Source organism: Psychrobacillus sp. (assembly GCF_032154225.1).
Lineage (GTDB): Bacteria > Bacillota > Bacilli > Bacillales_A > Planococcaceae > Psychrobacillus.
This window is the reverse complement of sequence record NZ_JALDYF010000006.1, coordinates 115,343-209,947: the sequence shown is the minus strand read 5'-3', so window position 1 is coordinate 209,947 and position 94,605 is coordinate 115,343. Positions and strand designations below refer to the sequence as shown.

General features: G+C 37.5%; 99 protein-coding genes, 2 riboswitches and 2 other annotated features. Of the genes, 21 read left to right on the top strand and 78 right to left on the bottom strand.

All coding sequences use genetic code 11. The features are described from left to right. From RUH95_RS10870 to rsgA, 38 genes are all read right to left on the bottom strand, one after another. Positions 1-109, bottom strand: a 109-nt coding sequence (locus RUH95_RS10870; RefSeq protein WP_313892895.1) for a 30S ribosomal protein S10, incomplete at its 3' end; no start/stop codon positions are given. Positions 110-443: 334 nt separating this feature from the next. After that, a complete protein-coding gene (locus RUH95_RS10865) occupies positions 444-1,760 on the bottom strand; it encodes a Na+/H+ antiporter family protein (protein WP_313892886.1) in 1,317 nt (438 codons plus the stop codon). Between the two features lie 113 nt (positions 1,761-1,873). Further along, on the bottom strand, positions 1,874-3,865 hold the full coding sequence (locus tag RUH95_RS10860) for an FtsX-like permease family protein (protein WP_483880132.1): 1,992 nt from the start codon (positions 3,863-3,865) through the stop codon (positions 1,874-1,876). Further along, on the bottom strand, positions 3,855-4,616 hold the full coding sequence (locus RUH95_RS10855) for an ABC transporter ATP-binding protein (protein ID WP_313892885.1): 762 nt from the start codon (positions 4,614-4,616) through the stop codon (positions 3,855-3,857). Before RUH95_RS10855 ends, RUH95_RS10860 begins: the two co-directional genes overlap by 11 nt. A gap of 106 nt (positions 4,617-4,722) precedes the next feature. Further along, a complete protein-coding gene (locus tag RUH95_RS10850; RefSeq protein ID WP_313892884.1) occupies positions 4,723-5,748 on the bottom strand; it encodes a sensor histidine kinase in 1,026 nt (341 codons plus the stop codon). Positions 5,749-5,751: 3 nt separating this feature from the next. After that, complete coding sequence (locus tag RUH95_RS10845) at positions 5,752-6,441, bottom strand: response regulator transcription factor (protein WP_313892883.1); 690 nt, start codon at positions 6,439-6,441, stop codon at positions 5,752-5,754. 93 nt (positions 6,442-6,534) lie between these two features. Beyond that, positions 6,535-7,722, bottom strand: coding sequence for an elongation factor Tu (gene tuf, locus RUH95_RS10840; protein ID WP_313892882.1), 1,188 nt, complete (start codon positions 7,720-7,722; stop codon positions 6,535-6,537). A gap of 118 nt (positions 7,723-7,840) precedes the next feature. Beyond that, positions 7,841-9,919, bottom strand: coding sequence for an elongation factor G (gene fusA / locus RUH95_RS10835; protein WP_313892881.1), 2,079 nt, complete (start codon positions 9,917-9,919; stop codon positions 7,841-7,843). A 62-nt stretch (positions 9,920-9,981) separates the two neighbouring features. Continuing rightward, positions 9,982-10,452 carry a 30S ribosomal protein S7 gene (gene rpsG / locus RUH95_RS10830; protein WP_090567783.1) on the bottom strand — a complete coding sequence of 157 codons (471 nt, stop codon included), beginning with the start codon at positions 10,450-10,452 and terminating at the stop codon, positions 9,982-9,984. Positions 10,453-10,493: 41 nt separating this feature from the next. Further along, a complete protein-coding gene (rpsL, locus tag RUH95_RS10825; protein ID WP_090567780.1) occupies positions 10,494-10,913 on the bottom strand; it encodes a 30S ribosomal protein S12 in 420 nt (139 codons plus the stop codon). Between the two features lie 98 nt (positions 10,914-11,011). Continuing rightward, on the bottom strand, positions 11,012-11,260 hold the full coding sequence (locus RUH95_RS10820; protein WP_313892880.1) for a ribosomal L7Ae/L30e/S12e/Gadd45 family protein: 249 nt from the start codon (positions 11,258-11,260) through the stop codon (positions 11,012-11,014). 134 nt (positions 11,261-11,394) lie between these two features. After that, positions 11,395-14,997, bottom strand: a complete 3,603-nt coding sequence (gene rpoC / locus RUH95_RS10815) for a DNA-directed RNA polymerase subunit beta' (RefSeq protein WP_313892879.1) — start codon at positions 14,995-14,997, stop codon at positions 11,395-11,397. A gap of 160 nt (positions 14,998-15,157) precedes the next feature. Continuing rightward, positions 15,158-18,712 carry a DNA-directed RNA polymerase subunit beta gene (rpoB, locus tag RUH95_RS10810; protein WP_313892878.1) on the bottom strand — a complete coding sequence of 1,185 codons (3,555 nt, stop codon included), beginning with the start codon at positions 18,710-18,712 and terminating at the stop codon, positions 15,158-15,160. A gap of 211 nt (positions 18,713-18,923) precedes the next feature. Then, the gene (locus RUH95_RS10805; protein ID WP_090567764.1) at positions 18,924-19,544 is read right to left on the bottom strand and encodes a class I SAM-dependent methyltransferase; all 621 of its coding nucleotides are present in this window, start codon (positions 19,542-19,544) and stop codon (positions 18,924-18,926) included. A gap of 76 nt (positions 19,545-19,620) precedes the next feature. After that, entirely contained in the window at positions 19,621-19,983 is a 363-nt protein-coding gene (gene rplL, locus RUH95_RS10800) for a 50S ribosomal protein L7/L12 (protein WP_090567761.1), read from the bottom strand. Between the two features lie 69 nt (positions 19,984-20,052). Continuing rightward, positions 20,053-20,553 carry a 50S ribosomal protein L10 gene (gene rplJ, locus RUH95_RS10795; RefSeq protein WP_313892877.1) on the bottom strand — a complete coding sequence of 167 codons (501 nt, stop codon included), beginning with the start codon at positions 20,551-20,553 and terminating at the stop codon, positions 20,053-20,055. Between the two features lie 30 nt (positions 20,554-20,583). Beyond that, positions 20,584-20,727 (bottom strand) — a sequence feature (ribosomal protein L10 leader region). A gap of 54 nt (positions 20,728-20,781) precedes the next feature. After that, complete coding sequence (rplA, locus tag RUH95_RS10790) at positions 20,782-21,477, bottom strand: 50S ribosomal protein L1 (RefSeq protein WP_313892876.1); 696 nt, start codon at positions 21,475-21,477, stop codon at positions 20,782-20,784. Positions 21,478-21,604: 127 nt separating this feature from the next. Further along, positions 21,605-22,030 carry a 50S ribosomal protein L11 gene (rplK, locus tag RUH95_RS10785; protein WP_313892875.1) on the bottom strand — a complete coding sequence of 142 codons (426 nt, stop codon included), beginning with the start codon at positions 22,028-22,030 and terminating at the stop codon, positions 21,605-21,607. A gap of 172 nt (positions 22,031-22,202) precedes the next feature. Next, positions 22,203-22,736, bottom strand: coding sequence for a transcription termination/antitermination protein NusG (gene nusG / locus RUH95_RS10780; protein ID WP_313892874.1), 534 nt, complete (start codon positions 22,734-22,736; stop codon positions 22,203-22,205). A 103-nt stretch (positions 22,737-22,839) separates the two neighbouring features. Next, the gene (gene secE, locus RUH95_RS10775) at positions 22,840-23,025 is read right to left on the bottom strand and encodes a preprotein translocase subunit SecE (RefSeq protein WP_313892873.1); all 186 of its coding nucleotides are present in this window, start codon (positions 23,023-23,025) and stop codon (positions 22,840-22,842) included. Between the two features lie 43 nt (positions 23,026-23,068). Beyond that, positions 23,069-23,218 (bottom strand): 50S ribosomal protein L33, encoded by a 150-nt coding sequence (gene rpmG, locus RUH95_RS10770; protein WP_313892872.1) that lies wholly within the window; start codon positions 23,216-23,218, stop codon positions 23,069-23,071. Positions 23,219-23,294: 76 nt separating this feature from the next. Continuing rightward, positions 23,295-23,939, bottom strand: coding sequence for an RNA polymerase sporulation sigma factor SigH (gene sigH / locus RUH95_RS10765; RefSeq protein ID WP_313892871.1), 645 nt, complete (start codon positions 23,937-23,939; stop codon positions 23,295-23,297). 70 nt (positions 23,940-24,009) lie between these two features. Continuing rightward, a complete protein-coding gene (locus RUH95_RS10760; protein WP_313892870.1) occupies positions 24,010-24,519 on the bottom strand; it encodes an NYN domain-containing protein in 510 nt (169 codons plus the stop codon). Positions 24,520-24,523: 4 nt separating this feature from the next. Further along, the gene (rlmB, locus tag RUH95_RS10755; RefSeq protein ID WP_313892869.1) at positions 24,524-25,285 is read right to left on the bottom strand and encodes a 23S rRNA (guanosine(2251)-2'-O)-methyltransferase RlmB; all 762 of its coding nucleotides are present in this window, start codon (positions 25,283-25,285) and stop codon (positions 24,524-24,526) included. Further along, positions 25,282-25,704, bottom strand: coding sequence for a Mini-ribonuclease 3 (locus tag RUH95_RS10750; protein ID WP_313892868.1), 423 nt, complete (start codon positions 25,702-25,704; stop codon positions 25,282-25,284). The genes rlmB and RUH95_RS10750 overlap by 4 nt, the downstream gene beginning before the upstream one ends. A gap of 4 nt (positions 25,705-25,708) precedes the next feature. Further along, on the bottom strand, positions 25,709-27,109 hold the full coding sequence (cysS, locus tag RUH95_RS10745; RefSeq protein WP_313892867.1) for a cysteine--tRNA ligase: 1,401 nt from the start codon (positions 27,107-27,109) through the stop codon (positions 25,709-25,711). Then, positions 27,090-27,761: a serine O-acetyltransferase gene (gene cysE / locus RUH95_RS10740; RefSeq protein WP_313892866.1), complete on the bottom strand. Its 672-nt coding sequence runs from the start codon at positions 27,759-27,761 to the stop codon at positions 27,090-27,092. Before cysE ends, cysS begins: the two co-directional genes overlap by 20 nt. A 57-nt stretch (positions 27,762-27,818) precedes the next feature. Continuing rightward, positions 27,819-28,042, bottom strand: a binding site (T-box leader). Between the two features lie 58 nt (positions 28,043-28,100). Further along, positions 28,101-29,564: a glutamate--tRNA ligase gene (gene gltX, locus RUH95_RS10735; RefSeq protein WP_313892865.1), complete on the bottom strand. Its 1,464-nt coding sequence runs from the start codon at positions 29,562-29,564 to the stop codon at positions 28,101-28,103. A 252-nt stretch (positions 29,565-29,816) separates the two neighbouring features. After that, positions 29,817-30,296, bottom strand: a complete 480-nt coding sequence (gene ispF / locus RUH95_RS10730; RefSeq protein ID WP_313892864.1) for a 2-C-methyl-D-erythritol 2,4-cyclodiphosphate synthase — start codon at positions 30,294-30,296, stop codon at positions 29,817-29,819. A gap of 4 nt (positions 30,297-30,300) precedes the next feature. Further along, entirely contained in the window at positions 30,301-30,990 is a 690-nt protein-coding gene (gene ispD, locus RUH95_RS10725) for a 2-C-methyl-D-erythritol 4-phosphate cytidylyltransferase (RefSeq protein WP_313892863.1), read from the bottom strand. Between the two features lie 72 nt (positions 30,991-31,062). Next, positions 31,063-32,157: a PIN/TRAM domain-containing protein gene (locus RUH95_RS10720; protein WP_313892862.1), complete on the bottom strand. Its 1,095-nt coding sequence runs from the start codon at positions 32,155-32,157 to the stop codon at positions 31,063-31,065. 98 nt (positions 32,158-32,255) lie between these two features. Next, positions 32,256-33,626, bottom strand: a complete 1,371-nt coding sequence (radA, locus tag RUH95_RS10715) for a DNA repair protein RadA (protein WP_313892861.1) — start codon at positions 33,624-33,626, stop codon at positions 32,256-32,258. Between the two features lie 59 nt (positions 33,627-33,685). Further along, positions 33,686-36,133 (bottom strand): ATP-dependent Clp protease ATP-binding subunit, encoded by a 2,448-nt coding sequence (locus tag RUH95_RS10710; protein ID WP_313892860.1) that lies wholly within the window; start codon positions 36,131-36,133, stop codon positions 33,686-33,688. Then, positions 36,130-37,224, bottom strand: coding sequence for a protein-arginine kinase McsB (gene mcsB / locus RUH95_RS10705; RefSeq protein ID WP_313892859.1), 1,095 nt, complete (start codon positions 37,222-37,224; stop codon positions 36,130-36,132). Before mcsB ends, RUH95_RS10710 begins: the two co-directional genes overlap by 4 nt. Next, complete coding sequence (locus RUH95_RS10700; protein WP_313892858.1) at positions 37,214-37,756, bottom strand: UvrB/UvrC motif-containing protein; 543 nt, start codon at positions 37,754-37,756, stop codon at positions 37,214-37,216. The genes mcsB and RUH95_RS10700 overlap by 11 nt, the downstream gene beginning before the upstream one ends. Positions 37,757-37,775: 19 nt before the next feature. Further along, a complete protein-coding gene (locus RUH95_RS10695; RefSeq protein WP_313892857.1) occupies positions 37,776-38,243 on the bottom strand; it encodes a CtsR family transcriptional regulator in 468 nt (155 codons plus the stop codon). 300 nt (positions 38,244-38,543) lie between these two features. After that, positions 38,544-38,993 carry a GNAT family N-acetyltransferase gene (locus tag RUH95_RS10690; protein WP_313892856.1) on the bottom strand — a complete coding sequence of 150 codons (450 nt, stop codon included), beginning with the start codon at positions 38,991-38,993 and terminating at the stop codon, positions 38,544-38,546. 12 nt (positions 38,994-39,005) lie between these two features. Next, positions 39,006-40,061, bottom strand: a complete 1,056-nt coding sequence (gene rsgA, locus RUH95_RS10685) for a ribosome small subunit-dependent GTPase A (protein WP_313892855.1) — start codon at positions 40,059-40,061, stop codon at positions 39,006-39,008. 342 nt (positions 40,062-40,403) lie between these two features. Between rsgA and RUH95_RS10680 the strand changes: the two genes are divergently transcribed. After that, positions 40,404-41,084: a class I SAM-dependent methyltransferase gene (locus RUH95_RS10680; RefSeq protein WP_313892854.1), complete on the top strand. Its 681-nt coding sequence runs from the start codon at positions 40,404-40,406 to the stop codon at positions 41,082-41,084. A 70-nt stretch (positions 41,085-41,154) separates the two neighbouring features. Here the strand turns inward: RUH95_RS10680 and RUH95_RS10675 are convergent, their stop codons facing one another. Together RUH95_RS10675 and RUH95_RS10670 are read right to left on the bottom strand one after the other, a co-directional pair. Further along, entirely contained in the window at positions 41,155-42,078 is a 924-nt protein-coding gene (locus RUH95_RS10675; RefSeq protein ID WP_313892853.1) for a S66 peptidase family protein, read from the bottom strand. A 154-nt stretch (positions 42,079-42,232) separates the two neighbouring features. Next, positions 42,233-42,580, bottom strand: a complete 348-nt coding sequence (locus RUH95_RS10670; RefSeq protein ID WP_313892852.1) for a hypothetical protein — start codon at positions 42,578-42,580, stop codon at positions 42,233-42,235. Between the two features lie 350 nt (positions 42,581-42,930). Continuing rightward, positions 42,931-43,032: riboswitch (SAM riboswitch) on the bottom strand. A 230-nt stretch (positions 43,033-43,262) separates the two neighbouring features. Here RUH95_RS10670 and RUH95_RS10665 point away from each other — a divergent pair. Continuing rightward, positions 43,263-44,756, top strand: a complete 1,494-nt coding sequence (locus RUH95_RS10665) for a BCCT family transporter (RefSeq protein WP_313892851.1) — start codon at positions 43,263-43,265, stop codon at positions 44,754-44,756. A gap of 55 nt (positions 44,757-44,811) precedes the next feature. On the opposite strand, the gene RUH95_RS10660 is transcribed toward RUH95_RS10665, so the two are convergent. Then, positions 44,812-45,234: a protein-tyrosine phosphatase family protein gene (locus tag RUH95_RS10660; protein ID WP_313892850.1), complete on the bottom strand. Its 423-nt coding sequence runs from the start codon at positions 45,232-45,234 to the stop codon at positions 44,812-44,814. Between the two features lie 93 nt (positions 45,235-45,327). Between RUH95_RS10660 and corA the strand changes: the two genes are divergently transcribed. Both corA and RUH95_RS10650 read left to right on the top strand, forming a co-directional pair. Next, positions 45,328-46,284 carry a magnesium/cobalt transporter CorA gene (corA, locus tag RUH95_RS10655; protein ID WP_313892849.1) on the top strand — a complete coding sequence of 319 codons (957 nt, stop codon included), beginning with the start codon at positions 45,328-45,330 and terminating at the stop codon, positions 46,282-46,284. 33 nt (positions 46,285-46,317) lie between these two features. Beyond that, the gene (locus tag RUH95_RS10650) at positions 46,318-47,412 is read left to right on the top strand and encodes an RtcB family protein (protein ID WP_313892848.1); all 1,095 of its coding nucleotides are present in this window, start codon (positions 46,318-46,320) and stop codon (positions 47,410-47,412) included. 25 nt (positions 47,413-47,437) lie between these two features. On the opposite strand, the gene RUH95_RS10645 is transcribed toward RUH95_RS10650, so the two are convergent. From RUH95_RS10645 to RUH95_RS10555, 19 genes are all read right to left on the bottom strand, one after another. Next, a complete protein-coding gene (locus RUH95_RS10645) occupies positions 47,438-48,244 on the bottom strand; it encodes a hypothetical protein (RefSeq protein WP_313892847.1) in 807 nt (268 codons plus the stop codon). A gap of 82 nt (positions 48,245-48,326) precedes the next feature. Continuing rightward, positions 48,327-49,268 (bottom strand): malate dehydrogenase, encoded by a 942-nt coding sequence (gene mdh, locus RUH95_RS10640; RefSeq protein ID WP_313892846.1) that lies wholly within the window; start codon positions 49,266-49,268, stop codon positions 48,327-48,329. Between the two features lie 24 nt (positions 49,269-49,292). After that, on the bottom strand, positions 49,293-49,649 hold the full coding sequence (locus RUH95_RS10635) for a BMC domain-containing protein (protein ID WP_313892845.1): 357 nt from the start codon (positions 49,647-49,649) through the stop codon (positions 49,293-49,295). Then, entirely contained in the window at positions 49,624-49,926 is a 303-nt protein-coding gene (locus tag RUH95_RS10630) for a EutN/CcmL family microcompartment protein (RefSeq protein ID WP_313892844.1), read from the bottom strand. Before RUH95_RS10630 ends, RUH95_RS10635 begins: the two co-directional genes overlap by 26 nt. 17 nt (positions 49,927-49,943) lie before the next feature. After that, positions 49,944-50,795: a phosphate propanoyltransferase gene (pduL, locus tag RUH95_RS10625; RefSeq protein WP_313892843.1), complete on the bottom strand. Its 852-nt coding sequence runs from the start codon at positions 50,793-50,795 to the stop codon at positions 49,944-49,946. Positions 50,796-50,825: 30 nt separating this feature from the next. Beyond that, positions 50,826-51,113 carry a BMC domain-containing protein gene (locus tag RUH95_RS10620; protein ID WP_313892842.1) on the bottom strand — a complete coding sequence of 96 codons (288 nt, stop codon included), beginning with the start codon at positions 51,111-51,113 and terminating at the stop codon, positions 50,826-50,828. Between the two features lie 22 nt (positions 51,114-51,135). Then, positions 51,136-52,650 carry an aldehyde dehydrogenase family protein gene (locus RUH95_RS10615; protein ID WP_313892841.1) on the bottom strand — a complete coding sequence of 505 codons (1,515 nt, stop codon included), beginning with the start codon at positions 52,648-52,650 and terminating at the stop codon, positions 51,136-51,138. Between the two features lie 16 nt (positions 52,651-52,666). Next, entirely contained in the window at positions 52,667-53,314 is a 648-nt protein-coding gene (gene eutL / locus RUH95_RS10610; RefSeq protein WP_313892840.1) for an ethanolamine utilization microcompartment protein EutL, read from the bottom strand. Between the two features lie 17 nt (positions 53,315-53,331). After that, positions 53,332-54,303: an ethanolamine ammonia-lyase subunit EutC gene (gene eutC, locus RUH95_RS10605; protein WP_313892839.1), complete on the bottom strand. Its 972-nt coding sequence runs from the start codon at positions 54,301-54,303 to the stop codon at positions 53,332-53,334. A gap of 19 nt (positions 54,304-54,322) precedes the next feature. Next, positions 54,323-55,687 (bottom strand): ethanolamine ammonia-lyase subunit EutB, encoded by a 1,365-nt coding sequence (locus RUH95_RS10600; protein WP_313892838.1) that lies wholly within the window; start codon positions 55,685-55,687, stop codon positions 54,323-54,325. Positions 55,688-55,703: 16 nt separating this feature from the next. Continuing rightward, complete coding sequence (locus RUH95_RS10595; protein WP_313892893.1) at positions 55,704-57,122, bottom strand: ethanolamine ammonia-lyase reactivating factor EutA; 1,419 nt, start codon at positions 57,120-57,122, stop codon at positions 55,704-55,706. A 172-nt stretch (positions 57,123-57,294) separates the two neighbouring features. Beyond that, complete coding sequence (locus RUH95_RS10590) at positions 57,295-57,816, bottom strand: EutP/PduV family microcompartment system protein (RefSeq protein WP_313892837.1); 522 nt, start codon at positions 57,814-57,816, stop codon at positions 57,295-57,297. Between the two features lie 15 nt (positions 57,817-57,831). Continuing rightward, positions 57,832-58,173: an ethanolamine utilization microcompartment protein EutS gene (gene eutS / locus RUH95_RS10585; protein WP_313892836.1), complete on the bottom strand. Its 342-nt coding sequence runs from the start codon at positions 58,171-58,173 to the stop codon at positions 57,832-57,834. Between the two features lie 27 nt (positions 58,174-58,200). Then, the gene (gene eutH / locus RUH95_RS10580; RefSeq protein WP_313892835.1) at positions 58,201-59,457 is read right to left on the bottom strand and encodes an ethanolamine utilization protein EutH; all 1,257 of its coding nucleotides are present in this window, start codon (positions 59,455-59,457) and stop codon (positions 58,201-58,203) included. A gap of 146 nt (positions 59,458-59,603) precedes the next feature. Next, positions 59,604-60,173, bottom strand: a complete 570-nt coding sequence (locus RUH95_RS10575) for an ANTAR domain-containing response regulator (protein ID WP_313892834.1) — start codon at positions 60,171-60,173, stop codon at positions 59,604-59,606. Continuing rightward, the gene (locus RUH95_RS10570; RefSeq protein WP_313892833.1) at positions 60,148-61,605 is read right to left on the bottom strand and encodes a histidine kinase N-terminal domain-containing protein; all 1,458 of its coding nucleotides are present in this window, start codon (positions 61,603-61,605) and stop codon (positions 60,148-60,150) included. Before RUH95_RS10570 ends, RUH95_RS10575 begins: the two co-directional genes overlap by 26 nt. 133 nt (positions 61,606-61,738) lie before the next feature. Continuing rightward, a complete protein-coding gene (locus RUH95_RS10565; protein WP_313892832.1) occupies positions 61,739-62,113 on the bottom strand; it encodes a hypothetical protein in 375 nt (124 codons plus the stop codon). A gap of 18 nt (positions 62,114-62,131) precedes the next feature. Next, positions 62,132-62,608: an acyl-CoA thioesterase gene (locus RUH95_RS10560; RefSeq protein WP_313892831.1), complete on the bottom strand. Its 477-nt coding sequence runs from the start codon at positions 62,606-62,608 to the stop codon at positions 62,132-62,134. A 34-nt stretch (positions 62,609-62,642) separates the two neighbouring features. Next, on the bottom strand, positions 62,643-63,602 hold the full coding sequence (locus tag RUH95_RS10555; protein WP_313892830.1) for a DUF4003 family protein: 960 nt from the start codon (positions 63,600-63,602) through the stop codon (positions 62,643-62,645). A gap of 102 nt (positions 63,603-63,704) precedes the next feature. Between RUH95_RS10555 and rluF the strand changes: the two genes are divergently transcribed. The 4 genes from rluF to RUH95_RS10535 all read left to right on the top strand — a co-directional run bounded on the left by rluF (position 63,705) and on the right by RUH95_RS10535 (position 66,054). Next, positions 63,705-64,409: a 23S rRNA pseudouridine(2604) synthase RluF gene (gene rluF / locus RUH95_RS10550; RefSeq protein WP_313892829.1), complete on the top strand. Its 705-nt coding sequence runs from the start codon at positions 63,705-63,707 to the stop codon at positions 64,407-64,409. Between the two features lie 36 nt (positions 64,410-64,445). Continuing rightward, the gene (locus RUH95_RS10545) at positions 64,446-65,165 is read left to right on the top strand and encodes a DUF6904 family protein (protein ID WP_313892828.1); all 720 of its coding nucleotides are present in this window, start codon (positions 64,446-64,448) and stop codon (positions 65,163-65,165) included. A gap of 94 nt (positions 65,166-65,259) precedes the next feature. Then, positions 65,260-65,682 carry an SRPBCC family protein gene (locus tag RUH95_RS10540; protein ID WP_313892827.1) on the top strand — a complete coding sequence of 141 codons (423 nt, stop codon included), beginning with the start codon at positions 65,260-65,262 and terminating at the stop codon, positions 65,680-65,682. After that, complete coding sequence (locus RUH95_RS10535) at positions 65,683-66,054, top strand: ArsR/SmtB family transcription factor (protein WP_313892826.1); 372 nt, start codon at positions 65,683-65,685, stop codon at positions 66,052-66,054. It abuts the gene before it with no gap. A gap of 58 nt (positions 66,055-66,112) precedes the next feature. Here the strand turns inward: RUH95_RS10535 and RUH95_RS10530 are convergent, their stop codons facing one another. Both RUH95_RS10530 and RUH95_RS10525 read right to left on the bottom strand, forming a co-directional pair. Further along, the gene (locus tag RUH95_RS10530) at positions 66,113-67,654 is read right to left on the bottom strand and encodes a Mur ligase family protein (RefSeq protein ID WP_313892825.1); all 1,542 of its coding nucleotides are present in this window, start codon (positions 67,652-67,654) and stop codon (positions 66,113-66,115) included. A 182-nt stretch (positions 67,655-67,836) separates the two neighbouring features. Continuing rightward, positions 67,837-68,124: a DUF6509 family protein gene (locus RUH95_RS10525; protein WP_313892824.1), complete on the bottom strand. Its 288-nt coding sequence runs from the start codon at positions 68,122-68,124 to the stop codon at positions 67,837-67,839. A 107-nt stretch (positions 68,125-68,231) separates the two neighbouring features. On the opposite strand from RUH95_RS10525, the gene RUH95_RS10520 reads away from it, so the two are divergent. Next, positions 68,232-68,414: a hypothetical protein gene (locus RUH95_RS10520; RefSeq protein ID WP_313892823.1), complete on the top strand. Its 183-nt coding sequence runs from the start codon at positions 68,232-68,234 to the stop codon at positions 68,412-68,414. A 41-nt stretch (positions 68,415-68,455) separates the two neighbouring features. Here RUH95_RS10520 and RUH95_RS10515 read toward each other — a convergent pair whose 3' ends face one another. Genes RUH95_RS10515 through RUH95_RS10500 form a run of 4 tightly spaced genes read right to left on the bottom strand, consistent with a single transcriptional unit; the run spans position 68,456 to position 71,152 of the window. Then, on the bottom strand, positions 68,456-69,472 hold the full coding sequence (locus RUH95_RS10515) for a serine hydrolase domain-containing protein (RefSeq protein ID WP_313892822.1): 1,017 nt from the start codon (positions 69,470-69,472) through the stop codon (positions 68,456-68,458). A 26-nt stretch (positions 69,473-69,498) separates the two neighbouring features. After that, positions 69,499-70,026 (bottom strand): DUF4825 domain-containing protein, encoded by a 528-nt coding sequence (locus RUH95_RS10510; protein WP_313892821.1) that lies wholly within the window; start codon positions 70,024-70,026, stop codon positions 69,499-69,501. 16 nt (positions 70,027-70,042) lie between these two features. Then, positions 70,043-70,696: a glyoxalase gene (locus RUH95_RS10505; protein ID WP_313892820.1), complete on the bottom strand. Its 654-nt coding sequence runs from the start codon at positions 70,694-70,696 to the stop codon at positions 70,043-70,045. Between the two features lie 12 nt (positions 70,697-70,708). Next, positions 70,709-71,152: an ASCH domain-containing protein gene (locus RUH95_RS10500; RefSeq protein WP_313892892.1), complete on the bottom strand. Its 444-nt coding sequence runs from the start codon at positions 71,150-71,152 to the stop codon at positions 70,709-70,711. Positions 71,153-71,282: 130 nt separating this feature from the next. Between RUH95_RS10500 and RUH95_RS10495 the strand changes: the two genes are divergently transcribed. Continuing rightward, on the top strand, positions 71,283-72,476 hold the full coding sequence (locus RUH95_RS10495; protein WP_313892819.1) for an alanyl-tRNA editing protein: 1,194 nt from the start codon (positions 71,283-71,285) through the stop codon (positions 72,474-72,476). Positions 72,477-72,545: 69 nt separating this feature from the next. Next, the gene (locus RUH95_RS10490) at positions 72,546-72,965 is read left to right on the top strand and encodes a transporter (protein WP_313892818.1); all 420 of its coding nucleotides are present in this window, start codon (positions 72,546-72,548) and stop codon (positions 72,963-72,965) included. 34 nt (positions 72,966-72,999) lie between these two features. Here RUH95_RS10490 and RUH95_RS10485 read toward each other — a convergent pair whose 3' ends face one another. Further along, a complete protein-coding gene (locus RUH95_RS10485) occupies positions 73,000-73,278 on the bottom strand; it encodes a hypothetical protein (protein WP_313892817.1) in 279 nt (92 codons plus the stop codon). A gap of 207 nt (positions 73,279-73,485) precedes the next feature. On the opposite strand from RUH95_RS10485, the gene RUH95_RS10480 reads away from it, so the two are divergent. Both RUH95_RS10480 and RUH95_RS10475 read left to right on the top strand, forming a co-directional pair. After that, positions 73,486-73,878: a MarR family winged helix-turn-helix transcriptional regulator gene (locus RUH95_RS10480; RefSeq protein WP_313892816.1), complete on the top strand. Its 393-nt coding sequence runs from the start codon at positions 73,486-73,488 to the stop codon at positions 73,876-73,878. 21 nt (positions 73,879-73,899) lie between these two features. Continuing rightward, positions 73,900-75,063, top strand: coding sequence for an MFS transporter (locus tag RUH95_RS10475; protein ID WP_313892815.1), 1,164 nt, complete (start codon positions 73,900-73,902; stop codon positions 75,061-75,063). A gap of 22 nt (positions 75,064-75,085) precedes the next feature. On the opposite strand, the gene RUH95_RS10470 is transcribed toward RUH95_RS10475, so the two are convergent. Next, positions 75,086-76,813, bottom strand: coding sequence for a methyl-accepting chemotaxis protein (locus RUH95_RS10470; protein WP_313892814.1), 1,728 nt, complete (start codon positions 76,811-76,813; stop codon positions 75,086-75,088). Positions 76,814-76,976: 163 nt separating this feature from the next. Here RUH95_RS10470 and RUH95_RS10465 point away from each other — a divergent pair, with 163 nt between their 5' ends. Together RUH95_RS10465 and RUH95_RS10460 are read left to right on the top strand one after the other, a co-directional pair. Continuing rightward, positions 76,977-77,513 carry a superoxide dismutase family protein gene (locus tag RUH95_RS10465; RefSeq protein WP_313892813.1) on the top strand — a complete coding sequence of 179 codons (537 nt, stop codon included), beginning with the start codon at positions 76,977-76,979 and terminating at the stop codon, positions 77,511-77,513. Positions 77,514-77,530: 17 nt separating this feature from the next. Then, positions 77,531-78,613, top strand: a complete 1,083-nt coding sequence (locus tag RUH95_RS10460; RefSeq protein ID WP_313892812.1) for a CAP domain-containing protein — start codon at positions 77,531-77,533, stop codon at positions 78,611-78,613. Positions 78,614-78,671: 58 nt separating this feature from the next. On the opposite strand, the gene RUH95_RS10455 is transcribed toward RUH95_RS10460, so the two are convergent. The 5 genes from RUH95_RS10455 to RUH95_RS10435 all read right to left on the bottom strand — a co-directional run bounded on the left by RUH95_RS10455 (position 78,672) and on the right by RUH95_RS10435 (position 82,945). Continuing rightward, on the bottom strand, positions 78,672-79,346 hold the full coding sequence (locus tag RUH95_RS10455) for a DNA alkylation repair protein (RefSeq protein WP_313892811.1): 675 nt from the start codon (positions 79,344-79,346) through the stop codon (positions 78,672-78,674). A 15-nt stretch (positions 79,347-79,361) separates the two neighbouring features. After that, complete coding sequence (nfsA, locus tag RUH95_RS10450) at positions 79,362-80,093, bottom strand: oxygen-insensitive NADPH nitroreductase (RefSeq protein WP_313892810.1); 732 nt, start codon at positions 80,091-80,093, stop codon at positions 79,362-79,364. A 118-nt stretch (positions 80,094-80,211) separates the two neighbouring features. Then, positions 80,212-80,568 carry a DUF779 domain-containing protein gene (locus tag RUH95_RS10445; RefSeq protein WP_313892809.1) on the bottom strand — a complete coding sequence of 119 codons (357 nt, stop codon included), beginning with the start codon at positions 80,566-80,568 and terminating at the stop codon, positions 80,212-80,214. A 20-nt stretch (positions 80,569-80,588) separates the two neighbouring features. Continuing rightward, complete coding sequence (gene adh, locus RUH95_RS10440; protein WP_313892808.1) at positions 80,589-82,109, bottom strand: aldehyde dehydrogenase; 1,521 nt, start codon at positions 82,107-82,109, stop codon at positions 80,589-80,591. A gap of 194 nt (positions 82,110-82,303) precedes the next feature. Next, entirely contained in the window at positions 82,304-82,945 is a 642-nt protein-coding gene (locus RUH95_RS10435) for a VTT domain-containing protein (RefSeq protein ID WP_313892807.1), read from the bottom strand. A gap of 253 nt (positions 82,946-83,198) precedes the next feature. On the opposite strand from RUH95_RS10435, the gene RUH95_RS10430 reads away from it, so the two are divergent. Then, positions 83,199-84,011: a YitT family protein gene (locus RUH95_RS10430; RefSeq protein WP_313892891.1), complete on the top strand. Its 813-nt coding sequence runs from the start codon at positions 83,199-83,201 to the stop codon at positions 84,009-84,011. A gap of 127 nt (positions 84,012-84,138) precedes the next feature. Here the strand turns inward: RUH95_RS10430 and scpC are convergent, their stop codons facing one another. The 3 genes from scpC to RUH95_RS10415 all read right to left on the bottom strand — a co-directional run bounded on the left by scpC (position 84,139) and on the right by RUH95_RS10415 (position 87,503). Continuing rightward, complete coding sequence (gene scpC, locus RUH95_RS10425; RefSeq protein WP_313892806.1) at positions 84,139-85,653, bottom strand: succinyl-CoA:acetate CoA-transferase ScpC; 1,515 nt, start codon at positions 85,651-85,653, stop codon at positions 84,139-84,141. A gap of 224 nt (positions 85,654-85,877) precedes the next feature. Next, positions 85,878-86,522: a LytTR family DNA-binding domain-containing protein gene (locus tag RUH95_RS10420; protein ID WP_313892805.1), complete on the bottom strand. Its 645-nt coding sequence runs from the start codon at positions 86,520-86,522 to the stop codon at positions 85,878-85,880. 27 nt (positions 86,523-86,549) lie between these two features. Further along, the gene (locus RUH95_RS10415; protein WP_313892804.1) at positions 86,550-87,503 is read right to left on the bottom strand and encodes a TRM11 family SAM-dependent methyltransferase; all 954 of its coding nucleotides are present in this window, start codon (positions 87,501-87,503) and stop codon (positions 86,550-86,552) included. 139 nt (positions 87,504-87,642) lie between these two features. On the opposite strand from RUH95_RS10415, the gene RUH95_RS10410 reads away from it, so the two are divergent. The 4 genes from RUH95_RS10410 to RUH95_RS10395 all read left to right on the top strand — a co-directional run bounded on the left by RUH95_RS10410 (position 87,643) and on the right by RUH95_RS10395 (position 92,064). Then, entirely contained in the window at positions 87,643-89,292 is a 1,650-nt protein-coding gene (locus tag RUH95_RS10410) for an FAD-binding dehydrogenase (RefSeq protein ID WP_313892803.1), read from the top strand. An 89-nt stretch (positions 89,293-89,381) separates the two neighbouring features. Beyond that, the gene (locus RUH95_RS10405) at positions 89,382-90,116 is read left to right on the top strand and encodes a glucose 1-dehydrogenase (protein ID WP_313892802.1); all 735 of its coding nucleotides are present in this window, start codon (positions 89,382-89,384) and stop codon (positions 90,114-90,116) included. Positions 90,117-90,256: 140 nt separating this feature from the next. Next, on the top strand, positions 90,257-91,168 hold the full coding sequence (locus RUH95_RS10400) for an AraC family transcriptional regulator (RefSeq protein ID WP_313892801.1): 912 nt from the start codon (positions 90,257-90,259) through the stop codon (positions 91,166-91,168). 113 nt (positions 91,169-91,281) lie between these two features. Beyond that, positions 91,282-92,064: a GNAT family N-acetyltransferase gene (locus RUH95_RS10395; protein ID WP_313892800.1), complete on the top strand. Its 783-nt coding sequence runs from the start codon at positions 91,282-91,284 to the stop codon at positions 92,062-92,064. A gap of 103 nt (positions 92,065-92,167) precedes the next feature. Here RUH95_RS10395 and RUH95_RS10390 read toward each other — a convergent pair whose 3' ends face one another. Then, a complete protein-coding gene (locus RUH95_RS10390) occupies positions 92,168-93,400 on the bottom strand; it encodes an MFS transporter (protein WP_313892799.1) in 1,233 nt (410 codons plus the stop codon). Between the two features lie 107 nt (positions 93,401-93,507). Beyond that, positions 93,508-93,700: riboswitch (cobalamin riboswitch) on the top strand. A 253-nt stretch (positions 93,701-93,953) separates the two neighbouring features. Here RUH95_RS10390 and RUH95_RS10385 point away from each other — a divergent pair. Next, entirely contained in the window at positions 93,954-94,181 is a 228-nt protein-coding gene (locus RUH95_RS10385) for a hypothetical protein (protein WP_313892798.1), read from the top strand. Between the two features lie 47 nt (positions 94,182-94,228). Here the strand turns inward: RUH95_RS10385 and RUH95_RS10380 are convergent, their stop codons facing one another. After that, positions 94,229-94,405, bottom strand: a complete 177-nt coding sequence (locus RUH95_RS10380) for a hypothetical protein (RefSeq protein WP_313892797.1) — start codon at positions 94,403-94,405, stop codon at positions 94,229-94,231. Between the last annotated feature and the right edge of the window lie 200 nt (positions 94,406-94,605).

Sequence of the window (94,605 nt, the reverse complement as noted above, 5' to 3'; positions counted from 1 at the left end):
ATACACTTGCACCTGAACGTTTTGCAGTTTCCACAATTTTCTCAGCAGATTGATCAAGAATTCTATGATCATACGCTTTTAAACGGATACGAATTTTTTGTTTTGCCATTACTTTCCCTCCTTTTCGCCTATTTTCTAGACATTCTCCACGAAAATTTTCCGTACACTCGCCATGGCAAAGCGGCCGGGTGTGTCGGTAACCTCTCGCTTCATCGCAGTCAAAGACCAACTACAATATTGTACACAATAAAAAAAGATTTCGCAAGTGTTTTTACGAAATTCTTTTTAAATTACTAGTACACTTTATTTAATCAATGCTTCGACCTTTTTTAATACGTTTCCTAGTATATGAAATTCATCGCATAATTTCAAATAAAACGTTGTTGGAAATTGGTTCCACAAGAAAAAATGCTTTCATTTGTAGAGTGCTACTTTTCTTTCTACTATAGAAGAAACACAATTCCAAACCAACCAAAAACGATTAAAGGGATATTGTAACAAAGAAACGTCGGTACACAAGTATCCCAAATATGATTATGTTGTCCATCTACATTTAGACCTGCTGTAGGACCAAGTGTCGAGTCTGAAGCTGGTGAACCAGCATCACCTAAAGCACCTGCCGTTCCAATTAAAGCGATTGTCGCTAACGGACTTAATCCGAGTTCTAAAGCAAGTGGTACAAAAATGGCTGCAATAATTGGGATAGTAGCAAATGACGAACCTATTCCTATTGTCACAAATAAACCAATGATCAACATAATTAAAACTGCCAAACTTATATTATCCGAAAATAGGTCAGCTGACTTTGCTACTAGACTTTCAACATGTCCTGTAGCCGTAATTACTGCCGCAAATCCATTTGCCGATATCATGACGAAGCCAACAAACGCCATCATACGCATACCTTCTATTAATAAGTGATCAGCCTCTTGCCACTTTAAGGCGCCAGTTACGTAAAGGACAGTAATACCAGACAATGCTCCTGCTATCATTGAATCTGTTCCAACTTGAACGAATAAAGCCGCCAATAATGCAAATACGGTAAAAATAATATTGCTTATCCTCACATCGGCCTTTAGCTCTTCTACTTCGATGTCACCTTGCTGGTAGCTCCTAGGCTTACGATATAAAACAAAAGCGACCACTAACCCAAACACCATTCCCAGTGCTGGGATGACCATTGCACGCGGTATATCACTTAATGAAATTTTAAGTCCAGACAGCTCCATTTGAGTTGCGACAATTTGCTGATAAATTGCACCAAAGCCATATGGCAAAAACATATACGGTGTTATTAAACCAAATGCCAAGATACAAGCTATTAAACGACGATCCACTTGCAACATGTTTAAGATTTTTAAAATCGGTGGAACTAATAATGGAATAAAAGCGATATGAATCGGAATTAAGTTTTGTGAAAAAATAGCCATCATAAGTAACAATAAAAAGATTAGCCCCTTCGCTAACCCCTTCCTTTGAGAGTCCCCTTCCCTCTTCACAAGCTTCAAAATCGCTACTATTAGCAAATCCGGTATACCTGTCTTAGAGATAGCAACAGCAAAGCCTCCTAATAGTCCGTAGCTTAACGCTATAGCTGCACCAGCACCTAATCCACCTGTAAATGCCTCGATTGTATTTGAAACACTTAAACCAGCTGTGAGACCACCTACAAAAGCCCCCATCACCAGTGATATGACAACATTAATACGAAGTAAACTCAAAACTAACATAACACCAACCGCAATTAATACAGCATTCATACAATACGCTCACTTTCACACACTAGATTACTAACAGGATAGAGTTTAATATCATTTAGCATAAATGTCAATGAGAAAACCCTTTGCAATTAAAACAAAGGGTTTTTAACAATTTATAACGATTCATTTACAACTTTTCTATAATATCCAACAGACAGAAAAGCAAAGGCGGAATATAGAACGACATAAATACTCATTGTAATAATTAACGGTGCAACAAGTTCCGTACCAAAGAACATCCAACCGGACTTCACAGCAAAGTAACTATGTGCAAGGCCAATTACTAACGGGACACCAAAGTTAAAGAACTGTTTTGCATATATTCCTTTCATCAAATCCTTTTTAGAGAAGCCTATTTTTCGAAGGACAGTGTAAGATTCACGCTCTTCTTCCGCTTCTGTCATCTGTTTAAAGTATAAAATACTTCCCGTAGTCATTAAAAATGCTAACCCAAGAAAACCAGTGATAAAAATAACAAGGCCAAATACTTCTAGGTTTGATTGTCTAAAGGACTCTTGCGAATCAAGTGACACAACTTCTTTTGCACCTTCTGCATTTACGAATTCAAAAGATCCACCATTAGTCGTTTCTTCATAAAGTGATTGTACCTCTTTAATTTTTGTTCTATCTACTAGGTCAATCCCTGTTTGTTTAGTCCAAACAGTTTGCTTTTGTATAGCTGGATCATTTGCTAGTGAGTTAAATAGTTCATCTGTTACTACAAGGGCTGGACTACTAAATGTAACTTTATAACTTAGTAAAGACTTCTCCTCTAACTTTTTAATTTGAACAGTAATATCACCCGCACTTGTCATTATATGTACAGGCTTATTGACCTCAAAAGGCATAATTTCAACTAGCATTCCAGAATAACCTACTAAGTAACCTTCTCCATCTTTCAACTTGAAGTCCGTCATTATCTTTTGAACTTCACTATGTTTCATTATGATCGTTTCGGTCGATTTAGGATCGATCATCACACCTTCAGGTAATTCATTCTTAAGAAGCTCTGACATATCATGCTGTGCGGCAAGTATCGAGAAGTCAATTTGCTGATATTGTATCTTTTCATCACTTAAACGTTCCGTAAAGGATTGGCCTTGATCATTAAATAAGATGAAATCGTATGGAACACTCCTCTGCGCTGATGCCGCTGCTGAATAGTAAGAAATGTACGATAGAGACAAAATCGCTAACGCAATGGCCGATAAAACCGTTATGAGCGTGAGCGACTTCGCATTTCCTTTCATACGATGCATAATTGGTGTTAAGGATAAGACATCTACAATAGACAGACGCCCTCTTTTTTGTTTTCTAATGATGTTCATCAAAAACGAAACAGAAAAACGAAATAAAAAAAACGTCCCCCCGATAGTTGTCCCTAAAATAAGCATCATTCTAATAAATAAAATATTTACACTCGCGCTATTACCTTCAAACAGCTTCGTAGATAAATTATAGCCATATACAATAGATACTAAACCGATAAAACCAAGAAACATTTGAAATGCACTAAAGCGTTTCACTCGCGTATCTGTAGCCTTACTCGCATTAAATAAGCTAAGTAAAGATGTCCTACGAATCATAAAAGACGTTTGAATCAGTACAACAATTAATAGAATCGCAAACACGAGCAAAGTCATTTGAAGTGCTTGTATGGAGAATGAAATCGAAACTAATGCTTCTTTTTCTAAAATACGCAAAAGAATCATAGTGAATAAGCGAGATGTTAAAAATCCTACTCCTACCCCAATAATAATAGCACCCAACCATAATATTACGTTCTCTAATGCTAACAACCGAGTAACAAGCCTTTTAGACATTCCAATCAATTGATATAGACCAATTTCTTTACTACGCCTTCTCATAAAGAGATGGTTTGCATACAAAACAAAGAAAACAACGATAAATAACAATAAATACTGCGCCACTTTTAAGGAGGCAGCAATTTTAATACTTCCGGAAATGTTCTCCACACTCGGATTATACTGCAGCGTAATAAAAGAGAAATACAATGTCACACTAAAGATTAAAGCAAAGAAGTATAAATAATAATGTTTGATATTCTTTTTCATGCTTCGTAAAACCAACTGACTAAGCGTCATAACCATCACCACCAAGCACACCTTGTGTATTCATTATTTCATGGAAGAATACTTTCCGAGTCTTTTCACCTTTGTATAACTCCGTATATAATTGACCGTCTTTTAAAAATAGAACGCGGCTACAAAAACTTGCAGCTACAGGATCATGCGTCACCATCATAATTGTTACCTTCTTTTCCTGGTTAATCTTTTCTAGGTTACTTAGAAGAGCTGTTGCTGACTTAGAATCAAGTGCTCCAGTCGGCTCATCAGCAAAAACAATCGTTGGGTTAGTTATTAACGCTCTAGCTGCGGAAGTTCTTTGTTTTTGACCCCCGGAAATTTCATTTGGATATTTGTTTTGCAAATCTTTTATACCTAGTAATGAAGTAATTTCGTTAAACTGTGCTTCCGCATGCTTTTTTGATGTTTTCCCTATAGATAAAGGTAACAGTATATTTTCCTTCACAGTTAACGTATCAAGTAGATTATAATCTTGAAAGATGAAACCAAGCTTCTCTCTTCGGAAATTAGAAAGCTCCGTTTCTTTCATCTTCCTTAAATTACTTCCGTTTATCTCAATAACACCTTCTGTAGCATAATCAATCGAGCAAAGTACATTCAGTAAAGTAGTTTTACCCGATCCAGAAGGACCCATAATTCCAACAAACTCTCCCTCTTCTACTTCTAAATCAATACCTTTTAATACTTCTTGTGTATTTGCCTTTTTCCCATATACTTTCCTAATTTTACGTCCACTTAACAACGTCATCTTTAATCCCCCCATAACAAATAACTTAATACCTTTATTGTAAATTGTTTAGTTATCATTATCGTTTGTTTTACATGACAATCAGAAAAAGTAGATGACATTTTTGTCACCTACTTGTTATTTGAACAAACTCATTTTTAAGTGGGAACTTAAGTGAAAATACTGTCCCTACATTGACTTCGGATTGAACGTCAATAGAAATACCTAATTTTTCAGCCGCATTTTTAGCCAAGTATAAACCCATTCCTGTAGATGCTGTCCCGAGGCGACCGGTCGAACCTGTAAATGACTTATCAAATATGCGTGGCAAATCCGCTTTTGTAATGCCCACTCCTTCATCCTTCACATGTAATAGGATGTGACCAATTTCATCTTGAGCAACATGAATTCGAATTTCATTATCTTCTTCACTGTACTTTACTGCATTAGACAACAATTGACGAACTATAAAAGATAACCACTTTTGGTCTGTCAGCACTACTTCTTCTAAATTCTCTAGATCAAAACCTATTTTTTTCTCCATACACCATACCTGAAGCTCGCGAATTTCTTTATGTATAACATTTTGTAATATAACAGGTTCAATTCGATTATCCTTTTCCATAGTCGGCAACCTAGTCTGATGCAGTTGTTGATCTAAAAGTAAATGAACACGAAGCCAATTCAACTCTACTTTCTTCCGTAGAATAGGATTCTCTATAGTGTCTATCATTAATTTCATTGCTGTTAATGGTGTCTTTATTTCATGTATCCACGCCAATGTATCGTCATACTCCTCGGAAAATTGAACTTTTGTAAGATTTAACTCTTCTCTGCTTTTTATAACCACCACTTCTAATGCACATGTTATTTTTTGCTCAAAAGGAGAAGTTCCCTCTGGTATGCTTTCCCCAAAAATGAAAATATCCTTTTCTTGCTCATGTAAAACCTTTAATTTTCTCATATAACTAGTTTCTTTAAAAAATCTCCATATCAAAAAAACTAGAAATAGTATACCATTAACAGCGTTAATATATAGTACGGAAACATGGCTCAATGCAATATCTAAAGTTAGATTAATATTTATCCAAATCTGGAGCAGTATAAAGAAAAAGATCCACGCTTTACGTTCCTTCAAAAATAGTAGTAACAACGTTTACTCCTCCTTTTTAACCGCCATGTAACCTAATCCTTTTTTCGTTACAATTACCTCTTCTAACCCAATTTCTTCAAGTTTTAATCGAAGTCTATTTACGTTTACAGAAAGTGTATTGTCATTCACAAACCTCTCATCGTCCCATAACTTTCGCATAATATCATCTCTTGATACGATTTTGTCTACAGATTGGAGTAATACCCTTAAGATAAAAAGTTCATTTTTAGTAAGTTCAACAGTGCGTTCTTCCATTGTAATAACACTTCTTGAAAAATCGATAACCGAATTGTTCCAATGTGTAATATCTATTTGCTCGTCTCCATAGTCGTAAGTTCTACGGAGTATTGCTTGAACTTTTGCAACTAATACATCCATATGAAAAGGTTTTTGCACAAAATCATCTGCCCCCATTTGCATTGCCATTATCATATCCATCGGGTGATCACGGGAAGATAGAAAAATAATAGGCACTTTGGAAACACGTCTAATTTCTCTACACCAATGAAATCCATCAAAGGCAGGTAGCTGTATATCAATAATTACTAACTGTGGTTTATTTTCCGTAAATGTATGTAGTACATTTTGGAAGTTGTCTGGTCCAATTACGTCAAATGACCACTGGACGAATCGCTCTTTTATCATTTCAAAAATAGATTGGTCATCTTCTATTAACAATATCTTTGCGTTCATCGGTTTCACCTCTTACAACTAGTTTACACTATTTCCCCATACAAAAAACCCATCTCGTCGTCACAAGATGGGCTTCAAATCTATTGTATAAAATTATTTAGTAATAGTTGCTACTACTCCAGCACCTACAGTACGTCCACCCTCACGGATAGAGAACTTAGTACCTTCTTCAAGAGCGATTGGTGAGATTAGAGAAACGATCATTTCGATGTTATCTCCAGGCATAACCATTTCTACGCCTTCAGGTAAGTTACAAACTCCAGTTACGTCAGTTGTACGGAAGTAGAACTGTGGACGGTAGTTTGTGAAGAATGGAGTATGACGTCCACCCTCTTCTTTAGAAAGAACATAAACTTCAGCTTTGAAGTCTGTGTGTGGTGTAATTGTACCTGGTTTAGCTAAAACTTGACCACGTTGGATTTCTTCACGAGCAACCCCACGAAGAAGTGCACCAATGTTATCTCCAGCTTCTGCATAGTCAAGAAGTTTACGGAACATTTCAACACCTGTTACAGTTGTTGATTTTGCTTCTTCAACGATACCGATGATGTCTACAACGTCTCCAACTTTAACTACTCCACGCTCAACACGACCTGTAGCTACAGTACCACGACCAGTGATTGAGAATACATCCTCGATTGGCATCATGAATGGTTTGTCAGTTTGACGTTCTGGAGTTGGGATATAGCTATCAACAGCGTCCATTAATTCAAGAACTTTTTCTTCCCACTCTGGTTGTCCTTCAAGAGCTTTAAGAGCAGAACCTTTGATTACTGGAATGTCGTCGCCTGGGAATTCGTATTCAGAAAGAAGGTCACGAATTTCCATTTCAACTAATTCAAGAAGTTCTTCGTCATCTACCATGTCACATTTGTTCATGAATACAACAAGGTATGGAACACCTACTTGACGAGAAAGAAGAATGTGCTCACGAGTTTGTGGCATTGGACCATCAGCAGCAGATACTACTAGGATTCCGCCGTCCATTTGAGCTGCACCTGTGATCATGTTTTTAACATAGTCAGCATGTCCTGGGCAGTCTACGTGTGCGTAGTGACGAGTTTCAGTTTCATACTCAACGTGTGAAGTATTGATTGTGATACCGCGCTCTTTTTCTTCAGGAGCGTTATCGATTTGAGCGTAAGATTTTGCTTCTCCACCCATTTTTTTTGCAAGAACTGTTGCGATTGCAGCAGTTAGAGTTGTTTTACCATGGTCAACGTGTCCGATTGTACCAATATTAGCATGTGTTTTTGAACGGTCAAATTTAGCTTTAGCCATTAGAGATTGCCTCCTCAGTAATTGTATGTTTTTTTATGATAAGAGAATAAGGGGCGTACGTCCCCTTATCTCTTATGCACTATAAGTTAGTTATACTTGAAATAAGGTGAAATTTCAATTACTCACCTTTATTTTTTTTGATAATTTCTTCAGAAATTGATTTTGGAACATCTTCGTAGTGGTCAAACGTCATTGAGAATACTCCACGTCCTTGTGTGTTAGAACGTAAAGACGTTGCATATCCGAACATTTCAGCAAGTGGAACCATTGCACGAACTACTTGTGCATTACCACGTGCATCCATACCTTCAACGCGTCCACGACGAGATGTGATATCTCCCATGATGTCTCCTAAATATTCTTCAGGAATAACAACTTCCACTTTCATAAGTGGTTCAAGGATTACCGGATTTACTTTAGATACAGCATTTTTCAATGCCATAGATGCAGCGATTTTAAATGCCATCTCATTCGAGTCAACATCATGATATGATCCGTCGAATAATTTAGCTTTAATATCGATTAATGGATAACCAGCAAGTACACCATTGTTTAGAGAGTCACGAAGACCCGCTTCAACAGCTGGAATGTATTCGCGTGGAACTACCCCACCGACTACTGCGTTTTCAAATTCAAAGCCTTTTCCTTCTTCGTTTGGAGAGAATTCAATCCAAACGTGTCCGAATTGACCACGTCCACCAGATTGACGTACGAATTTACCTTCAACTTTTGCTGAAGAGCGGAAAGTTTCACGATAAGATACTTGAGGAGCACCTACGTTAGCTTCTACTTTAAATTCACGACGCATACGGTCAACTAAGATATCAAGGTGAAGTTCACCCATACCTGCGATAATAACTTGACCAGTTTCTTGGTCTGTATGAACGCGGAATGTTGGATCTTCTTCTGCTAATTTTACAAGAGCAGCACCCATTTTATCTTGGTCAGCTTTAGATTTTGGTTCAACTGATAAAGAAATAACTGGTTCTGGGAATTCCATAGACTCTAGAATTACTAGAGCTTTTTCATCACACAAAGTATCTCCAGTTGTTGTATCTTTCAAGCCTACAGCTGCAGCAATATCTCCAGCGTAAACTTGTGAGATTTCTTCACGAGAGTTAGCATGCATTTGTAGGATACGTCCTACGCGCTCACGCTTACCTTTAGTTGAGTTTTGAACGTACGAACCAGCTTGTAATGTACCAGAATATACACGGAAGAATGTTAATTTACCAACGTAAGGGTCAGTCATAACTTTAAATGCTAATGCAGAGAATGGTTCTGAATCGTCAGAATGACGTTCAATTTCATCATCAGAATTAGGATCGATTCCTTTCATTGCAGGAATATCAAGTGGTGATGGTAGGTATGCAACAACTGCGTCAAGAACTTTTTGAACACCTTTGTTTTTAAATGCAGTACCACATACTACTGGATAGAATTCTACGTTTAAAGTACCTTTACGGATACCGTTAACTAATTCTTCGTTCGTAATTTCTTCTCCACCAAGATATTTTTCCATTAAATCTTCATCAAGTTCAGCTACAGCTTCAACTAGCTTTTCACGATATTCTTCAGCTTGTGCCATGTATTCTTCAGGAATTTCCACTTCTTGAATGTCTGTTCCTAAGTCATTACCGTACACAGTTGCTTTCATCGTTACTAAGTCGATAATTCCAGAGAATTCATCTTCTGCACCGATTGGTAATTGAATTGGATGAGCGTTAGCTTGTAAGCGATCGTGTAGAGTTCCTACAGAATATAAGAAATCTGCACCCGTTTTATCCATTTTGTTAATGAAAACAATACGTGGTACGCCATAAGTTGTAGCTTGACGCCATACTGTTTCAGTTTGTGGTTCAACACCAGATTGAGCATCTAGTACTGTAACCGCACCATCAAGTACACGTAGTGAACGTTCAACTTCAACAGTGAAGTCTACGTGTCCAGGTGTATCGATGATATTTACACGGTGATTATCCCATGCAGCTGTTGTTGCAGCTGAAGTAATAGTGATCCCACGTTCTTGTTCTTGCTCCATCCAGTCCATCTGTGATGCACCTTCATGAGTTTCCCCGATTTTGTGGATTTTACCAGTGTAATAAAGAATACGCTCCGTAGTAGTCGTTTTACCAGCATCGATGTGAGCCATGATACCGATATTACGTGTTTTGTCTAAGGAGAACTCTCTAGCCATATTGTATTTCTCCTTCCATATTCGGATTAGAGTATGATTTTAGATTGATTTTAAAGAATAGCTTACCAACGATAGTGAGCGAATGCTTTATTAGCTTCTGCCATTTTATGCATATCTTCACGTTTTTTAACTGAAGCACCAGTGTTGTTAGATGCATCAAGAATTTCGTTAGCTAAACGTTCTTCCATCGTTTTTTCTCCACGAAGACGTGAATAGTTTACTAAGTAACGAAGACCTAGTGTTGAACGACGGTCAGGACGTACTTCAACCGGTACTTGATAGTTTGCACCACCAACACGACGAGCACGTACTTCTAGAACTGGCATTACATTATTTAGAGCAGCTTCAAATACTTCTAATGCATCTTTACCTGAACGTTCTTTAACAAGTTCGAACGCTCCGTATAGAATTTTTTGAGAAGTACCTCTTTTACCGTCAACCATCATTTTATTGATTAAACGAGTTACTAGTTTTGAATTATAAATTGGATCTGGTAACACGTCACGTTTGGAAACAGGACCTTTACGAGGCATGTGTTTTCCTCCTTTCGACGAATGTCAAATTATTAATTAAATTATTTCTTTTCTTTAGGGCGTTTTGCACCGTAAAGAGAACGACTTTGCATACGACCAGTAACACCAGCTGTATCAAGAGCACCACGTACGATATGATAACGTACCCCTGGTAAATCTTTTACTTTTCCTCCGCGGATAAGTACAACACTATGTTCTTGTAGGTTGTGTCCTTCTCCTGGAATATAAGCAGTAACCTCTAACGTATTTGTTAAACGTACACGCGCATATTTACGAAGTGCTGAGTTAGGTTTTTTCGGCGTCATAGTACCAACACGAGTACAAACCCCACGTTTTTGTGGAGAGTTAAGATTAGTACCAGCCTTTTTGAAGCTGTTATAACCTTTTCCTAGTGCTGGAGACTTTGATTTCGTGCTTTTGGATTGACGAGGCTTACGTACCAATTGGTTAATTGTAGGCATCGATTATTCCTCCCTTCATTTGATCTTTTTAATACCACACATCCAGGTGGTTCATTTTTTGGGTAAAAACAAAGTTTTTGTGATTCTCACAAAAACGGTTACACAGTAATAGCTACTACCGACGCGCCTAAGCGCAATCCACAAGCTTTACCAAGATCTATTTTAGACTCAACATAATGAATAAGAACATTGTTTTCTTGTGCTGTTAGTCGTGCTAGTTCAATGATTTTTTCATCTACGTCAAGTGCAATATAAACTTCTTTGACAAGCCCTATTTTCATCGCTTTTACTGCTTGCTTTGTACCTATGATTGTTTTTTGCGCTTGTTTTACTTTTTCATAAGACATTTTCATATCCTCCAAAGCTACAAGTCAGATAACTATCAACCTTAAATATGTTATCACTCATTGAAATAGCTGTCAATATAAATCATAAAAATAATAGGGAGACATTTTTTAACTTCTCCCTATTATTCAATTTTTTATTCGGCGCTTACTACTTCTTTTCCTTTATCTGCTTCATTATCAGTAATGCGGATTTGGCGATAACGTTGCATACCTGTACCAGCTGGAACTAGTTTACCGATAATTACGTTTTCTTTCAATCCTAATAATTCATCGCGTTTTCCTTTAATTGCTGCATCCGTCAAGACACGAGTTGTTTCTTGGAATGAAGCCGCAGATAAGAATGATTCTGTTTCAAGTGAAGCTTTTGTAATACCAAGAATTACTGGGCGACAAGTTGCCGGTATCTTACCTTGTAGAACCGCATCTCTATTCGCTTCAGCAAATTGATGAATATCAAGCAGTGATCCTGGAAGTAAATCCGTTTCACCAGCTTCAATAACACGAATTTTACGAAGCATTTGGCGAACCATTACTTCGATGTGTTTATCACCAATTTCTACCCCTTGCATACGATAAACTTTTTGTACTTCTTTCAATAAGTACACTTGAACAGTTGATACATCTTTTACTCTTAACAATTCTTTTGGATCTACAGAACCTTCCGTTAATACCTGTCCACGTTGAATCACATCGTTTAGTTGAACTTTTAAACGTGCATTATATGGTGGCAAATACTTACGTGTTTCTACTGCACCTTGAATTGTAATTTCTTTTTGGCCTTCTCTAATTTCTTCAATTTCAGTTACAGTACCTGCAATTTCTGAAATAGCAGCTTGCCCTTTTGGATTACGTGCTTCGAAAATTTCTTGGATACGCGGAAGACCTTGTGTAATATCGTCTCCAGCAACCCCACCTGTATGGAATGTACGCATCGTTAACTGCGTACCCGGTTCACCGATAGATTGAGCTGCAATAATACCTACTGCTTCTCCAACCTCAACAGTATCGCCAGTAGCTAAGTTTAAGCCGTAACATTTCTTACATACACCGTGTCTTGTATTACAAGTAAATGCTGAACGAATCGTTAACTCTTCAATACCAGCATCTTCAATAACACGAGCTACATCTTGTGTAATTAGTCCGTCTTTTTCTAAAATGACATCATTTGTAGTTGGATGGAAAATTGTTTTCTTCGTATGGCGACCAACAATACGCTCACCAAACTCTTCAATTACTTCCGTACCTTCCATAAGAGAACCAATTAGTAATCCACGGTCTGTTCCACAATCCTCTTCACGAACAATAACGTCTTGTGCTACATCTACTAGACGACGAGTTAAGTATCCTGAATCGGCTGTTTTAAGTGCAGTATCGGCAAGACCTTTACGAGCACCATGTGTTGAAATGAAGTACTCAAGAACAGTTAACCCTTCACGGAACGATGACTTAATCGGAAGTTCAATAATTCGACCAGCCGGATTGGCCATAAGTCCACGCATACCTGCAAGTTGAGTAAAGTTGGATGCATTACCACGGGCACCAGAGTCACTCATCATGAAGATCGGGTTCATGTTATCAAGAGTTTTCATCAGTTTCTCTTGAATTACTTCTTTTGCTTTACTCCAATGTCCGATTACGCTTGCATAGCGCTCTTCTTCCGTAATTAAACCACGGCGGAATTGTTTTAAAACTTTATCTACTTTACCTTGTGCTTCTTCTAGAATCTCGCCTTTGTCAGGAAGTACTACGATATCTGAAATACCTATTGTAATACCTGCTTTAGTAGAATATTTAAATCCTAGGGCTTTCATACGGTCAAGCATTTTAGACGTTTCAGTAATATGGAAATTCTTAAATACTTCTGCAATGATCTCTCCAAGGATTTTTTTCTTGAACGGTTGTACAAGATCCATAGAGTCAATATGTTTCTTCACATCTGTAGTTGTAGCTACAAAATAACTTTCTGGAGTTTCAACTTGTAAATTGAAGTCTGTTGGTTCATTAATATACGGGAACGTTTCTGGAAGTATTTCATTGAAAATGACTTTACCAACAGTAGTTAACAATAACATCTTGTTTTGTTCTTCCGTAAATGTTTGGTTATTAAGTGATGCTGCAGAAATTGCAATACGTGAATGTAAATGTACATGACCATTATTGTATGCAATTAGCACTTCGTTTGGACCGTAGAATGTTGTACCTTCTCCTGTTGCACCTTTACGCTCAAGTGTTAAGTAATAGTTTCCTAAAACCATATCTTGAGATGGTGTAACTACTGGTTTTCCATCTTTCGGGTTCAAAATGTTTTGTGCTGCAAGCATTAGTAAACGAGCTTCCGCTTGTGCTTCTGCTGATAAAGGAACGTGAACAGCCATTTGGTCACCATCAAAGTCAGCATTATATGCTGTACATACTAGAGGGTGAAGGCGAATTGCGCGACCTTCTACTAATGTTGGTTCGAATGCTTGGATACCAAGACGGTGAAGAGTAGGGGCACGGTTAAGTAAAACCGGATGCTCTCTAATTACATCTTCTAATACATCCCATACTTCAGCATGCATACGCTCAATTTTACGTTTTGCACTCTTAATGTTGTGGGCTAAACCACGTTCAACAAGTTCCTTCATAACAAATGGTTTAAATAGTTCAATTGCCATTTCTTTTGGAAGTCCACATTGATACATTTTCAAGTTTGGTCCTACTACGATAACGGAACGACCAGAGTAGTCGACACGTTTACCAAGTAGATTTTGACGGAAACGACCTTGCTTCCCTTTTAACATATGTGAAAGTGATTTCAACGGACGGTTACCCGGACCGGTTACCGGACGACCACGACGACCGTTATCAATCAAAGCATCAACAGCTTCTTGAAGCATACGTTTTTCATTTTGAACGATGATACTAGGAGCACCAAGATCCAATAGACGTTTTAAACGATTGTTACGATTAATAACACGACGATATAAATCATTTAGATCAGATGTAGCAAAACGTCCACCGTCCAACTGAACCATCGGACGTAATTCTGGAGGAATTACCGGTAGAACATCTAAAATCATCCAATCAGGTCTGTTCCCTGAATTACGGAAAGATTCTACGACTTCTAAACGTTTAATAGCACGTGTACGACGTTGCCCTTGAGCTGTTTTCAACTCTTCTTTTAATTGTTCTGTTTCACTTTCTAAATCAATTTCTGAAAGTAAACGTTTGATAGCTTCGGCACCCATCGCAGCCTGGAATTTAGTTCCAAACTTATCACGATAAGCACGGTATTCTTTTTCAGAAAGCAATTGCTTCTTTTCAAGAGGTGTGTCTGCTGGCTCTATTACTACATAAGAAGCAAAGTAAATTACTTCTTCTAGTGATCTTGGAGACATATCCAAAATCAGACCCATACGACTTGGGATACCTTTAAAATACCAAATATGCGATACCGGAGCTGCAAGTTCGATGTGACCCATTCGTTCACGACGTACTTTTGCACGTGTTACTTCTACTCCACAACGATCACATACAACACCTTTATAACGAACGCGTTTATATTTACCGCAATGACATTCCCAATCCTTTGTAGGACCAAAAATACGTTCACAGAATAAACCATCTTTTTCAGGTTTTAATGTACGATAATTAATTGTTTCAGGTTTTTTAACTTCCCCATAAGACCATGAACGGATTTTATCAGGTGAAGCTAAACCAATTTTCATATACTCAAAATTATTAACGTCTATCAAGGAGCCTACCTCCCTTTAGTCTTGTGTCTTTTAAAAGACTTTTCCAAGTAGCTCTGCATTATGCAATTTTATACGGAAATACGGACAGGCATCACCTGTCCGATTCTTATTGTTTAATCTAGAATTTGCTTAGGACCCTCTCGGTACCTTTCGCTATTCTTTATTCAACTGTTCCAACTGGTTCTTCCTCCGCTGTGATTGGTAAAATACCAAGTGCGTCAGCTGCAGGAATATCATCATCTTCATCTAAATCACGAAGCTCAATTTCTTCTTCGTCGATTGTTAACATTTTAACGTCCATACCTAAACTTTGTAGTTCCTTGATCAATACTTTGAATGATTCTGGAACACCTGGTTCTGGTACGCTTTCTCCTTTAACAATTGCTTCATATGTTTTCACACGTCCAACAACGTCATCGGATTTAACTGTTAAAATTTCTTGTAATGTATAAGCTGCACCATAAGCTTCAAGTGCCCATACTTCCATCTCTCCAAAACGTTGTCCGCCAAACTGCGCTTTACCTCCAAGAGGTTGTTGCGTAACTAGTGAATACGGTCCAGTAGACCTTGCATGTAACTTATCATCTACCATGTGGGCAAGTTTAATCATATACATAACACCAACAGAAACTCGGTTATCAAATGGTTCACCTGAGCGTCCGTCGTATAGAGTAGTTTTCCCATCACGGTCTAGACCTGCTTCTTCCATTGTAGACCAAACGTCTTCTTCATTTGCACCATCAAATACTGGTGATGCCATATGAACACCTAACAATTTTGCAGCCATACCTAAGTGCAGCTCCAATACTTGCCCAATATTCATACGAGAAGGTACACCTAGTGGATTTAACATGATATCTACTGGCGTTCCATCTGGAAGGAATGGCATATCTTCTTCTGGAAGGATACGCGAGATTACCCCTTTGTTACCATGTCGTCCGGCCATTTTATCCCCAACGGAGATTTTACGTTTTTGAACGATATAAGCACGAACTAATTGGTTAACGCCTGGAGATAATTCATCGCCATCTTCACGATTAAATACTTTAACATCTAATACAATACCACCAGCACCATGAGGTACACGTAGTGATGTATCGCGAACTTCACGAGCTTTTTCACCGAAAATCGCATGAAGTAGACGTTCTTCAGCAGTTAACTCAGTAACTCCTTTTGGTGTTACTTTACCAACTAAAATATCACCGTCTCTAACTTCTGCACCTATACGGATAATTCCACGATCATCTAAGTTGCGTAATGCATCTTCTCCGACGTTTGGAATGTCACGCGTAATTTCTTCCGGTCCAAGCTTCGTATCACGTGATTCTGATTCGTATTCTTCAATATGAACTGAAGTATACACATCATCTTTCACTAGACGCTCACTCATGATTACAGCATCCTCGTAGTTATATCCGTCCCATGTCATGAAGGCTACTAATACGTTACGACCTAACGCTAATTCACCTTGTTCCATAGAAGGACCATCTGCAAGAATATCAAGAGGTTCAACATAATCGCCAACTTTAACAATTGGACGTTGGTTAATAGATGTACCATGGTTTGAACGAACAAATTTCGAAATTTTGTATGATGTTAAATCGCCTTCAATATCTTTTCCGTCGACTTTTTCAATACGACGTACACGAATTTGTTTTGCTTCAACATGTTCAACTCTACCAGAGTACTTAGCGATAACAGCAGCACCAGAATCACGTGCATTTACATGTTCCATTCCAGTTCCTACGAAAGGAGCTTCTGGATTTAGTAAAGGAACAGCTTGACGTTGCATGTTCGCTCCCATTAGGGCACGGTTAGAGTCATCGTTTTCTAAGAACGGGATACATGCTGTTGCCGCAGATACTACTTGTTTCGGTGAAACGTCCATATAGTCAATTTGATCTTTTCTAAATACAGTGTTATCTCCACGGAAACGACCAACAACTTCTTCTTTTAAGAATTCACCTTCATCTGAAAGTGGAGAGTTAGCTTGCGCTACCACATAATTATCCTCTTCATCAGCAGTTAAGTAGTCGATACGCGAAGTAACAAGACCTGTTTCAGGGTCAACACGACGGTATGGAGTTTCGATAAATCCAAATTTATTCACTTTTGCAAAGCTAGATAGTGAGTTTATAAGTCCAATATTTGGTCCCTCAGGTGTTTCAATTGGACACATACGACCGTAATGTGAGTAATGAACGTCACGTACTTCAAATCCAGCACGCTCACGTGTTAAACCACCGGGTCCAAGTGCAGACAAACGACGTTTGTGCGTAAGTTCAGCAAGTGGGTTTGTTTGATCCATGAACTGAGATAATTGAGAACTACCAAAGAATTCTTTAATAGACGCAATTACAGGACGGATATTGATCAATTGTTGTGGAACGATTGCTTGTGTGTCGTTAATAGACATACGCTCACGAACTACACGCTCCATACGAGAAAGACCTATACGGAATTGATTTTGTAATAATTCCCCTACTGAACGTAAACGACGGTTTCCTAGATGATCGATATCATCTGTGTTTCCAACGTTGTATAGTAGGTTGAAGAAGTAGCCGATAGAAGAAATAATATCAGCAGGCGTAATGTTTTTAACTTCTGTTTCTACATACGCATTACTAATAACATTAATTTCTTTTTGCTCTTCATTGTTTGGAGCGAAAATTTTAATCGATTGAATAGTAACGTTGTCATCTAAAACACCACCAACTTGAGATAATGTTTTAAACCCAATACCATTTTCCAAGTGTGGAATTAGTCGATCAAGCACTCGACGATCAATAAGTGTACCTGCTTCTACTAAAATTTCACCTGTTTCTGGATCTATTAGCGTTTCCGCTACTGTTTGGTTAAACAAACGGTTTTTAATATCCAATTTTTTGTTCATTTTGTAACGACCAACATTCGCTAAATCATAGCGTTTTGGATCGAAGAATCGAGAATAAAGTAAGCTCTTCGCACTTTCAACTGTTGGTGGTTCACCTGGGCGTAGACGCTCGTAGATTTCAAGTAACGCTTTTTCAGCAGTTTCTGTATTATCTTTTTCTAGCGTATTACGTAGGTATTCATTATCACCGATTAGTTCGATGATTTCTTGATCTGATCCAAAGCCTAATGCACGAAGTAAAACAGTAACTGGTAATTTACGAGTGCGGTCGATACGAACGTATACTACGTCTTTTGCATCGATTTCATATTCTAGCCAAGCACCGCGGTTTGGAATTACCGTAGCTCCAAAACCTTTTTTACCGTTTTTGTCTGTTTTGTCATGGAAGTAAACACTTGGTGAACGGACTAACTGAGATACGATAACGCGCTCAGCACCATTGATAACGAAAGTACCTGTTTCCGTCATTAGTGGGAAATCACCCATAAAGACGTCTTGTTCTTTCACTTCAGCCGTTTCTTTGTTGTGGAGACGTACTTTTACGCGTAGTGGTGCTGCGTAAGTTGTGTCACGTTCTTTTGATTCATCGACCGAATACTTCGGTTCATTTAAACTATAGTCGACAAATTCAAGTGATAGATTGCCTGTAAAGTCCTCGATTGGTGAAATGTCTCGGAACATTTCACGTAATCCTTCCTCCAGGAACCATTCGTAAGATACTGTTTGAATTTCGATTAAATTCGGAAGTTCAAGCACCTCACTAATACGCGCAAAGCTTCTGCGTTGGCGGTGTTGTCCGTACTGAACTAGTTGACCTGTCAACTCATTCACCCCTCAATAAAGCGATAATAGGTCTTTCCCATATCAACAAATTAGTGTATGATATCGAAAAGACAAAAAGAAAACGAGTTCTATTATAAGAGCTCATTTTTGATTAACCAAACTTTTCTTTCGGCCAGTATACCCTTATTTGTTGCCTTTATTCAAAAGGGCATAAGTCCTCAAAATAATATTTTTGCATTTTATTATAATATCATAGCGATTTTGTCAAGTCAATCTTTGTAGCTTTGATAATCCAATAACCTCTAGCTTTATCTACCACATCAACTTGACCAAAAATCTCTTCTAAATAACTAAAAGTTGATGGTGCCCCTTGTTTCTTTTGAATCACAACCCACAATTCTCCCTTTGAAACTAACTTTTCATAGGATTCATTATAGAAACGAAAAATAGTTTCTTTCCCAGCGCGAATCGGTGGATTAGTTATAATAGCCGCAAAGTTCGCAGTGTCAACCGCTGACAATCCATCACTTTCATAGATTCGTACATTTTGTATCCCGTTAGCAGCAGCATTTTTTTCTGCAAGTTGGATTGCACGTGTGTTAACATCTACCAAATGAACTGTTCTTTTCTCATTTGCTTTTGCAATAGAAAGACCTATCGGCCCATATCCACAGCCTATATCTAAAATTGAACCTTCTAGATCCGGCGCTTCAAAAGCATCGATTAATACACGGGAGCCAAAATCTACTTCGCTCTTACTAAATACACCTGCATCTGTTTCAAACCGGAAATTGTGCCCGAGCAACGTAAAATTCCAATGACGCGGTTTACTTTCCGTTTGAGGTTTCCTAGAGTAATAATGATCAGACACCAAATCACCCTCCGCAATACATACGAAGAAAAGCCCGTCGTTTACAGACGAGCTTTTTTCTTCGAATTGTACAAAATTACTTAACTTCTACGCCTGCGCCAACTTCTTCAAGTTGTGCTTTGAAAGCTTCTGCTTCGTCTTTAGAAACGCCTTCTTTAAGAGCTTTAGGAGCGTTGTCAACTAATTCTTTAGCTTCTTTCAATCCAAGACCAGTGATTTCACGAACCACTTTGATTACTTTGATTTTTTGATCTCCAGCAGATGCAAGGATTACGTCAAAATCAGTTTTTTCTTCAGCAGCAGCAGCTCCGCCACCAGCAGCCATTGCCATTGGAGCAGCAGCAGTAACACCGAATTCTTCTTCAATTGCTTTTACTAAGTCGTTTAATTCAAGAACTGTCATTGATTTGATAGCTTCTAAGATTTGTTCGTTATTCATTATATTTTCCTCCTATTATGGATAATTTAGGCTATTAGCCTTTTAGTTGTGTTTAAGCCGCGTAATAAATTATGCGCCTTGTTCTTCTTTTTGTTCTGCAACAGCTTTTGTTGCAAGCGCAAAGTTGCGCATTGGAGCTTGAAGTACTGAAAGAAGCATTGAAAGTAGTCCTTCGCGTGATGGAAGTTCTGCTAATGCTTTCACATCTTCAGCAGATGCTACAGTTCCTTCGATGATTCCAGCTTTAATTTCTAAATGTTCGTGCTTTTTAGCAAAATCATTAATGATTTTTGCAGGTGCAACTACATCTTCGTTAGAAAATGCAACTGCGTTTGGACCAATAAGATGTTCATTGATCCCGTCAACTCCAGCAATTTCAGTAGCACGGCGTGTAAGTGAGTTTTTGTAAACTTTGAACTCAACACCAGCTTCACGAAGTTGTTTACGTAATTCAGTTACTTGCGTAACGTTTAAACCACGGTAGTCAACTACTACTACAGACGCAGCAGCTTTAAACTTTTCTGCAATTTCTAGAACTTGCACTTTTTTTGTTTCAATTGCATTGCTCATCTTGGCACCTCCTATAAGATTGGCCATTTATACCGACAAAAGAAAGCCTCTGATCTACGAGTAGACACAGAGGCAGAAAGTCATCATCTAATAAGAATCTGATTTTGCTTGTCCTCGGTAGGGAATTAAGTGATAAATCACTCCTACTGTCTTCGGTACAAATGTATATTTAACAACAAAGGTCATTTTAACAAATAAACCTTCAATTGTCAACAATTTATTTTATTGTTACGCTTTTACACTTTGAGCGTCCACTTTAACAGCAGGACCCATTGTAGTTGTAACGTTTACTGACTTCATGTAAGTTCCTTTTGAAGAAGCTGGTTTAGCTTTTTGAACAACTTCAAATACAGCTAAGAAGTTCTCTACTAATTTTTCATCTTCGAAAGATACTTTCCCGATAGGCGCATGAATAATACCAGTTTTATCAGCGCGGTATTCTACCTTACCAGCTTTGATTTCTGCTACTGCTTTCGTTACATCAAATGTAACAGTACCTGTTTTCGGGTTTGGCATTAAGCCTTTAGGTCCAAGAACACGACCGATTTTACCAACTTCACCCATCATGTCTGGAGTAGCTACGATTACATCGAAGTCAAACCACCCTTGTTGGATTTTAGTGATATATTCTGAATCACCTGCATAGTCTGCACCAGCAGCTTCTGCTTCTTTAAGTTTTTCACCTTTAGCGAATACTAATACGCGTTGAGTTTTACCAGTTCCATTTGGAAGCACAACTGCCCCACGGATTTGTTGGTCATTTTTACGAGTATCGATTCCTAAACGGAATGCTACTTCTACAGTTGCATCAAAGTTTGCTGTGCTTGTTTTTTTCGCAAGCTCGATTGCTTCTTTAGCCGAATATAGTACGTTAGCATCGATTAATTTTGAAGCTTCTTGTAATTTTTTACCTGTTTTAGCCATTTGAAATATCCTCCTTGATAGTGGTTTTAGCGGAATAAACCTCCCACGCGTAAAGGTTGTAGTTATCCTAAGAACAACCACAACCTCCCAAAAAACAAATGCATCATATCAAAATGCACATTAAGTATTAGTCTTCGATCGTAATACCCATGCTACGTGCAGTACCTTCAACCATTAACATAGCTGCTTCAACAGTTGCTGCGTTTAGATCTGGCATTTTTTGTTCTGCAATTTCGCGAACTGTTTCACGTTTCACCGTTGCCACTTTTACGCGGTTCGGTTCACCTGATCCAGATTTAATACCAGCTGCTACTTTAAGTAACACTGCTGCCGGAGGAGTTTTTGTAATGAATGTAAAAGAACGATCTTCAAATACAGAAATTTCAACCGGAATGATTAGACCTGCTTGATCAGCAGTACGTGCGTTGAACTCCTTACAGAATCCCATGATGTTAACACCTGCTTGACCCAATGCTGGACCAACCGGCGGTGCTGGATTTGCTTTACCAGCAGGAATTTGTAATTTAACAACTTTAATCACTTTTTTAGCCACGAGACACACCTCCTTAAGTCCGTGATGTGGTAATTGGGTTGCCCCTCCCACTCAAATATCTGTCTCTCAGCTCTGCGCTGATAACATTATAAAAATTAATGCAGACTTTTTTTAGTCTGACCTTTGAAATGATATCACTTTTTTGTTTTTTTCGCAAGTGGTAATATAAAAATTAAATTTTATGCACTTGGTCAAAGTCTAGCTCCATATTTGTTTCTCTTCCAAACATATCAACAGAAACAGTTACTTTCGCTTTAGTAGTATCAATTGTTTCTACTTTACCTTGGAAGTGAGCAAACGGACCTTCTAGAATTTCTACCATCTCTCCAACAGAGAAGTCTACTTCTACTGTACGTTCTGTCGCGCCCATTTGTTTCAACATAGATTGAACTTCTTCTGGTGGTAGTGGCGTTGGTTTTGTACCTCCACCTGATGAACCAAGAAATCCAGTTACACCTGGAGTATTTCGAACAACATACCAAGCATCATCTGTCATGATTAGTTCTACAAACACGTACCCTGGGAAAGTTTTTCTCACAACTACACGTTTTTTACCATCTTTAAAATCTGTTTCTTCTTGTTCAGGGATAAATACACGGAAAATTTTATCCGACATACCCATTGTTTCAACACGTTTTTCTAAGTTTGCTTTTACTTTATTTTCATACCCTGAATAAGTATGAACGACATACCAATTTTTTTCCATAGTTAGAGGACAATTCGTCCTTCCCTCCTTTTCTTAGACAAATGAAAAAACCCGTTCGCTAACTTAGACGGGCTATTTTCAAAAAATATTTACCTATTACGCTTTATAAATCTAAGTACCAACGGAAAAGTTCTGAAATCCCTAAATCTACTATAGCAAAGAATATAGCTGCTGCTACAACTGTCGCCAGTACGATAACTGTATATCGTGTAAGTTCTTTCTTCTTAGGCCAGCTTACTTTTCGCATTTCTGACATTACATTTTTAAAAAATCCTCCAACATTAGCCATTCTAGCTAAACCTCCATACGGAAAATCTATCTCACCTACATACTCACAACGTTTGTTTATGGAGAGTATGTACGTTACAATGCGTACAATATTTCTTTCGTTCTATACGTATAGAAGCGCCCTCTTTTAATGCTGGAACCGTATAATTTCGGTGACCACATTGCACACAACTCAAGACAATTTTCTTTGTCATTTTCTCACCTTTTTGGCGTATAAGTCTTTTTCAAGATTATCACCTTACATAAACTGTGTCAACAAAATCCCAGTGTTCATGCATAATTACTACCAATCTCCATATATCGCTCCAATTTGCGCTTTACCCGTTGAAGTGCATTATCAATTGATTTTACATGTCGATTTAATTCCTCTGAAATTTCCTGATACGACTGTCCATCTAAGTATAAAGCTAACACTTGCTGCTCTAGCTCACTTAAAATTTCCGTCATTTTCCCTTCCATATAATCATAGTCCTCACGATTGATGATTAATTCTTCCGGATCATCGATAACAGAGCCAGCGATCATATCCATAAGCGTTCTATCCGATTCTTCATCATATATAGGCTTGTCCAATGACACATATGAATTTAAAGGTATATGCTTTTGACGTGTGGCTGTTTTAATCGCTGTAATAATTTGTCGAGTAATACACAACTCTGCAAACGCTCGAAACGAAGCTAGCTTTTCCTCTCGAAAATCCCGGATTGCTTTATACAACCCAATCATCCCTTCTTGAAGGATGTCTTCTTTGTCCGCTCCAACTAAAAAGTATGATCTACCTTTCATTCTTACAAACGAGCGATACTTTGTTATTAAAAAATCTAAAGCTTCCGTGTTCCCTTGATGAACCATCTCGACAAGTTCTTCATCTTGCAAACTATCCAATTGTTGTAGAATTAGTTCTGTCTTTTCCAATGAAGTCACCTCGGCATTCTACGAATAGTTATCCCAAGTATACAGGAAGAAATTTTACAGCGTCAATGGATCATTTCATTCCACGTCGCCATTTTTCGAAAATTTCCGCAACTTCTTCCGACAAAGGAATCTTTGCACTCGGTCTCTCTTCCTGAATATGCTTGACTTTCTTCGTAATATCCGTCGAAATAGAAAGCATTTCAATTTCAAATTCCCTTGCGGATTTTCTTAAAGCACCTTGTCCAAAAACTACTCTTTGTTCTGTCATATCTGAAGTAGCTACGTGAATTTGAGTTTTTCTACCACTTAGTTCTTGCGTAAGTTTTTCTATTCGTTCATCTGCCGTTTCATTTTCTCTCGTATAAATAATCTCTACATCATATTGCTTCTTCTTACTTTCTATTCCTGGAACTAAATGCGCATCAAAAACAACAATGACTCGCATACCTGTGAATGCTTTGTATTCTGCCATCAACTCTATCAGCCGGTCTCTAGCATCTAATAATTTACTTTTCTTTAAAACCCTTAATTCATTCCATGCGCCAATGATGTTATAACCATCGACCAATAAAATTTGCATGCACTTATCCTTTAAGCGGACGTCTTACGCGCAATACTTCATATAAAAGTATCGCCGTTGCAACAGACGCATTTAAACTAGTAACGTGGCCGACCATTGGCAAATGGTAAAGAAAATCACACTTCTCTTTCAATAAACGGCTCATTCCTTTTCCTTCGCTACCAATAATAAGTGCAAGCGGAAGTGTTGCGTCCATATTTCGATAATCTGTAGACTTAGCTGCATCCGTTCCAGCAATCCAAACGCCACGCGCTTTTAACTCATCGACAGTTTGCGCTAAATTCCCTACACGATATACCGGAACATGCTCGATAGCACCAGTAGAAGCCTTTGCAACTACCGCCGTCAATCCTACTGCACGTCGCTTTGGAATAATGATACCGTGCGCCCCAACAGCATCAGCTGTACGCATAATAGACCCAAAATTATGCGGATCTTCAATTTCATCTAAAATAATGAAAAGAGGGTCCTCTTGCTTACTCTTTGCTAAAGCAAATAAATCATCTAGCTCTGCATAACGATAAGCTGCTACTGAAGCAACAATCCCTTGGTGATTAGCATCCGTTAAACCATCCAACTTCTTTTTAGGGACAAATTGCACGATAATCCCTGCATCCTTTGCCAACTGAATAATTTCTGAAATACCAGTTTTTTGCACCCCTTCTGCAATCCACACCTTGTTCATATCTCTACCTGAACGAAGCGCTTCTACGACCGGGTTTTTGCCAGCAATAATTTCTCCTGTTTGCTCTGTTTGTTCTGTCATTTTTTATTCTCCCCTTTCTGTTCATCGATGTAGTTAATAGCAAAATCAAGTACTTCCTGCAAACGCTCCTTTTGCTCACTCAAATACAAGCTTCCAATAACTGCTTCAAATGCCGTACTGTAATGATACGTTTGTACGTCTGTATTTTTAGGAACTGTACCAGACTTCGCGTTTCGGCCTCGTCTTAGTACAGCTTGCTCTTCTTCTGTTAAAAAGTTCGTATTTATAAACCCTCGAACAATCATTGCTTGCGCTTTTGCAGATACATATTTTGTCGCTTCTTTATGCAAAATATTCGGCTTTACACGCCCCGAACGGATGAGATGCTCCCGAACGACTTGCTCGAATACAGCATCTCCCATATAAGCAAGAGCAAGAGAATTAAGTTGTTTTACATCTGATAGCTTAAACTTCTCCACTAACTTATCCTCTTTTCCATCGAATACCTTGAGCAGTATCTTCTAAAATAATATTCAACTCTTTCAATTGATCTCTTATTTCATCCGCACGAGCAAAGTTTCTATCTTCCCTCGCTTGATTACGTTCTGCAATTAGCGCATCAATTTCTTCGTCTAATACTTCTGCTTCTTTTTTCAATGAAAGCCCTAAAACTGCAGTTAGTTCATCCAACACTGCGATAAATTGCTTCAATACTTTCTCTGAAGTTTGTTTTTCCAGCAAGTACGTATTTGCAAGCTTCGATAATTCAAAAATCGCCGCAATTCCGTTTGCCGTATTAAAATCATCATCCATTGCGATGATGAACTGCTCTTTTACTTCTTCGATTTTGTGTAACCAAATATCATGGTGGTCACCTAAATTTGCAGTTGCATTTAAACGGTGCAATATATTCGTATAAGCAGTACGAATACGCTCTAGACCAGCTTCTGCTTGCTCTACTAATTCTCTTGAATAGTTAATCGGATGACGATAATGCACACCCAACATAAAGAAGCGTAAAATTTGCGGATCAATTTGTTGGCGAATATCATTGACTAAAACAAAATTTCCTAGTGATTTCGACATTTTTTCATTATCAATATTAATATAGCCGTTATGCATCCAATATCTTGCAAATGTTTTCCCTGTCATCGCTTCGGATTGAGCAATTTCATTTTCATGATGAGGGAATGTTAAATCTTGCCCGCCAGCATGGATATCTATTGTATCTCCAAGTATTTCACGTGCCATTACAGAACACTCAATATGCCAACCAGGACGTCCGTTCCCCCATGGGCTTTCCCAGAAAATTTCTCCTGGTTTTGCAGCTTTCCAAAGAGCAAAATCTAGTGCATCTTCTTTCTTTTCTCCAGCTTCAACACGTGCTCCAACTTTCAAATCATCCACTGATTGATGCGATAGTTTACCGTAGCCGTCAAATTTCCGCGTGCGGTAATACACATCTCCTTGAGATTCATATGCGTAGCCTTTTTTCTCTAACGCCTCAATAAATTCAATAATCCCATCCATATGTTCCGTCACACGAGGATGTGCGTCCGCTCTACTGCAACCTAGCGCCTCCACATCTGCAAAATACGCTTTAATAAAACGCTCTGTTAACTCAGATACATCTTCACCTAGCTCATTTGCAGCTTTAATAATTTTATCATCCACGTCAGTAAAGTTAGAAACAAAAGTCACGTCATACCCTCGGTATTGCAAATATTTTCGCACCGTGTCGTACACAATAACAGGACGTGAATTTCCTATATGGATATAGTTATACACAGTTGGTCCACATACATACATTTTTACCTTTCCTTCTTCCAAAGGTACAAAAAGTTCTTTTTCGCGTTTTAATGTATTAAATATTTGAATCGACATAGCTTTTTTTCTCCTTTTCTTTCTTTAGTCTATTTACTTCTTCGTTTAATTCGATAATATCCATCTCCATTTGCTTGCATCTATCTGCAAATGGATCAGGCAAATCTTGATGGTCTAAATTTCTCTTTACCTTTTTTCCATCCTGAATAACAACTACACCCGGAATACCAACTACTGTTGAATCTGTAGGAACATCTTTCAACACAACTGAACCTGCTCCAACCTTGCTATTTTCTCCGATTGTTATAGAACCTAACACTTTCGCTCCTGTTGCAACGAGTACATTATTTTCAAGCGTAGGATGTCTTTTTCCTTTTTGCTTTCCTGTACCACCAAGCGTTACCCCTTGATAAATTGTACAGTCATCCCCAATTTCACATGTTTCCCCGATTACAACACCCATTCCATGGTCTATGAAAAAACGTCGCCCAATAGTTGCACCCGGATGAATTTCAATTCCTGTGAAAAATCTACTCACTTGCGAAATAACTCTGGCTAAAAAGAATAGCTTTTTTTTATAAAAAGCATGTGCCACTCGATGACTCCAAATAGCATGTAAACCTGCATAAGTTAACACTACTTCAAGCTTGCTCGTTGCAGCGGGATCTTGCTCAAATACAACCGCTATGTCTTCTTTCATCCGACTAAACATTCCCCATACACTCCTTTACGAATAAATAAAAAAAAACGCCCCTGTCTATATAAAATAGACAGAGACGCTATGAAGGCGCGGTTCCACTCTGATTGAAAAGGCAATGTAATACCTTCTCCGCTTAGCATCTTTAACGCAGATGATACGTCCAGCCTACTCATTTTTCGGCATGGCACTCAGAGGTGCATTTCAGTAACTCCATTGGTTCAGACCACTTTCAGCCGGTGATGGTCCTCTCTAAAGAACTTGCGCTACTTACTTATCCTCTTCTTAGCTTATTATTACTTCCGTTCGGAATTTGTACCCTCATTTTCACACCTTATGAATAGAAAGTCAACTTTATTGTTTAGCGTATTTCGCTACTCGAGCAATTACTTTTTCTTTCCCGATTAAGCCGATTGCATCTGGAAGTTCTGGACCATGAGTTTGGCCCGTAGTTACTACACGAATTGGCATAAATAGGTTTTTTCCTTTATGGCCAGTTTCTTTTTGTACCGCTTTAATTGCAGCTTTAATTTCAGCTGCTTCATACGTTTCCAAACTTTCCAATTGCACTTTAAATGCAGCCATTACTTCTGGTACTTGTTCACCAGCTAATACTTCTGCCGCTTCTTCATTATATTCAAGTTCATCGTTAAAGAATAACGAAGACAATTCGACAATTTCTGCACCAAAACTCATTTGGTCATGATAAAGAGCGATTAAGCTTGTTGCCCAAGCCTGTTGTTCTTCCGATAATTCTGCTGGTAATAATTCTGCTTTTTGTAAATGTGGCAGTGCAAGCTCTACTACTTTTTCTAGTGGCAATTGCTTAATATATTGATTGTTTGTCCATGTTAATTTTTGTTTATCAAACATCGATGGTGATTTAGATAGACGAGTAACATCGAACATTTTGATGAAATTCTCTTTCGAAAAAATTTCATCTTCGCCTTCTGGAGACCACCCTAAAAGTGCAAAGAAGTTAAACATTGCTTCTGGTAGGTAGCCAAGTTCTTTATATTGGGAAACAAATTGAATAATAGACTCATCACGTTTCGAAAGTTTTTTACGATTTTCATTGATGATTAATGTCATATGACCGTATTTAGGTGCTTCCCATCCAAACGCTTCAAATATCATCAATTGCTTTGGTGTATTTGATAGATGTTCTTCTCCACGGAAAACGTGAGAAATTTTCATAAAGTAATCGTCTAACACTACCGCGTAATTATAAGTCGGAATTCCATTAGCTTTTACAAGCACCCAATCTCCAACGTCTTTTGATTCGAATGTAACGGATCCACGAACTAAGTCTTCAAATGTGTATGTTACATTTGCCGGTACACGCATACGGATTGTATAAGGCGTGTTAGCCGTTTCTTTTTCCTGTACTTCCGCAGCAGATAAATTACGGCATTTACCTTTATACATTGGAGCAGCTACTCCGTTAGCTTTTTGGATGTCACGCTCTGCTTCCAACTCTTCCGAAGTACAGAAACATTTATATGCATGTCCTTTTTCTAACATTTCCTCCGCATGCTTTGTATAAATATCTAAACGCTCCATTTGGCGATATGGCGCATAAGGTCCACCAATATCTATAGACTCATCATAGTCGATACCTAACCATTTTAAGTTTTCAAGCTGCGATAATTCGCCGCCTTCAATATTACGTTCAATATCTGTATCCTCAATACGAACGATAAATTTCCCGTTATGGTGACGTGCATATAAATAGTTAAATAATGCTGTACGCGCTCCTCCAATGTGCAAATGCCCTGTTGGACTCGGTGCGTAACGTACGCGAACTTCTTGTGTCATTGTAAATCCTCCTAGTTTTCGTTTATATCAAATTCTCCTTGGCGTATTTGCGTCCAAATTTATCATCGAGCTTGCTCAATGAATTCTTTAAAAAATCTGTGACATCCGCCGGAGGCATTAACTTTATCCAGCATGCATCTCCATGCACTACTTAAGTTTACGACCCATTCACATCCATCTTACTACTTAAAAAGGTGAGCTGGATGAAGTTAAACTTTTTTAATCTTACCACTGCTAAAGTATTTTTTAAAGTTAGTCTTTCTTTACAAGTAATATCGTTGCCATGGAAGCAATTCCTTCTTCACGACCTATAAATCCTAGTTTTTCCGTTGTCGTCGCTTTTACGTTCACTTGCGACACGTCAGCTTGCAGTAATTCTGCTACTCGAGCACGAATCGTTTCAATATGCGGAGCCATTTTTGGCTTTTGTGCAATAATCGTACAATCAATATTCCCTAATTTGTAACCTCTGTCATCCACTAGTTTCCAAATATACTCCAATAATTTAGCTGAATCTGCATCTTTGAACTCAGGATCTGTATCCGGAAAATGTTTCCCGATATCTCCTTCTCCAATTGCTCCTAACGCCGCATCCGTAATTGTATGTAGTAAAACGTCTGCATCCGAATGCCCAATAAGACCTCTTTCATAAGGAATTGTAATGCCTCCAATTATTAGTGGACGATCGTTTGCAAATTCATGCACATCAAATCCTTGACCTACTCGTATCATTCTACTATTCCTCCTGCTCTTTATTTTTTAATATAATCTCTCCAAAAAGAAGATCTTCTTGTGTCGTCATTTTCACGTTATCATACGTACTTTCCACAATGTGAACTTGCTCTCCTAATCGTTCGACAAGCATCGCTTCATCCGTACCCAAAAAGCTCGCTTCATCTGCCAATCTCTCTGCTTTTTCTAACAACGCATATTGAAATGCTTGTGGGGTTTGGATAATCCATAGGCTTTCCCTATCTACAGTCTCTTGAATTATACCATTTGCCACCTTTTTCATCGTATCCTTCGCTCGAACTGCCGCAACTGCAGCCCCTGACTTCATAGCAACTTCAACAAGCTGATGGATCACTTGCTGTTTAATAAAAGGCCTCGCAGCGTCGTGAACAAGAACAATTCCCTGCTCTGGAGAAGCTTTTAAACACGCATATACACTATGCTGTCGCTCTGCTCCTCCTTCCGTAATAGCAGCCACCTTTGTAATTTGATATTTTTGAAGAAGCTGTTCAATAAAAGCTTGTTCCTCTACTTTTATAGCCAACACAATATGTTTGCAGTGTGGATCTTTCTCAAACACGCGTAAAGTATGTATTAAAATAGGGGCATCTCTTAACTCTAAAAATAATTTATTTTGACCTGCACCCATGCGTTTCCCGCTTCCTGCAGCAGGCAATAACACTGTATACATCATATTATTTTTCCTCCTGTACACAATAGAAAAAGGGGATTTTCCTACTAATTTCTAGGAAACAACCCCTTTCTATTATTTCGAGTCTTGCGGTTTTGCAAAAATCATTCGACCAGCCGAAGTTTGAAGAACGCTCGTTACTTCTACATTAATCGCCTGTCCCATATACGATTTCCCGCCTTCGACTACAATCATCGTTCCATCATCTAAATATGCTACACCTTGGTTTTGTTCTTTTCCATCTTTAATAACAACTACATGCATTATTTCCCCGGGAATAACGACAGGTTTTACAGCATTCGCTAAGTCATTAATATTCAAAACCCTAACTTGGTGAAGATCACACACTTTATTCAAGTTGAAATCATTTGTCACAACAATTCCACTCATTTTTTTCGCTAGTCTTACAAGTTTTAAGTCAACTTCTTGTATATCTTCAAAGTCCTCTTCTACGATTAACACTGCCGAAGCACGCTCTGTTTGCAATGTTTTCAACACATCTAAGCCACGGCGACCTCTTGTTCTTTTCAGCGTATCAGAAGAATCAGCAATATGCTGTAATTCGGTTAGAACAAATTGCGGAACTACAAGGACACCTTCCATAAAGCCCGTTTGAGAAATATCTGCAATTCGCCCATCAATAATAACACTCGTATCAAGTAATTTGTATGTGCCTAGACTTAACCCTTGACCTTGTTCCTCTTCTTCTGCACTCTTTTTCTTACTCGTACTTTGTTTAGAAGAAATGAAAACTTGAATCAATTCATCTCGTTTCTTAAAGCCAACTTGGAAACCTAAATACCCTAGCACAATGGATAATAAAACAGGTACCACTGACTCAACACCAGGAATTGCCATGCTACTAACCGCAGTACCAAGTAAGAATGCAACGATTAACCCGACAACTAATCCTAATGTTCCAAACAGTAAATCCCCAATCGGCGCTTTTAACAAACGCTCTTCCATCCATTTTATAAAATCGATCAAATAGTCTGTTAAAAAAAGAGCAACAATATACAGTAAGATCGCTCCAATAATAACAGATACATACGTATTGTGAATCCAAGGGTTATCAGATAAATTAATTAACTTGTATAAGTGCGGTAAAAATAAAAACCCTAGTGTACCACCTATTAAAACAAACGCAATTTGAATAGTCCATTTCAACAAACTTCCCACCTCCATTTATTTTATTATACTGTCTTCTTTCATCATACGTCTATTTTGATAAGCGAGAGTACTTCCGCTTATCAAAATAAAAAGACGTTTTATTGAAATGCTTCTTTCATTGCTTCATTAACTGATTCTACACCAACGACATGAATTCCTTTCGGAAAATCCCATCCACCAATATTAGATGCAGGAACGATCGCTCTTTGGAATCCTAATTTCGCTGCTTCTTGTACACGTTGCTCAATTCTCGATACTCGTCTTACTTCGCCAGTCAACCCAACTTCTCCTATAAAACAGTCCGTAGGTGTTACTCCAGCATCTCGAAAACTAGATACGATACTTACTAGGACGGCTAAATCGATGGCAGGTTCGTCTAATTTCACTCCACCTGCAACTTTTATATAAGCATCTTGTGTTTGCAACAACAATCCCATTCGTTTTTCTAGCACCGCCATCAATAAAGACACGCGGTTTTGATCAATGCCAGTTGCCATACGCTTTGGATAATTAAAGCTAGATTGGGTCACTAACGCCTGAATTTCTACTAATATCGGCCTTGTCCCTTCCATCGAAGCGACAATGGCGGAACCGGCTGCTCCGTGTGAACGTTCTTGTAAAAATAGCTCAGAAGGATTCAACACTTCTTTTAACCCTTGCTGTACCATTTCAAAAATGGCAATCTCATTCGTCGAACCGAAACGGTTTTTTTGTGAGCGCAAAATACGATATGTATGATGACGTTCACCTTCAAAGTACAACACCGTATCTACCATATGCTCTAAAAGTCGAGGACCTGCAATTTGTCCTTCTTTCGTTACATGTCCGACTAAAAAGATAGCAATATTTTTTGTTTTCGCAATGCGCATTAGTTCAGCTGTACATTCACGAACTTGAGAAACACTACCTGGGGCACTTGTCACATCTGGATGATGAACAGTTTGTATAGAATCGACAATAACAAATCGAGGCTCTACACTATCGATTGTTTCATTGATTAATTCTAAATTCGTTTCCGAATAAATATAAAGTTCTTCTGATTTAACGCCAAGTCGCTCTGCACGCAGTTTCGTTTGTCTAATTGATTCCTCCCCAGAAATATAGAGAACACGCTCTCCTCTGTTCGCAAGCAATGCCGAAACTTGTAAAAGCAATGTCGATTTACCGATACCGGGATCTCCACCGATTAAAATCAAGGAACCCGGCACAATTCCTCCGCCAAGCACTCGGTTCAATTCCATTAAACCTGTTTCCACTCGCGGTGCATCGACCGTTTCTATGGCACTAATCGGCAACGCTTTTTGCACGACTCCAGTAGAATGCTGAAACGAACGTTTCGGTCCTTTCGAAACGATTTCCAACTCTTCCACCATCGTATTCCATTCACCACATCCTGGACATCTTCCCATCCATTTTGCAGATTCATAGCCGCAGCCATTACACATAAATTTCGTTTTCTTCTTAGCCATTAGAACCTCCTATGTAAAAAAAGGGCATTCCTTACGTAATGTTCGGAATGCCCACACTATTATTTCTCTGTTACTGCTGTTTTTAAACGAACAATAAATTCATCGTTCTCTACATCAAATACTACATGTTGACCAGCAAGTACTTCACCTTTTAACAATTCTTCCGAAAGACGATCTTCTACATGTTTTTGCAACGCTCGACGCAACGGACGTGCACCATATGCTGGATCAAATCCTTCTGTTGTAATTTTCTCTTGAGCCGCTTCCGTTAGCTCTAGATCAATATCTTGTTCTTTTAAACGTTTTGCCAACTGCTGCGTCATTAATGAAACGATTTGTTTTAAATGTTCTCTTTCTAATGAGTGGAACACAATCATTTCGTCTAGACGGTTTAAGAATTCTGGGCGGAATGCTTTTTTCAATTCTGATAACATTTTGCCCTTCATATCTTTATAATCTGTTTTCGCACCTTCTTGTAGATTAAACCCAACGTATTTATTGTATTTAAGCGCTTCTGCCCCAACGTTCGAAGTCATAATAACGACAGTATTGCGGAAATCAACTGTACGTCCTTTCGAATCTGTTAGGCGACCATCCTCTAAAACTTGAAGGAGAATATTAAACACATCTGGATGTGCTTTTTCAATTTCGTCCAATAAAATAACCGAATATGGTTTACGACGAACTTTTTCTGTTAATTGTCCACCGTCATCAAATCCAACGTATCCTGGAGGAGAACCAACAAGACGGGATGTAGAATGTTTTTCCATGTATTCGGACATATCTACTCGAATCATTGCATCTTCATCACCAAACATAACTTCCGCTAAAGCACGAGCAAGCTCTGTTTTACCAACGCCAGTTGGTCCTAAGAAGATGAATGAACCGATTGGACGCTTCGGATCTTTTAATCCAGCACGGGCACGGCGAATAGCACGAGAAATAGCATCTACAGCTTCTGATTGACCGATTATTCTTTCATGAAGTGTATCTTCCAATTTCAACAACTTATCAGATTCGGTTTGCGCAAGTTTAGAAACAGGTACTCCCGTCCACATTGAAACTACTGATGCAATATCTTCTACTGTTACCTCGGACTCTTCTTTTCCTTGCTTTTCTTTCCAATTGTTTTTCATTTTTTCTAATTCATCTTTTAACTTTTGTTCTTTATCACGGAAAGAAGCAGCTTTTTCGAATTCTTGGCTTTGCACCGATGCATTTTTCTCCGAACGAATTGCTTCTAATTTTGCTTCCAATTCTTTCAGATTAGGAGGCGTTGTGTAAGAACGAAGTCGCACTTTTGACCCTGCTTCATCGATTAAGTCAATTGCTTTATCCGGTAAAAAACGATCAGAAATATAGCGATCAGACATTTTTACTGCTGCTACTACAGCTTCATCCGTAATTTTCACACGGTGATGTGCTTCATATCGATCACGCAGTCCGTAAATAATCTGAATTGCTTCATCAACAGACGGCTCATCGACTTGAATTGGTTGGAAACGACGCTCAAGTGCAGCATCTTTTTCGATGTATTTGCGGTATTCATCCAATGTTGTTGCTCCGATACATTGAAGTTCTCCGCGAGCCAAAGCTGGTTTCAAAATATTTGATGCATCGATAGCACCTTCTGCTCCCCCAGCTCCGATTAATGTGTGTAACTCATCGATGAATAAAATAACATTTCCCGCTTGGCGGATTTCATCCATCACTTTTTTCAAACGATCTTCAAATTCTCCACGATATTTTGTACCTGCAACTACTGTACCCATATCAAGTGTCATTACTCGTTTGTCACGTAGAATTTCTGGCACTTCATTTTGAACAATTTGCTGTGCTAAACCTTCTGCAATAGCTGTTTTACCGACACCAGGTTCTCCGATTAAGACTGGATTATTTTTTGTACGACGTGCCAAAATCTCGATAACGCGTGTAATTTCTTTGCTACGGCCAATTACTGGATCCAATGTTCCTTCTCTTGCGATTTGCGTTAAATCACGTGCCAAACCGTCTAATGTTGGAGTACTTGCTGGAGCAGCATTATTACCACCGTTTGCATGAGACTGATCCGTACTCCCTAATAATTGAAGGACTTGTTGACGTGCTTTGTTCAAGCTTACACCTGAATTATTTAATACTCTCGCTGCAACTCCTTCACCTTCACGGATTAAAGCTAGCAATAAATGCTCTGTCCCGATATACGAATGACCAAGTTTGCGTGACTCATCTACAGATAGTTCAATAACCTTTTTTGCTCGAGGTGTGTAGTGAACGATCGGACCAACATCTTCCGCCCCTGTTCCTACTAATTCTTCTACTCCTGCTTCAATAACTTTAGGGTCTACTTCTATTGCTTCTAACGCTTTTGCAGCGATTCCACTACCTTCTCGGATAAGTCCAAGTAATATATGTTCTGTTCCAATAGATTCATGCTTTAAACGAATTGCTTCCTCTTGTGCTAACTGTAATACTTTTTGTGATCTTTGTGTGAATCGATTAAACATCATGCTAGTTCCTCTCCTTTTGTTTTCAATTGTTCTCCCATTTGCAATCGTTCTCTTAATAATTTCGCTCGAAACATGTCTCGTTCCGAAGCATTTAAGGTAGTTTCAGCATATTTTTGCAGAAATCCTGGTTGCATAAACACCATACATTCATTCAAAATAGACACATCCACATCTTTAATCATTTCTACGTCTATCCCTAAACGCACGTCTGACAAACATTTCCCCGCTTCTTCTGTCGTCATAATACGAGCGTAAGATAACGTACCTAAAGCACGATACACCCTATCCTCTAGCGTGCTAGCAGAGTGTTTGAGCAATGTATTTCTTGCTTCTCTTTCCTTTTGGATAATTTGTTCTGAAATACTTTGAAGATCGGCAAGTATGTCTTCCTCTGATTTTCCAAGTGTCGTTTGGTTCGATACTTGATAAACATTACCGAGCGCTTCACTTCCTTCACCATATATACCCCGTACAGCCATTCCTAATCTCGAAATGATCGTTACAATGCGATTCATTTGCTTCGTCATCGTTAATGCTGGTAGATGCATCATGACAGAGGCGCGTAACCCTGTGCCAGTATTCGTTGGGCAGCTTGTTAAGTAACCAAAATGTTCATCGAATGCATACGGCAATTCCTTCTCTAGCAATCGGTCGATTGTATCTGCTTGAGCATATGCTTCCTGAATTTGAAACCCGGCAAATAAGCACTGAATTCGAATATGATCTTCTTCATTGACCATTACACTAACCGATTCGTCGTCTGATAATAATGCCGAACCTGCTACTTTCGAATTCGCAAGATTAGGGCTAATTAAGTGCTTTTCTACTAACACTTGCCGATTTAGTTCAGATAAATCTTTTATTTGAAAAGAAGAGAAGTTCATTTGTAAATCTTCACTGCCATCGAGCAATGTAGCCGAAACAGATTGGTCAATTTTATGCGCTTCATCTTCCGTAAATGCTAATGGAAAACGGTAGCCATTTAAATTTCTCGCTAGGCGGATTCTCGTGCTCATGACAATATCGGAATGCTCCCCATTTCCAGCCATCCAGCTCGAAATAGAATTATCTAAAAATCGTTCAATCGACATGGATATCGTCCCCTCCAACAGCTAGCTTACCTTCTAGTTCTCTTGCTTCATCCCTTAACAATGCAGCTTCTTCAAATCGCTCTGTTTCGATAGCATTTTTCATCTGCAAGCGAATAGCTTCAATTCGTTTTTTAAGTTCTAGCTTTTCACCAAATGCACCTGGTGCTTTCCCAACATGTGCAGTATTTCCGTTATGCAAACGTTTAAAAACATTTGGCAGCTTTTCTCGGAAGCTATCGTAACAAGAAGCGCATCCAAATTTCCCTTCATTTAAAAAACGTTGGAAAGACCAGTCACATTTTTCACAAGTAACGGATGCACTTTGTTGTCGCTGCACTAGTTGTTGATCGGTATGATCGAACCAGTTCGATAAAAGTTGATGCAGCGATAATGGATCTTGTTTATACTCTACGTAAAACGGGTGGAGGCTATTTGCACAGACTTCACAATAATGACGTTCAAAATGCTCGCCATTATGCATTTGTGTAACCTTTACTTTCGCAGGCCTTTGTTTACAATTTTCACAAATCATTTTTCAACACCCCGTTTTATCACTTTTTTTCATATTTTAACGTTAATAACATGGCGCATAAAATACGCGCTCGTAATTCATCTCTTGTTGGCAGCGGAATAGCAAGTGTCGTTCGAGTAAGGGCTGCTAAAATGAGCTTCGCTTCTCTTTTGGAAATAATATCCTCGTCGATTAGTCGATAAACAATATCATCGGTCATTGACTCGGATGCTCCATTTTCCAAGCTCTCTATTATATGCTCAATTAAATCAGCCTTTGTATGCGCCCGTACGCGAAGAATTCGAATATACCCACCACCACCACGTTTACTCTCCACTAAATATCCGCGATCTACGGTAAACCTTGTATTTATCACATAGTTTATCTGAGATGGCACACATTGAAACATTTCAGCAACTTCACTTCTTTTTATTTCAATTTGTTCCATACTCTCTTCTTCGATAATACCCTTCAAATACCCTTCAATAATGTCAGATATATTTCTCATCTTTCTCACCTCAATTCACAATACTGACTTTGACTAACTTTGACTTTATTATAACGAGAAAATTATTGATGTGCAATTGATATGATTTTTCTTATCAATTACGCCTCGGCGTGATTGCGCCCAGATTTTGATCTGAGCTAGCTCAATTCATTCCTTTCAAAATCTGTGGCATCCGCCGGAGGCTTTAATTGTATTCAGTAAGTGTTTTTTGCTGAATACAATTAAGTGTTCCCGAATTTCCAAAGAAAAAAACTACTAATCATATGAGTTAGTAGTCTAAAAACAGTTTTTTTATTTTATTCAACAGTAAGTTAGTTCGGTAATGAAGAAGTCAGGCTCTATTTCGATATCTTTTGTCTTAGTGAATCCAAATTGTTCATAAAGTCTAATAGCAGGGGCATTTTTGGCTCCTGTCGTTACTATCACTTGTTGACTTGACTGCCTAGATGATAATAAACACTTTAATAATGAGGATGCAATTCCTTTACGGAAATAATTTGGATGTACTACAAGCCTACAAATATCGATTAGTTCATCTGTTTCTGTAAACGAGATAAATCCCCCTAATTTTGTTTGTTCAAAATAACCAAGAAAAACTTCTTTAGAGCTCATAATGTTTTGAGGCGTATCATTTAGCTGGGGAATTCCAGCAAACTTTATGAGCTCTGCTTCAATTTGATAAGCTGGTAGTTGGACCGCCAACATTTGTTCAGCAGTACATATATCTTGATGGTTAAGTAATTGAATCATTACATTCTCCTTTTACTTTTTCTTCGAATGATGACTTTTTTGCATTTTCGCAATTTGCTTCCATTTACCACGTTCTACTTTTTGAGCTACTGCATCATTTTTTCGTTCGATATGCGCAAGCTCTCTCATCAGTTTTACATAGCTCTTATATCGATCTTCCTTTAAAGCCCCTGTATAAATTGCTTCTCGAATCGCACATCCTGGTTCTTTCACATGCTTACAATCACGAAAACGGCATTCTTCCGCTAGTTCTTCAATATCTTTAAAGCTCGCACTCACGCCATCACTTGTATCCCAAAGCTGAAATTCTCGCATGCCTGGTGTATCTATCAATAGACCTCCACACGGTAACAAGGTGAGCTCCCGGTGTGTAGTTGTGTGGCGTCCTTTACTGTCGTCGTCTCTAATATCGTTAACAACCATCACTTGTTCTCCAGATAAGGAATTGATAAGAGAAGATTTCCCTACTCCAGAAGACCCTAATAATGCCCCTGTCTTACCTGCCGATAAAAGGCTTGCAAGGTTGTCAATTCCTTCTCCTGTTACACTACTTACTGCAAATACGTCTACCCCAAAGGCTACTGACTCTACTTCACTTATATAGTACGCTAAGTCCTCGCATACATCCTTTTTCGTTAGAACAACTACAGGTGTTGCACCAGAATCCCAAGCTGCTAGCAAATATCGTTCTAATCTTCGTACGTTAAAGTCATGATTAAGCGACATGACAAGAAATACATAATCGACATTCACAGCGATTAACTGGATTTCCGTTGTTAACCCCGCCATTTTTCTTGAAAATTGTGAGCTACGAGGAAGCACTTCTTGAATAATTCCTTTTTCTTCACCAGGCATTTGTTCAAGTACAACCCAATCCCCAACTGCCGGAAACGCTTCTCGACCATGATCAAACTTAAACTTTCCAGAAAGAGAACATAACCATTCTCCTTCATTTGTCATAACACGATATAAGTTTTTATGCTCGAGTAATACACGACCCGCGATTCCTTTACTCGTTAATTTTTCTTCCCATTTATTATTCCAACCATATTGTTCGATTAAATTCAATTTTCTTCCTCCTAATTTTGGGTATAAAAAAACCATGACTGCACGAATCAGCAGTCATGGTTTCCCCGGTCATTAGTAAAGAAGTGTCTCCAAAAGTATAACGAAATGCATTTGCTCGTCAGTTACAAGCAAATTAAAAACATATTCGATTTACAATTAGAAACAAACAGAGTGGGACATCATGAACTTACTGATTCGTGGATTTAAAATTAAATTTGCCATAACGCCTCACTCCTTTTCTTTAAGTTATTTTCAGAATACAATAATAATGGAGATACGTCAACAAAAAATAATTTCACGCAATTTTCTTGTTATGGAAAAGTGCATTTAAGGGGGATGAAAATGGAATTCGATGCAAAGCTTGCAAAGCAATATGATAGTGGCATTAGACGAGCGTTACCTACTTATGATCCAATGCTTCGATTAATTCAAACTTTTTTGCGTGCAAATACTCCAGAAGATGCACATTTATTAATAGTAGGTGCAGGTGGTGGGAATGAAGTAACGAACTTCGGATTGAATAATCCTGGATGGAAATTTACAGGGGTCGATCCATCCGAAACAATGCTTGCTGTCGCAAATGAAAAATGCAAAGAAGCGGAGCTCAGTAATCGTGTTACTCTACTTACTGGAACTGTGGAAGATATCTCCACAAAGAGTTCTTTCGATGCCGCTACTTGCATTTTAGTTTTACATTTCATACATGCATACGAAGAAAAGTTAAAGACACTTCAAAATATACACGCTCGTTTAAAGGATAATGCACCATTTGTTTTAATTAGTAAATACGGAGACCCTAACAGCGAAGAGTTTCAAGAGCGCTTGAAACTTTGGAAAAGCTATTGGCTCGATACAACGAAGCTAACATCTACAGAAGTGGATGCAATGGAACAAGAAATCCTTTCCCTTTCGTATTTACCAGAAGAGAAAGTTGTTCAATTATTACAAGAAGCTGGTTTCGTAAAGATTGCAAAATTTTTCTCCACAACACTTTTTGGTGGATGGATTTGTTATAAGAAATAACGGAGGATGACACTACCTATCATACATACAAAAAACGCAGGAAGTTCAAACCCACTGCGTTTTTTATATGTTATTCCACCCCAGGTAAAATTGAAAGTGTTAAATGATCCGCATCTAACTGTGCTTCTGCACCAAGCGGAACGGCAAAATGCGGCTCGCAATGTCCAATTTTAAAGCCTTTTACAGCAGGTTTTCCAAGAGCTCCTAAATAATGATTCAGCACCTCATCTAGAGTAAGTGAAATCTTACTTTTTGACGGCTCTGCATCCTTAAAATCTCCAATGACAAACCCGGTTGCTTCATCTAACTTTCCAGCCAGTCGGAGCTGATTAAGCATTCCGTCGATTCGATATGGCTCTTCACCTGTATCTTCTATTAACAATAGCTTTCCTTTTGTATCTACTTCATATTTTGTACCAATTCCACTAACAAGTAAGGATAGATTTCCTCCTGTTAGCTCTCCTCTTGCAACTCCTCCAGAAAGTCTTTCCAGAGGAGAAATTGCTTCCGTATAGTGCAGTTCCATTGGCTCAAATAGCTGTTGAAACATTTTCTTCGATAAATCAGAGAATGTATCTTTTCCAACATCGGAAGCTAACATTGGACCATGGAAAGTAACAATATCTGAATACACATTCATACCTGTATGTAAAAAAGTAATATCTGAATAGCCCCAGAAAATCTTCGGACATTCATTCATCAATTGAAAATCGATTTTATCCGCATATCTCGCAGAACCAAATCCTCCGCCCGCGCAAATAATACCAGCAATGGTTGGATCTGCGAACATCTCGTGTAAATCCTCTAATCGCTCTTCATCCGTACCGGCAAGATATCCATAAACTTTTTCTACACTTTTCCCCATTTTATACGATAATCCAAGCTCCTGTAAAAAAGACAAAGAGTTTTTTAACTGTGTTAAATTCGGCGGACTCGAAGGGGCAATAATCCCAATCGTATCTCCTTTTTGCAATCGTCTTGGACGAATTTTCATATACATTTTCTCCTTTATCAAATTCATCTTTAGTACATATTACTATACTACCTTATCTTATTGTATGACTGAAAAGAAAAAGCAAATGCACTTTGTAAAAAAGGCATTTGCATTTACTTCTGCGCACTCTTCTTACTCGTCGCAGGTGAACTATTTAATATTGTCCTGGGAAAAATTGTTGTTGTTGTTGAAATTGCTGCTGTTGGAATGGTTGTTGCTGGAATTGATTCATCATAGGTCCAGGTCGTTGGAATCCTGGATTTACGACTACGTTCTCATTCGTTTGTGTGAAGAAATGCTGAGGAACATTCACAACATGCTCACGGTTTACATTCACGATTGGATGAATGACAGGTTGCATTCTCGGTACAAATGAATCATGACATCTATATTGTGGAGGACAGACGATTGGTTGCGCAGGTGGTAACCACTGCGTTTGTTGACCTTGTTGGCATGAATTGCATGGTTGTTGCGGTCTGCATGAATGACAATGACGGTTCATAATAAAATCACCTCCCCCTTACTCTTATACTAGTAAATGCAAAAGTACACTACACGAACAAGACAAACACCTTAACCCGATTCAAATAAAGTTAAAGCATGTAAAAAAGCCTGGACTATGTCCAAGCTTTTTTATCTAACCTTTTCCTCTTTAAAACAATGTGTGGTGGTATTTTTTCTCCCCTACTTAAATCAAATGAGATATTCAAGAAAGAAAACTATATATATTTACTCGATACACTCTTCTACAAATGAGTACTTAAAGTGCAGTGAGGTGTTACCAAAGTTTGAATCAAATAAAACCCCTTCTTTGAAACAAGAAGAGGTTTAAACGTCATCGCGATTATTCTCTTCTTATCTTCAAGCGAGTGCTTCTGGAATTAGCACAGTACAATAAATTGCCTGTTGCTGAGGTATCATCGGGCCAAGCCCCTCCACCTCTCTTGATAAGAAAGTTGTTTTATTCGATTAATCCCTACTATACCCATAGACTTAGTAAATGTCAATGGATGATTTTAAAATTTTTTTTATTATAATTGAAGAACTTAAGATGGTTTTCGTTTTAATAGTACAGAATTTGGGGATAACTTCGAATAAATAGAAAAATTTGTATCGTTTGATTTCACACTACTTTGTTAGTAAGGTTAATAACTTATACTAATAATTTATATCAAGGGGGAAACATGAAGAAACTATCTAAGACCTTTTATATTTCAATGGCGTTAATTGCATTAGCTGTCGGATATGGAGCTTTTGCACCCGAGAATTTTGAAACAATTACATCAACCATTAAAAGTTTTGTTGCATCGTCTTTCGGCTGGTACTACATGCTACTTATGACATTTATGTTAGCGCTCAGTATATTTTTCATCTTAAGTCCTTACGGAAAAATCCGTCTTGGAAAAGATACAGATCGTCCACAGTTTTCTACTATTACCTGGATTTCTATGCTATTCTCTGCAGGGATGGGTATTGGCCTTGTTTTTTACGGTGCGGCTGAGCCTTTATCTCACTTTGCAATTAGTCCTGCAACGGAGGAACCTAATACAGATGCGGCTTTTAAAGAAGCTTTTCGTCAATCTTTCTTCCACTGGGGATTCCACGTTTGGGCTATGTACGGAGTTATTGCACTATCACTTGCCTTCTTCCAGTTCCGTAAAGGAGAACCTGGGTTAATCTCAGCAACTTTGAAACCAATATTTGGGAAAAGGATGGGAGGTCCATGGGGTACTCTCGTTGATGTACTTGCAGTTTTTGCTACCGCATTTGGCGTCTCTACTTCACTAGGCATCGGTGCTATTCAAATTAACGCAGGATTAAACTACCTTTTCAATGTAACTATCGGAATTGTTCCTCAAATTCTCATTATTGCTATTGTAACAATTCTTTTTGTTGCTTCTGCATGGTCTGGGCTAAGTAAGGGTATTAAATATTTATCCAACACGAATCTAGTACTTGCGCTTGCACTTCTTGGTTTTGTCCTCATTCTTGGCCCTACATTACTTATTTTTGATATTTTCACAGACTCTTTTGGTGGCTATCTGGCTAACATTGTGCAAATGAGTTTACGTACAGCACCATTGAATGCGACTAATCGCGACTGGCTTGATAATTGGACAATATTTTACTGGGCTTGGTGGATTTCATGGGCACCATTCGTAAGTATGTTTATTGCCCGCGTATCAAAAGGTCGGACAATTAAAGAGTTCGTTGCCGGTGTGCTTGTAGCACCTACATTGCTCGGAGCAATTTGGTTCTCAGCTTTTGGTACGACAGCTATTGATATGCAAAAAAGAGGAGTTGCTGATCTAGCACAGTCTTCTACCGAGCTGACTATTTTCGAAATGTTTCACTCGATGCCATTATCAACGCTTATCTCTTTTTTCGCAGTAGTACTTATTGCTTCTTTTTTCATTACATCTGCAGATTCAGCTACATTTGTTCTAGGTATGATGTCGACAAAAGGTTCATTGACTCCACCGAATAATGTAAAGCTTATCTGGGGTATCACTTTATCTGTGATTGCGATTATTTTGTTATCAGTTGGCGGATTAGACGCATTACAAAATACAATTATCATTGCTGCATTACCCTTTTCTTTTGTGATGCTATTCATGGTTGTTTCGCTAATCAAAGAACTAAAAGTGGAAGTAAAAAATATGAAAGCTAAAAAATAAAGAATAAAAACGCCAAGAGATAGCTTCCATTCCCTTGGCGTTTTCATTATATTATTTATCCATTATAAATTTTATCCAGTGCTGCTTTTTGGTCTGGCTTTACATCGATTTTTGGACGAATTGCTTTTGCTTTGCCTTCTGCTTCTTCCACCGTTTCCGCTAAACCTAGTTCCATTAAAGTTGCAACGGCTAATGTGCCGGCTCTCCCTCGTCCTGAAGTACAGTGGAAATACACATTTTTCCCTTCGTTATAAGCTTTGACTACTTCATCAACCACTTTTTTTATAGATTTATCTTGACTAGGGGATTCGTCTGCAATTGGTTGATGTACACGTAAATTTTCTGCTGGATGATCTTTTAGAGTTACTCTTAAATCGAAGATGACGTCAATTTTTTCATTTGCCAAAAGATCCTCTACACCGTCTACTCCACCAACAAAAATGCGATTAGAAACTAGTGCTTCATAGTTTTTTCCCAACCTAATCCACTCCTCTATATTGTTTTATATCATTATAACAGGGGGATTATGAGATAATAAGAAAAGATACTTTCGTAGAATTGAGGTTTTATTATGATTCGAACACTTGGAATAACAACAAACAAAGAAATAGTAAGCGATTTTCCATTAGAAGATATAAAACAAAAAACATTTGAATGGTATTGGGTAGACATTGGGCAGCCTACAAAAGAAGAGGAGGGTCTTCTAAGCTCTTTTTTTCATTTTCATCCACTTGCCATTGAGGATTGTTTACTACGTCTTCAACGGCCAAAAGCAGACCATTATGATGGGCATGTATTTTTTGTATTACATACATTCAACGAAGAAACGCTTGAAGCAGAAGAACTCAATTTATTTGTTGGAAAAGATTTTGTCGTAACTTTTCATTTCCCGCATATGCATGAATTAGAACAAGCACGTGAACGTATTATTAATAATCCAAAAGGTTGGGAACGTGGTTCGATGCACGCAACATATCATATTGTGGATAAAGTTGTGGATGCTTATTTTCCCATTGTCTATAAAATTGAAGATTATTTGAATGAAGTAGAGGATAAGCTTTCCGTGGATATGCGTCACCTATCGATGGATCAAGTATTTGATCTCCGTAGTGATTTGCTTCGTTTACGCCGAACGATATTACCAATGCGGGATCTGCTTTATAGAATCATTAACTCAGAACGGATTAATCTGCAGAAAACTGAACATGCCTATTTCGGCGATATTTATGACCATTTGCTAAAATTAGCTGATATGGTTGAGTCTAATCGAGAACTCACCGCAGATATTCGGGACAGCCATATGTCCATAAACTCTCGCCAAATGAACCGAATTATGATGATTTTAACGATTATATCATCTATTTTCATTCCTTTAACTTTTCTCGCGGGTGTATACGGGATGAATTTCGTCAATATGCCTGAACTAGAATGGCATTACGGATATTTCATCGTTTTAGGAGCAATGGTGTTAATAGCAATTTCTATGTTTGCTTGGTTTAAATTTAAAGGCTGGTTTAATTTATTTTAAGGTAGAACGACGATTACCAAACGGAGGGAAGCAATGATTGAGTTAAAAGGAACGTACAATAAGGCTATTGTTTTCACAGATACAATTGAAGATACGGCAAAGAGACAAGTAGAAGAGCTTTGTAATCTTCCATTTTTACAAAACACAAAAATACGAATGATGCCCGATTTACATGCCGGGAAAGGCTGTACAGTTGGAACGACAATGACGATTACAGATAAGATTGTGCCGAACTTCGTTGGAGTTGATCTAGGCTGCGGCATGATATGTGCAAAGCTTTCCGTTAGTAAAGAAGAAATAAACTTTGAAAAATTAGACAAAACAATTAAGAAAAATGTACCAAGCGCAACACGCATTCGCCATAAAGAGCATCGAAATACGATTGAAATTCCTTTTGCAGAAGTTGTTGCTCCCATTAACGAGGAACGAGCTAGGCTAAGCCTAGGCACACTAGGTGGGGGAAATCATTTCATCGAGCTAAACGAAGGAAATGACGGTAGCATTTACTTAGTTATCCATTCAGGTAGTCGTAACTTAGGGAAACAAATTGCAGAACATTATCAGCAAGTAGCCCATCGAATACTCGGAGATACGATTTCCAAAGATCTTGCATATGTAGAGGGTAACAATATGAAAGACTATTTATTTGACCTTTCCATTGCACAAAAATACGCTGCACTAAATCGTAAAACAATGGCAGAAGTAATCTGTAGAGGAATGGACTGGACGATTGAATCTGAGTTCGACACAACCCATAATTACATCGATTTAGAGCATATGATTTTACGAAAAGGGGCAATTTCTGCACAAGATGGCGAAATCGTTATTATCCCGATGAATATGCGAGATGGCTCGTTAATTTGCCGAGGAAAAGGTAATCCTGACTGGAACTATTCAGGTCCACACGGTGCAGGCCGAACTATGAGCCGCTCACAAGCTAGAAAAGTTGTAGCACTAGCAGACTTTGAAGCATCTATGAAGGATGTTTGGAGTACTTCAGTAGTTGCAAGTACGGTAGATGAGTCACCATTTGCTTATAAAAATATGCAAGACATCGTCGCACATATTGGAGAAACCGTAGATGTACTAGAAGTGATTAAACCTATCTATAATTTTAAAGCACACTAACTAAGGAGCTGACTATGTCAGCTCCTTAGTTATTTGCAGTCCAGTAGTAAAACAATGCAGTGAGAGTAAGTTTCTCTGTATGTAATAAGTCATGTGCAAGTGATACATGAATATTCATCGCTTGTGCTTCAAAAGCTGGATGAGTAGCGTATGGGAATATTCCAAAGCGGTACGTTGCGAGTCGTTTCCCATCAAAATTATCGACGTCGATATCACCAGACATATTCTTCGCTTCCATTTGATGTATCTTTTCTCCATTTGCATCGAAAACTACTGCTCTATTCTTCACCGAAAAAATTGGCAAGACAACAGTAGATTTCTGTGTTTTTGTATGATCATAAACTTTCAACTGCATGAACTTTATTTTATTTTTAATCGAAAATTGACTTACAAGTTCCCCATCCATTGTTTTCAATTCATATGTAATTGGAAAGAACAATCCCATCCTCAAAATAACAAATGCAGATAACCTTTGCATAAGTGGATGATCGGCTGTCGGTGTAATCTTGTAAAGTCGTTCTCCTTTATTTGAAACTAAGTAACTTCGAGGTATTAGCGAGACATCTCGCTGAAAGTTAAGCTCACTAACGGGAAAATCAATCGAATACATATGAACATTCACTTGTTGCTCTACTGGTAGTTTCTCCGCAGCGTTTTGAAAGAAAAAAGAAATACTATATAAAAAAAGTAGCGTAATACCCACACTAATATGTGTCTCGAAGTCCTTCCACATGACATCTCTAAAAATAAGTATCACAACTATGTACAAGGTAAATAGAATTAGTGACCCTAACTTCGAATATTTTGCGGTTCTTTCATAGATATGCTTCATCACCCACACCTCCTTCTATGAATACGGGTGAACACCAAAAATGTTCCATGAAAAAAGCATTCCAACGCATGTGGAATGCTTTTTACAAATTACAAATTTTAAGAACGGATTGAACAGATTCTACTGATTTATCGAGCGCTTGTTTTTCTTCATCAGTTAGCGGAAGTTCGATAATACTTTCGATTCCGTTTCCACCAATAACAGTAGGCACTCCAAGGTACAAATCATTATAACCATACTCACCTTCTAAATAAGCAATCGAAGGCAATATTCTTTTCTTATCTCGAATAATAGACTCCGCCATTTCTACAAGTGAAGCTGCTGGTGCATAGTATGCACTACCATTTCCAAGTAGCGAGACGATTTCTCCTCCGCCTTTTCTTGTACGCTCAACAATAGCATCTAAACGGTCTTTCGACATAATTTTCTCCAGTGGAATTCCTCCTGCATATGAATAACGGATAAGAGGAACCATATCATCCCCATGTCCACCCAATACAAAACCAGAAATATCTTCTACTGAAATATTTAATTCTTCTGCAACAAACGTATTAAAACGAGCCGTATCTAACACACCAGATTGGCCAATTACTCTATTTTTAGGGAATCCTGTAGTCTTGTAGCAAACGTAAGTCATTGCATCCACGGGATTACTTAAAATTAAAACATAGCTTTCTGGAGCATACTTTTTGATCTGTTCAGAAACAGCTCGCATAATTTTCGCATTCGTATTTACAAGATCATCTCTACTCATACCCGGTTTTCTAGCAATGCCCGCAGTAATGATGACCATATCTGCATCTCTTATATGCTCATAGTTAGAAGTTCCAGTAATTTTCGAGTTAAAACGTTGAACAGGACCTGTTTCTAGAATATCTAGTGCTTTCCCTTTTGCAGGGTTTTCCTGCTCCGGTACATCCACAAGTATAATATCTCCTAGTTCTTTTTGCGCTGCCATTAAGGCAACTGTGGCACCAGTGTAACCAGCACCGATAACCGCAATCTTATTTCTACGAAAAGCCAAGTGCTCTCACCCTTTCCATTATCTTCACGATTCTGCTTGTTCGTCCGCTTTCACAGCTTTTGCACGTGTTGACTTAGTAGGTTGCTTACTTTCTTCGAATTTATTGTAATCTAAAGGTTTAATCATATCGTACACAGATTGATCTGGACGTGGAATAACATGTGCTCCTAAAAGCTCTCCAACACGTTTCGCCGCCTCACGACCTGCATCTACCGCTGCTTGAACGGCACCTACATCTCCTTGAACGACAACAGTTACAATACCTCCATCGACCATTTCTTGCTTAATAAGCGTCACATGCGCCGATTTAATCATGGCATCCGCTGCTTCGATTGATCCAATTAACCCTTTTGTTTCAATCATCCCTATTGCTTGACTCATCGATTTCACCTCTTTCTACTTCAGTTGAATCAATTATTCCAATGATTACTGCATCAATTGGAATTGGATTGTCGAGCATAATATAACGTGATGAGCCTCCACTTGTAACGAGGACATCATCCCCAATACCAGCACCTATTCGATCAGCAGCAACAAACTGAGTTTTCACCGGTTTCCCGTGTACGTCGACTGGCTGAACAATGAGTAACTTTAACCCTTGTAGCCCTTCCTCTTTACGAGTAGCCCAAACGTTTCCGATCACTTTTCCTATTTGCATGCTGTCATCACCTATTTCTATTTTCTAAACGAAATGGATATTCCTAATTCGCGGGCAGTATCTTTTGCTAATGCGGTTATAATTGTTCCTTTTTCAAGAATGATTTCTTTTGTTTCTATTTCTCTTACATCATCTTTAGAAAGTAACTTTTTTTGAAAATACGAAGCAGTTTTTTCTACTTTAAGACTAGGTGCCTCTATTTGCGACTGTGTATAATTTTCTCCAGCCTTTATTAGGCGACCAATTGCTCCTTTTGAAATAAGCCCTGCATTCGCCTCGTCTGTATCGATATGCATTTCCAAACGATATTTATCGGAAACACGAATCTTTACATTTCGATAGGCAACTGGTCTAGGTCCATCTACTTCAACCGTAACATATTCACCACTTTGAACGTTCAATTGTTTAGCGTCCATAGTAGTCATATGAATATGAGCTTGCGCAACGATTAACCCTTCCTCTAAAAAGAGACTTCCTTTTGGTCCAATCATCGTAAAAGCGCCTGATCCTTCAATATCTCCTGATTCACGAAGTGGAGGCTTTACTCCTAACTTCATCGCGTCTGTCCAGCTCACTTCTGCTTGCGTCAATGAACGAGCAGGACCAAGTACTCGAACTCGTTCAATACTTCCTTTTGGTCCTGCTATTACTACTGTTTCATTGGCTGCGAATTGATTGGGCTGGGACAAGTCTGCCTTTTTTGTTAACTCATACCCTTTACCAAAAAGTGCCTCCACATGCTGTTGAGACAAATGGACATGACGGGCAGAAACAGCGATTGGTATTGAATCATTTGAGAGTACTTGTTCAACTTTTTGAAGTTGTTCTAGTACTTCCCCTACAATTTGTTCAATCAATTGCTGATTCATCTTAGAACCGCCTTTCGTATTTCACAGTTATTAGTTTTCTGACTTAGGTAAAATCATTTCAAGCTCATTATGTGGTCTTGGAATTACGTGAACAGATAATAATTCTCCAACACGTTGAGCTGCTGCTGCTCCTGCATCTGTTGCCGCTTTAACAGCACCTACATCTCCACGAACTAATACTGTTACAATTCCTCCACCAACGTGAACTTTACCAACTAAATTTACACTTGCAGCCTTTACCATTGCATCTGCTGCTTCAATTGACCCGATTAACCCTTTTGTTTCTACCATTCCTAATGCTGTACCTTCTCTAGACATATTCTTTTCCTCCTAATAGTTGTTATTTTGATAGTTGTTTTACTATTTCACTGACTAAGTCTTTCACTACATTTGGATCGACAGAGTCATTTGAACCCAATGAATGCAATACACTTGCTACTACTTGATCTGTTACATCCTCTTCTTGTGGAGTTACTTCTCCAAGCTTTGGAAGATTCACTTCTTTAATACCATAAGCCATTCTTTTAATGTTCAATAAATGCTTAGCTGACACATTGTCTGATGTAATATTGCCACCAAACGTCCCACATCCTAACGTCATAGATGGCATTAAACCAGTAGTACCACCTACAGCACCTACAGAAGACATCGTATTAACCAATATTCGAGATACCGGCATTTCTACTGCAAATTCACGTGCAATTGCATCTGTTTCTGTATGGATAGAAAGACTATGTCCCATTCCTCCAAGATTTAGAAGTGACATGCACAACTCTTTCGCATGAGCTAAATCAGCTGCTATATACATTGCAAATACAGGAGATAGCTTTTCAAGTGAAAACGGAACATCTTTTCCAACTTTCGTTTCCATCCCAACAATAATGCGAATTCCAGCTGGCAATGAAATACCTGCAAGTTGAGCAATTGCTTGTGGGCTTTTCCCTACTATTTTAGGATTTACTTTGCCGGGAATTGGAGAAATTACTTTTTCCATTATAAGTTTTTCTTCATCGGACAAAATATAAGCTCCATTTTTCTTCAATGCACGAGTAACTAATTCTGCAACATTTCGATCTACAACCATTGCTTGTTCTGTCGCACAAATTGTCCCATAATCAAACGATTTACTATTGACGATATTTTCTACCGCTTTATCAATTTTCGCTGTGCGCTCGATATATACTGGAACATTTCCTGGACCAACACCGTATGCAGGTTTCCCTGAGCTATATGCAGCTTTTACTAATGCTCCGCCACCAGTTGCAAGTATGAGATTGATATTTGGATGCTTCATTAACTGCTGTGTTGCTTCCATTGAGGCCATTGTTAAACATTGGACCAATCCTTTAGGAGCACCTGCTGCTACCGCCGCTTCTTCACATACTCTCAATGCTTCCTGCGTACATTTCACCGCATATGGGTGTGGGCTTACAACGATTGCATTTCTCGTCTTCAATGCAATAAGTGTTTTAAAAAATGCAGTGGATGTTGGATTCGTTGTTGGAATGATGCCTGCAATTACACCAAATGGTGCTGCAATTTCCACTACTTTATTAACTTTATCTTCTCCAACAATACCAACTGTTTTTAAATCTTTAATACTTTCATATACATCTCTTGAACCGACTTCATTTTTTATCTTTTTATGCTCTGCTACTCCCATACCTGTCTCTTCGGCAGCCATTTTCCCTAGCCTTGCTGACTCCGCAAAAGCTGCATCGGCCACGGCCTTCACTACTTGATCTACTTGTTCTTGTGTAAAGTTCATATACACTTGTTGAGCAGATTTTGCCGCCTGAACTGCTGTACGCATTTCCTGCAGAGCTAATAAATCCTTATCTACTACAGTAACCATTGCATTCACTCCTTTCCTAGTAATCTAATGGTCGCTTCGACATATTACAAATGGCTTCCCTAAATGCATCTGTAGCTGCTTGACAGGAGGACTGACTTCCTGTTAGTAAACCACCGCCAAAGTTTGTCTCGGAAGGAGGACCAAAGAATTCACATACTGTTACATCTGCTGCTTTTAATGCTGCGTCTAAACCAACAATTGCCTCTAGTGGTGGAGCGATTAAATACGCTAACGACTGCCCTTGTTGTATACCTGCAACTTCTGATAAATAGCTACCACAGCTAGAAATCGTCTTCGCATAAAGCGCATGATTTTCATCGTCGTTTATTGCTTCAAAATAAACATCGTTCTCAATGGTAATGCGAATGGAGTCTAATCCACTTTTCACTTCTTCTGGAGAAGGTCCTGAAATGATTCCGATAAATTCTCCCGATAGAGGTCCTGATGCATGTGCTGCACCAGCATAAAAGCTTTTTGCATAAACAACTTCGACGTCTGACTTCTTAGTTGCTTCATCAGCAGCTGTGTATCCAACATCATCAATCGTTGTAGTGAATAGCCCTAAGCTTCTTTGGTGAGGTTGTAAGTTCAACTTTTCAGCGAGACCTGCATCCACATTAGAAATTACTTGCATAGATAAAATATCTGCATATATTTTTTTCATATCCGTTCAGATACCTCCTATCCCTCTTTCTTTACTAACGACACACCACTTGCTTCGTACTTCAAGATTTTTTGAATGAGTGTACCTAAATAAGCTCCAGCTTCAACAGCAGGGATTCCACCTTTATGAATATTAGAAACAACCATCCGATCAGCTTCAATCGTACCTATTCTCGGCTTGTAACAAATATAAGCACTTAATGACTCCGCCGAAACTAGCCCTGGTCGTTCTCCGATTAAAATAATGACGATATCTGGTTGTAGAAGCTCTCCGATTTCATCCATTAACGCAACGCGACCTTTATCAACGTAAAAAGTAGTACCCATATCAATATTTAAGTTTTTTAGTGATTGCTCCAAACTTAAATATACATCTTCTAAATTTGCTTCCAATGCTTTTGCGCTAAGTCCATTTGATGCAACAATTTGCACCTTTGGAGAACGCTTGCATTTATCTAAAACTGTTTTCTTCGATTCATCCGAAAGCCTTCTTCCTAAATCCGGCCTTCTAATATACTCTTCTTTATCTAACACTTTCGTGTTTACTTGGAAGAAATTTAAACGCTCTAATATCTCTGGTGGAACTTCTCCGTAAACGGCATCCACTGCTGCTGCATGATCAAATCGAAACTGCAGCCATGTATTTGTTCTAGGTCTTGATCCTGCTCTACCTACTGCAATTCGAGAAGGTGTTTTTTTACGTAACTCCGATAGATACGCTTCTTTTTTCTCGTCAGAATCCACTTCTTTTGCAGATGATGTTTTTGCATACTCATGCTTTTTCACAAGTTTAGTTGACGGATAAAACGTCACTTCTCCCGCCACAGAAGATGAAGGATTTTCTACTACCATTTTTCCAACATCATTATTTTGATGCAACTTCACCTGTTGCTGCTCCTGATTTTGATCGTGAGAAACAGTATTCACACTACTCGTTTGGAGCTTTTCAACGACCATCTTTGTAATTTGTTTAATCAGTTGTTCATTCACAAAATGTCATCTCCTTCTCCTAGCGTGTGAATAGACTTGGGTCCCCAGCATAAGCACTAAGACGACCATTTTCATATATCCCCATTTTCTCTAACCATTTCAAATACTCTGGTGCTGGCGTTTTACCAAATGTATTAAGAAGTGTAGCAACATCATGATAACTCATCGACTGGTAGTTCAACATACAATCGTCTCCCATCGGAGTTGCGATAATAAAGTTTACACCTGCCGCTGACAATAAAACCCCTAAATCCTCAATATCATTCTGATCCGCTTTTATATGATTCGTATAACAAATATCTACACCCATTGGAATTCCATGCATTTTACCCATGAAGTGATCTTCCAAACCTGCACGAATTACTTGCTTGTTATCGTATAAATACTCTGGTCCGATAAATCCTACAACAGTATTCACAATAAATGGATCGAAATGTCTCGCAAAGCCATAATTACGCGCTTCAAGTGTCATTTGATCGATACCAAAATGTGCTTCTGCAGAAAGTTCTGATCCTTGTCCTGTCTCAAAATACATTACTTGAGGTCCAGTGCCAGTTCCTTGTTTTAATGCAAGATGGCGAGCTTCCGCTATTAACTCTGCTGATATTCCAAAAGAGCGATTAGCTACTTCTGTTCCAGCAATACTTTGGAAAATCATATCCGCTGGAGCACCTTGTTCAATTGCTTTCATTTGCGTTGTAACATGAGCTAAAACACAGTTTTGAGTTGGGATTTGCCATTCCTGAATAAAATCTTTTGTCGCATGAAGTAATCGCTTCACACTTTCAACAGAATCATCTACTGGGTTTATCCCAATAACTGCATCTCCTATTCCATAAGACAAGCCGTCCTTCAATGAGGCAATCATACCGTCTACATTATCTGTCGGATGGTTCGGCTGAAGTCGAGACGAGATAGTACCTTTTTGACCGATTGTAATATTACAAGTTGAGAGAATTTCAATTTTATTGGCTGCATGAACTAAATCGAGGTTAGACATGATTTTAGCAGTAGCCGCTATCATTTCTGAGCTTAACCCTTTACTAATACGTTTTAGTTCTCTATCTCCAACTTCATTGCTTAAAATATATTCTCTTAACTCGGCGACGCTCCAGTTTTTTATTTCTCCATAAACCTTCTCGTTTAAGTCAGCCTCAATAATTTGGGAAACCTCATCTTGCTCGATTGGTATTAATGGGTTATTACGAATATCGCTTAAAAGTATTTCACTTAGTACAGATTTTGCTGCGATTCTTTCTTGTACCGTTTCGGCTGCAACTCCTGCAAGGCGATCTCCTGACTTTTCTTCATTCGCTTTCGCCATAACATCTTTTAAATCTTGGAATTTATAATTTATTCCACCTAAAGTTGATTGTAAGTTCACTTTTGAAAGCCCTCCTTTACGACGAGTGAAATGTTAATGTTTTCACTACTACCGGTACTACACCAGAGTCTAGTACTTTACCAATATCCATATAATCTCCGTGATCTACGCTAACTTGGTCGATGCAAATAATGCTTTGTTTTACTTGCATTGCAAGCAATGTTTGCCCAATGACTTTAGCGTGATCGGTTTGTAAAACAAGTACGATTGGTAGTGCTGGATCGGGCCGCTTATCCATTACTCGAATAATTGCTTCCGCTAATTTTTGAATATCTCGGAAGCCCATATACGGCAGTTCGGAAATATACAATGCGAAATTCTGACCTTCTCGTGTTGCATCATACATATCAATCGCGCTTTTAATTGCTGCATCAAAATCTGCTAATCCTTCTAAAAAGTTGGATCGAAAGTTAAAATTGTACACAGGTACATTTTTTATAGGCAACTCTTTCGATGCAATTTGGATTGTAGCCCCACTTATTTCGGTTGTTTGCGTCCCGGCTCCTAACACTGTTGCACGCACCGTTTCAATTGGCTCAACCCATTCAAATTGCTGCAATACTTCAGCTTGTTGCAGATCAACGGCTAGACTTTGACCAATGTCATCATATTCTGCTGGTTGATATGCATTTAGCTCATGATTGTATATACATTCAGAAATTCCCCCTGAAAATGTAATTGTTTCTACATTCTCTTTCCAGTTCGGTGAATGTCCTAGCAGCAATACTCGATCTTTTTCTTGCACTTCATTTCTCAAAATTCGCCCGAGCGATTCCGACATGAATTGTGTCACAAATCTAATTCCGGCTGCATTCGTTAAATCTCCTACTTGCAATGAAATACCTTGTTCTTCTAACAAGCTTTTCACAGGAGGAGAAATAGATTTGATCTTCCCGTTTTGAAACTCTATTAATCTTCCACCTATATGCATCGTACAAGTACCAAGCAATTCTTTATCTTTGTATACTGCAATATTCGCAGTCCCTCCACCAATATCAATATTGGCAATAACTTTCCCAGTTCGTGCAGAATAATCAAAAGCACCTGAGCCTTTTGCAGCAATAATTCCCTCTAAATCAGGGCCAGCTGTAGCTACTAAAAAATCTCCCACTTCGTTCGATAAATAGTGAAGCATCTCTTTTGCGTTATGCTTCGTTGCGGTTTCACCAGTAATAATAACTGCACCAGTTTCGATTTCTTTCGCTTCAATACCAGCTTTCACATACTCCGCTCGAATAATCTTTTCTACTTCTTCCACATGAATCGTTGTAGCATCTTGCAACGGTGTCCGAAATATCGGACTTTTATATATAATTTCTTTATCAACAATTTCAATTCTTGGAACATGTGTCGTTCCAGCAACATTCATTAATGAAAATCGACTAATAATTAGTTTCGTTGTGCTTGTGCCTATATCAATTCCAGCACTAATCATTGTTTCCTTTTTACTATCAGAATTGAACACATTCACACCCCACTTTTTATTAATCAAATTCTTTTACTAAATGAAGTTAAAAAAGCGCCTTTACATACCACGTAGAAAAATCTACGTGGAGTAAAGGCGCCTTTGCCGTTTCATTCACTTTTGCTTGATAAGTGTTAATATATCAAAGATTTCGAGAACTGTAAAGCTGATCAGTGAACAATAAACATTCATCTTGTGCATCCACTACATAACTTTTCATCGATTCCATATCACTTATTTCCACTAGTTTTTTTAGATGTTCAATACCCGTTCCATTAGTAGCCGAAGTAATAACAATGGGGCCATATGAAATGACCGAACGAATCATATTAATCGATCGTTCTAAATTCGCATCTGGATGATCACTTTTCGTAATAACCCCAATCGGTAGCTTTGTAAAAGCTGTACTAAATCCCGGTGGAAAAATCATTTTTCCATTTGTTGCATCTTGCAAATAAAAGACATGTGTTACTTCTAATGCCGTAGCCATAATGTTTTTATAAAAAAACGGATTCTCCGTGTATTCACCCGGAGTGTCGACAATCCAGTCATAATAGATCAACGATTGCGTTTTAACAGCAGGTACTGCCTTACCTAGCAAAGCATTTGTAAGCGTGGACTTCCCTGCTCCTATTGAACCGATTAACATTGCTCTATTTTTCATGGTATATGCACATCCCTATGACTTCGTTATTTCCGCTGGCGTATAGCCTAATCTTTCAAACAAAAAACGATTAATCTCTTGCATCGCCATGTCCACCTCTGAAACACTGCCAACAATAACAAGACTTCCAGTAAAGCGATCTAAGAAACCGATTCTTACATTTGCTGCTTTTGTTGCCAAATCCCCAGCTATAATAACCGTTTCACTTGGCGTACATGTCATAATTCCCAATGCTCCAGCTTCTTGAATACCAAGCTTCACAAACATATCTGGATCTGGATTTGCGATTAAATGACTTAATGTAATTTGTTTCCCTGGAACGAACTCTTGTATAAACCTTTTTTTCTCTTCGCTCATCGAACCACTCCTTTTCTATGGCGAAAACTACGCTTTAACAGGTACTTCTCCATCTTCTAAATACTCATCTTTTCTAATAATTCCAGCAGCTCGATCCTGTGCTTCCAGCTTCAACGCTGTTGGAACCGATAGCCAATACGCAATTAAAATTGCACAAATACCTGCCGTTAACTTCCCTAATATAACCGGTAAAATAATATTCGGTTGGAAGTTTGCTGTGAACGATAAATGATCTCCCAATAAGAAAGCCGCACATACACCAAATGCAATATTGATTACTTTATCTTTTGGTCTCATATATCGAATTAGTGAGAACATCGCTAAAATATTTGCAACCGTAGCTAAAATACCAGCGCTACCTACAGATGTAAGACCAATTTTGCGTCCAGCTGCCTCTAACGGTGTCGAAGCATATTTACGTAATAAATAAACCATTGGGAATGCTCCTGCTAACATAATTCCGATATATCCCGCCGTTTCAAGCGCTCGGAATTGATCTGCTTCGTCTGCCATAATTGGATCGAAGCCCCATGCTCCAAAAATAGTAGTAAACAAGCCTGTGAAAACTTCCACAATCGAGAATACTAGCACTAGTTTAATAGCTGCATCCATTACTCGTCCAAAAATCATGAACCCTTTAATCATAATTCCAGGGAAAAATTTCAGTCCACCGGCGATCAAAAGAACAAAAATGAGCAACGGTGTTAAGTTTATGAATATTTGTCCATAACTAATGACAAACTCATACGTTGATTCTGATGTTGTACTAATAACATCGCGTACCCTTGTATCAAATAATAACACTAAAACAGATGCAATGAATGCACCAATTGGAATTGTTAATACACCTGACATAATTCCAAGTGCCATATATTTATGATCCCTTTTATCAAGCATTGCTAGTCCCATTGGAATCGAGAATACAATTGTTGCTCCAGCCATATATCCTACAATAAGTGCCATAATCCATCCTTCATAGGACTCTTTCAATGCATTTGCTAATTGATAGCCCCCCATGTCCGATGCTAAAATTGCCGTTGCCGCAATTGCAGGATCTGCTCCAATCGTATGAAAAATTGGTCCTACAAATTTATCGATAAACCATGTTAAATATGGAATAGAAGCCATAATACCTGCTGCTGGTACGAAAATATGACCTACTGCATGAAGACCAGACATAAACTCTTTTCCAAGACCATTGTCTGGATCTTTAATAGCTGCAAACGCACCCATCACTGCACAAATCATAATTATGTACACAACTACTGTACCTATCATTGCCATAATAATTTCCCCCTAAGTTATAAGATTGATATGTGAACTATCTCCTTGAGTTTTCATTCCCCGCTATTTGAATAGCTAACACCCCCCTAAAGAAATACAAAAAGACACTTAAAGAATATATTCCTTAAGCGCCTTTGCTTTTTTATTTACTTGTATTGTAAGATGATTTCCTGAGCAAGTGACTCCATTGTCATCTGCCTAGACATACTTGTTTCTCTCAACTTTTTGAAAGCCTCTTGTTCTGTTAATGCTTCTTCTTGCATTAAAATCCCTTTTGCGCGCTCAATCACTTTTCTTTTCTCAATCTCTTGGTGTGCATTTTGAATTTCTTGCTTTAGACGATTTGCTTTAGCAGATTGATGTAAGGCAATTTCCACTGCAGGAATTAGATTTGCTCCCGATATTGGTTTAACCAAATATCCAACAATATTATCTTGTTGAGCTTTTTCGACAAATTCTTTTTGACTATATGCAGTAATAAGAAGAATCGGCAAATCTAGCTGACTCGCAATTATTTTACTAGCTTGTAACCCATTTATCTTTGGCATCTTAATATCCATTAAGATAAGATCTGGTTTATGTAAAAATGCTAGCTCTATCGCTCTATCGCCGTCTCCTGCCTCACCTACTACTTCATAGCCATGATCTTGTAGCATCAGTTTTATATCCATACGAATAATGGATTCATCCTCAGCTATCAATATTTTCTTTTTCATAATAGATAACGACCTCCGAACTGATGGGAAACGTTATAACCGCATGCGTTCCTTGCTCTGTAGGTAAATATCTAAATTCCCCATTTAAATCATTTATCACTAGATTTTGGACGATTTCAAGCCCAAGTGATAATTTTGGCTTTTCCATCCCGACTCCGTTGTCGAAAATATGAAGCTCTAAGAAATCCTTGTCTGAAAAAAAGTCTACCTCTATTTGGCCTTGTGCATCCTCTGGAAATGCATGTTTAAGCGAATTTTGTACAAGCTCATTTATAATAAGCGCAATTGAAACCGCTTTCCGGGATGTTGTTAATATTCTATTTCCATTTGACTGAATAATCAAGCTAACTTTTTTATTTATTTCATTTAACACCATTGTTGATGATATTTTTTTCGTTAATTCGACGATATTTACGTCCTCATCATCTGCATTTGAATTGGCGAGAATTAGCTCGTACACAGAAGAAATACTGTATATTCTATTCAGTGTATCTTCAAAATAGACCTTACTTTCTTCCGGAAACCCTTTTCTCATCTGAAGTCTTAGAAGACTAGCAACTGTTTGAAGATTATTTTTAACTCGGTGATGAATTTCTTGAATAACAACAGATTTCATCATCAACTCTTTTTCTTTCGTGCGTAGTTCCGTGACATCTTGAATAATAATAAGTGTCCCTTTTAAATGATCTTTTTCTTTCATCCTAATTTTTTTTACGATTAGGTTTTTTCGTTCTACCGTCAAATCAAATATAAAAACATCTTCTTTAAAATCATAGACTGCCTGCAAAAAAGGTAATAAACCGATTATATTTTTATTGCGAATCTCATCTTGCTGACTTATCTCTGTTATAAAACTAACACCAACAGGATTCGCATAAATTAACTTATTTTCATTATCTGATAATAAAAAAATTTCCATTAACAAATCCGAAACAAGTGGCATTTCACTTGGATTGTTCCCAAGTATTTTACTAAGTTCTTCTTGACCAAACGAAACATTTTGTTGATCTGTCCTATAAGGTACTTGTTGGAATACTTCCTTTTCGGAAATAAGTACACCGATGACTTGATGTACACTATTTTTTATCGGGATGACGCTCTGTTCAACTGATTTTCCTTCTTGCGTAACAGCATAACCAGTATGTGATTTTTTTGCTGTTCGATAGCTGTAAAAAACACCTGGTTCAAATGATTCAAAAACAATTTTCCCGATGACAGAGTTTTCGTAAACCGCTTCCTCTGATCTTGGAAAAGCCTCTGCAACAACAATTGCATGCTCACTGTCCTTCATTTTACAGTCGATAAACATATAAGCATTGTTCAAATCTGCTTGTAATTGCAAAGTGAAGGCTATGTTATTTAAAATCACCATATCCTCCGCAGTTAGATTTGTATAGAGTTCACATAACTGCTTCAACGTATTTTTACTCAATTAATTCGTCTCGTTTCTTTTCATTGAATTATCTGAATAGATTATACTAGCAACTATTGTATAGGTCAATTCGGTAATTTTACCAATAAAAAAATCCTTCAGAAGCTATCTATCGCTACTGAAGGTTTTTTTATTATTTCCCTATTGCTCGTACAAATATTTTTTTCAAAAAATAGCCTATTACATATAAGCAAAATAGGATAAAGCCCATGAGTATAATCGACTCAATTTTTGCTGGTATATTGAATGGCTCGAGAAAAATTCGAAATAAAACAAGCATATAAATGGCCGCCGCAATACTTGTTAATAAAACGATTCCTATAATAGCAAGTTGGCTGAATGTGAGTTTTTTTATATTTTTACGCTGCTTCGCTAGCTCTGTAATAATTGCTATACCAATAACAGTTATCGTAATTGTGATTTCACCGAGATAAGCAAAGTTTATTAAATATAAAACAAGCAACATGATCATTATATATTTATAATTTTCTTCGATTTGTTTTAGCACAAGGTCACTTCCTACCTTTTAATGTTTCATCTCCATACGCAGTCTACGATGTTCACGTCTAGCAGGACCTGTTTCAAACAAACGAGTTTCTTCTTCTGTTTCTGGATGAATTCCAGCTACCAATACCGGCCTTCCATTTTCATCGACTGCAACCATTGTGACATAAGATTCTGTCGTTAACTTCTCTTCACCAGTGAGTAAATTCATAGATGTTACTCGAACATAAACTTCCATTGAAGAACGACCTGTTGAAGAAACAATAGCATCTAGTTCAATAACATCTCCGACTTTTGCTGGAGAAAGAAAATCAACGGAGTCAATAGAAGCTGTTACAACGGCTCCTTTTGCGTGTTTCATCGCCGTAATTGCAGCAATTTCATCAATATAGGCTAGTACTTTTCCACCAAAGATTGTTTTGTGATGGTTCGTATCTGGTGGCAATATTAAATGTGATTGAATTGTTCTTGATTGGCTCATTGGATTTGTATTCACCATTAGCACCCCCGTTATTTATAGTATAACACGAAGGCTAATTAGAATTAGATGATGTTGCTACACTTGTTGCCGCAATCGTAGAAATCATCATCGCTTGCTGAGCTTGTAATAGCATTTCAAGAGATGTTGCCATCGAAATTGCGGCAGCGGAATATGCATCTTTAGATGATCTTAGCTCTAAACCAAATGCGATTGGCAAGGCGGATTCCTTATACCATGAAAATAACTTCATGCCGGCAATCGATTCATAGGATGCAACAATTGTATTTAACTGTTCTTGATTTAGTTCAAGCGCTGCCATGAATCCAATGACTGGATACTGGGCCATGGATGTTTTTATTTTTACACTTTTTAACCCGTCTCGAATAATTATCGCTCTTTGTACCAGATCTTCCTCATAGTTTGGACTAGAATAGGTCAGCACTTGTGACATCCATTGCAATTCATTGCCACCGTAAAACTTCTGCTTCTTTAAGTCCATGTAATATTTATTCATCGTTTCTGCACGAACTGCTGTATCTCCAGCCATTTTCCCTAAAAACATAGCATATGGGTAGTCATCCGCAGACGTTAAAAAACGATGATGCTTTTTCATATCTTCCATTAATTGCTTCGTTCGGTCGATTTCATATGACCAACTATCTTTCTCGTCTGACATTAATAATGCGGCTAAATAAGTGTAACTATTCATTTTAAAGGAAGCTGCCTTTAATGCCTCTGCTTTTTCTAGCAATAAATCCACTGCAAGTTTCGAATCTAATCCTTGTGTGTCGAGTGTTGCAACAAACAATGGATTTAGATGGGAACGCAGTGGGGAAAATATCCCTACACTCTTTTTAAGATAGGAAGCTATTTCATCGAAACGTGCCTCTTCAAATTCTTTTTCTAATGTTACGTAATAACCAGCCAGAGATAAGGTTACACGCTTATCAACAGACCAACCTAAAACTTTTTTGAGCTTATTAAATGTTTCTTCTATTTTCTGATTTACCATTATGCATTCTCACTCCTTTTCTTTTTTACGAAATTTGCACTATAATGGTTTCACTATTTGTTATACTTATTTTAACTATATTCAGAAAAGTAGGTGTCAATTATGCGAATTAATAAATTTTTAAGTGAAGCCGGAATTGTTTCCAGACGTGGCGCTGACAAATGGATTACGGATGGCAGAGTAATCATTAATGGCCAAAAGGCAGAACTCGGGAGCCAGGTAGAAGCTGGAGATGACGTGAGAGTAGACGGAAAACAAATCGTTGTCGAGCAGCCTTTAGTGTATATTGCTTTAAACAAACCAGTTGGTATTACGAGCACAACGGAAAGACATATAAAAGGCAATATTGTTGATTTTGTTAATCACCCACTTCGTATTTTCCATATCGGTCGTTTAGATAAAGACTCAGACGGACTCATTTTGCTGACAAATGACGGTGATGTGGTCAATGAAATTCTCCGCGCAGAAAATAAACATGAAAAAGAATACATTGTTACCGTGAATGAAAAAATAACGGATTCGTTTTTAGAAAAAATGGCAGCTGGCGTAAACATACTCGACACAAAAACACTCCCTTGCAAAGTAAAGAAAATTGGAACAAATACGTTTAATATTATTTTAATGCAAGGATTAAACAGACAAATTAGAAGAATGTGCTCCGCACTTGGATTTACTGTGAGGAGTCTTCAACGGATCCGAATTATGAATATTACAATGGATGGTCTCAAAACAGGAGAGTGGAGAGATTTAACCGAAATAGAGAAAAATGAATTGTTTACGACACTAAATTATTCACCAAAAAGATAACTACATTGCTTTTTTATAAAAGAGGAGGCGAATTGAATGTTAGCATTGAAAAATACAGAAAACTTAACTGGTGCGTCAATTAGTGGAGATTATTGGGACTTGGATGAACTTTGTACAGCACTTTATCATATTACTGGAGATGAAAATCGCTATTTTAATTTACAGGGCTCGCGTATGCGTTTATTAGGTATTACCTATGATTTGCGCCATGCGTACCAAGGTGATCGAAATATTGAGTTTGTTTTCAATGGGCTTCATAAAGAATGGATGAAGCAACATGATTTTATTGCCCCTGATAAAAATGCCTATTATTCAGTAGAAATCTTATGGCCTGAACTAATCTATGCGTTATTTGCGATCAATGACTTTATTAAATTATATAAAAAAGATAAACATGCAACTGATTTTGATATACATATTGTAACTATACGAAAATTTCAAGGAATTATTGCAGAAGGATTAAAAGAAAATATGTCGGGTGAAGAGCATAAGGCCCTTCTTGCTACTATTTTCGAGCCTACTGCAACGGTCGATGAATATGCGATTCAATATATTGATATGTTGAACTTATCCTATATCGGAATGATGAAGGAACAACGCACGAAAGCTTTCTCTACTGTTGCCAAAAATATTGTAGAGGAAAATCAAGAATATCAATCTATTAAACAACAAGTAATTGCTGAGGCAAATAAAACAAAAAGCTCTATTCATGATTTAAGGTTGAATGTAGAATATCCAGAAGACATTGAATGGTAAAAACAATCACCTTGACATAGAACCAAATGGTTTCGTATAATTCAAAATACGAAACCATTTGGTTCTATTTTGATTTTAGAAAGAAGGAAGTTTAATGGAAAATACACTACAAGATATTACACAAGTCATTGTTCTAAATGCCCCGATTCAAAAAGTATGGGATACCGTGTCTACTTCAGATGGTATTGCTTTATGGCTCATGCCAAATGACTTCCAGCTAGAAGAAGGGTATGAATTCCATATCCAATCACCTTTTGGTCCATCTCCTTGCAAAGTAACAGAAGTAAGTCCTCCAAATAAACTTTCCTTTACATGGGATATAGATGGATGGTTTGTTTCATTTATTTTAAAAGAGGTCGGGGACAAAACGGAGTTCACGCTTATTCATGGCGGGTGGAAACAACCAGATACGCTTATTACAAAAGCAAATCAAAAAAGTAGTGTTATTCGTGAAACAATGGCTCAAGGTTGGGTAGGACTGGTACAAGAGCGCCTTCGAAAGGTTGTTGAAGGGTAAATGTCCTCTTCAGCGCAAAAGTATGATGTATTTCAAGCAATCGCAGACCCAACTAGAAGAGAAGTTCTAAGACTACTTGCGGAGAATGAATTGCCTATCTCGGAAATTACCTCCTACTTTCCAATGAGTCGTACAGCTATTGCCAAACATCTTCACATACTTTCAGAAGCAGAACTGGTCCATGGACGAAAGGTTGGTAGAGAAAAAAGATATCGACTCCAACCAGAATCTTTCGCCGAATTACGCCAATGGCTATCTTATTACGATCAATTTTGGAATAACAAACTATCTATCCTTAAGCATGTAGTTGAAAACGTGGAAAGTGATGAATTACAAGTCATTAAGACTGAAACAAGTAATAGAAAAAAATAAGTAGCTTTTTTGCTTAAACAAAAAGACCGACAGCAAAACATGTCGGTCTTTCTTACTTTTATGAATTCCCAGCTACACGCTTTTCTAGCGGCTGGAATAATTTCTTTTTATCCATGTCTGGTCTAATTGCTTCCAATTGTTCCAATGCAATTTTTGCACCGAAGTCCATTCCTTGGCACCCACCAAGTAATAGTAAATCTCCTTCAGCTACTTCCTTTAAACTATGCTCAATTGCTGCCGGTAACTCTTCGTACAAGTGAACATGAATGCCCGCTTGATCCATCACTTCTTTAAACACGGCAAGCTCTGCATCCGAGACAACATCCTTTTGTGTAACATGGGAACGGCTAAGTGTTGCTACCACCTCATGAATACCCAGTCTTGGTGCCCATCTTGCAATTGCCTCTGCGTTTTCTTTATTTACCGTAACTCCTCTATCTCCACGAATCGCATACACAAGAGAAATTCGATTGAAATCCATTTTTTCTAATGTGCCTAGCGTTATATCTATATTCCCACTATTAGCAAAGTGATCATCAATAATTTTATAGTCATCTTCGAAAATGATTTCAAAACGACGTTCTACTCCAACAAATTCATACAAGCTTTTTTGAATCGTTTCCACTGGCACTTCACATAATAAACCAATGACAATGCTCACCATCGAGTTATATACAGAATGGAAACCAGGTGTTGAAAGTTCTATATTAAACTGTTGTTTCGGGATGACAATATCTTCTGTCACTAAATCGCGTGTAATCTCCACGATGAAATTTGCGCGACCTGTGGATAAATCTAAATCTCTACAAATAACATCTGCTGTTTGATTTTCTACACCAATTGTAATAACCGTTGCTTTTGTCTTATCAATCAACGAAGCCGAAAATTCATCATCTAAATTTAAAATAGCTACTTTATCTTCTCCAGCATGACGAATCAAGCTTGATTTATGTTCAAAATAATTTTCAAAAGAATTATGCAAATCAATATGCTCACGACTAATATTATTCAACGTGACAATATCAAAATCAACGCAGCCCACTCGATTTAACTCAAGTGCTGAAGACGAAACTTCCATCGTAGCATGCGTTACTTCTGCATCCACCATTTGGGCAAAGAAACGTTGTAAATCAAGTGATTCTGGAGTTGTTAGCTCAGATGGTTCAGCATAATCTCCAATTTTCACAACAACTGTACCCATTAATCCTGTCTTCAAGCCATGATTTTCTAAAATAGCATTTGTCATAAAGGAAGTAGAAGTTTTTCCGTTTGTTGCTGTAATGCCAATCGTTTTTAGTTTACTTGTCGGATGAGCATAAAATGCATCTGCTAATGCCGCAAGTGCAAATCGTCCGCTTTCTACTTTATATTGCGGAACGTTTAGATCTTCTATAAATTCTTCCACAACAAGTGCTACTGCACCATTTTCTACTGCTTGTCCAGCAAAACGATGTCCGTCTGCCTTAAATCCTCGAACACAAACAAACACTTGTCCAGCTTCTACTTTACGTGAATTATATGCGAGTCCAGTTATTTCTAGTTGTTCATGATTTTTGACATCCATGATTTGTATATGGTCCATTAATTTTGTCAGTTCCATCAAAATGCCCACCTTATATTGTAAAATATCTTCATTTAAGTTTACCCTAATTCGATTTAGAAGGAAACTGAAAGGACAACAATCCAATTTGGAAATTCCTTTTTAATTTGAGGATAAAGTATGATACTTATTCATCTTCAAAAATAGAAAAACCGAGAAAGCTTTTGCTCCCCGGTTTTGTATTACTTTTTATAATGTTCTTTACAAAATGCAAGTATTTCTGCTTCTTCTTCCTCTTCTAAAGCAAAGTCTAAAATAGTCGCTGTGCTTCTAGCCATGAAATGGTATTGCACAATACGCTCGCCTACTTCTCCAACTGCTAAAATTACGCGCAGGTCTAAAGATTGTCCTTCTTCATATAGCTCATCGTCTTCTGGAACTTCAATTCCTAATAACAACTCATAGCGATCTCCAACAATAATTCCTGTTGGATCATTTATCTTGCTAACCTCATAGGATGTAATATTCACAAAGTCCACCTCCATTCCTTCAGTGTACCACCTTTTAGTAAAAAATAAGCCGAATTCTAGTTTATTGTTATAATGAATACAGTATAACATCTAAAGGAGAGATTCTGTTGAAGTTTAGCCCTGAAAAAATGATCTACATTGTCGTTCCCATTTATCTATTGTTTCTAGTGTTCGGACAAAAAATGAATGATATTCTCTATTCCATTCTTTCTTTTGTACTTGGTATTACAATGCTAGTTCTTGCGGTTATACTTCTTCGAAAACAATTGAAAGCCCGTAAAAAGTCTTAAAACCCTGCCAGTATAGCAGGGTTTTTGTCATTCCGTCTAGATTATGCAAATTGTTCTTCTATTCCATTCATGACCAAATATGCGCCCTTTGAAACATTTGCACACACCGCTAATTGAAGATTAGAAACTGGATAATGGGCTGAATGAAAACTTACTCCAGGGTCATATCCCATTACATGGTACTTGAAAATAATATCCTCTTTTTTCTTAATCCATACTCCATATCCGTAAAAGTCATCGCCATCTTCCTGAACATGAGGTTTGAGTAATTCATTTGTTAAGGATTTGTTTAAAAGCAAATGAGTTGAAAGAGCATCCCAAAATTTCACCATATCCTTCGCAGTTATGAAAGCTCCTCCATCAGATCCCCCTTGAACAGGTAAAGAATACACATTTGTTCTCCATGAACCGTCTTCCTTTTCTATGTAACCAGTTGCTACCTTTCCAGGAAGTGAATCAAAAGCAAAATAACCCGAATCAGTCATTCCCGCCTTTGCAAAAATTCTTTTTTCCACATACTCCGTAAATACAAGCCCACTTACTTTTTCTACAATTAAACCCAATAATATATAGCCAGCGTTATTGTAATGAAAACGTTCTCCAGGAATAAACTTCATATGTTCCTTTTGAAATAGCGGCAAAAAATCTGCCAGTTTCCTCATATGATACATAGGCTTTTCTATCCATAATTCCTCAAAGTCATCCATCACTTCTTCATCAAAATAATCTGGAACACCTGAAGTATGAGTTAATAAATGATGTATCGTAATTGCTTCATCGAAGTAAGGAAAAACATTATCTAGACACTCCATTAATTTTGTGTCAAACGAAATTTTTCCTTCTTCTACAAGCTGACAAATAGCAACCGCCGTAAAAATTTTACAACCAGATGCAATACCAAAGCGCGTCCCTGCCTCGTTTTCCAATTGATCTGCTCGATTAGCATATCCATAGCTTAATTCTGCAAGAACAGAGCCTTTATTTTTCACAAAAATTGATCCGGAAAATGAAATTTCTTTTTGAATCTGTTCTATTTTTTCATTTGAACTAGTAATCATTTTTATTGTCCTCCGTTTTATGATTGTTAATTTATATAAACAGTTAGCCATTCGTTCGTATTTGGCTTTAGTAACTGATCTTGTACCGCTTCTTTAAAAAAGCTAGGTTCTATTAACTCTGCGAAGTTACCACCAAACCAATGTTCCACATTTTCTCTCGTCACGGCATAAGAGTGATTAGAAAAACGCATATCGATTTCTTGTAAGTTTTTAATCAATACAAAAGCAGCGGTAGCATTATAAATAACTGCTTTTTCTACTTCCTCATCACTTACTGTCTTGTAGTTTACAATGAGTATAGACTCATCAGAATTAAGCTCGATACCCTCTTTTTTATCGGCAAGAGGAAGATTATTAAACAAATTATTCGTATTAGATGCATAGCCCATATAGTCATTTTCATACGCTAACACTTTTTCAAACCTATGGGTTGCAGTGCTTAACTGAGTTTCTTTATCTTCTTCTGATTTCACTTGATTGTTTCTCAACACATAAAATACTCCCAATAGAAGTACGAGCGCTGCTCCAACTGCTAACCAGATAGTTTTTTGCATATACTTCTCTCCAATTTTATCGAATCGTCATTTTTCCTTCATCGGATATAACAATCCGCTCACCTTTAGAAAGCTCTATCTCTAATGGATACGTTTCTGCTAGTCTTTTTGAAAAATACCATCTTCTTTTTGGAGGAACTAAAAGAATGAATGTATTTCCGCTCCCTAAAAAATTTAATGCTGTCGGCTCAATTTCTACATGACCTGAAATAGGGATACCAATATCCTGCAACCGTTCACCAACTTCTGTTACAAACGGAGTCGTAATACTAACCTCACTTAAATTGATAAATGACTCTACACTAAAATCGCTCCACTTATCTACATTTCTTCTTGCAATTAGTTCAATTACATTACCAGCAGGATCTTCAAAATAAATAGAATCCGCCTCGAACCGTGGATAATATACCTCATTTAAACCTTCTTCTCTATTTAACTCCACTCGCTCCATCGCCCAATGCTTCGCAAGTGTGAACTGATTACCTGGAATATTAACAGCAAAATGATAGATTGCCGCTCGAGTGGATTCACGGAAAGTGAGCGTAGTTGAACCGATAGAAACAGTAAAATGATCTACGTCTGTTTCGAGCATATGTAGCCCTAGTACATTTCCATAGAATCCTTTCAATTGCTTTAATTTATTCGTATACAAAGTTACTGCCTTGAACATATTTCCACCCCATTATTTAATATCGATCAATTCAAAACGCTCGCAAACTAGTAATATATCCTCCGAAAATTCCATTCCTACTTCACTTAATGCATCTGTGAAAAATGTGACATGTACCTTTTTCCAATAATCGTATGAACGATCTCCTTCACCTTCTGCATGTGCAAATTCTTCTGATACTTCGTTCATCGGAGTTATTGCCACTTCTGAAGTTCTAATAATACATACCGGCTCGTCTTTACTACTCAATACAATACTATAGTCATCTACTTTCGGAAGTGGTGCATTTTCTAATTCATAAAAAACATGTCCCGAACAAGTTGCTGACTTCGTTCCTTCTATCACTAATTGCACTAATGCATCTGGATCTGCGCCAAATTGCCATGCACTAACTGATTGTGGTTTTTCTTTCCCTGCCCAAAAATGATCCCAATAATTTTGCGCTTGCTCATTCATCATACATTCCTCAATTCTACTTTTTCCCTCTATTATCAGTATAGTTAAAACATTTCGTTTTCACAATAAAACAACAAGAGTTCATTACCATGCAGTTCATGTTATATTTTAATAAAAGGAGTGGCTTTATATGACCAATAAACTATATTATCAAGACGCTTATATACAAACATTTTCTGCGAAAATAACGAAACAACAAAAAGATGAAAAAAACCACCCTTATGTGGTGCTAACAGAAACAGCATTTTACCCTACTGGAGGCGGACAGCCTCATGATACTGGTACATTAAATGGTGTAGCGGTGACCAATGTGGAAACAATTGAGGAAGAAGTTAGACATTTTCTTGCGGAAAGTCTGCCTGAAGAAACCGAGTATGTAGATGGTTCTATTGATTGGAAACGACGATTTGATCATATGCAGCAGCATGCAGGGCAGCATATTTTGTCTGCAGCTTTTGCGAATTTATTTGACCTTCAAACGGTTAGTTTTCACTTAGGAAAAGACAGTGCAACGATTGATTTAGATATCGCCGAAGTAACGGAACAACAGCTAAAAGAAGCGGAATCACTTGCAAATCAACTTATTTTAGAAAATCGTCCTGTTGAAACAAAGTGGATAACAGAGGAAGAGCTTGTGCATTATGATCTTCGAAAAGAAACGGCCATTAGAGAAAATATTCGATTAGTCAAAATTCCAGATTTCGATTATAACGCTTGCGGGGGGACTCACCCAAATACAACAGGACAAGTTGGACTGATTAACATATTACATACCGAAAAACAAAAACGTATTATTCGTGTAGAATTCGTTTGCGGAGAAAGAGTTCTTACACACTTACACCGAAAACAACAAGTAATCGTAGAACTGGTAAGCAAACTAAGTTCTCCTGAAGATAAATTAGTAGATGCGGTGAATAGCTTATTAGAAAACGGAAAGACAGTAGACAAACAAATGACTGACTTAAATGAATCTCTTTTACAGTACGAAGCAAAAGAACTATTAATGATGGAGAATCGATCCGTTATTACGTCTATTTTTGAAAAACGTACTATCCAAGAACTACAAAAACTAGCCAAAATAGTAGTCGCACAATCTCCTGAAAAAATTTGTATCCTTCTTTCCGAAAATGGGGACCGCGTGCAATTAGTTGCTGCAAAAGGTGAATCAGTTGGTCCAAACATGAAAGAGCTTATTTCAAGCATCCTACCTCTTATCAATGGTAAAGGTGGAGGCAATGATACAATCGCTCAAGGTGGTGGTGAAAGTGGCCTACTCTCAAGTGAACAACTATTAGCAAAGGCACTCGAAAACATTCATTCTTAACCGCCGTTCCCAAAAAATCCTTCTTACATATAGTATGTTGATAATGTAGTGAGAGGAGGATTTAAAAGCATGAATCAATTTCCCTTTTTTCCAGGTCAAGGAGGTAATCAGTTTTTCCCAGGACAAATGATGCCACCTCCTGGACAATTTCCGGGCCAATTCCCAGGATTTCCGGGTCAGCCAGGACCATCATTTCCACCTAGTTTTCCACCACCTGGTCAGCAAAACCAAGAAGGAAATGCACCAACTAGTCCGCCTCCGTCCTTTGTTCCCCAGCAGCAATCTGTAAGCACTTTTGCTGTTGATCCAGGATCTATAAGAGGCTGCTTATATCGCAACACTTTCATCTGGCTTAGAAATGGCAGTTCTTTCTGGTTCTTCCCAACATTCGTTGGCAGACGATCTGTTTCCGGGTTTAGATGGACTGGGCGTATGTGGACTTTTTACGGCACAGACTTAAATAGAATCTCTTCTTTTCAATGTTTTTAATACATGTGAAAACGCGTACTTCGTATGCGTTTTTTTATGCTGATTTTCTATAAGCACGTAGCGAGGTTTTAATAGAAGAATAGGACCCTACCGCTGCAGCACTATAGAAAAATCCCATGAAAATACCTGCTGATAAATGATGTGGGTGACTAATGAAAATAGAAATAACTAATCCTAGTGCTGTAGCAAGTGTTGGAACATATTGCGGTGGGATGTGAAAGGTTTTCTTTCCTATCTCTGTTATTAAAATTATTAATGGCACCGCCCAAAGTGAATCCCAGACGTTTGTATGAATAATCGGAAACTCTGTCATTAATATCTGCTCCTTCTAAAAAAACCTTTTTCAATTAGCATGCGCTAAAGCATTATATCCATACAAAATAATGTGGAGAGATAAAAGAATCTGATTAACATTCACGCAGATTTTCCAAATACTTTACAAACTTTAAAATTCGATTTAAAATATATTTACCTAAGTAAGTATATTTTACACACTATACGTAAAGGAGCATTCTACATAATGAACCCTCTTTTCCATGAACTCTTTCAAAAATCCCGTTTTTTAACAAATGTACTTAATCTGTCTTTAAAAGAACACGACCTCTATGCTTCTCAGTGGTCAGTCCTATTTTGTGTAAAAAAACATGAAGAAATGTCCTTAACACAAATATGGAAATACTTAAATGTAGAAGCCCCTACGATAACTCGTACAGTAAATCGCTTAGTTGAGCTAGGGTGGATTGACATTCTTCCAGGAGTTGATCGACGTGAGAAAATCGTTAAATTATCAGAACGTGCTTTACATAAGTTTCCTGAAGTTGAAAAAACCATGATAGAGTTTGAAAGAAACATGTCTGAAAATCTTACGAAAGAAGAAGAAATACTTCTTCTGAAACTTTTAAAAAAAATGTAGTAAGCAAGGTGGAAATCTGTTTTGAAGAAAAAAGAACCTATATGGACAAAAGTATTTATTAGTTTGTTCCTAACAAATTTTTCTATTTTTATTATTTTTTACGGTTTAGTTTCTGCGCTTCCTTTGTATGCAATAGATGTTTTGTCTCGCTCAGATGAAGATGCTGGATTATTAATGACGACTTTTTTAATTTCCGCAATTATTGTTCGACCTTTCACTGGGAAGATTTTAGATCTTGCAGGAAAGCGAAAAATGCTTTGGATAAGTTTATTCTTTTATTTAATATGTACAAGTCTATATTATTTTATAGAGCCTTTTGAATCGTTATTAGTATTGCGATTTGCGCAAGGTATTTTCTTTAGTATAGCAACAACTGCGAGCGGTTCACTTGCGGCAGATAGCATCCCAGCTTCTAGACGTGGTGCAGGACTAGGTTATTTTGCCATGTCAACAAATTTAGCTGTTGTTGTAGGTCCATTTATCGCACTAACCGTAATTCAATTTTTCTCTTATAATGTATTATTTCTATTACTTACTGTGTTTCTTATCCTTGGTGCAATTACAGCTTCTTTCATACCAGCGGATAAGAAATCAGTTACATCCTCTGCAAAAGCAAAAATAACTTGGAATGACTTATTTGAGAAAAAAGCATTACCCGTTGCATTAATTGCTAGCTTTGTTGCTTTTTCATATGCAAGCATCTTGTCATACCTATCAATATATTCTCAGGAAAAAGGTTTATTACACCTAACAAGTAGCTTTTTTGCCGTATTTGCTGCAGTTATGCTAGTAACTCGACCTTTCACTGGCAAAGTTTTTGATGAAAAAGGACCTAAATTTGTTATTATTCCCGGTCTAGTTTCCTTTATTATAGGGCTTGTTTTACTCGCCTATATGGACTCTCCCATACTCTTTTTACTAGCTGGTGCATTTGTCGGTCTCGGATATGGAGCAATTGTACCGAGCTTTCAAGCGCTTGCAATTCAATCTACAGGCCCTACAAGAAGTGGTTATGCTACCGCTACTTTCTTTACGCTATTCGATACAGGTCTTGCTATAGGTTCCTATATCTTAGGACTTATCGCTACGAAACTTGGCTATCAAAATTTATATTTATTCTCCAGTATCATTCTCGTATTCACACTTATTGTTTTTATAATAAGACAAAATAAACAGAGCAACTGACTTAATCCAGTTGCTCTGTTTTTTAAACAAATTCTTTTTCTTTTTCAATCCAGCTAATTAAAGTGTTCAATAAAGAAATAACAACATTAGAGGCTTCTTCTATACGTTGCAAGTCTTGTTCAGCACCTGCTATATTTCCTTTTTGATAATTCGATGCAGCATCCTTTGCTGCCGCATGAACTTCCGCATGATATTTGTCGAGTTCTTTAAATTCCGGTAAATGACCGAAGCGAGCCTTTGTTTTACCTTCTAAATACCATTTTCCTAGACGACATTCTGTATGTGCAGCTACACTTTCTGGCTGAACTACTTCTAATCCGATAAACATATTATAAATTCTCCACTTCCAAAGTATATGGTCTGCCTTTGAAAGTTGTAATAATGCGGTTGAAGAAAGCTGAACACTGTTGTTTCCAATAATATCTAACCTGAATTGATTGATTTCCTGGCTCAATTCATAAATAGATGAAGAAGTGCTATTTCCTAAAACTCTAATTTCTTCTTGGAGATTTGCCATTTCCACCATTCGATGCGACACTTCATCAATAGACGCTGCCTGTTGCTCTGAAATCGCAGCTGTATTCGTCACATCTAAGTTAATCTCTTCAATAGCTTCTACTATTTTCCCTAGTAGCGGAAGCGAGTTTTTCGCGTCATCTGTAGCGAGTTTAATAATATGTGTTGTCTCCTCAATCGACTTCGATACTTCATTAGAATATGATTTCAAATGGTGTACATTATTAGATACTTCACCTAATGCAGAAACCGTATTTTCAGCAAGCTTTCGGACTTCTTGCGCTACTACAGCAAAACCTTTTCCATGCTCGCCCGCTCTTGCCGCCTCAATCGAAGCATTTAATGCCAATAAATTCGTTTGGCTTGCAATACCATTTATCAAGTCTACAACGTTCTCAATATCATCCACTCGCTTCAATAGCTCTGCGAATGTCTGGACAATCGTATTAAAGGTTTCTTCTGTTTTAAAAATTTCATCTAATGCACCTTCAATTGTCTTTTGACTATTCATTGCATACTCAACAGAATCAGAAGTTTTCCCTGAAATGCGAGAAGAAGTCTGGGCTACTTCTACAATAGACGCTGTAATTTGTTCTGTTGCGGCTGTAGATGACTGAACCTCACTTGATTGCTTATCCAACCTATAAATTAAATCCTTCATATGCATGTTTTTTGAACTAGCATCAATTAACGAAGAAACTCCTGTAATTGTTTGTTCAAGCGTACTTTCTGTTAATACTTCAATTAGTAATTGTTGGTCAACATTCACCGCTGATTGAAGTGATTTCATAAGAGAAAACGCTTTTGCAGGACGTACCCCAAAATGATAAAGCAAATGAGTAGAAACATAAAATAAGAACTGATTGAAAATAACAAGCGTTTTACCAGGTTCAAATTTATGCTTACGTAACGTACTAAAAAACTTAATCGCTTCATCTCGATATGCTTCATCTCTTGGATGCTCGAAGAATATAGTTAAATATTTCTCAATTTGAGTCATTGTAATTGGGTTAGTTCCAGTCGGAGAAATTTCCGTTAAGTAATGATGAAATATTTCTTTTGTAGAGGGTTGAATATTTTCTAGCTTAATCGAAAGCTCTTTTAAATTATCTTGATCTTTCTTCTCAAAATTATTAAAAACTAGCGTCTCTCCGAACCTTCCATCTACTTCTATATCTGTACCTCTTGTAAGTAATCCTGCCATGTCCATTTTCGGTCTAATAGAATTAATCATAATTTCCCCCAAATAATAAGTACTATTTTTTTTCATTATATCAAACTTTAATACTACAAAACACTGAATATTAACTATACTTACAAACTTATACACTACATAAGTATATTTCGCCTATATTTGGTAATACTGCAACAAGAGTACAATACAGGAGGTAATTTAGATGAAAAAACAAAGCTTTATAGGATTATTTGTAACAATCACTATACTCGGAGGCTGTAGTTTCCCATCCGTAAATGCGGATTTAAACGAAACAGTTCAAGTTTCACTGATAAATACGGAAGGTGCAAAAGTAGGACAAGCGACCCTTACCGAAAACCCAAAAGGAGTACATATCCTCTTAAAGGCTGAAGGATTAACACCTGGTGTAAAAGCAATTCATTTTCATGAAAGAGCAGCGTGTGAGAAACCAGAATTCACAACAGCTGGCGCACATTTTAACCCACAAACAAAAGAACATGGCTTTCAAAATCCAAAAGGCTATCATGCAGGAGATCTTCCTAATATAGAAGTTGGAGAAGATGGTAAAATAGAGTTAGAAACAGTTTCCCAAGCGGTAGTTCTAACCGCAGGAAAAAACAACTCACTGTTAGACGCAGATGGTAGCGCTGTTATTATTCATGAAAATGCAGATGATTATAAAACCGATCCCTCTGGAAATTCTGGCAAACGAATTGTATGTGGGGAAATTAACAAGTAGGTTGGAAGGAGAATTATATGAAAAAAATAGGATGGTTCCTGCTTTTCATCATAGCGATTTTCTTCTCTAAGCCATTATGGGAAGAACATGCAGCGCAATATGTAGACCTCTCTTTTTTAGCACCCGTTGATAAATGGGTTGATTCATTAGAAGTAGATCGTTATTTGAACGAAGCAAAAGCCTATTGGTTAGAAATTAATGAAGAACCCACAACTAAAATTTCTTCTAACGAAGAAGCAACTTCAGGAAGTGGTATTAAACTAGATCAAATCACCATCGGAATGAAAAAAAGTGAAATTGAAAAACTTTACGGCACAGCAAAGAGAGTAAGCATGAACGAATATAATTTAGTATGGCATACCTATCATGAAAACTACCAAAACTTCATGATGATATCCTATGATAAAAGCAACACCGTAAATGCTATGTTTACAAACCAACCTTCTCCGTCTTCCTTTTTAGGAGTCGATATAGATAGCACTAGAAATGAGGTCCATACTGTACTTGGAGAACCTCTTTCCAAGCTGAAGAAAGGAAACATCGTCTATATATTGCCTGAAAAAGGAGAGTATGACTTGTTTTTAATCGATGACAGCTATGTTACTATTTTCTATGATGTACATGAAAACAATACAATTACAGCTATACAAATTGTCAAGATGTCTGTTGAAAAGAATCACACATCTACATTTGGAACTCCTTCCGAAGAGCTGACAGCAGGATTTGAATATCAACTTTTCGACTTAACAAATGCCACAAGAGTTTCTCATGGCCTGTCAATCCTTACGTATGATGAATCTACTAGCGAAACGGCTCGAAAACATAGTACGGACATGGCAACGTATAATTATTTTAGCCATGAAAATTTAAAAGGGAAATCTCCATTCGACCGACTGGCAGAAGACGGATTAAAATTCACCTACGCAGGAGAAAATCTAGCTTATGGACAAGCAAGTAGTATCTTTGCGCACGAAGGATTAATGAATTCAATCGGCCATCGTAACAACATATTAAGCACCGACTATACCTTTTTAGGAGTAGGAACGGCGTTCAATAAAGAAAATACTCCCTACTACACCGAGAACTTCTATTCAAAATAACGGAAAAAACGTGTTGTAAGTGGCTACTGGACCACTCACAACACGTTTTTTATTCGCTCTATTTAATATGCTTCAATGCTTCTCTTTTACTTAAAGGAGCCAGCTCGTTATTATGGACGAATTGGCGCACTACTTCAGGGTTTGTTTTTGCATACTCTCTCAATACCCATCCTATAGCCTTTTGGATAAAAAATTCTTTTGATGCCGCATGCCGTATAATCGTCGCAAAAAGGAGCTCTTCATTTGTATCTTTTTTAAATTTTAATTGATGTAAAATAGAAGCACGGTTTGTCCACATATTAGCAGATTTAGCCCACTCGACCATAACGGCTTCTCCTTCTGCTCTATTCATCTTCACTATTCCGCCGACAAGACCCGGAGCTATTCCATCCACACTATCCCACCAAGACTTTTTTTCGATGAGCTTTTGACAGAAAGCTAAGTCATCAATCGTAAGCTGCTTTTTGAATTGAGCTAATAACTCGATTGCAACATACTGATACTCTCGTTCATCTAATTCAAAAAGAGCCCATACTTCTTGTTGCATCAACTCAAGAGAAGGAAGTTCATTTTCCTTTACAATCGTATAAAAAATTTGTCTTCGCTCGGGTGTTTTTATCCCTAAATATGGAAATTTATTCTTCATATATTTTGCCATTGGTCCTGCCTTTTCTTCATCTCGATGCGGCTCCATATAGCTTTTAACTAACTCTGTAGACCATGTTCGTTTCATATACATTCCCCTTTATTACTTCAAATGGAACCCTTTACTTGATAGAAAATCCGCCATATGTGGACGACGTGGCTTCTCCAAAAAATCTGCCATTTGCTTCGTCCAAGTCGCAACTTTTTGGTTCGCTCCACGGCTCACATAATAGTCGGCCATTGTTTGATCGTATTCCTTTAAAAGCTTCTCGTAATCTGAATCATCATATGTATTTTCATGTAATATTGCCGCAACTGGTAAGCGTGGCTTCACTTCATTCTGCTGATCTGGCACACCTAAAGTAATCGCAAATAAAGGAAAAACGCCCTCAGGTAAATTAAATAATTGACTGATAGTAGCTGGCTCATTTCGCACACCACCGATGAAACAAATTCCATATCCTTTTGACTCCGCAGCTATTACTAGGTTTTGAGCAAATAACGCAACATCCACTGTTCCTACTAACACGTTTTCTGTTGTATCAATGTCAATGATAGTATTTTGCAATTCCCCCGCTACTTGTAGTCGGTGAAAATCCGCACAAAGTAATAAGGCAGCTCCAGCCGTTTCAAATTGCTTAGGATTACCAGATAGTTTTCCTAGTTCTTCTTTTTTTAATTCCTCAGTAATCCAAATAACGCTATATGCTTGAACGAAGTGAGAACTTGCAGCATGTTGGGCAGTTTCAACAAGCTCTGAAATTTCTTCCTTAGAAAGTATGTAGTCTTTATATTTTCGAACAGATGCATGTGCACGTAATAATTTTTGTACCATATGATAAGCAACCTCTTTCATGTATATAATCTTATATTCAGTATAGCTGAATCCTACTAGAGAAGTAAAAATGCGAACTAGAAAGCCCGTAATATTAGGCTCTCTAATTCGCTATTTTTTAAGCATTCAATTGCTTAGACTCTTCGTCCGTAAACGCTCGGGATCTTGTTAAAAAGCGTTTTCCCTCGACTCCTTCAAGGGAAAACATTCCTCCCCGACCATCCACTACATCAATGATAAGCTGTGTATGCTTCCAGTAATCGAACTGGTTTTTATGCATATAAAATGGGACTTCACCTATATGACCTAATAACACGTCCTGATCGCCAATGATTAAATCACCATCGGGATAGCACATAGGAGAAGATCCATCACAGCATCCTCCTGATTGGTGAAACATAAGAGGTCCATGCTTACTCTTCAATAATTCAATGAGTTCAAGTGCAGCGTCAGTTGCCATTACGCGATCAATCATCCACACTCACCCTTTCCGAATCAAAAGAATCCTTGTTTGTTTTCACTGTAACTAACTAATAGATTTTTCGTTTGCTGATAATGATTAAGCATCATTAAGTGATTTTCACGACCGATACCTGACATTTTGTATCCGCCAAATGCAGCATGCGCTGGATATTGGTGATAGCAGTTTGTCCAAACACGGCCTGCTTGAATACTACGTCCAAAACGGTAAGCTGTATTCATATTACGCGTCCAAATACCTGAACCTAATCCGTATAATGTATCATTTGCAATTTCCAATGCTTCCTCTTTCGTTTTAAAAGTTGTTACAGAAACAACTGGTCCAAAAATTTCTTCTTGGAAAATGCGCATATTATTCGTTCCTTTGAACACAGTTGGCTTAATATAATAGCCTTCAGCAAACTCACCATCTAGTGAATTACGCTCCCCACCTATTAAACACTCCGCGCCTTCTTGCTTCCCAATATCTAAGTAAGATAAGATTTTTTCCATTTGTTCGTTGGAAGCTTGAGCACCCATCATCGTAGAAGGATCTAAAGGATTTCCAATTTTAATCGCCTCTACACGCGCAAGCACTCGCTCCATAAATCTATCATAAATCGATTCTTGGATTAATACACGAGATGGACAAGTACACACTTCCCCTTGATTCAGAGCAAACATGACAAATCCTTCAATGGCCTTATCTAAAAAAGCATCGTCTTCATCCATAATATCTTCGAAGAAAATATTTGGAGATTTCCCTCCAAGCTCTAGTGTAACTGGGATTAGATTTTGAGACGCATACTGCATAATAAGACGTCCTGTTGTCGTCTCACCTGTGAACGCAATTTTACTAATTCGTGGACTAGACGCTAGCGGTTTGCCAGCTTCTAAGCCAAAACCATTTACAATATTTAAAACACCCGGTGGCAATAAATCTCCAATTAACTCTACTAATACTAAAATAGATGCTGGCGTTTGCTCAGCTGGTTTTAGAACAACACAGTTTCCAGCAGCAAGAGCTGGTGCTAGTTTCCAAACAGCCATTAAGATTGGGAAATTCCAAGGAATAATTTGTCCAACTACACCAAGTGGTTCATGGAAGTGATATGCAACTGTATCATTATCAATTTGGCTTAGCCCGCCTTCTTGCGCACGAATGGCTCCTGCAAAATAGCGGAAATGATCAATTGCTAATGGTAAATCGGCATTTAATGTTTCACGAACTGCTTTTCCGTTATCCCATGTTTCTGCAACTGCTAGCATTTCTAAATTTTCTTCCATACGATTTGCTATTTTATTTAATATATTTGATCTTTCTGTTACAGAAGTTGAGCCCCACGCTTCTTTCGCTGCATGTGCAGCATCTAAAGCTAGCTCAATATCTTCTGCTGTAGAACGCGCTACTTGTGTAAATACTTTACCTGTTACTGGAGTAATATTATCAAAATACTGTCCTTGTGCCGGAGCTGTCCATTCACCATTAATGTAGTTCTCATACTTGTCCCTAAATGTAACTATCGAGCCTGCCGTATTCGGAAATGCGTATGTCATTCTGTAATTCCTCCCTAGGTATCTTTTTCTTTTTCACACAATACAAATAATATGTTCCCGAAGTCATTTGTATGCGCTTACAAAACTATTAAAATAAAAAAATAGCTTCAGATCTATTTTGTCAGATAAAAAAGAATATTACAACTGTTCTGTTTTTATTTCAAAAAAATAACTTATTGCCTAAGCGCAACAAGTTATTTTTTAAAACGACTTTTTATAAATCCAATGATTCCAGGTAATACGGAAATGAATATGATCAGCAATAAAACAGTCGAAAAGTTTTCTTTAATAATTGGTATGTTCCCAAAGAAATAACCAAGCATCGTACATAATCCTACCCATAATGCTGCTCCAGTCACATTATACATAATAAAATAACGATAATTCATCTGACTTGCCCCTGCAACAAACGGTGCAAATGTACGGATAAAAGGCATGAAACGTGCAATTACGATTGTTTTTCCGCCATGCTTATTAAAAAACTGTTGCGCTTTCAACATTTTTTCCTGATTGATCAACTTTCCTAAAAAGCTATTTGGAGGAATTGAAGTACCTACTTTTTTACCAATATGATAGTTCATCGTATCTCCAAGCACAGCCGAAATAAAAAAAACAAGCATTAAAAATCCAATATGAAATGATCCTATTGCCGCAAACGCTCCACTAGCAAATAACAAAGAATCGCCCGGTAAGAAAGGAAAAATAACGACTCCAGTCTCTACAAAAACGATCAAAAATAAGATAGCATATGACCAGACGTCAAACATTCCAATAATATCAACTAAATGCTCATCTATATGCAAAATGAAACTAATTAGACCTTGTATAATTGTCATTTATATTCTCACTTTCCTAATAATTTCATCACTAATTATAGCATATTACATTTACTCTAGGATTATTTTACATAAATCCGTGCATATCCCTTTCACTATACCAACATATTATATAAAATAATAAAAGAAGCTATTTTTAGAAACGAGGAGATCGCTATTGAGTGCTATAACGCAAGAAGCCAACAAGAAAGCTAAAACAACAAAAGTACCCCATAAGAGGACTCCCAAAAAAATCGTAGTAATACGTACATTGATGATTGCTTTAGGAGCAATCTTAATGGCTATCGGACTAGAACTATTTTTAGTTCCAAACCAAATTTTAGATGGTGGAGTAGTTGGTGTCTCAATCATTTTATCTCACTTAACTGGAGTGCGTTTGGGGATATTCATATTCGTCTTAAACATTCCTTTCTTTTTCCTAGGCTATAAGCAAATCGGGAAAACCTTCGCCTTATCTACACTATTCGGGATTACCGTTCTATCCATTTTCACTTCACTTTTACATACTGTTGATCCAATTACGACTGATTTAATACTTTCTACTGTCTTTGGCGGTATTGTTCTAGGAATAGGAGTTGGTCTAGTCATTCGAAATGGAGGATCTTTAGACGGTTCTGAAATACTAGCGATTTTATTCAACAAAGCTCTTCCTTTTTCAGTAGGAGAAATAATTATGATTATTAACTTAGTTATTTTTTCTGTTGCCGGCTTTGTCTTCACTTGGGAACAAGCAATGTATTCATTCATAGCCTATTTCATCGCATTTAAAACAATTGATATTGTGATTCAAGGACTAGATGAATCCAAATCTATCTACATTATTAGCGAAGCCATCGAGGATATTGGGGATGCTATTATGGATCGTCTTGGTCGTGGGGTTACTTATTTGCACGGAGAAGGTGCATATACTGGAGATAATAAAAAAATCATTTTCACAGTTATTACACGATTAGAAGAAGCTAAACTTAAAGTAATTGTCGAAGAAATTGATCCACGTGCATTTCTAGCTGTAGGGAATATTGCGGAAGTTCGTGGTGGACGATTCAAGAAAAAAGATATTCATTAATAACACTTTTATCGTCAATCTGAACTGTCCAGGGATACTCTATTCTTGGACAGTTTTTATTTGTTAATTTATTAACTTATCCTCTACAATAAAAAAACCCCATCCGAAGATGAGGCTTTAAAAAATATTATACTAATACTTTTACTCTCTCTAACATTGTTCCGTTAGTTGCTAAATTTGTATGGAAAGAGAATGCTTTTTCTAGCACATGTGGAGTTTGTCCACCACGTGTTAAAGCTTCCTCGTAATAATTAAACAATTGCTCCTTATACATTGGATGAACACAATTATTAATAATAAGCTCTGCACGTTCCCTTGGTGCCAACCCACGTAAATCTGCATACCCCTGCTCTGTCACCACTACATCAACATCATGCTCGGTATGATCTACATGTGCTACGAAAGGAACAACACTTGAAATGTCCCCATTTTTAGCAATTGATTTTGTCACAAAAATCGCTATTCGTGCATTACGCGCGAAGTCACCAGAACCACCAATACCATTCATCATTTTCGTTCCAGAAACATGCGTTGAATTCACGTTTCCGTAAATATCGAATTCAAGCGCTGTATTAATCGAAATCAATCCAAGTCGGCGAATAATTTCTGGATGATTTGTGATTTCTTGCGGTCTTAACACAAGCTGATCACGATATTGTTCAAAGTTACCGTAAACTTGCTTCATTTTCTCTTCCGAGAGTGTAATCGAACATGCAGATGCAAAGTTTACTTTACCAGCATCGATTAAATCGAACACAGAGTCTTGTAGTACTTCCGAATAGACTTGTAAATCTTCAAACTCCGAATCGATCATTCCGTGTAACACAGCATTTGCAACCGAACCAATACCAGATTGAAGAGGAGCTAGCTTATCAGTCATTCTACCTTCACTTACCTCTTTGCGTAAGAAAGAGATCAAATGCTGAGCCATTTCTTCTGTTTCATGATCTGGCTGAACAATTGGTGATGGTGAATCCGTATTTTTCGTAACCACGATTCCTTTTAATTTGGCAGGGTCGAAAGGAATACCTACTGTTCCAATACGATCATCTACTTTAGTTAATGGAATCGGCAATCTTTTTCCTTGTTCCGCCGGCTCGTACAAATCATGTAATCCCTCTAATAGTTCTGATTGCCCCATATTGATTTCTACAATAATATTTTTTGCATTCGAGACAAATGCTAATGAATTCCCTACAGACGTAGTCGGAATAATCATTCCGTCCGCTGTGATTGAAACCGCTTCCACAATAGCGAAGTCAATTGTAGGCAAAGTACCTGCTCTAAGCATCTCCGCAGTATGTGATAAATGCTGGTCCACAAACAAATGATTACCTGAATTTATATTTTTGCGCATCGAAGCATCCGCTTGGAATGGTAAACGCTTATTCACAATTCCTGCTTCCGACAATAATCTATCTATATCAGAGCCTAAAGAAGCTCCTGTAAAAATATTAACTTTAAAAAGTTCATCCTTTGCTCGCTCTACTAAAGCAAATGGAACCGCTTTCGCATCTCCCGCACGAGTAAATCCACTTAAACCTAAAGTCATTCCATCTTGAATCCATGAAGCAGCTTCTTCTGCACTCACAACATGGCTATGTAAACTAGTATTTTTAATACGTCCTAGGTTTTGTTCCATAACTTGAGATCCCCCTTTGATATAGCATAATAATAATTTTATCGTGTGTTGTCACAATTTAGAAAAAACTTGACGAATACATCTTTTTATTGATCAAAGCAGAAACTTTTATTACTGAAACAGCATGTTTTCTCCTTTAAATGCCTTTTTATTTTCAAAAGAAGAGAAAAAAGTAAAAAAACGCTTGAACTACGAGGCACTTTCCTCTTTGTTCAAGCGTTCTTCTAAAATCCTAATAGTTTGCGGAAATAACTAGAGTAAGACTGACTAACCGATATTTTTTCTCCGTTCGCCATTGCTAGCACAAATGTGGAATGTGTATCTGGATATATTTCTTTTATTTGATGTACATTGACGATGAAAGATCGATGACAACGAATAAAGGTCTCTCTTGGAAGGCGATATTCAAAATCCTGCAAAGAGCTCATATGGGTACCGGAAAACGTCTTTGTAACAACAAATGTCTTGCGGTCCTTTGCCTCTAAATATAAAATATCCGAAAAAGGAATCGGTATCCAACCATCTTGCGTTTTTATCGTAATGACCGATTTTCCATCCGTAAAGGAAGAGTAAATAGCTGTCACGCAGCCTTCAAGCTCCCCATTATGATGATAAGGTACTGCCATTCCGTGATATGGCACGCCAAGCACTTCTCGGTCGATAAATTCAGATACTTTTTGCCCGCTCTCCAAAGCTTTATGCGTAATTGTTCCTTGTCTTACAGGATCTCCGGGAGATATTTTCAAATCAATTCTTTTACTCGGGCGATAATAAATATACTCATTTGTATTTGATACCGCTATGGAAATTTCATCTGAAAATAATTCACCAATTACATCAAGAAGGGCAACAATTGATAAACCTTCCATTCTCACCCCTCCTTCCCTACACTACTACTATTCGCAAACAACTATTTCACGTGAAAAGCTTTGCTTAGTCGTTATGCAACGATCAATTATTTGGAAGCCTATTTGTTCAAGCTGCTCATCCATTGACTCAATTGTTACTAATACAATTTTTTTCGCGATTCTTCTTGCATGCTTTAAAATGATGAACTGCTCTTCCTGAGATGCATGTGTGTATAAGTTATATGGCAAATCAATAATAGCTACATCATATGTTTCTGTAATATCCTCAATTGCGCTCTTTTTTACATCACCAATTAAACTAAAATACGCAATATTTTCACGTGAGCCATCACAGACTAACGGATTAATATCGCGACCAACAATATCAATTCCCATAGATAGTGCCTCTACTAGGACAGTCCCAATTCCACAGCAAGGGTCAATTGCACGAACACCTTCTGGACGTGGAACAGCAATATTCGCTACTGACCTGGCGACTCTCGTGCTCAGTGCTGTTGAATATTCTCTTGGCTTCTTCACATGCTTAAACCATATAGGTTCGCTTTTCGTATATAATCCAAAATACCAACGACCACCATATGGAACAATTGCATAAATTCGATCTGGATTACGTAAATCAAACTCTCCTAGCATTTCCTTTCCTACTGTTCGTTCTATATGGAGACGCTCGTTATTTTCAATTTTATCTTCACCTTGGCGATCGTTAATCTTTAAAAACGTTACTCTGTATGTCTCTTCTTCTGATCCAAAAACAGATACTTGTGCAATAATCTCTTCCACCGTGTCTCCATCTACTAAAACTTCTACTCGTTCTTTTATAAATGGACTTCTGCTAGGATGAACTTTTTCACTACTTTTAATAATTTTTACATCTGTATCTGTTCCAAAAAAAGAGCGCATCTCTAAATGGCATAGAGAGCGTTCTGCGTCATTATATGCAAATGTATAGATGAACGCAGGCTCTCGACTTATGTTCGTCAATGTATTCCCTCCAATAGTACATCTATTATAACATGGAGGCTTTTCATTAGTAAAAATGTAAACGCAATAGTAATTCAATGGGAAAAGAAATATAATTAAATTAATTTTCAGAATATTTATTTGGATTGGGGGATATTCAATGGAATTCGATGTAATTGTCGTTGGAGCTGGTTTAGCTGGATTAGTTGCAACTGCAGAGCTTGCGAATGCAGGGAAAAAGGTTTTATTGGTCGATCAAGAACCTGAAAGCTCACTTGGTGGGCAAGCCTGGTGGTCTTTTGGTGGGTTATTTTTAGTTGATTCTCCAGAACAACGAAGGCTTGGGGTGAAAGATTCATATGAGCTTGCATGGCAAGATTGGATAGGAACTGCTGGCTTTGATCGGGAGGAAGATGAGGATTATTGGGCAAAAAAGTGGGCGGAGGCTTATGTTCGTTTTGCTACGGAAGAAAAACGAGAATGGCTATATGCAAAAGGCGTGCGCTTTTTTCCAGTGGTTGGTTGGGCAGAACGTGGCGGTTATCTTGCTGAAGGTCACGGCAATTCAGTCCCACGATTCCATATTGTTTGGGGTACAGGACCTGGCATCGTAAAACCTTTTGAAGATCAAGTTCGTGCTGCTATAACGAAAGGTCTCGTAGCCTATAAACCTCGTCACCAAGTGGAGGAACTTATTTCAACTGATGGAGTCGTAACTGGGGTTCGTGGATCTGTACTTGTTCCTAGTTCGGCACAGCGCGGAGAAGTTAGCTCCCGAGAAGTCATAGGAGAATTTGAATATTTAGCTCGTGCAGTAATCGTAACAAGCGGAGGAATTGGTGCAAATCATGATTTAGTACGAGAAAACTGGCCTGAGCGACTCGGAGCACCTCCTAAAAAGATGATTTCCGGCGTACCAGAGCATGTCGATGGTCGAATGCTCGCAATTACAGAAAAAGCAGGGGGTCGACTAGTCAATAAAGACCGAATGTGGCATTACACGGAAGGTATAAAAAACTGGAATCCCGTATGGAAAGATCATGGCATCCGCATTTTACCAGGTCCTTCCTCTATTTGGTTAGATGCGGAAGGGAAACGTTTTCCTGCACCATACTTCCCTGGCTTTGATACGCTTGGGACGTTGGAAGCGATTCAAAAAACAGGTTACGACTATTCTTGGTTTATTTTAACCGAAAAAATCATTGAAAAAGAATTTGCACTATCAGGTTCCGAGCAAAATCCAGATTTAACTGGAAAAAGTATTAAACAAGTATTGAAGCGCATACTACCAGGGCCAACTGCTCCAGTGAAAGCATTTATGGACAAAGGAGAGGACTTCGTAGTTGCAAACAATTTAGCAGATTTAGTTTCAGGTATGAATAAAATAACTGGTGAAAACCTATTAAACTTAGAACATATCGAAAGACAATTAAAAGCACGTGATCGTGAAATGGACAATAAATTTACGAAAGACCTTCAAATAACGGCACTTCGTGGTGCAAGAAATTATATTGGAGATAAACTAATACGGGTTGCTTCTCCACATAAAATACTCGATGCAAAAAATGGTCCACTTATAGCAGTTCGATTGAATATTGTTACTCGGAAAACACTTGGAGGACTTCAAACGGATTTATCTGGACGTGTGTTAAATGCTTCAGGAAATCCTGTTCCAGGACTATATGCTGCGGGCGAAGTGACTGGTTTTGGCGGTGGTGGTGTGCATGGATATCGCTCTCTCGAAGGAACATTTTTAGGTGGATGTATTTTTACTGGAAGAGAGGTGGGACGCGCTGTTGCAAAAGAATAGTACAATTATATTGAAAACACTTTATTCCAGCGTTATAATAGCCATGTAATTAAAATATTTAACGCTAAATAATTTTAGGAGGAAATATAATGTCAAGATTAGCAGGTAAAGTAGCAATTATTACAGGTGCAGCACAAGGTATGGGTGCAGCACATGCAAAACTATTCATAGAGAACGGTGCAAAGGTTGTTTTAACAGATTTAAATGAAGAAAAAGGAAATGCATTTGCAGCTGAATTAGGTGAAAATGCTCTTTTCATTAAACAAAATGTAACATCTGAAGAAGATTGGGCAACAGTTATTGCAAAAACAGAAGAAGCTTTTGGTCCAGTAAACGTATTAGTAAACAACGCTGGTATTACTATGGCGAAAAATATGCTTGATATTACAGTAGAAGAATACCGTCGCATCATGGACATTAACCAATTGTCTGTATTCTTAGGTATGAAAACTGCAGCAGCTTCAATGATCAAAGCTGGTGGCGGTTCAATCGTGAACATTTCTTCAATGAACGGCTTAGTTGCTGGTGCTGTAGGTTACACAGATACAAAATTCGCAGTACGCGGAATGACAAAAGCAGCTGCTATTAACTTAGCACCAATGGGTATTCGCGTAAACTCTGTACACCCAGGTGTAATCGCTACACCAATGGTAGTACAAGAAGATACAAGAGCAGCAGTTGAAGAATTCTCTAAACATATTCCATTAAAACGTGTTGCTCAACCAGAAGAAGTATCACAAATGGTATTATTCTTAGCTTCTGATGATTCAAGCTACTCAACAGGTTCAGAATTCGTCATCGATGGCGGATTAACTGCACAATAATAAAAATATTATATGATTTATAAAAGCCGATTTCCTTGTAAAGGGAAATCGGTTTTTTTATTAAAAGGTAGTTAAGATTAAGTACATATACATCTCTCCACCAATTTCTGTTAATATTTTCTTAGTATGAATAATAAAAGGTGGTTATTTCTATTCAACAAGTATATTTATTACAACAAGTAATTGATTATATAGACAATCATATAAAAGAGGAGATTCATCCCGAGAAGCTAGCTAATCTTGTTGGTTATTCCCCTTTTCATTTTTACAGGATCTTTGATAAACATATTGGTTATACCGTTATGGATTATGTACAAAAAAGAAAGCTACAATTTGCTTTATATGAATTAATGCAAGGCAAAAAAATAATTCAAATCGCTTTAGATTATGGGTTTGAAACACATTCTGGTTTTACAAAAGCTTTTAAAAGATGTTTCGGAAGCCCTCCTAGCTTATATAGGCTCCATTGTCCAATTTCATTACCACAGAAACTGGATTTATTAAGCCTTCGTCGGAAACAGACTGGCGGCATTGTAATGCAGCCAAAAATTATGCAAAAAAAAGCTTTTGAAATTGCTGGAAAAACATTCGAGAGTGACATTGACAAGGTTTCTTATACAAGAGATGCACCAGCCTTTTGGGACGAAAGAATTTCAGCAGATGAGTCTATTGAAAGAACTTTATACGATTTATTATCTCCAGAAAAACATGGGGAGTACTGTATAAATTTAAGTAGCATAGAATTAAAAGAAAAATTTACTTATTTTTTTGCAGTAAATTACGATCAAGGAGTGCACATACCTAGTGGGTTTACAAAATTACAAATTTCAGCAGCTACATATGCCGTTTTTAGAACTCCGCTCGTAGGAGTTGAACAATTTGTTTCTTCTATTAAAGGAACATGGCAATATATTTTGGAAGACTGGTTACCACATTCCCTTTATGAAGTAGATGAACAAGGCTATGACTTCGAATATTATGATGAGCACTGCCATGACTGGGAATATGAAAAAATATATATGGAAATATACTTACCAATTAAAGAGAGATAAGATGATTTTATGGAGAATAATATTTACGAACTAATAGATTTCTCTGCGTCTGTTGGATGGGATTATGACCAAAATGAAGTTGCAACAATAATATCTACCGGAGGGAATTTTGAATGAATTTACAAGACATTTTTCTTATAGATTTCACCTACTTGGAATCCTTTTCAAAGCGTATAGATACCACATGGGGTTCACTGTTTTGTAATGAAGACCAACCGACATCTTATGACGCTAATCACACTCATGTAATTGATGCTAGTGATAATCCACAATTAATAATTGATGAAGTAATTAACTTTTACGAATCTAAAAAAATAATACCAAGATTCTATATATATAATTTAGAATCCCAACAAAGTCTTATTTCTCAATTAAGATTAAATAATTTTGGTTTTGAAGAATTGATTCATCCCGTTCAATTATGGGACAAAAAAAGTTTAGAAAAAGGAAATAATGAAAAAGTAAAAATTGAACTGATAACTAAAAATAATTATGCCGAAGCACTATTTATAGAATGCAGTATAAAAGAGTTTGGTGGAAAGGATGTTAGGGAAAAAGCATTCGAACAGGAATTTAACCATTCGTCCTTCATTCATTATATACTCCGATACGATGGTGTGGCCTGTGCAACTGCTTGTTTGTTTATTACTGAAAAACAAGCTCGTATGGAAAATGTCGCTACACTTGAAGAATATCGAGGTAAAGGTTTAATAGGTGAACTTATTCATTACATTCAACTTGAAGTTACAAAAAATGAATTAGAAAACCTTTGGGTGTTTCCAATCAATGAAAATATAGAAAAAGTGTATAAAAAATATGGTTTTAATACAGTAGAAAAACTAAAAACTGGACACTCATTTTTAGGAGGAAAAAGCATTAAAGAAATACAAGGATAATCCAATATAATTGGATCTTTTTAAACGTTTTCTCATATGTAAAAAGCATCGATTCTATGACCGATGCTTTTTTATTATTATGACAAGTGCTATTGTAAAATTTTTATCCTTTTGATTTTTTTAATATACCTCTATACAAATATAATACCGGAGTTAATAAAACAGCACTTACAATTATTGCAATTTTTATAGTATAACTAGATGCAATATAACCTATCACTGGACCTCCGCCTATTTGACCAATGGCATCCACTTGACCTTTTACTGAAAAGAAGGTTGCACGTGTAGAGGAGTCAGGAATAACTTTATTTAACCAAATATCCTCTAGCGGATACATTACCTGCCTCGTTACTTGGATAATAATATAAAACGCTAACAAACCTATCACATACGTGGAGGATGCAAAACCAATTAGTGAAGCAATTATAAATAAACTTCCTACAAAAAGTGCTACATAAATACGTCTTAGATTTTGATGGATAAGACTACGATTGATGAAGTGAAGCACCACAAAAGAAACAAGCACAACAATAAATTGAATTCCTCCCATGATGAAAACTAACTTTTCATCAGTCAAAGTTGCCAGATTAGACACCTCTAAAAAATGAGATATCCATAAACGATCAAAACCTTCACTATAAAATCCAACAAACAAAGCAATAAGGAACAGCACTCTTATGATAAAACTAGTTTTAGAATGAGAAATAATTTTCCCCATACTATCTTTTATGCTTTCCAACATTGATGTTCTTTCCATCTTATCTGACGGTTTAAAGTTCTCTTCTTTCATAAAAATGATTAAAAATACAGCTAAACCAATCATACAAAGTCCCCCAATAATGATTGGAAGGTTAATCATAAAATAACCCGTCAATATACTTAAAGGTATCGCTATGACCTGCCCAAGATTACCAGCCTTCGCGCCTCTTATAAATGCTAATGAAGCACGTTCCTCACCTATTTCATCTGCAATCCACGCTTGCTGAGAACCACTCGTAAATGTATAACCAATTCCCCATGCAACTTGAGCTATTAGTACAGGTATAAAATATGGGAATAACCCCTCCACTAAAAAACCAGTTCCTATTAAAAAATATCCAATTACTATGGAAAGCTTGCGGCTTTTCAAATCGGAAACTACCCCAGTCGGAATTTCAAAAAGAAATACAGATAACTCCAAAATAGTTCCAACCAATACAAGCTGGAGTGGATCTAACATGACAACTTTCACTTGATATAACAAGTTCACGGTGAATATAAATGTAAAAAATAGTTGTGATAAAAAACAAGTATAAATGTACACTCGATATGGATCTTTCGTCTTTAATATATTCATTTCCTTGCCCCCTCTCATTGATTATATGGAGGCAGGTACTTAACTTCTTGTCCAAATTTGCGATTATTTTAATGAATCAACAAGTATGTTATAGTGAAAGAATAATTGAATAACGTGTAGATTTAGGTGCTATTTTACTTTTGTAATTTAGCTTAAAAGGGAAGTTCGGTGAAATACCGACGCTGTCCCGCAACTGTAAATGGGAGTAATCTTTTCAAATCCACTGTTAATCCTTAATGGGAAGGAGAAAAGAACACGATGATCATGAGCCAGGAGACCTGCCTATTTCAAGTACACACCAAAACCCTACGCGGATAGGAGGTGTTAAGTGCAGCTATGATCGAGCAACAGCTTGAATATACTGCCGTACGAAGAAACGTAATTAGAAAGCATCGGAGGTTTAAAATCCTCTTATTTCACTATGTTTTTCTTCTGATTACGAACCATTTGTTGCGGCAACCATCGACCATATTAATTTACGCATACTAGCATCTTCTTTGATTTCACAAAGAAGATGCTTTTTTATGTTTACCTATGAGAGGAAGTTTATAAAATGACAGCTGGAACAAAAGAATATTATGTAGAAAGCTTTAAACATGTGTTAATGACTAATTCTATTTCAACCAAATCAACGCCACTTACCACGATTTTCACTTTTCACGAGGAAGAAATCGGAAACGCACCACATCTGAATGATCAAGAAAAAATTATATATACACACAATTTACAACAAGCATTTAAACAAACAAAAGATGAGATTCTTGGAAGCCTTGAAGAATAAGAAAAGCGTGCTGAGTCAATAATGACCAGCACGCTTTCATTTTTTAATTATAGATCCTGATAATCTCTTTGGTATCTCCCGCCATCTTTTACTTCCGAGTGATACAAAGCTTTTAAAGCGAAACTTTTTTCCAAGTTATGTTCTTGCATTACTTCTTTCAATCGCTTCGTTAATTCAGCACTGTGCTTCACTAATTCTGCCATTTTTGGTTTCGAATATTGCATAATGTGTTACCTCCTTCAAATTAATTTGTTCTTACAGTATAACACGATAAAGCTAATAAATGGTTTGCTCGTATACTTAAAAAAGCAAAAAAGCCTTTCCTATTTTTATCACCTTTTTACAAAAGAATTCATAAATTATTTTGACAAATAAAAAAGTTAATGTTAACCTAATAAACAAATGTTTCCTTAAGGAAATTTAA

Bases quoted from the DNA above. Each gene is read 5' to 3' on its own strand.
- RUH95_RS10865 (WP_313892886.1), bottom strand. From the start codon at position 1,760: ATGAATGCTGTATTAATTGCGGTTGGTGTTATGTTAGTTTTGAGTTTA.
- RUH95_RS10860 (WP_483880132.1), bottom strand. From the start codon at position 3,865: ATGACGCTTAGTCAGTTGGTTTTACGAAGCATGAAAAAGAATATCAAA.
- RUH95_RS10855 (WP_313892885.1), bottom strand. From the start codon at position 4,616: ATGACGTTGTTAAGTGGACGTAAAATTAGGAAAGTATATGGGAAAAAG.
- RUH95_RS10845 (WP_313892883.1), bottom strand. From the start codon at position 6,441: ATGAACGCAAAGATATTGTTAATAGAAGATGACCAATCTATTTTTGAA.
- tuf (WP_313892882.1), bottom strand. From the start codon at position 7,722: ATGGCTAAAGCTAAATTTGACCGTTCAAAAACACATGCTAATATTGGT.
- fusA (WP_313892881.1), bottom strand. From the start codon at position 9,919: ATGGCTAGAGAGTTCTCCTTAGACAAAACACGTAATATCGGTATCATG.
- rpsG (WP_090567783.1), bottom strand. From the start codon at position 10,452: ATGCCTCGTAAAGGTCCTGTTTCCAAACGTGACGTGTTACCAGATCCA.
- rpsL (WP_090567780.1), bottom strand. From the start codon at position 10,913: ATGCCTACAATTAACCAATTGGTACGTAAGCCTCGTCAATCCAAAAGC.
- RUH95_RS10820 (WP_313892880.1), bottom strand. From the start codon at position 11,260: ATGTCTTATGAAAAAGTAAAACAAGCGCAAAAAACAATCATAGGTACA.
- rplL (WP_090567761.1), bottom strand. From the start codon at position 19,983: ATGAATAACGAACAAATCTTAGAAGCTATCAAATCAATGACAGTTCTT.
- rplJ (WP_313892877.1), bottom strand. From the start codon at position 20,553: ATGAGCAATGCAATTGAAACAAAAAAAGTGCAAGTTCTAGAAATTGCA.
- rplA (WP_313892876.1), bottom strand. From the start codon at position 21,477: ATGGCTAAAACAGGTAAAAAATTACAAGAAGCTTCAAAATTAATCGAT.
- nusG (WP_313892874.1), bottom strand. From the start codon at position 22,736: ATGGAAAAAAATTGGTATGTCGTTCATACTTATTCAGGGTATGAAAAT.
- secE (WP_313892873.1), bottom strand. From the start codon at position 23,025: ATGGCTAATGTTGGAGGATTTTTTAAAAATGTAATGTCAGAAATGCGA.
- rpmG (WP_313892872.1), bottom strand. From the start codon at position 23,218: ATGACAAAGAAAATTGTCTTGAGTTGTGTGCAATGTGGTCACCGAAAT.
- RUH95_RS10760 (WP_313892870.1), bottom strand. From the start codon at position 24,519: ATGCAAATTTTATTGGTCGATGGTTATAACATCATTGGCGCATGGAAT.
- rlmB (WP_313892869.1), bottom strand. From the start codon at position 25,285: ATGACAGAACAAACAGAGCAAACAGGAGAAATTATTGCTGGCAAAAAC.
- cysS (WP_313892867.1), bottom strand. From the start codon at position 27,109: ATGTCGATTCAAATATTTAATACATTAAAACGCGAAAAAGAACTTTTT.
- cysE (WP_313892866.1), bottom strand. From the start codon at position 27,761: ATGTTTAGTCGGATGAAAGAAGACATAGCGGTTGTATTTGAGCAAGAT.
- gltX (WP_313892865.1), bottom strand. From the start codon at position 29,564: ATGACACAAGAAGTTCGCGTACGTTACGCACCGAGTCCAACAGGGCAT.
- ispF (WP_313892864.1), bottom strand. From the start codon at position 30,296: ATGATACGAGTAGGTCAAGGATTTGATGTGCATGAATTTGCAAACGAT.
- ispD (WP_313892863.1), bottom strand. From the start codon at position 30,990: ATGATGTATACAGTGTTATTGCCTGCTGCAGGAAGCGGGAAACGCATG.
- radA (WP_313892861.1), bottom strand. From the start codon at position 33,626: ATGGCTAAGAAGAAAACGAAATTTATGTGTAATGGCTGCGGCTATGAA.
- RUH95_RS10710 (WP_313892860.1), bottom strand. From the start codon at position 36,133: ATGATGTTTAATCGATTCACACAAAGATCACAAAAAGTATTACAGTTA.
- mcsB (WP_313892859.1), bottom strand. From the start codon at position 37,224: ATGTCGATTGAACGATTTTTAGATAATTCTATTTCGAGCTGGATGGCT.
- RUH95_RS10700 (WP_313892858.1), bottom strand. From the start codon at position 37,756: ATGATTTGTGAAAATTGTAAACAAAGGCCTGCGAAAGTAAAGGTTACA.
- RUH95_RS10695 (WP_313892857.1), bottom strand. From the start codon at position 38,243: ATGAGAAATATATCTGACATTATTGAAGGGTATTTGAAGGGTATTATC.
- RUH95_RS10690 (WP_313892856.1), bottom strand. From the start codon at position 38,993: ATGATTCAATTACTTAACCATCAAGATATATGTACTGCTGAACAAATG.
- RUH95_RS10680 (WP_313892854.1), top strand. From the start codon at position 40,404: ATGGAATTCGATGCAAAGCTTGCAAAGCAATATGATAGTGGCATTAGA.
- RUH95_RS10675 (WP_313892853.1), bottom strand. From the start codon at position 42,078: ATGAAAATTCGTCCAAGACGATTGCAAAAAGGAGATACGATTGGGATT.
- RUH95_RS10670 (WP_313892852.1), bottom strand. From the start codon at position 42,580: ATGAACCGTCATTGTCATTCATGCAGACCGCAACAACCATGCAATTCA.
- RUH95_RS10665 (WP_313892851.1), top strand. From the start codon at position 43,263: ATGAAGAAACTATCTAAGACCTTTTATATTTCAATGGCGTTAATTGCA.
- corA (WP_313892849.1), top strand. From the start codon at position 45,328: ATGATTCGAACACTTGGAATAACAACAAACAAAGAAATAGTAAGCGAT.
- RUH95_RS10650 (WP_313892848.1), top strand. From the start codon at position 46,318: ATGATTGAGTTAAAAGGAACGTACAATAAGGCTATTGTTTTCACAGAT.
- RUH95_RS10645 (WP_313892847.1), bottom strand. From the start codon at position 48,244: ATGAAGCATATCTATGAAAGAACCGCAAAATATTCGAAGTTAGGGTCA.
- RUH95_RS10635 (WP_313892845.1), bottom strand. From the start codon at position 49,649: ATGAGTCAAGCAATAGGGATGATTGAAACAAAAGGGTTAATTGGATCA.
- RUH95_RS10630 (WP_313892844.1), bottom strand. From the start codon at position 49,926: ATGCAAATAGGAAAAGTGATCGGAAACGTTTGGGCTACTCGTAAAGAG.
- pduL (WP_313892843.1), bottom strand. From the start codon at position 50,795: ATGAATCAGCAATTGATTGAACAAATTGTAGGGGAAGTACTAGAACAA.
- RUH95_RS10620 (WP_313892842.1), bottom strand. From the start codon at position 51,113: ATGTCTAGAGAAGGTACAGCATTAGGAATGGTAGAAACAAAAGGGTTA.
- RUH95_RS10615 (WP_313892841.1), bottom strand. From the start codon at position 52,650: ATGGTTACTGTAGTAGATAAGGATTTATTAGCTCTGCAGGAAATGCGT.
- eutL (WP_313892840.1), bottom strand. From the start codon at position 53,314: ATGAAAAAAATATATGCAGATATTTTATCTATGCAAGTAATTTCTAAT.
- RUH95_RS10595 (WP_313892893.1), bottom strand. From the start codon at position 57,122: ATGATTAGTGCTGGAATTGATATAGGCACAAGCACAACGAAACTAATT.
- RUH95_RS10590 (WP_313892837.1), bottom strand. From the start codon at position 57,816: ATGAAAAATAGAGCAATGTTAATCGGTTCAATAGGAGCAGGGAAGTCC.
- eutS (WP_313892836.1), bottom strand. From the start codon at position 58,173: ATGAGCGAAGAGAAAAAAAGGTTTATACAAGAGTTCGTTCCAGGGAAA.
- eutH (WP_313892835.1), bottom strand. From the start codon at position 59,457: ATGGCAATGATAGGTACAGTAGTTGTGTACATAATTATGATTTGTGCA.
- RUH95_RS10575 (WP_313892834.1), bottom strand. From the start codon at position 60,173: ATGAAAAAGAAAATATTGATAGCTGAGGATGAATCCATTATTCGTATG.
- RUH95_RS10560 (WP_313892831.1), bottom strand. From the start codon at position 62,608: ATGGTGAATACAAATCCAATGAGCCAATCAAGAACAATTCAATCACAT.
- RUH95_RS10555 (WP_313892830.1), bottom strand. From the start codon at position 63,602: ATGGTAAATCAGAAAATAGAAGAAACATTTAATAAGCTCAAAAAAGTT.
- rluF (WP_313892829.1), top strand. From the start codon at position 63,705: ATGCGAATTAATAAATTTTTAAGTGAAGCCGGAATTGTTTCCAGACGT.
- RUH95_RS10545 (WP_313892828.1), top strand. From the start codon at position 64,446: ATGTTAGCATTGAAAAATACAGAAAACTTAACTGGTGCGTCAATTAGT.
- RUH95_RS10540 (WP_313892827.1), top strand. From the start codon at position 65,260: ATGGAAAATACACTACAAGATATTACACAAGTCATTGTTCTAAATGCC.
- RUH95_RS10535 (WP_313892826.1), top strand. From the start codon at position 65,683: ATGTCCTCTTCAGCGCAAAAGTATGATGTATTTCAAGCAATCGCAGAC.
- RUH95_RS10530 (WP_313892825.1), bottom strand. From the start codon at position 67,654: ATGGAACTGACAAAATTAATGGACCATATACAAATCATGGATGTCAAA.
- RUH95_RS10515 (WP_313892822.1), bottom strand. From the start codon at position 69,472: ATGATTACTAGTTCAAATGAAAAAATAGAACAGATTCAAAAAGAAATT.
- RUH95_RS10510 (WP_313892821.1), bottom strand. From the start codon at position 70,026: ATGCAAAAAACTATCTGGTTAGCAGTTGGAGCAGCGCTCGTACTTCTA.
- RUH95_RS10505 (WP_313892820.1), bottom strand. From the start codon at position 70,696: ATGTTCAAGGCAGTAACTTTGTATACGAATAAATTAAAGCAATTGAAA.
- RUH95_RS10500 (WP_313892892.1), bottom strand. From the start codon at position 71,152: ATGAATGAGCAAGCGCAAAATTATTGGGATCATTTTTGGGCAGGGAAA.
- RUH95_RS10495 (WP_313892819.1), top strand. From the start codon at position 71,283: ATGACCAATAAACTATATTATCAAGACGCTTATATACAAACATTTTCT.
- RUH95_RS10490 (WP_313892818.1), top strand. From the start codon at position 72,546: ATGAATCAATTTCCCTTTTTTCCAGGTCAAGGAGGTAATCAGTTTTTC.
- RUH95_RS10485 (WP_313892817.1), bottom strand. From the start codon at position 73,278: ATGACAGAGTTTCCGATTATTCATACAAACGTCTGGGATTCACTTTGG.
- RUH95_RS10480 (WP_313892816.1), top strand. From the start codon at position 73,486: ATGAACCCTCTTTTCCATGAACTCTTTCAAAAATCCCGTTTTTTAACA.
- RUH95_RS10470 (WP_313892814.1), bottom strand. From the start codon at position 76,813: ATGATTAATTCTATTAGACCGAAAATGGACATGGCAGGATTACTTACA.
- RUH95_RS10465 (WP_313892813.1), top strand. From the start codon at position 76,977: ATGAAAAAACAAAGCTTTATAGGATTATTTGTAACAATCACTATACTC.
- RUH95_RS10460 (WP_313892812.1), top strand. From the start codon at position 77,531: ATGAAAAAAATAGGATGGTTCCTGCTTTTCATCATAGCGATTTTCTTC.
- RUH95_RS10455 (WP_313892811.1), bottom strand. From the start codon at position 79,346: ATGAAACGAACATGGTCTACAGAGTTAGTTAAAAGCTATATGGAGCCG.
- nfsA (WP_313892810.1), bottom strand. From the start codon at position 80,093: ATGGTACAAAAATTATTACGTGCACATGCATCTGTTCGAAAATATAAA.
- RUH95_RS10445 (WP_313892809.1), bottom strand. From the start codon at position 80,568: ATGATTGATCGCGTAATGGCAACTGACGCTGCACTTGAACTCATTGAA.
- adh (WP_313892808.1), bottom strand. From the start codon at position 82,109: ATGACATACGCATTTCCGAATACGGCAGGCTCGATAGTTACATTTAGG.
- RUH95_RS10435 (WP_313892807.1), bottom strand. From the start codon at position 82,945: ATGACAATTATACAAGGTCTAATTAGTTTCATTTTGCATATAGATGAG.
- RUH95_RS10430 (WP_313892891.1), top strand. From the start codon at position 83,199: ATGATTGCTTTAGGAGCAATCTTAATGGCTATCGGACTAGAACTATTT.
- scpC (WP_313892806.1), bottom strand. From the start codon at position 85,653: ATGGAACAAAACCTAGGACGTATTAAAAATACTAGTTTACATAGCCAT.
- RUH95_RS10420 (WP_313892805.1), bottom strand. From the start codon at position 86,522: ATGGAAGGTTTATCAATTGTTGCCCTTCTTGATGTAATTGGTGAATTA.
- RUH95_RS10410 (WP_313892803.1), top strand. From the start codon at position 87,643: ATGGAATTCGATGTAATTGTCGTTGGAGCTGGTTTAGCTGGATTAGTT.
- RUH95_RS10405 (WP_313892802.1), top strand. From the start codon at position 89,382: ATGTCAAGATTAGCAGGTAAAGTAGCAATTATTACAGGTGCAGCACAA.
- RUH95_RS10395 (WP_313892800.1), top strand. From the start codon at position 91,282: ATGAATTTACAAGACATTTTTCTTATAGATTTCACCTACTTGGAATCC.
- RUH95_RS10390 (WP_313892799.1), bottom strand. From the start codon at position 93,400: ATGAATATATTAAAGACGAAAGATCCATATCGAGTGTACATTTATACT.
- RUH95_RS10385 (WP_313892798.1), top strand. From the start codon at position 93,954: ATGACAGCTGGAACAAAAGAATATTATGTAGAAAGCTTTAAACATGTG.
- RUH95_RS10380 (WP_313892797.1), bottom strand. From the start codon at position 94,405: ATGCAATATTCGAAACCAAAAATGGCAGAATTAGTGAAGCACAGTGCT.